Origin of the sequence: Streptomyces sp. 1222.5, assembly GCF_900105245.1 — a bacterium.
Taxonomy (GTDB): domain Bacteria; phylum Actinomycetota; class Actinomycetes; order Streptomycetales; family Streptomycetaceae; genus Streptomyces; species Streptomyces albidocamelliae.
In genome coordinates, this window is sequence record NZ_FNSZ01000001.1 from 4,993,320 (window position 1) to 5,103,758 (window position 110,439).

At 70.3% G+C, this 110,439-nt stretch carries 113 protein-coding genes, 4 tRNA genes, 1 pseudogene and 1 riboswitch (1 of these 119 cut by a window edge); of the genes and pseudogenes, 85 read left to right on the forward strand and 33 right to left on the reverse strand.

Translation table 11 applies throughout. The features are described from left to right. Positions 1–1,647 carry the 3' portion of a DNA helicase RecQ gene (recQ, locus tag BLW57_RS22510; RefSeq protein WP_093476892.1) on the forward strand. 348 nt of this gene lie to the left of the window's left edge, so 1,647 of the gene's 1,995 nt are visible here — the last part of the coding sequence; its start codon lies beyond the left edge, outside the window; its stop codon occupies positions 1,645–1,647. A gap of 48 nt (positions 1,648–1,695) precedes the next feature. Here the strand turns inward: recQ and BLW57_RS22515 are convergent, their stop codons facing one another. The 8 genes from BLW57_RS22515 to fahA all read right to left on the reverse strand — a co-directional run bounded on the left by BLW57_RS22515 (position 1,696) and on the right by fahA (position 11,255). Next, entirely contained in the window at positions 1,696–4,464 is a 2,769-nt protein-coding gene (locus BLW57_RS22515) for a fumarate reductase/succinate dehydrogenase flavoprotein subunit (protein ID WP_093476893.1), read from the reverse strand. Between the two features lie 11 nt (positions 4,465–4,475). Beyond that, complete coding sequence (locus tag BLW57_RS22520; protein ID WP_093476896.1) at positions 4,476–5,258, reverse strand: ABC transporter ATP-binding protein; 783 nt, start codon at positions 5,256–5,258, stop codon at positions 4,476–4,478. Continuing rightward, on the reverse strand, positions 5,242–6,156 hold the full coding sequence (locus BLW57_RS22525; protein WP_256339557.1) for an ABC transporter permease: 915 nt from the start codon (positions 6,154–6,156) through the stop codon (positions 5,242–5,244). Before BLW57_RS22525 ends, BLW57_RS22520 begins: the two co-directional genes overlap by 17 nt. Next, positions 6,153–7,496 carry an ABC transporter substrate-binding protein gene (locus BLW57_RS22530; RefSeq protein ID WP_093476898.1) on the reverse strand — a complete coding sequence of 448 codons (1,344 nt, stop codon included), beginning with the start codon at positions 7,494–7,496 and terminating at the stop codon, positions 6,153–6,155. The genes BLW57_RS22525 and BLW57_RS22530 overlap by 4 nt, the downstream gene beginning before the upstream one ends. A gap of 35 nt (positions 7,497–7,531) precedes the next feature. After that, positions 7,532–7,759 carry a 4Fe-4S dicluster domain-containing protein gene (locus BLW57_RS22535; protein WP_018568287.1) on the reverse strand — a complete coding sequence of 76 codons (228 nt, stop codon included), beginning with the start codon at positions 7,757–7,759 and terminating at the stop codon, positions 7,532–7,534. Positions 7,760–7,839: 80 nt separating this feature from the next. Next, positions 7,840–8,628, reverse strand: a complete 789-nt coding sequence (locus BLW57_RS22540) for a GntR family transcriptional regulator (protein WP_093476901.1) — start codon at positions 8,626–8,628, stop codon at positions 7,840–7,842. 233 nt (positions 8,629–8,861) lie between these two features. Continuing rightward, the gene (locus BLW57_RS22545) at positions 8,862–9,800 is read right to left on the reverse strand and encodes a M56 family metallopeptidase (RefSeq protein ID WP_093476903.1); all 939 of its coding nucleotides are present in this window, start codon (positions 9,798–9,800) and stop codon (positions 8,862–8,864) included. 237 nt (positions 9,801–10,037) lie between these two features. Continuing rightward, positions 10,038–11,255, reverse strand: a complete 1,218-nt coding sequence (gene fahA, locus BLW57_RS22550; protein ID WP_093476905.1) for a fumarylacetoacetase — start codon at positions 11,253–11,255, stop codon at positions 10,038–10,040. A gap of 267 nt (positions 11,256–11,522) precedes the next feature. On the opposite strand from fahA, the pseudogene BLW57_RS42455 reads away from it, so the two are divergent. Together BLW57_RS42455 and BLW57_RS22560 are read left to right on the forward strand one after the other, a co-directional pair. Continuing rightward, positions 11,523–12,001 (forward strand): annotated as a pseudogene (locus BLW57_RS42455) (NAD(P)/FAD-dependent oxidoreductase); the annotation flags it as partial. A 111-nt stretch (positions 12,002–12,112) separates the two neighbouring features. Beyond that, positions 12,113–12,925 (forward strand): HAD family hydrolase, encoded by an 813-nt coding sequence (locus tag BLW57_RS22560; protein WP_093476907.1) that lies wholly within the window; start codon positions 12,113–12,115, stop codon positions 12,923–12,925. 189 nt (positions 12,926–13,114) lie between these two features. On the opposite strand, the gene BLW57_RS22565 is transcribed toward BLW57_RS22560, so the two are convergent. Continuing rightward, positions 13,115–13,603: a transglycosylase SLT domain-containing protein gene (locus BLW57_RS22565; protein WP_093476910.1), complete on the reverse strand. Its 489-nt coding sequence runs from the start codon at positions 13,601–13,603 to the stop codon at positions 13,115–13,117. A 5-nt stretch (positions 13,604–13,608) separates the two neighbouring features. Beyond that, positions 13,609–13,791: riboswitch (cyclic di-AMP (ydaO/yuaA leader) on the reverse strand. Between the two features lie 729 nt (positions 13,792–14,520). Here BLW57_RS22565 and BLW57_RS22570 point away from each other — a divergent pair. The 4 genes from BLW57_RS22570 (at position 14,521) to BLW57_RS22585 (ending at position 18,966) form a co-directional block, all read left to right on the forward strand. After that, positions 14,521–15,531, forward strand: a complete 1,011-nt coding sequence (locus BLW57_RS22570; protein WP_093476913.1) for a polyprenyl synthetase family protein — start codon at positions 14,521–14,523, stop codon at positions 15,529–15,531. A 279-nt stretch (positions 15,532–15,810) separates the two neighbouring features. Beyond that, positions 15,811–17,010: a LolA family protein gene (locus BLW57_RS22575; RefSeq protein WP_093476915.1), complete on the forward strand. Its 1,200-nt coding sequence runs from the start codon at positions 15,811–15,813 to the stop codon at positions 17,008–17,010. Positions 17,011–17,045: 35 nt separating this feature from the next. Continuing rightward, positions 17,046–18,053: an ABC transporter ATP-binding protein gene (locus BLW57_RS22580; RefSeq protein WP_093476918.1), complete on the forward strand. Its 1,008-nt coding sequence runs from the start codon at positions 17,046–17,048 to the stop codon at positions 18,051–18,053. Then, positions 18,040–18,966, forward strand: coding sequence for an ABC transporter permease (locus BLW57_RS22585; RefSeq protein ID WP_093476920.1), 927 nt, complete (start codon positions 18,040–18,042; stop codon positions 18,964–18,966). Before BLW57_RS22580 ends, BLW57_RS22585 begins: the two co-directional genes overlap by 14 nt. Before the next feature lie 31 nt (positions 18,967–18,997). Here BLW57_RS22585 and BLW57_RS22590 read toward each other — a convergent pair whose 3' ends face one another. Then, on the reverse strand, positions 18,998–19,585 hold the full coding sequence (locus tag BLW57_RS22590; protein WP_093476923.1) for a flavodoxin family protein: 588 nt from the start codon (positions 19,583–19,585) through the stop codon (positions 18,998–19,000). 193 nt (positions 19,586–19,778) lie between these two features. Between BLW57_RS22590 and BLW57_RS22595 the strand changes: the two genes are divergently transcribed. Beyond that, positions 19,779–20,960, forward strand: coding sequence for a hypothetical protein (locus BLW57_RS22595; RefSeq protein WP_093476925.1), 1,182 nt, complete (start codon positions 19,779–19,781; stop codon positions 20,958–20,960). Between the two features lie 73 nt (positions 20,961–21,033). Here BLW57_RS22595 and BLW57_RS22600 read toward each other — a convergent pair whose 3' ends face one another. From BLW57_RS22600 to BLW57_RS22610, 3 genes are all read right to left on the reverse strand, one after another. After that, on the reverse strand, positions 21,034–21,510 hold the full coding sequence (locus BLW57_RS22600; protein WP_093480827.1) for a VOC family protein: 477 nt from the start codon (positions 21,508–21,510) through the stop codon (positions 21,034–21,036). A gap of 95 nt (positions 21,511–21,605) precedes the next feature. Then, positions 21,606–22,673, reverse strand: coding sequence for an EamA family transporter RarD (rarD, locus tag BLW57_RS22605; protein WP_256339558.1), 1,068 nt, complete (start codon positions 22,671–22,673; stop codon positions 21,606–21,608). A gap of 172 nt (positions 22,674–22,845) precedes the next feature. Beyond that, complete coding sequence (locus tag BLW57_RS22610) at positions 22,846–23,700, reverse strand: SDR family oxidoreductase (RefSeq protein WP_093476928.1); 855 nt, start codon at positions 23,698–23,700, stop codon at positions 22,846–22,848. A 106-nt stretch (positions 23,701–23,806) separates the two neighbouring features. Between BLW57_RS22610 and BLW57_RS22615 the strand changes: the two genes are divergently transcribed. Further along, a complete protein-coding gene (locus BLW57_RS22615) occupies positions 23,807–24,211 on the forward strand; it encodes a winged helix-turn-helix transcriptional regulator (RefSeq protein ID WP_093476931.1) in 405 nt (134 codons plus the stop codon). A gap of 13 nt (positions 24,212–24,224) precedes the next feature. Here BLW57_RS22615 and BLW57_RS22620 read toward each other — a convergent pair whose 3' ends face one another. The 5 genes from BLW57_RS22620 to BLW57_RS22640 form a co-directional block, all read right to left on the reverse strand. Beyond that, positions 24,225–25,286, reverse strand: coding sequence for a 2-oxoacid:ferredoxin oxidoreductase subunit beta (locus BLW57_RS22620; protein ID WP_093476933.1), 1,062 nt, complete (start codon positions 25,284–25,286; stop codon positions 24,225–24,227). Continuing rightward, positions 25,279–27,207: a 2-oxoacid:acceptor oxidoreductase subunit alpha gene (locus tag BLW57_RS22625; RefSeq protein WP_093476936.1), complete on the reverse strand. Its 1,929-nt coding sequence runs from the start codon at positions 27,205–27,207 to the stop codon at positions 25,279–25,281. Before BLW57_RS22625 ends, BLW57_RS22620 begins: the two co-directional genes overlap by 8 nt. Before the next feature lie 283 nt (positions 27,208–27,490). After that, the gene (locus tag BLW57_RS22630; protein WP_093476937.1) at positions 27,491–28,162 is read right to left on the reverse strand and encodes a response regulator transcription factor; all 672 of its coding nucleotides are present in this window, start codon (positions 28,160–28,162) and stop codon (positions 27,491–27,493) included. Between the two features lie 187 nt (positions 28,163–28,349). Next, positions 28,350–29,693, reverse strand: a complete 1,344-nt coding sequence (locus tag BLW57_RS22635) for a sensor histidine kinase (protein ID WP_093476940.1) — start codon at positions 29,691–29,693, stop codon at positions 28,350–28,352. Positions 29,694–29,929: 236 nt separating this feature from the next. Then, a complete protein-coding gene (locus BLW57_RS22640; RefSeq protein ID WP_093476942.1) occupies positions 29,930–31,147 on the reverse strand; it encodes a sensor histidine kinase in 1,218 nt (405 codons plus the stop codon). A gap of 233 nt (positions 31,148–31,380) precedes the next feature. Between BLW57_RS22640 and BLW57_RS22645 the strand changes: the two genes are divergently transcribed. The 12 genes from BLW57_RS22645 (at position 31,381) to BLW57_RS22700 (ending at position 43,099) form a co-directional block, all read left to right on the forward strand. After that, positions 31,381–31,800, forward strand: coding sequence for an NADH-quinone oxidoreductase subunit A (locus BLW57_RS22645; RefSeq protein WP_093476945.1), 420 nt, complete (start codon positions 31,381–31,383; stop codon positions 31,798–31,800). Next, positions 31,791–32,420 (forward strand): NADH-quinone oxidoreductase subunit B, encoded by a 630-nt coding sequence (locus BLW57_RS22650; protein ID WP_093476948.1) that lies wholly within the window; start codon positions 31,791–31,793, stop codon positions 32,418–32,420. Before BLW57_RS22645 ends, BLW57_RS22650 begins: the two co-directional genes overlap by 10 nt. Continuing rightward, positions 32,417–34,051 carry an NADH-quinone oxidoreductase subunit C gene (locus BLW57_RS22655; protein WP_093476950.1) on the forward strand — a complete coding sequence of 545 codons (1,635 nt, stop codon included), beginning with the start codon at positions 32,417–32,419 and terminating at the stop codon, positions 34,049–34,051. Before BLW57_RS22650 ends, BLW57_RS22655 begins: the two co-directional genes overlap by 4 nt. Next, the gene (locus BLW57_RS22660) at positions 34,048–35,016 is read left to right on the forward strand and encodes a complex I subunit 1/NuoH family protein (RefSeq protein ID WP_093476952.1); all 969 of its coding nucleotides are present in this window, start codon (positions 34,048–34,050) and stop codon (positions 35,014–35,016) included. Before BLW57_RS22655 ends, BLW57_RS22660 begins: the two co-directional genes overlap by 4 nt. Beyond that, complete coding sequence (locus BLW57_RS22665; protein ID WP_093476954.1) at positions 35,017–35,568, forward strand: NuoI/complex I 23 kDa subunit family protein; 552 nt, start codon at positions 35,017–35,019, stop codon at positions 35,566–35,568. Further along, on the forward strand, positions 35,565–36,182 hold the full coding sequence (locus tag BLW57_RS22670; RefSeq protein WP_093476956.1) for an NADH-quinone oxidoreductase subunit J family protein: 618 nt from the start codon (positions 35,565–35,567) through the stop codon (positions 36,180–36,182). The genes BLW57_RS22665 and BLW57_RS22670 overlap by 4 nt, the downstream gene beginning before the upstream one ends. Then, positions 36,182–36,571: an NADH-quinone oxidoreductase subunit NuoK gene (gene nuoK / locus BLW57_RS22675; protein ID WP_093476957.1), complete on the forward strand. Its 390-nt coding sequence runs from the start codon at positions 36,182–36,184 to the stop codon at positions 36,569–36,571. Before BLW57_RS22670 ends, nuoK begins: the two co-directional genes overlap by 1 nt. Beyond that, complete coding sequence (locus BLW57_RS22680) at positions 36,568–38,562, forward strand: NADH-quinone oxidoreductase subunit 5 family protein (RefSeq protein WP_093476959.1); 1,995 nt, start codon at positions 36,568–36,570, stop codon at positions 38,560–38,562. Before nuoK ends, BLW57_RS22680 begins: the two co-directional genes overlap by 4 nt. 6 nt (positions 38,563–38,568) lie before the next feature. Then, a complete protein-coding gene (locus tag BLW57_RS22685; protein WP_093476960.1) occupies positions 38,569–40,143 on the forward strand; it encodes an NADH-quinone oxidoreductase subunit M in 1,575 nt (524 codons plus the stop codon). Next, positions 40,140–41,657 carry an NADH-quinone oxidoreductase subunit N gene (locus BLW57_RS22690; RefSeq protein ID WP_093476962.1) on the forward strand — a complete coding sequence of 506 codons (1,518 nt, stop codon included), beginning with the start codon at positions 40,140–40,142 and terminating at the stop codon, positions 41,655–41,657. Before BLW57_RS22685 ends, BLW57_RS22690 begins: the two co-directional genes overlap by 4 nt. Positions 41,658–41,849: 192 nt before the next feature. Beyond that, the gene (gene htpX / locus BLW57_RS22695; RefSeq protein ID WP_093476963.1) at positions 41,850–42,710 is read left to right on the forward strand and encodes a zinc metalloprotease HtpX; all 861 of its coding nucleotides are present in this window, start codon (positions 41,850–41,852) and stop codon (positions 42,708–42,710) included. Then, positions 42,707–43,099: a YccF domain-containing protein gene (locus tag BLW57_RS22700; RefSeq protein ID WP_093476965.1), complete on the forward strand. Its 393-nt coding sequence runs from the start codon at positions 42,707–42,709 to the stop codon at positions 43,097–43,099. The genes htpX and BLW57_RS22700 overlap by 4 nt, the downstream gene beginning before the upstream one ends. 37 nt (positions 43,100–43,136) lie before the next feature. Here BLW57_RS22700 and BLW57_RS22705 read toward each other — a convergent pair whose 3' ends face one another. Then, the gene (locus tag BLW57_RS22705; RefSeq protein WP_093476966.1) at positions 43,137–44,390 is read right to left on the reverse strand and encodes an APC family permease; all 1,254 of its coding nucleotides are present in this window, start codon (positions 44,388–44,390) and stop codon (positions 43,137–43,139) included. Positions 44,391–44,545: 155 nt separating this feature from the next. Between BLW57_RS22705 and BLW57_RS22710 the strand changes: the two genes are divergently transcribed. Next, entirely contained in the window at positions 44,546–44,812 is a 267-nt protein-coding gene (locus BLW57_RS22710; protein ID WP_093476969.1) for a GlsB/YeaQ/YmgE family stress response membrane protein, read from the forward strand. 100 nt (positions 44,813–44,912) lie between these two features. On the opposite strand, the gene BLW57_RS22715 is transcribed toward BLW57_RS22710, so the two are convergent. Further along, positions 44,913–45,401, reverse strand: coding sequence for a YajQ family cyclic di-GMP-binding protein (locus BLW57_RS22715; RefSeq protein ID WP_073901498.1), 489 nt, complete (start codon positions 45,399–45,401; stop codon positions 44,913–44,915). A 226-nt stretch (positions 45,402–45,627) separates the two neighbouring features. Between BLW57_RS22715 and BLW57_RS22720 the strand changes: the two genes are divergently transcribed. Next, positions 45,628–45,709, forward strand: a tRNA-Tyr gene (locus BLW57_RS22720). Between the two features lie 287 nt (positions 45,710–45,996). Here the strand turns inward: BLW57_RS22720 and BLW57_RS22725 are convergent. Next, positions 45,997–47,301 carry a glycoside hydrolase family 3 N-terminal domain-containing protein gene (locus tag BLW57_RS22725; RefSeq protein ID WP_093476974.1) on the reverse strand — a complete coding sequence of 435 codons (1,305 nt, stop codon included), beginning with the start codon at positions 47,299–47,301 and terminating at the stop codon, positions 45,997–45,999. Positions 47,302–47,689: 388 nt separating this feature from the next. Between BLW57_RS22725 and BLW57_RS22730 the strand changes: the two genes are divergently transcribed. Then, the gene (locus BLW57_RS22730) at positions 47,690–47,914 is read left to right on the forward strand and encodes a hypothetical protein (protein ID WP_176985687.1); all 225 of its coding nucleotides are present in this window, start codon (positions 47,690–47,692) and stop codon (positions 47,912–47,914) included. 41 nt (positions 47,915–47,955) lie between these two features. Beyond that, on the forward strand, positions 47,956–48,168 hold the full coding sequence (locus BLW57_RS22735; RefSeq protein ID WP_093476976.1) for a hypothetical protein: 213 nt from the start codon (positions 47,956–47,958) through the stop codon (positions 48,166–48,168). Positions 48,169–48,265: 97 nt separating this feature from the next. Here BLW57_RS22735 and BLW57_RS22740 read toward each other — a convergent pair whose 3' ends face one another. Then, positions 48,266–48,922, reverse strand: coding sequence for an NAD(P)H-binding protein (locus BLW57_RS22740; protein ID WP_093480828.1), 657 nt, complete (start codon positions 48,920–48,922; stop codon positions 48,266–48,268). A gap of 209 nt (positions 48,923–49,131) precedes the next feature. After that, positions 49,132–50,397, reverse strand: a complete 1,266-nt coding sequence (locus BLW57_RS22745; protein WP_093476978.1) for an amidohydrolase family protein — start codon at positions 50,395–50,397, stop codon at positions 49,132–49,134. 460 nt (positions 50,398–50,857) lie between these two features. Here BLW57_RS22745 and BLW57_RS22750 point away from each other — a divergent pair. The 9 genes from BLW57_RS22750 (at position 50,858) to BLW57_RS22790 (ending at position 56,292) form a co-directional block, all read left to right on the forward strand. After that, positions 50,858–50,930, forward strand: a tRNA-Thr gene (locus BLW57_RS22750). Positions 50,931–50,976: 46 nt separating this feature from the next. After that, positions 50,977–51,049: transfer RNA gene (locus BLW57_RS22755), tRNA-Met, on the forward strand. A 90-nt stretch (positions 51,050–51,139) separates the two neighbouring features. After that, positions 51,140–51,304: a 50S ribosomal protein L33 gene (rpmG, locus tag BLW57_RS22760; protein ID WP_003948671.1), complete on the forward strand. Its 165-nt coding sequence runs from the start codon at positions 51,140–51,142 to the stop codon at positions 51,302–51,304. A 226-nt stretch (positions 51,305–51,530) separates the two neighbouring features. Further along, the gene (locus BLW57_RS22765; RefSeq protein ID WP_093476981.1) at positions 51,531–51,983 is read left to right on the forward strand and encodes a MaoC family dehydratase N-terminal domain-containing protein; all 453 of its coding nucleotides are present in this window, start codon (positions 51,531–51,533) and stop codon (positions 51,981–51,983) included. A 7-nt stretch (positions 51,984–51,990) separates the two neighbouring features. Beyond that, positions 51,991–52,419: a MaoC family dehydratase gene (locus tag BLW57_RS22770; RefSeq protein ID WP_093476984.1), complete on the forward strand. Its 429-nt coding sequence runs from the start codon at positions 51,991–51,993 to the stop codon at positions 52,417–52,419. A gap of 118 nt (positions 52,420–52,537) precedes the next feature. Continuing rightward, the gene (locus BLW57_RS22775) at positions 52,538–53,107 is read left to right on the forward strand and encodes a TetR/AcrR family transcriptional regulator (RefSeq protein WP_176985688.1); all 570 of its coding nucleotides are present in this window, start codon (positions 52,538–52,540) and stop codon (positions 53,105–53,107) included. An 86-nt stretch (positions 53,108–53,193) separates the two neighbouring features. Next, positions 53,194–54,639, forward strand: coding sequence for a DHA2 family efflux MFS transporter permease subunit (locus BLW57_RS22780; RefSeq protein WP_093476988.1), 1,446 nt, complete (start codon positions 53,194–53,196; stop codon positions 54,637–54,639). Between the two features lie 28 nt (positions 54,640–54,667). Beyond that, complete coding sequence (locus tag BLW57_RS22785) at positions 54,668–55,051, forward strand: DUF3291 domain-containing protein (RefSeq protein ID WP_093476991.1); 384 nt, start codon at positions 54,668–54,670, stop codon at positions 55,049–55,051. 185 nt (positions 55,052–55,236) lie between these two features. Beyond that, positions 55,237–56,292 carry a UDP-N-acetylmuramate dehydrogenase gene (locus tag BLW57_RS22790; protein WP_093476994.1) on the forward strand — a complete coding sequence of 352 codons (1,056 nt, stop codon included), beginning with the start codon at positions 55,237–55,239 and terminating at the stop codon, positions 56,290–56,292. A 99-nt stretch (positions 56,293–56,391) separates the two neighbouring features. Here the strand turns inward: BLW57_RS22790 and BLW57_RS22795 are convergent, their stop codons facing one another. Together BLW57_RS22795 and BLW57_RS22800 are read right to left on the reverse strand one after the other, a co-directional pair. Beyond that, on the reverse strand, positions 56,392–57,432 hold the full coding sequence (locus BLW57_RS22795; RefSeq protein WP_093476995.1) for an adenosine deaminase: 1,041 nt from the start codon (positions 57,430–57,432) through the stop codon (positions 56,392–56,394). A gap of 125 nt (positions 57,433–57,557) precedes the next feature. Continuing rightward, complete coding sequence (locus BLW57_RS22800) at positions 57,558–58,784, reverse strand: pyridoxal phosphate-dependent aminotransferase (protein WP_093476997.1); 1,227 nt, start codon at positions 58,782–58,784, stop codon at positions 57,558–57,560. Positions 58,785–59,046: 262 nt separating this feature from the next. Between BLW57_RS22800 and BLW57_RS22805 the strand changes: the two genes are divergently transcribed. The 10 genes from BLW57_RS22805 (at position 59,047) to BLW57_RS22855 (ending at position 72,392) form a co-directional block, all read left to right on the forward strand. Then, positions 59,047–59,119, forward strand: a tRNA-Trp gene (locus BLW57_RS22805). Between the two features lie 106 nt (positions 59,120–59,225). Beyond that, on the forward strand, positions 59,226–59,513 hold the full coding sequence (gene secE, locus BLW57_RS22810; RefSeq protein ID WP_073901474.1) for a preprotein translocase subunit SecE: 288 nt from the start codon (positions 59,226–59,228) through the stop codon (positions 59,511–59,513). Between the two features lie 80 nt (positions 59,514–59,593). Beyond that, positions 59,594–60,475, forward strand: coding sequence for a transcription termination/antitermination protein NusG (gene nusG / locus BLW57_RS22815; RefSeq protein WP_093477000.1), 882 nt, complete (start codon positions 59,594–59,596; stop codon positions 60,473–60,475). Positions 60,476–60,643: 168 nt separating this feature from the next. Beyond that, positions 60,644–61,078, forward strand: a complete 435-nt coding sequence (gene rplK / locus BLW57_RS22820) for a 50S ribosomal protein L11 (RefSeq protein ID WP_018543896.1) — start codon at positions 60,644–60,646, stop codon at positions 61,076–61,078. Positions 61,079–61,174: 96 nt separating this feature from the next. Beyond that, entirely contained in the window at positions 61,175–61,900 is a 726-nt protein-coding gene (gene rplA, locus BLW57_RS22825) for a 50S ribosomal protein L1 (protein ID WP_093477003.1), read from the forward strand. Positions 61,901–62,071: 171 nt separating this feature from the next. After that, on the forward strand, positions 62,072–62,983 hold the full coding sequence (locus BLW57_RS22830) for an SCO4651 family lipoprotein (protein WP_093477005.1): 912 nt from the start codon (positions 62,072–62,074) through the stop codon (positions 62,981–62,983). 325 nt (positions 62,984–63,308) lie between these two features. Then, entirely contained in the window at positions 63,309–63,839 is a 531-nt protein-coding gene (rplJ, locus tag BLW57_RS22835) for a 50S ribosomal protein L10 (RefSeq protein WP_093477007.1), read from the forward strand. Between the two features lie 116 nt (positions 63,840–63,955). Continuing rightward, positions 63,956–64,339, forward strand: a complete 384-nt coding sequence (gene rplL / locus BLW57_RS22840; RefSeq protein WP_073901465.1) for a 50S ribosomal protein L7/L12 — start codon at positions 63,956–63,958, stop codon at positions 64,337–64,339. A 568-nt stretch (positions 64,340–64,907) separates the two neighbouring features. Further along, the gene (gene rpoB / locus BLW57_RS22850; protein WP_093477008.1) at positions 64,908–68,393 is read left to right on the forward strand and encodes a DNA-directed RNA polymerase subunit beta; all 3,486 of its coding nucleotides are present in this window, start codon (positions 64,908–64,910) and stop codon (positions 68,391–68,393) included. A 99-nt stretch (positions 68,394–68,492) separates the two neighbouring features. Beyond that, positions 68,493–72,392, forward strand: a complete 3,900-nt coding sequence (locus BLW57_RS22855) for a DNA-directed RNA polymerase subunit beta' (RefSeq protein WP_093477011.1) — start codon at positions 68,493–68,495, stop codon at positions 72,390–72,392. A gap of 67 nt (positions 72,393–72,459) precedes the next feature. On the opposite strand, the gene BLW57_RS22860 is transcribed toward BLW57_RS22855, so the two are convergent. The 6 genes from BLW57_RS22860 to BLW57_RS22885 all read right to left on the reverse strand — a co-directional run bounded on the left by BLW57_RS22860 (position 72,460) and on the right by BLW57_RS22885 (position 79,866). Beyond that, positions 72,460–73,950, reverse strand: coding sequence for a M48 family metalloprotease (locus tag BLW57_RS22860; RefSeq protein ID WP_176985689.1), 1,491 nt, complete (start codon positions 73,948–73,950; stop codon positions 72,460–72,462). 28 nt (positions 73,951–73,978) lie between these two features. Beyond that, positions 73,979–74,512: a Pycsar system effector family protein gene (locus BLW57_RS22865; protein WP_093477014.1), complete on the reverse strand. Its 534-nt coding sequence runs from the start codon at positions 74,510–74,512 to the stop codon at positions 73,979–73,981. Further along, entirely contained in the window at positions 74,509–75,924 is a 1,416-nt protein-coding gene (locus BLW57_RS22870) for a hypothetical protein (RefSeq protein WP_093477016.1), read from the reverse strand. The genes BLW57_RS22865 and BLW57_RS22870 overlap by 4 nt, the downstream gene beginning before the upstream one ends. Positions 75,925–75,954: 30 nt before the next feature. After that, positions 75,955–78,084, reverse strand: a complete 2,130-nt coding sequence (locus tag BLW57_RS22875) for a hypothetical protein (protein ID WP_093477019.1) — start codon at positions 78,082–78,084, stop codon at positions 75,955–75,957. Then, positions 78,081–78,953, reverse strand: a complete 873-nt coding sequence (locus BLW57_RS22880) for a hypothetical protein (protein WP_093477022.1) — start codon at positions 78,951–78,953, stop codon at positions 78,081–78,083. The genes BLW57_RS22875 and BLW57_RS22880 overlap by 4 nt, the downstream gene beginning before the upstream one ends. Before the next feature lie 154 nt (positions 78,954–79,107). Next, on the reverse strand, positions 79,108–79,866 hold the full coding sequence (locus BLW57_RS22885; RefSeq protein ID WP_093477025.1) for a Crp/Fnr family transcriptional regulator: 759 nt from the start codon (positions 79,864–79,866) through the stop codon (positions 79,108–79,110). A gap of 383 nt (positions 79,867–80,249) precedes the next feature. Here BLW57_RS22885 and rpsL point away from each other — a divergent pair, with 383 nt between their 5' ends. From rpsL to truA, 38 genes are all read left to right on the forward strand, one after another. Then, positions 80,250–80,621 carry a 30S ribosomal protein S12 gene (gene rpsL, locus BLW57_RS22890; protein WP_003948652.1) on the forward strand — a complete coding sequence of 124 codons (372 nt, stop codon included), beginning with the start codon at positions 80,250–80,252 and terminating at the stop codon, positions 80,619–80,621. 2 nt (positions 80,622–80,623) lie between these two features. Continuing rightward, positions 80,624–81,094 (forward strand): 30S ribosomal protein S7, encoded by a 471-nt coding sequence (gene rpsG, locus BLW57_RS22895; protein ID WP_003992340.1) that lies wholly within the window; start codon positions 80,624–80,626, stop codon positions 81,092–81,094. Positions 81,095–81,133: 39 nt separating this feature from the next. After that, the gene (gene fusA, locus BLW57_RS22900; protein ID WP_093477026.1) at positions 81,134–83,260 is read left to right on the forward strand and encodes an elongation factor G; all 2,127 of its coding nucleotides are present in this window, start codon (positions 81,134–81,136) and stop codon (positions 83,258–83,260) included. Between the two features lie 156 nt (positions 83,261–83,416). Then, on the forward strand, positions 83,417–84,610 hold the full coding sequence (tuf, locus tag BLW57_RS22905) for an elongation factor Tu (protein ID WP_073901448.1): 1,194 nt from the start codon (positions 83,417–83,419) through the stop codon (positions 84,608–84,610). Between the two features lie 240 nt (positions 84,611–84,850). Continuing rightward, on the forward strand, positions 84,851–85,210 hold the full coding sequence (locus BLW57_RS22910; protein WP_093477029.1) for a hypothetical protein: 360 nt from the start codon (positions 84,851–84,853) through the stop codon (positions 85,208–85,210). A 36-nt stretch (positions 85,211–85,246) separates the two neighbouring features. Next, the gene (locus tag BLW57_RS22915) at positions 85,247–87,280 is read left to right on the forward strand and encodes a hypothetical protein (RefSeq protein WP_256339559.1); all 2,034 of its coding nucleotides are present in this window, start codon (positions 85,247–85,249) and stop codon (positions 87,278–87,280) included. Positions 87,281–87,546: 266 nt separating this feature from the next. Further along, positions 87,547–87,804, forward strand: coding sequence for a hypothetical protein (locus BLW57_RS22920; RefSeq protein WP_143051620.1), 258 nt, complete (start codon positions 87,547–87,549; stop codon positions 87,802–87,804). A 433-nt stretch (positions 87,805–88,237) separates the two neighbouring features. After that, on the forward strand, positions 88,238–88,546 hold the full coding sequence (gene rpsJ / locus BLW57_RS22925; protein WP_003948644.1) for a 30S ribosomal protein S10: 309 nt from the start codon (positions 88,238–88,240) through the stop codon (positions 88,544–88,546). 17 nt (positions 88,547–88,563) lie between these two features. Further along, positions 88,564–89,208 (forward strand): 50S ribosomal protein L3, encoded by a 645-nt coding sequence (rplC, locus tag BLW57_RS22930; protein WP_020135811.1) that lies wholly within the window; start codon positions 88,564–88,566, stop codon positions 89,206–89,208. A gap of 8 nt (positions 89,209–89,216) precedes the next feature. Further along, positions 89,217–89,873: a 50S ribosomal protein L4 gene (gene rplD / locus BLW57_RS22935; RefSeq protein ID WP_031167072.1), complete on the forward strand. Its 657-nt coding sequence runs from the start codon at positions 89,217–89,219 to the stop codon at positions 89,871–89,873. Next, positions 89,873–90,292 (forward strand): 50S ribosomal protein L23, encoded by a 420-nt coding sequence (gene rplW / locus BLW57_RS22940; protein WP_073901440.1) that lies wholly within the window; start codon positions 89,873–89,875, stop codon positions 90,290–90,292. The genes rplD and rplW overlap by 1 nt, the downstream gene beginning before the upstream one ends. Before the next feature lie 38 nt (positions 90,293–90,330). Then, a complete protein-coding gene (rplB, locus tag BLW57_RS22945; RefSeq protein WP_031167077.1) occupies positions 90,331–91,167 on the forward strand; it encodes a 50S ribosomal protein L2 in 837 nt (278 codons plus the stop codon). A 12-nt stretch (positions 91,168–91,179) separates the two neighbouring features. After that, complete coding sequence (gene rpsS, locus BLW57_RS22950; RefSeq protein WP_003992359.1) at positions 91,180–91,461, forward strand: 30S ribosomal protein S19; 282 nt, start codon at positions 91,180–91,182, stop codon at positions 91,459–91,461. 44 nt (positions 91,462–91,505) lie between these two features. Continuing rightward, complete coding sequence (gene rplV, locus BLW57_RS22955; RefSeq protein WP_003974262.1) at positions 91,506–91,853, forward strand: 50S ribosomal protein L22; 348 nt, start codon at positions 91,506–91,508, stop codon at positions 91,851–91,853. Next, positions 91,853–92,674 carry a 30S ribosomal protein S3 gene (rpsC, locus tag BLW57_RS22960; protein WP_003998826.1) on the forward strand — a complete coding sequence of 274 codons (822 nt, stop codon included), beginning with the start codon at positions 91,853–91,855 and terminating at the stop codon, positions 92,672–92,674. Before rplV ends, rpsC begins: the two co-directional genes overlap by 1 nt. A gap of 5 nt (positions 92,675–92,679) precedes the next feature. Beyond that, entirely contained in the window at positions 92,680–93,099 is a 420-nt protein-coding gene (gene rplP / locus BLW57_RS22965) for a 50S ribosomal protein L16 (protein ID WP_073901439.1), read from the forward strand. Then, on the forward strand, positions 93,099–93,323 hold the full coding sequence (rpmC, locus tag BLW57_RS22970) for a 50S ribosomal protein L29 (protein ID WP_030174543.1): 225 nt from the start codon (positions 93,099–93,101) through the stop codon (positions 93,321–93,323). The genes rplP and rpmC overlap by 1 nt, the downstream gene beginning before the upstream one ends. Beyond that, positions 93,323–93,607 (forward strand): 30S ribosomal protein S17, encoded by a 285-nt coding sequence (gene rpsQ, locus BLW57_RS22975; protein WP_014674375.1) that lies wholly within the window; start codon positions 93,323–93,325, stop codon positions 93,605–93,607. Before rpmC ends, rpsQ begins: the two co-directional genes overlap by 1 nt. Positions 93,608–93,705: 98 nt before the next feature. Continuing rightward, complete coding sequence (rplN, locus tag BLW57_RS22980; RefSeq protein WP_003998823.1) at positions 93,706–94,074, forward strand: 50S ribosomal protein L14; 369 nt, start codon at positions 93,706–93,708, stop codon at positions 94,072–94,074. A 2-nt stretch (positions 94,075–94,076) separates the two neighbouring features. Further along, complete coding sequence (gene rplX / locus BLW57_RS22985) at positions 94,077–94,400, forward strand: 50S ribosomal protein L24 (protein ID WP_030671805.1); 324 nt, start codon at positions 94,077–94,079, stop codon at positions 94,398–94,400. Then, positions 94,400–94,957, forward strand: a complete 558-nt coding sequence (rplE, locus tag BLW57_RS22990) for a 50S ribosomal protein L5 (protein WP_093477034.1) — start codon at positions 94,400–94,402, stop codon at positions 94,955–94,957. Before rplX ends, rplE begins: the two co-directional genes overlap by 1 nt. A 5-nt stretch (positions 94,958–94,962) precedes the next feature. Then, positions 94,963–95,148, forward strand: coding sequence for a type Z 30S ribosomal protein S14 (locus BLW57_RS22995; protein ID WP_003948630.1), 186 nt, complete (start codon positions 94,963–94,965; stop codon positions 95,146–95,148). Between the two features lie 212 nt (positions 95,149–95,360). Then, on the forward strand, positions 95,361–95,759 hold the full coding sequence (rpsH, locus tag BLW57_RS23005; RefSeq protein ID WP_007384075.1) for a 30S ribosomal protein S8: 399 nt from the start codon (positions 95,361–95,363) through the stop codon (positions 95,757–95,759). Positions 95,760–95,783: 24 nt separating this feature from the next. Then, entirely contained in the window at positions 95,784–96,323 is a 540-nt protein-coding gene (gene rplF, locus BLW57_RS23010; RefSeq protein ID WP_071373346.1) for a 50S ribosomal protein L6, read from the forward strand. 3 nt (positions 96,324–96,326) lie between these two features. Continuing rightward, positions 96,327–96,710, forward strand: a complete 384-nt coding sequence (gene rplR, locus BLW57_RS23015; protein WP_073901437.1) for a 50S ribosomal protein L18 — start codon at positions 96,327–96,329, stop codon at positions 96,708–96,710. Positions 96,711–96,749: 39 nt separating this feature from the next. Then, positions 96,750–97,358: a 30S ribosomal protein S5 gene (gene rpsE / locus BLW57_RS23020; RefSeq protein WP_030671799.1), complete on the forward strand. Its 609-nt coding sequence runs from the start codon at positions 96,750–96,752 to the stop codon at positions 97,356–97,358. After that, positions 97,358–97,540 carry a 50S ribosomal protein L30 gene (rpmD, locus tag BLW57_RS23025; RefSeq protein WP_055418359.1) on the forward strand — a complete coding sequence of 61 codons (183 nt, stop codon included), beginning with the start codon at positions 97,358–97,360 and terminating at the stop codon, positions 97,538–97,540. The genes rpsE and rpmD overlap by 1 nt, the downstream gene beginning before the upstream one ends. A gap of 2 nt (positions 97,541–97,542) precedes the next feature. Beyond that, complete coding sequence (gene rplO / locus BLW57_RS23030) at positions 97,543–97,998, forward strand: 50S ribosomal protein L15 (protein WP_023547373.1); 456 nt, start codon at positions 97,543–97,545, stop codon at positions 97,996–97,998. A 234-nt stretch (positions 97,999–98,232) separates the two neighbouring features. Beyond that, entirely contained in the window at positions 98,233–99,546 is a 1,314-nt protein-coding gene (gene secY, locus BLW57_RS23035; protein ID WP_093477037.1) for a preprotein translocase subunit SecY, read from the forward strand. Beyond that, on the forward strand, positions 99,546–100,211 hold the full coding sequence (locus BLW57_RS23040) for an adenylate kinase (protein ID WP_093477039.1): 666 nt from the start codon (positions 99,546–99,548) through the stop codon (positions 100,209–100,211). Before secY ends, BLW57_RS23040 begins: the two co-directional genes overlap by 1 nt. A 99-nt stretch (positions 100,212–100,310) precedes the next feature. Then, positions 100,311–101,147, forward strand: a complete 837-nt coding sequence (map, locus tag BLW57_RS23045) for a type I methionyl aminopeptidase (RefSeq protein ID WP_093477042.1) — start codon at positions 100,311–100,313, stop codon at positions 101,145–101,147. A 197-nt stretch (positions 101,148–101,344) separates the two neighbouring features. Next, the gene (gene infA / locus BLW57_RS23050) at positions 101,345–101,566 is read left to right on the forward strand and encodes a translation initiation factor IF-1 (protein WP_003948620.1); all 222 of its coding nucleotides are present in this window, start codon (positions 101,345–101,347) and stop codon (positions 101,564–101,566) included. A 59-nt stretch (positions 101,567–101,625) separates the two neighbouring features. Beyond that, positions 101,626–101,739 carry a 50S ribosomal protein L36 gene (rpmJ, locus tag BLW57_RS23055; protein ID WP_003998809.1) on the forward strand — a complete coding sequence of 38 codons (114 nt, stop codon included), beginning with the start codon at positions 101,626–101,628 and terminating at the stop codon, positions 101,737–101,739. A 188-nt stretch (positions 101,740–101,927) separates the two neighbouring features. After that, positions 101,928–102,308 carry a 30S ribosomal protein S13 gene (rpsM, locus tag BLW57_RS23060; protein WP_093477045.1) on the forward strand — a complete coding sequence of 127 codons (381 nt, stop codon included), beginning with the start codon at positions 101,928–101,930 and terminating at the stop codon, positions 102,306–102,308. Positions 102,309–102,373: 65 nt separating this feature from the next. Continuing rightward, a complete protein-coding gene (gene rpsK, locus BLW57_RS23065; RefSeq protein WP_003956432.1) occupies positions 102,374–102,778 on the forward strand; it encodes a 30S ribosomal protein S11 in 405 nt (134 codons plus the stop codon). 146 nt (positions 102,779–102,924) lie between these two features. After that, on the forward strand, positions 102,925–103,947 hold the full coding sequence (locus BLW57_RS23070; protein WP_053661878.1) for a DNA-directed RNA polymerase subunit alpha: 1,023 nt from the start codon (positions 102,925–102,927) through the stop codon (positions 103,945–103,947). Positions 103,948–104,072: 125 nt separating this feature from the next. Next, entirely contained in the window at positions 104,073–104,567 is a 495-nt protein-coding gene (gene rplQ / locus BLW57_RS23075; RefSeq protein WP_093477047.1) for a 50S ribosomal protein L17, read from the forward strand. Positions 104,568–104,674: 107 nt separating this feature from the next. Beyond that, positions 104,675–105,529, forward strand: coding sequence for a tRNA pseudouridine(38-40) synthase TruA (gene truA, locus BLW57_RS23080; protein ID WP_093477050.1), 855 nt, complete (start codon positions 104,675–104,677; stop codon positions 105,527–105,529). Between the two features lies 1 nt (position 105,530). Here truA and BLW57_RS23085 read toward each other — a convergent pair whose 3' ends face one another. Then, positions 105,531–106,412 (reverse strand): Rossmann-fold NAD(P)-binding domain-containing protein, encoded by an 882-nt coding sequence (locus tag BLW57_RS23085; RefSeq protein WP_093480830.1) that lies wholly within the window; start codon positions 106,410–106,412, stop codon positions 105,531–105,533. A gap of 297 nt (positions 106,413–106,709) precedes the next feature. On the opposite strand from BLW57_RS23085, the gene rplM reads away from it, so the two are divergent. The 3 genes from rplM to glmM all read left to right on the forward strand — a co-directional run bounded on the left by rplM (position 106,710) and on the right by glmM (position 109,256). Next, positions 106,710–107,153, forward strand: a complete 444-nt coding sequence (gene rplM, locus BLW57_RS23090) for a 50S ribosomal protein L13 (RefSeq protein ID WP_033308956.1) — start codon at positions 106,710–106,712, stop codon at positions 107,151–107,153. A 44-nt stretch (positions 107,154–107,197) separates the two neighbouring features. Next, positions 107,198–107,719, forward strand: a complete 522-nt coding sequence (gene rpsI / locus BLW57_RS23095; RefSeq protein WP_093477052.1) for a 30S ribosomal protein S9 — start codon at positions 107,198–107,200, stop codon at positions 107,717–107,719. Positions 107,720–107,897: 178 nt separating this feature from the next. Next, complete coding sequence (gene glmM, locus BLW57_RS23100; protein ID WP_093477055.1) at positions 107,898–109,256, forward strand: phosphoglucosamine mutase; 1,359 nt, start codon at positions 107,898–107,900, stop codon at positions 109,254–109,256. Between the two features lie 99 nt (positions 109,257–109,355). On the opposite strand, the gene coaA is transcribed toward glmM, so the two are convergent. Further along, positions 109,356–110,324, reverse strand: a complete 969-nt coding sequence (gene coaA, locus BLW57_RS23105) for a type I pantothenate kinase (protein WP_176985961.1) — start codon at positions 110,322–110,324, stop codon at positions 109,356–109,358. Positions 110,325–110,439 lie beyond the last annotated feature (115 nt).

The following is a 110,439-nucleotide window of genomic DNA, read 5'->3' on the forward strand; positions in this document are numbered from 1 at the left end:
ATGGTCGAGGCCGAGTTCCTGGCCGGCGAGCTGGACCTGCTGTACCTGGCGCCGGAGCGGCTGCGCCTGGACACCACGCTCGACCTGCTGTCCCGCGGCAAGATCTCGGTCTTCGCGATCGACGAGGCGCACTGCGTCTCCCAGTGGGGCCACGACTTCCGCCCCGACTACCTCACCCTGTCCCTCCTCGGCGAGCGCTGGCCGGACGTCCCGCGGATCGCGCTGACCGCCACGGCCACGCACGCCACCCACGAGGAGATCACCCAGCGGCTGAACCTGCCGGCGGCCCGCCACTTCGTCGCCAGCTTCGACCGGCCCAACATCCAGTACCGGATCGTGCCCAAGGCCGACCCGAAGAAGCAGCTGCTCGCCTTCCTCCGCGAGGAGCACGCGGGCGACGCCGGCATCGTCTACTGCCTCTCACGCAATTCGGTGGAGCGAACGGCCGAGTTCCTGACCGCCAACGGCATCGACGCGGTGCCGTACCACGCGGGCCTGGACGCGGCCATGCGCGCCGAGCACCAGTCCCGGTTTCTGCGCGAGGACGGCCTGGTCGTCGTCGCGACCATCGCCTTCGGCATGGGCATCGACAAGCCGGACGTCCGCTTCGTCGCCCATCTTGACCTGCCCAAGTCCATCGAGGGCTACTACCAGGAGACCGGCCGCGCGGGCCGCGACGGTCTGCCGTCCACGGCCTGGATGGCGTACGGCCTGAACGACGTCATACAGCAGCGCAAGCTGATCCAGTCCGGTGAGGGCGACGAGGCGTTCCGCCGCCGGGCCGCCTCCCACCTCGACGCCATGCTCGCGCTGTGCGAGACGGCCCGGTGCCGCCGCGGCCAGCTGCTCGCCTACTTCGGCCAGGACCCGGACGGGTCGGCCTGCGGCAACTGCGACACCTGCCTGACCCCGCCCCAGACCTGGGACGGCACGATCGCCGCGCAGAAGGTGCTGTCGACGGTGGTACGGCTGCAGCGCGAGCGCGGGCAGAAGTTCGGCGCGATGCAGATCGTCGACATCCTGCTCGGCAAACGCACGGCCAAGGTGATCCAGTTCGACCACGACCAGCTGTCCGTCTTCGGCATCGGGCAGGACCACGCAGAGGGGGAGTGGCGGGGAGTCGTCCGCCAGCTGCTCGCCCAGGGCCTGCTCGCGGTCGAGGGGGAGTACGGCACGCTGGTGCTCACCGAGAGCAGCGGCTCGGTGCTGCGGCGGGAGCGGGAGGTGCCGCTGCGCAAGGAGCCCGAGAAGCCGGCCGGATCGCGGTCCCGGTCGGGCGGCGGTTCCGGCGGCGACCGCAAGGCCAAGGCCGTCGCCGAGCTGCCCGAGGAGCTCCTCCCCGCCTTCGAGGCCCTGCGCGCCTGGCGTGCCGAGCAGGCGCGGGAGCAGGGCGTCCCGGCGTACGTCATCTTCCACGACGCCACCCTGCGCGAGATCGTCTCCCGCAGGCCCTCCTCGGTGCGTGAGCTGGGCACGGTGAACGGCGTCGGCGAGAAGAAGCTCGTCACCTACGGGGAGGGCGTCCTCGAGGTGCTGGCCTCCCTGAACGGTGAGGCCCCGGCCCCAGCCACGGCCCCGGCTCCCTCGGGCGCCGGGGACCCGGAGGACCACTGGCCCGACGAGCCCGAGCCCGACGACTGGATATAGCCCGCCCGTGCGGGGCGCGGCGCGGGTCGCCGCACCCCGCGGGCGAGGTCACAGCCCCCGTGCCGCGTAGGCCCTGACGTCCGCGTCCGAGTCCGCCGTGGCCGTGGCGAGGGCCGCCCGGGCCTGCTCGGTGGACCGATGCCGGGCCAGCGCCAGCACCGCTGCCTTGCGGACATCGGCGTTCGGATCGGCGAGCGCTTTCGCGAGGGCGGGGACCGCGGTGTCGGCGGGCGCGGCCGACAGCGCGGTCGCGGCCCCGGACCGCACCTGCCAGGCCGGGTCGGAGAGGGCGGACACGGCACGGGCGGCGAGCGGCGCAGGGCAGCCGGTGGTGGCCAGCGAGCCGAGTGCGGCGCCGCGTACCAGCGGATCGGCGTCCTCGGTGAGCCGGTCCAGGGTGCCGGTGAGCAGCCCCCGGCCGGACGCGGTGAGGGACTCGGGGCCGACGGCGGCCAGGGCCTTGGCCACGGTGACCCGGACCTCCCGGGAGGGATCGTCCGCGGCGCCCGCCAGCGGCGCGACCGCGTCCACGGAGACGAGTGCCCGCACCGCCTCGGTGCGGACCGTGATGTCGGGATCGTCGAGCGCGGCCGCGAACACCCCGGCGTCACCGAGCCGCAGAGCGCGCAGTACATCGAGGGCGGCGGCACGGACCACGGGGTCGGCCTGGGCGAGCGCGGCGGTGAGGGCGGTGCCCAGGGCGGGCTCGGGCGGCAGGGCCTCGACGAGCTCGCGCAGTGAGGCGGCGGCAGCGGCGCGGACGCCGCCGTCAGAGTCCAGCAGGGCACCGGCGAGGGCCTGACCGGTACCGGGCGGCACGGTCTCGGTCAGCACCGAGACCGCCGTACGGCGGACGTTGGCCTCTGTGTCCGCCAAGTAGGAATGCAGTTCCGACAGTTCGGGCTGGGTCTCCGCGAGCTCCAGCAGTTCCAGGAGCCGCGGGGAGGCGGCGGTGTCCCGGGCGCTGGCGCGGTCGGCGGGATCGGCGGCACGAGCGGAGGCCGGTCCCGTGGCGACCGGTGCCACCTCACGTGGGCCGGCCGTGGCCACGTGCTCCGGAAGGACCTCGCCCACATGCCGGGAGGAGCCGCCGACAGGCGTGAACCCCGCCACCGGCACCAGATAGGGAGCCACGGGACGGGCCGTGAACTCCATCGCACCCGAGGGGGACTTGTGCAGATCGAGATGGTGGAACCAGGAGGCGTCGTCCCGCTCGGGATGGTCGAGACGTTCGTGGTAGAGGCCCCAGCGCGACTCGGTACGGGCCAGCGAGGCGCGGGCGGCCATCTCCGCGCAGTCGCGTATGAAGGAGACCTCCACGCAGCGCATCAGCTCGTGCGGGGTGCGGGCGCCCATCGCGGCGATGTCGGCGCGCATCCGCTCGAAGGACTCCAGGGCGAGGGACAGCCGCGCGCCCGACTTGGGCGGCGAGACGTAGTCGTTCACGAAGCGGCGCAGCTTGTACTCGACCTGGGTCTGCGGCGGGCCGTCCGGATGGCGCAACGGACGGTAGATCAACTCGTGCGCCTCGCGGACCTGGTCCGCGGGGATCTCACCGTCGTAGGCCGTGTACTGGGCGGCGTCCGCGCCCGCGAGGTCACCGAAGACGAAGGCGCCGATCATGTAGTTGTGCGGGACGCAGGCGAGGTCGCCGGCGGCGTACAGACGGGGGACGGTCGTGCGGGCGTGATCGTCGACGCGGACCCCGGAGGCGGAGTGCCCGCCGCACAGCCCGATCTCCGAGATGTGCATCTCGACGTCGTGGGTGCGGTAGTCGTGCCCGCGGCCCGCATGGAAGGTGCCGCGGGTCGGCCGCTCGGTGGAGTGCAGGATCGACTCCAGCGCGGAGATCGACTCCTCGGGGAGGTGGCTGAGCTTCAGGTAGACCGGGCCCCGGTCGCCCGCGACCTCCGCGGCGAACTCCGCCATCATCTGCCCGGACCAGTAGTCGGAGTCGACGAACCGCTCGCCGTGCCGGTTGACCTGGTAACCGCCGAACGGGTTGGCGACGTAGGCGCAGGCCGGGCCGTTGTAGTCCTTGATCAACGGGTTGATCTGGAAGCACTCGATGCCGGTCAGCTCGGCGCCGGCGTGGTAGGCCATGGCGTAACCGTCACCGGCGTTGGTCGGATTCTCGTAGGTGCCGTAGAGGTAGCCGGAGGCGGGCAGCCCGAGCCTGCCGCAGGCGCCGGTCGCGAGGATCACCGCGCCCGCGCGGACGGTGACGAAGGCACCGGTGCGGGTGTTGAAGCCGACGGCGCCCACGGCCCGCCCCTCGGCGGTGAGCACCCGGACCGGCATCACCCGGTTCTCGATCCGGATGCGCTCCCGCATCTCGCGCCGCCGCAACTGCCGGTACAGGACCTTTTTGACGTCCTTGCCCTCTGGCATCGGCAGTACGTACGAGCCGGAGCGGTGGACCTGGCGGACCGCGTACTCGCCGTGCTCGTCCTTCTCGAACTTGACCCCGTACGACTCCAGCCGCTGCACCATGGCAAAACCGCGGATTGCGGTCTGCCGGACGGTGGACTGGTCGACGATGCCGTCGTTGGCGCGGGTGATCTCCGCGACGTAGTCGTCGGGCTCGGCGCGGCCGGGGATGACCGCGTTGTTGACGCCGTCCATGCCCATGGCGAGCGCACCGGAGTGCCGGACATGGGCCTTCTCCAGCAGCAGGACGTCCGCGCCGCGCTCGGCGGCGGTCAGCGCGGCCATGGTGCCGGCGGTGCCGCCGCCGATGACGAGGACGTCGCAGGTCAGCTCCTCGGCGTCGGCGACGGCGGGAATCTCCGGGAGGGTGGGCGCGGGGGTGGTCACCGGGGTGCCTTTCACGATCCGAGCGAGGTGAGGATGTCGCGGCGCAGCGCCACGCGGGCCGGGGCGTCGAACGCCGCACGGTCACGCGGGCGCGGCACGTCCCGTACGGCGGCCACCCGGCCCGAGCCGAGCAGCGCCACACGGTCGCCGAGGAAGAGGGCCTCGTCCACGTCGTGCGTGACGAAGACGACGGTCGCGCCGGTGCCCCGCAACACCTCGACCAGCAGGTCCTGCATGCCGGAACGGGTCTGGGCGTCCAGGGCGCCGAAGGGCTCGTCCATGAGGACCGCACGCGGGCTGTCGGCCAGGGCGCGGGCCAACTGGGCGCGCTGGCGCTGCCCGCCCGACACACGGTGCGGCAACTGTCCGGCCTGCGCGCTGAGGCCGACCCGCTCCAGCCAGGCCTCGGCCCGGGAACGGCGCTCGGAGCGCGGTACGCCCCTGATGGCGAGCGGGAGTTCGACGTTCCCGCGCAGCGTGCGCCAGGGCAGCAGCGCGTCCTCCTGGAACACCAGCGCGCGGTCGGCCGACGGTCCCGTCAACAGGCTGCCGTCCGCCTCGGCACTGCCGCCCAGCGGGGCGAGCAGCCCGGCGAGTGTGCGCAGCAGCGTGGACTTGCCGCAGCCTGAGGGGCCGACGACGGTGAGGATCTCGCCGGGGGAGACCTCCAGGTCCACGTCGGCGAGGACCGCAGCGTCCGGACGGCCGAGGACGGCGCCGCGGAAGGCGAGCCGAGTGCCGCGTACACCCTCCGGTGCCGGTGGAGCGGTGACGGTCTCAGACGAGGTGCTCATCGCGGGCCTCCTCGGTGTCGTCCTTGCCCTGCTGCTCGGACTGGGGCTGGTGCTCGGCGTCGTCATCGGCGCGAGCGGGGGCCGGGAGCGGGCGGACCGCGCGAGTGCGGCCGCCGGGGACGTACGAGGTGCGGGGCAGCCAGCGGGTCAGTCGCCGGCCGAGGAGTTCCACGGCCGTGGAGGTGAGCCAGCCGAGCACACCGATCGTGACCATGCCGACGAAGACACCCGGGTAGTTCACGATCGTGTAGTCCTGCCAGGTGCGGTAACCGACGCCGTACTGGCCGGAGATCATCTCGGCGGAGATCACGCAGATCCACGACACGCCGATGCCGACCGACAGCCCGCCGAAGATGCCGGGCAGCGCCCCGGGCAGCACGACCGACCCCAGGATCCGCAGCCGGCCGCCGCCCATGGTGCGCACCGCCTCCTCCCACACCGGGGTCAGCGCGCGGACCGCGTGCCGGGTCGAGACCAGCACGGGGAAATAGGCGGCGGTGCAGGTGATGAAGACGATGCCCTGTTCGTTGGAGGGGAACAGGAGGATCGCGACCGGTACGAGGGCGATGGCCGGGATCGGCCGGATCACTTCCAGGACCGGGCCGAGCAGATCCTCGGCGAGGCGCGAGCGGGCGACGAGCACGCCGGTCGCCACGCCCAGGACGGCCGCGAGCGCGAAACCGGTGAGGATGCGGGTGAGGCTGTCGGTCAGGTCGGTCCAGTAGTCGGCGCCGGAGACCCGGTCGGAGAAGGTGTGGGCGACATCGGTGACCGTCGGGAACTGCGAGAAACGCAGCCAGAGGTCGACATCCAGGCTGGTCAGCAGCTGCCACAGGCCCAGAGCGACGGCGAGGGACGCCGTCCGCAGGACGTACCGGGCCAGGGGCCGCCGGGTCATGAGGCCTGCTCCAGGGCCGCACGGTAGGAGACAGTACGGGCGTCGCCGTGGGCGGAGACGTACTCCTGCGCGGTGTCCGGGGCGACGAACGGCAGCAACTGTCCGCCGTCGGCGACCCAGACCGCCTTGTCGGCGAACCACGGCGTGCCGGTGGTGGTGTCGGGGACGTAGGCGGCGCGGACGGCATCGCGGTGCCCGGCCACATAGGCCAGGAGTTCCTTCGGGGTCTTGAAGGCGACCGTCTTCTCCCGGCCCTTCACCCACGCCTCGCTCGCGGTCGGCGGGGGCGAAGCGGCGAGCCGCTTGGCGTACGACGCGCCGAGGGCCTTCTTCACGTACTGGTCGTCCACGAAGGAGTCGACATCGACGTCACCGGTCAGGTCAGCGGCCTTCAGCACGGACACGTCCTGCTTCAGCGCGGAGACCAGCTGCTGCTTGACGGCGGGGTCGAAGGTGGCGATACCGTGCGCGCCGTTGTACAGGTAGACGACCTCGGCAGGCAGACCGGTGGCCTCGGCGACCCTCTCGGCGGCGGCGACAGGCCGGCCGTTGAGGTAGTCCGTCGCCTGCGCCTGCGCCTTGAGGAAGGCCTTCAGGACCGTCGGGTGCCGCTCGGCGAAGTCCTCGCGGGCGGTGACCCCGTGGAAGGTGGGCAGGTTCAGCCGGGCACCGTCGTACAGGGCCCTCGCCTTGCCCTGGTAGGCGAGCAGGCCGGGCCAGGCGACGAACTGGGACAGCGCGTCCACGCTGCCGGCGGAGAGTGCGGAAGCACCTACCGCGGGCTGCTGATTGAGCTTGGAGATCCCCTTGTTCGGGTCGATGCCGGCGCGCTGCAGGGCCCGTACGAGAGTGCCGTCCGCGGCGGAGCCGACGCTCGTGGAGACCTTCTTGCCTTCGAGGTCCTTCAGCGAGGTGAGGTCGGAGTGCGGTGCCGTGACCACGGTGTTAAGGCCGCCGCGCAGGTTGTAGCCGGTGACCGACACCAGGTGGGTGGGGCGGCCGAGCTGTTTGCCGCGGGCCGCGTTGAGCAGCAGCGGGAAGTCACCCATCGAACCGATGTCGATCTTCCCGGCGGTCATCTGGGCGGTGATCGGGGCGCCGGTGGCGTAGTCCTGCCAGTCGACCTTGTAGGTGTGGCCGTCGTGCAGGGAGTTGAGCTGCTTTTCGAAGTACCCGAGGGAACGGAGCAAGGTGCCCGCGGTGACAGTGTTGATCGTCTTGGACTGGTAGCCGACGGTCACGGTGACCGTGGAGCCGCTGCCCGCTTCGGCACTGCCGCCGCAGGCGGACAGGGGCAGGAGGAGAGCGGCGGCGGACAGGGAAACTGCCGTGCGTTTCATGGTGGTCGGGCCTCTCACCGGAGCGGTTCGGAAGGTCAGCGGAGCAGGTAGGGCATGTTGACCGTGACGGCTCCGGTGGGGCAGCGGGCCGCGCACGGGCCGCAGTACCAGCACTCGTCGACGTGCATGTACGCCTTGCCGCTGCTGGTGTCGATGGCCAGAGAGTCCAGCGGGCACATATCCACGCAGAGGGTGCAGCCGTCGATGCACTTCGACTCGTCGATGGTCACGGGCACGTCGGCCCGCTGGGGCGCCAAGGGCATGGCTGTCTCCAGGAAACGTGCAGGCAGGGTCGCGTGCGGGCGGGAATGCGCACACGCGTGGAAGGCGTACGGGTGGGTGGTTACGACCGGTGGAGCAGGCCGCTCATGGTGATGCGGTCGCCGCGGAAGCGGATGAACTCCAGGTCCACGGGGCGGCCGTCGTCGAGGTGTGTGAGGCGTTCCAGCATGAGCACGGAGGCGCCGCGCGGGGCCTCGAGCACGGCCGCGGAGTGGGCGTCCGAGTTCACCGCCTCCAGAGTGATCTCGGCGTGGCCCAGAGACCGGCCGGTGATCGTCTCCAGCAGCCGGAAGACGTCGGTGTTCTCCAGGTCGGCGTCGAGTAGGGCGGCGCCGATGTCGAGCGGGATGTAGGTCAGGTCGAGGGAGAGCGGCAGGCCGTTGAGGCGGCGCAGACGTTCGATGCAGAGGACGTCGGCGCCGGCCGCGACGTGGAGACGCTCGGCGACCGGGGCGGGTGCGGGAGAGGGGCCCATGGTGCGGACCTCGTTGGTGACGCGGCCGTGTTCACGGAGGGTTTCCGCGAGGCCCATCAGACGGTCGAGCCCGTGCGGGTACTTACGGGCGACGACCACGGTTCCGACCCCGGGCAACCGGTCCACCAGACCCTCCGCCCGGAGCAGGTCCAGGGCCTGGCGGACGGTGTTGCGGGTCGCGCGGTAATCGGTGGCGAGGGTCGACTCGTGGGGGAGGGTGCCGTCCTGGTAGACGCCGGTGAGGAGTTGCCGGCGCAGCAGGTCGGCGAGCTGCCGGGCCCGGTCCGCACGCAGCCGGCGACGCGTGCGGTGGGCGGCGACGGTGGTCGCTGCGCCCTGACCGGCATGGTCGCGGGGGCGGTCGGTGGGTGGCATGGCTGGAACCATACCGAGAAGGTAGGGAAAGAGGTGTTGCTGAAGTGTTGCGCCAGGTGAGGGTGTGTGGAAAACGCCGCTGACCTGGGAGTTCACCCGAGCTGGAGGGGAGATCTGCCACCCGGTCGCGACCCGGCGTCGGCTTTCTCTCCCCCTGAGGCACCGGCTCCCCCCTACGGCGCCGATTCCGACACCGGGCCGGTAGCGACGGCGGTGCCGTCACCACCCGCGGGTCACGACAGCGCGGTAAGCCCCGGCGCGAAGGTGATGAGCAGGGGCAGCAGGGGCACCAGCGCGGCCACGGTCGTCGTCAGGGCCCGGTGCCGGCGCAGCAGCCGCGGCGAGGGCTCCAGCAGGCGGTCCACGCGCTCGCCGAGGAGGCGGTGGCTGGAGGCGCAGGAAAGGACACCCCGGTGCTGGTTCAGCTCGATCAGGGCGAGGGCCGTGGTGAGGTGCCCGCAGCGCCGGGACGCCGTGTCGTCCGCGGCCAGCTCGACCAGGCGGTGCGTCTGGTCGCAGAAGTGGGCGAAGAGCGGGACGCGTGGGAAGCCCGTGGCGAGTGCGGTGGACAGGTGCAGCAGCCAGTCGTGGTGGGCGCGCGCGTGGCCGCGCTCGTGTGTGAGGACGGCGTCCAACTGGTGGTGCGTGAGCCGGTGCAGGGCCCCCGTGGTGACGACCAGTTGCGGTGGGTGCCCCGGCATCCACCAGGCGTCCGGGTACTCGTCCTCCAGCACCAGCATCGGCCCGCGTGCCGCCGGCAGTCCGGCCGGCAGGTCGGGGGCGCGTTCGCGCAGGTGCGCCCGGGCCTGACCGCGGCTGCGGCGGGCCTCGACGAGTTCCCGGGCCAGCATCGCCGTCGTCCAGGCGGCCCCGCACGCCAGCAGCAGCGTGAGTACGGCCGCCCACACCGGGGCGGCGGAGAGGTCGTACGCGGCGGTGACGGCGGGAGGGGCGGGGGCGAACACGTGGTCGCGCACGGTGTGGAAGACGGCTGCCGCTCCCAGGATCAGGGCCGCCAGGCAGCACAGCAGGACGGTGGCGACGAGACACTGCCACACCCACAGCGCGACCACGGGATCCCGCTCGGTCCAGGCGGCCCGCGTCAACGCGCGCGGGATGGGCACGGCGGCCGTCAGAGCGACGACGCTCAGCAGGAGCAGGCAGACGGTCATGCCGGGGCTCCGGTTCCTGGTCGGAGAGGGGTGCGGGTCTCGGTGGTGCCAAGGGAGCGGCGCGCGGCGGCTCGCCGCATGTGGTGCGTGTCCCCGTCAGTATGACGAAGAAGGGCGGCAGGAGTCAGGCCCTCGGACAGCCTGCCGCACCTCTTCCTCCGCAGGCCCGGGCGCCCGCGCCCGGGCCTGCGACTTCCCGCGTGCTCCGACAGGCCGAGCACGGGTTCAGGCAGTCGCTCAGCCCGAGACGACGCGCCCGCTGACCTCGCCCAGTGCGACGCGCCGACCGTCGGGGCCCGGGGCCCACGCCGACATCGTCACCACGTCGCCGTCCTCCAGGAAGGCTCTCTTGCCGTCCGGGAGCTCCAGCGGGTCTCGGCCGTTCCAGGTCAGCTCCAGCAGCGAACCCCGCTGGGCCTCCTCGGGTCCGCTGACCGTGCCGGAGCCGTACAGGTCGCCGGTGCGCAGCGAGGCGCCGTTCACCGTCATGTGGGCGAGCTGCTGCGCGGCGGTCCAGTACATGGTCGAGAAGGGGGGTTCCGACACCACATGGCCGTTGATGGCGACGGAGATCCGCAGGTCGTAACCGCCGGGCTCGATCCCCGGGGCCGAGTCGTCCAGGTAGGGCAGCAGCGGGTGCGTGCGCTCCGGGGGCGCCACGCGCGCGTGCTCCAGTGCTTCCAGCGGCGTGATCCACGCCGACACCGAGGTGGCGAAGGACTTGCCGAGGAACGGGCCGAGGGGGACGTACTCCCAGGCCTGGATGTCGCGCGCGGACCAGTCGTTCAGCAGGCACAGCCCGAAGACGTGCTCGCGGAAGTCGCCGAGCGCGACCGGCCGGCCCAGTTCGGAGGGCGCGCCCACGACGAAGCCGACCTCCGCCTCGATGTCCAGCCGGATCGACGGGCCGAAGACGGGAGCGGGGTCACCGGGGCCCTTGCGCTGGCCGGACGGCCGGATGACGTCGGTGCCCGAGACGACGACCGTGCCGGAGCGGCCGTGGTAACCGATCGGCAGGTGTTTCCAGTTGGGGGTGAGGGAGTCCTCGGCGTCCGGCCGGAAGATGTGGCCGACGTTCCGGGCGTGGTTCTCCGAGGCGTAGAAGTCGACGTAGTCGGCCACCTCGAAGGGCAGATGGAGGGTCACCGACGACAGGGGGTGGAACAGCGGTTCGATCGTCGGCCGATGCGCGGACGACGTCACCCACTCCGTCAGGGCGCGCCGCACGTCGGACCAGGCCGCGCGCCCGGCGGCGAGCAGCGCGTCGAGGGTGGGCTGAGCCAGCAGCGGGTGGTGCGGCGAGCCGAGCGCGGCGGCCGCGGCGCCCGCGTCGAGCACGTGGTCCCCGAGCCGGACGCCGACCCTGCGTTCCGTGCTGCCGGAGGGCGAGAACACGCCGTAGGGAAGGTTGTGCGGGCCGAAGGGGTCGCCCTCGGGGACGTCGAAGGGGGGCATGGGGGTACTGCCTCACTCTCATCCGAGCCATGCATGGCGATACGTTCCATGTGGTCGCGCCACACGTTACGGCCGAGATGCGTGTCTTGGGCAGTGCCTCTCGCAGCTCTTGGGCTGTGCCACCCGCAGCTCTTGGGCCGCGCCTCCGGCAACTCCGGCGTTGCAGCTCCCGCAGCCCTCGGGCAGTGCAGCCCGCAGCACTGCGGACGGCGCGCGGCGAGTCGGCGGCACCGACGCCGCTGCTCGGTCGGATCGCCGCTCGCACCATGGGCGCTCAGCAACTACCCGCACCCCTACCGCTACCTGCCCGAGCCCGCCCGCCACCACCTGGTCCGCCGGGTGCTCGGCCCGCTCGGCGCCTGGTGGCTGCGCGAGCCTTCGACAGCGGGGTGCGGGTCCAGGAGATCGAGCGGCTGGTGGGTGCCGAGGTCCCGGCGGCAACCCGGTCCTGCCCGTCCGCACCCTCGGCGGTCGGGCAGAGCGGCCCACCGCCGACCGTGTCGTCGCCGCCACCCGCTACCGCGTCGACATCGCGGCGACGGTCTTCCTCGGCCACGGGCTGCGCACCCGGCTCGCGGTGAGCCGCGGCACGCCCCGGCTCGGCCCCGGCTGTGTCACCGGTGCCCTGCCTGTACTTCACGGGGCTTCCGGCGGCGTCCTCGTACGGGCCGGTGATGCGCTTCGTGTGCGGTACGGAGTTCGCCTCCCCCCGTCTGGCGAAGCACCTGGCCGCGCGGCACGGCTGAGGTGCGGCTGGGCCATCGAGGTTCCGGAGTACGCCACTTGGGGCCGAGCAGCACGTAAGTACGTGGAGAGAGCGGTGAGTCGGCGGGGCGCGGTGTCCGTATTCTCTGATCATGGCACCCACCCCGGCATATGCACTGATCGCCACCGACCTGGACGGGACGTTGCTGCGTGGCGACGACACCGTCTCCGACCGGTCGCTCGCCGCGCTCGCGCGGGTGGCGGGGGCGGGCGCCCGGCATCTGGTGGTGACGGGCCGGCCGGCTCCGCGGGTACGGCCGCTGCTGGCGAACCTCGGCTGCACGGGGCTCGCGGTGTGCGGACAGGGTGCTCAGGTCTACGACGCCGCGGCGGACCGCCTGCTGTGGTCGGTCCGGCTGGACCGGGAGCTGGCGGAGACCGCGCTCGGCAAGATCGAGGCGGAGGTGGGCCAGGTGTTCGCGGCCGTAGACCAGGACGGGGTGGACGGGCTCACCCTCATCGAGCCCGGCTATCTGATGCCGCACCCCACGCTTCCCGCGCTCCGGGTGGGCCGGCGCGACGACCTGTGGTGCGAGCCCATCAGCAAGGTCCTGCTGCGCCACGCCACCCTGTGCGACGACGAGTTGGCGGCGGTCGCGCGTGCGGCGGTGGGTTCGCTGGCGACCGTCACCATGTCCGGGCCGGGCACCGTGGAGCTCCAGCCGCGCGGGGTGACCAAGGCGACCGGGCTCGCGCTGGCCGCCGAGCGGCTCGGAGTGGGCCCGGAACGCGCGCTGGCCTTCGGGGACATGCCCAATGACATCCCGATGTTCGACTGGGCCGCGCGGGGCGTGGCCATGGCCAACGCGCACCCCGAACTCAAGGCGGTGGCCGACGAGGTCACCGAGTCGAACGAGGACGACGGCGTGGCCGTCGTCCTCGAAGGACTCTTCCCGGCCGGGTGACCGGCTCTTCGGCACTGCTCCGTTCGTCCGGAGGCCGGTGCGCGCCGGTCCGTCAGGTGCCGGTGCGCTCCGGTCCGCCGGGCGTCGGGTGCGGGATGCCGGGCGGGTTCCGGTCCGCCGCCGGTGCGCGCCGGGCACGTCCGCCGGAACGTGCTCGGTGCGTCCGCCGGTACGGGCCGGACCCGTCCGTCAGTACGCGCCGAAGACGTTGTCGATCGAGCCGTACCGCGCGGCCGCGTAGTTGCAGGCGGCGGTGATGTTCGCGACCGGGTCGTAGGGGTCGAAGGAGGTGCCGACCACGTGGTAGGCGGCGAAGGTCGGGTCGATGACCTGGAGCAGACCCTTGGACGGGGTGCCCTTGACGGCGTTCGAGTCCCAGAGGTTGATGGCGTTGGGGTTGCCGGAGGACTCCCGCATGATGTTGCGGTAGATGCCGTGGTACGTGCCCGGGATCTTCTTCTCGGCCATGATCGCGAGGGATTCGCGGATCCAGCCGTCGAGGTTGTTCGGGTACCCGGCGGGGGTGGTGGAGGCCGTCGGGGCGGTGGTGGGGGCCGCGGAGGCGCTCGCGGCGCCGACGAGCGGCAGGGCGAGGACAGCGGCGCCGGTGCCGAGGGCGGCGATGGTGCGGACGAGGCGGTTGTTCCGGGTGCGGCGGGGCTGAGCGGCAGCAGGCATGGGGAAGTTCCTCTCCGTCGCCTGCGAGGTGAGCTGTCGGGTTCGGGCGGGGAGGTGCCCGGCCGTGCCCTGGGGAGGCGCGGCTTCACCCCTAGCCGTTCCGGTGCGACGTGTGCCGACCGGTACGGCGATGGCTTACCTGGGTCCCCCGCTCCTGCCGTACGAAATGAGTTCGTCGATGGGTTACGCGGGCGGCGGCAGGATTAGGCGTCCGCCCGACGGCCCGGAACGTATGCGAGAGCACATGTCGGGAACAAGTACTGGATTCACACAACACCCTATTTGACCTTGGTCTGTGGCTTTTGAGGCGCTTGATCCTTTGCGGTTGCCAACTCTCAACTCGCCAGTAGGGCAAGGGGAGAAGGGGATGCCGGTGAGTGGGGGTGGTTCTCCCGCCCGAGTGAGCCAACTCACGAAATAGCAAAATAATGCAAATCAGACATGAGGGATTCAGGTGATTTGCGGCCGAGGTGGCATTGCGGCGGAACCCGCGACGAGGCGCCGGTCGTTGTGGTGGTGGCCGCGGCGCGCGAAGAGGTGAAGTGCGGCGACGAGGGAAGGGGGTGTCCGGGTGGGTGTCGGGTGCTGTTGCGCGCCCGATGTGCCCGTTGTATCCGTTGTGCCCGAGTGGGTCGCCGCTCCCGGCGTGCTCCCGAGGTGTCCACCGGGTGGCGTCGGCATTACTCCGCTCACGCCGCGTTTCGCGACAAAGTGTGCGGATTCCTGTTAAGTCGATAAATGTCCATTCTTACCAACCGATCAAACCCATACCGGTCATGATCCGATACCGCCCAGGCTGGACCGGTGGGCGCTATCGGTGATCGAAAGAGGACCGGATACGCTGACTTGAGTGATGGCAGCGACCTATCGACAAACCGTGTAAGCGCCAGCAGACACCAGCAGACAGGAGACCCCTCGTGACCGTCGTCGGGCCGTTCGGGCTGAGCGTGCGGGACCAGGCTCTGGAAGCCGATGTCCAGGCCGGATTGACGGCTGTCGAGGAAGGCTTGCTCGAGGCCACCAAGAGCGAGGTCCCGTTCATCACGGAGGCCGCGCAGCACCTCGTACGGGCCGGTGGGAAGCGGTTCCGTCCGCTGCTCGTGATGCTCGCGTCCCAGTTCGGCGACCCCTACGCGCCGGGCATCGTGCCCTCGGCAGTGGTCGTGGAGCTGACCCACCTCGCCACGCTGTACCACGACGACGTGATGGACGAGGCGGCCGTGCGCCGCGGTGTGGACAGCGCCAACACCCGCTGGGGCAACTCCGTCGCGGTCCTGACCGGCGACTTCCTGTTCGCCCGGGCCTCCCAGATCCTCGCCGACCTCGGTCCCGAGGCGGTCCGGGTGCAGGCCCTCGCGTTCGAGCGGCTGGTCACGGGCCAGATCCTGGAGACCGCCGGTCCCACGGACGGCCGCGACCCGGTCGATCACTACCTGGACGTACTCGGCGGCAAGACGGGCTCGCTGGTCGCGGTCTCCTGCCGGTTCGGCGCGATGATGTCCGGCGCCGACGAGACGGTCGTCGACGTGCTCACCCAGTACGGCGAGCGGCTCGGGGTCGCCTTCCAGCTCGCGGACGACGTCCTGGACATCGCCTCCGACTCCCACGAGTCCGGCAAGACCCCGGGCACCGACCTGCGCGAGGGCATCGCCACGCTGCCCGTGCTCCGGCTGCGCGAGCGGGCCGCCCGGCTCGGGCTGGCCGAGGACATCGCGCTGTGCGAGCTGCTGGACTCCGATCTCAGCGACGACGCCCGGCACGCCGAGGCGCTGGCGGCGCTGCGCGCCCACCCCGCGCTGGAGCAGGCCCGCCAGGACACGATCCGCTACGCGAAGGAGGCCCGGGCCGCGCTGGCGCCGCTGCGGGAGTGCGACGCCAAGGCGGCGCTGATCGAGCTGTGCGATGCGGTGGTGCACCGCGCCGGCTAGTCCGGCCGGCCACAGAACGGCGCCCGCGGAACGGCGCCCCCGCACGGTCTCTCCCCTGGGAGAGCGGTGCCGACCCCTACGGGGAGGGGGAGACGCCGCCCCCGCGTGTCATACCGCAGGCGTACACCGAGTTGCTGCCGCGGTCTGACGCTTCCTCACGGCCGATTTGGTCAGATGGACACCACGGAAATCACCACTCCTCACCGATTCGGGTGAGAATGGCGGCTCAGGTGGACCAGCGTGAGGACAGCCGCCGCCGACGACGGAGGTAACGCACACATGGCACCGTACGAATCCGACGACGCAGCGGACGCGGCGCGGGACGAGGACGCGCGTTCCGGCCGCCGCAAGGCCGCCCGGTACGCCGTACCGGTCGCGGTGGTGGGGGTGGCGGCGGCCACGATCGGGCTGGTCCCGGCGCTCGCCGACTCCGGTGACCCCGACCTGCCCAGGATCAGCGCACAGCAGCTCATCGAGAAGATCGCCAAGTCGGACACGCAGCAGCTGTCCGGCACAGTGAAGATCAACACCGATCTGGGCCTGCCGGACCTCGGCGGCCTGGAGAACAGCCTCGCCTCGGGGGCGGCCCCGGGCTCCGGCGACGGCTCCTCCGCCGACCCGCAGTCCAAGCTCACCGAGCTGGTCAGCGGCAGCCACACCCTGCGCGTGGCGGCCGACGGCCCGGACCGGCAGAAGCTCTCCCTGCTGGAGCGGGGCGCCGAGTACAGCCTCATCCACGACGGCAAGGACGTCTGGGGCTACGACAGCAAGAGCAACGAGGTCTACCACTCCACCGCGGCCGACTCCGGCGAGGACCACCGGGCGAAGCCGCCCGCCACGCCCGAGGACTTCGCCGGCGAGGCGCTGAAGTCGGTGGACGACACCACGTCCGTCACCGTCGACGGCACCATGCGGGTCGCCGGCCGCGACGCCTACAAGCTGCTGATCAAGCCCAAGCAGTCCGGCAGCACGGTCGGCGCCATCAGCATCGCGGTGGACGCGAAGACGGGTACGCCGCTGAAGTTCACGCTGACGCCGAGGAGCGGCGGGGCCGCCGTTCTCGACACGGGCTTCACCCAGGTCTCCTTCGCCGAGCCGGCGGCCTCGACCTTCGACTTCACCCCGCCCAAGGGTGCGAAGGTCACCGAGGACGAGGACGGCCCCAAGGGGCGGGAGCACGCCCACAAGGGCGGCGACGACTTCGGCAAGGGCCTGGACGGAGCCACCGTCATCGGCAAGGGCTGGACGTCCGTCGCCACCTTCGACACCGGCGCCGGCGGCGGCCAGCCCACCGGCTCCCAGGGCGGTGACCTGGGCGGCTTCCTGGGCTCGCTCGGCGAGCAGGTCTCCGGCAAGTTCGGCAAGGGCACGGTGTTCTCCACCCGCCTGGTCAACGCCCTGATCACCGACGACGGCAAGGTCTACGCCGGCGCCGTGACCAAGGAGGCCCTGGTGAAGGCGGCGGACACGGGGAAGTAATCCTTCCCGGGCACGAGGATTCGAGGGGGGAGCCGATGGACGCACCGTCCGCCACGCAGCGGGAGGGGCACGACCCGGAGGACGCGCGGGAGCACGACCCGGCGGAGGCGCCCGAGGGCGTCATCGCCACGCGCGGACTCACCAAGCGCTACCGCGGCGGACAGCTCGCCGTGGACGGTCTCGACCTGACCGTCCCGGCGGGCAGCGTCTTCGGCTTCCTCGGCCCGAACGGCTCCGGCAAGACCACCACCATCCGCATGCTGATGGGCCTGATCGAGCCGACCTCGGGCACGGCACGGGTGCTGGGCCGCCCCATGCCGCGGGCGGCTCGTGCGGTCCTGCCGCAGGTCGGCGCGCTCATCGAGGGCCCCGCCCTGTACGGCTTCCTGTCCGGCCGGGACAACCTCCTGCGCTACGACGCCGCCGACCCGACCGCCGACCCGCGCACCCGGCGCGTCCGCGTCGCCGCCGCCCTGGACCGGGTGGGCCTCACGGCCGCCGCGGGCAAGAAGGCGAAGGCGTACTCGCTCGGCATGAAGCAGCGCCTCGGCCTGGCCGCGGCGCTGCTCCAGCCGCGCCGACTGCTCGTCCTGGACGAACCGACCAACGGCCTCGACCCGCAGGGCATGCGGGAGATCCGCACCCTGATCAGGGAACTGGCCGCCGACGGCACGACCGTCTTCCTCTCCTCGCACCTCCTGGACGAGATCGAGCAGGTCTGCACGCACGCGGCGGTGATGACGCGGGGCCGGCTCGTCACCCAGGGCGCGGTCGCCGACCTGGCGGCCGGGGCGCGCGGCCGGCTGGTGGTGCTCACCCCGGACGCGGCCGACGCGGCCCGGGTGCTCAAGGAGCAGGGGATCGGGGACGTCACCGCGGACGGTGACCGGGTCACCGGCGAGCCGCCCGCGCGGGACCTCGCCGAGGTGACCGCGGCCCTGGTCGGCGCGGGCGTGCGCGTCCGGGGCCTCACGCTCGAACGGGCCTCGCTGGAGGACGCGTTCGTGGCACTGACGGGGGAGGGTTTCGATGTCGCGGGCTGAGACGGTCCCGGGCCCGGCCGGCGGGGCCGGCACGCCGCTCCCCGCGCCGCCCGGGGAGGCGGCCGTCCGGCGGCCGCGTCTCCTGTGGACCTTCGGGCTGCTGCGCAGCGAGATCGTCACCACGGTCCGCCGCTGGCGCACGCTCGCCCTGCTGGGTGTGCTGGCGGCGGTGCCGGTGCTGGTGGGGATCGCGGTGAGGATCGAGACCAGGGGCGGCTCGTCGGCGGGCGGGGGCGGCGGCGGTCCGGCGTTCATCTCGCAGATCACCAACAACGGCCTGTTCCTGGTGTTCACGGCACTGGCGGCGACGCTGCCGTTCTTCCTGCCGATGGCCGTCGGCGTCGTCGCGGGCGACGCGATCGCGGGGGAGGCGGGCGCGGGAACTCTGCGCTATCTGCTGGTCGCCCCGGCCGGCCGGACCCGCCTGCTGCTGACCAAGTACACGACCGTGATGGTGTTCTGCCTGCTGGCCACCCTGGTCGTCGCCGTCTCGGCGCTGATCGTCGGCGCGCTGCTCTTCCCGCTCGGCGATCTGACGACCATCTCCGGCACCCGGATCGGCTTCGCCGAGGGCCTGGGCCGGGCGTTGCTGATCGCCCTGGTCGTCGCCGCGTCCCTGATAGGTGTGGCCGCGCTCGGCCTGTTCGTGTCGACCCTCACCGGCAGCGGCATCGCGGCGATGGCGACCACCGTGGGCCTGCTGATCACCGTGCAGATCCTCGACCAGATCCCCCAGTTGCACGCGCTGCAGCCGTACCTCTTCCCGCACTACTGGCTGTCCTTCGCCGATCTGATGCGCGACCCCGTCTACTGGGACGACCTGACGAAGAACCTCGAACTCCAGGCCCTGTACGCGGCCGTGTTCGGCTCGGCGGCCTGGGCGCGGTTCGCGGCGAAGGACGTCAGCGCGTAGCCCCCGGGGGCGGCCCGGGGGCGGTGCGGTCCTACGCGGTCTGGTGCGGGAAGCGGGCGAGCGGCGCGTCCTGCGCGAAGAACGTCTTCGCGCGGGTCAGTGCCCCGGTGTCCTTCAGCACGTCGCCGGGCTTGCTGCCGTTGCCGAGCAGGACCCCGCCGAAGCGCATCCCCAGGTAGGCGGCCGAGTTGTTGAGCGTGCCCACGTACGGGTCGGCGACGGACGGCTCCTCGTCCGCCAGTGCGGCGACGCCCCAGAGGGTGCGTCCGGCCATCGTGGCCTTGAAGTCGACGCCCGGGGTGCGCAGCCAGCCGGACCAGTGGTCCAGATAGGTCTTGGTGAGGCTGGAGACCGAGTACCAGTACAGGGGCGAGGCGATCACGATGTCCGTGGCCGCGAGGGTGGCGTCCAGCAGCCGGCCGGTCGCGGTGTCCGACGGCGGGCGTACGTGGTCGCTGTCGTGCCGGAGGTCCACGAAGCCGGGCAGCGGCCGTTCGGCGAGGTGGATCCAGCGCTGTTCGACGTCACCGGGCAGCTGTTCGGCGGCCCGGCGGGCCAGCAGTTCGGTGTTGCCCTCGGCGCGGGCGCTGCCCAGGACGAAGAGGAAGCGGCGGCTCATGGGTCCCCCAGACGAGCGATGTCGGCACAGAAATAAAGACGCGCGCATCATATGCACATGCAAGCAAATTTCTCCAGGGTGGCTGGTGCGAGGCTGTGACGTCACGGTGACGCACAGGGCGTGGGGAAAGTCCACACTGGACGACAGGGACGCGTACGACCGGATCGTGACGCCGGGGGAGTGAGGGAAACCGATGTCTCGACTCAGCTTCGAGAAGAAGCGGGCGCAGCAGCCCGCGGCGCACCCGGCGGTGGTGGCCGTACGGGTGTTCGGCGCGGGAAGCGCGTCGGTGGGAGGGGCGTCCGTCGTGGCGGCACCGGGCGAGCAGATCCAGCAGGCCGTCCTGAACCACCTCCAGCGCCTGGCCATCAGCCTGGGCGCGCCCATACGCGCCAGCGTGCACGACGACAGCGCCGGCTGCGTGGTGCCCCTGGAGGTCTCGGCGGACGGCTCCAGCCGGGTGGCCGGGGAGCCGGTCCGGCTGGCCCGCCGCAAGGAGCCGGCGGCGTCGGAGCGGACTCCGGCCCGGCAGCCGCTGCCGCCGGGGACCGTACTGGCGCCGACCGGGCAGTTCGGCCCCCCGCCCGTCATGGAGGCGGCCCCGCCCGTCCTCGACGAGGCCCCGCCGGTCGTGGACGCCGTCCCGCTCGCCGTGGCCGCGGCCCCGGTCGCGGAGGTGGTCCCACCGGTGCCGGACCTGCCCACGCCCGTCCTGGACCTGCCCGCGCCGGTCATGGACGTGTCGGCGGTCCTCGCCGGCGAGCCGGTGGGGCGCACCGACATGCCCGGGACCCGTACCGTCGAGCCCGAGCCCGAGATCCCCTCCGCCCCCACCCACACCCCGCCCCGCGGGTTCGACGCCGTCGCCGAGGAGGTGCTCGGGGACGGTCCGCTGACCGAGACCGCCGAGGGGGCCGAGCTGCTCACCGAGCCGATGACCCGCATCAACGAGGCCGTACGGGCGGGCGACATCGACACGGCGGCGGAACTCGCCGACCGCACGGTCACCGAGGCGTCCACCGTGCTGGGCCCGCACCACACCGAGGTGCTGCACCTGCGCGAACTGAACGCCTACATCGCCTACCTGGCGGGCGACCCGGTCCGCGCCTTCGGCCAGTCCCTCGACCTCGCCCGGCTCCGCCGCGACGCACGGGACGCCGAGGCGGCCTACGGAAACGTGCAGAGCGCGGCGACCGCCTGGCGTGCGGTGCGCGATCCCGAGGAGGGCCTGCGGCTGGGGCGCGACCTGATCGAGTTGTGGACGGATCTCAGCGCCGAGCCCGGCCCCGCGGCCGACGACCCGCGTCCCCTGGACTCCGCCCGCGCCCGGATGGTCCGGCTGACCGACCGGGCGGCCCGCGCCGCACAGGTGTAACCGGCGTACGCGGTACGGGCGTCGGCGCCCCCGGACCGCACGGCCCGCCACCGCCGTACGGGCGGCGGCGGGCCTAGTGCACGCAGAACTCGTTGCCCTCCGGGTCGGCCATGACCACCCACTCGCCGGAGGGCTCCTTCACCTCGTGCAGCACGCGCGCGCCCAGCGCCTCCAGCCGTGCCACCTCCGCCGGGCGCTCACCCCGGCCGGTGTGCAGGTCGAGGTGGAGCCGGTTCTTCGCCGTCTTGGTCTCCGGCACGCGCTGGAACAGCAGCCGCCGCCCGAGCCCGGTGCCGGTCCGGGGGTCGTACGGGTCGTCGGGATGCCGTACGGCGATCAGGTCACGGAAGGCGGGCAGGCCGTGGTACTCCACGATGGCCGCGCCGGGCAGATCGCCGGCGGACAGCAGCTGTTCGATCAGGGCGCTGTTGTCCTCGGCCGTGTAGTGCAGCGCGGCGGCCCAGAAGTCGGCCTGGGTGTGCGGGTCGCCCGCGTCGATGACGAGCTTCCAGTGCAGCGGGGCGGGGGTGGGAGCGGGTGCCTGGGTCATGGTGACCACTTATAGCCGCGACCCCCCGCCGGACGAACGCGTTCCGCGCCGTTCCGCCCGGCCCACCGCGCCGTCGTCCCCCCGCGTGCCCGGAGTTACGGCGTCGCGACCTCGGGGTCCGGGCCGGGGGCGGTGGCCAGGCTCTCCGCCTCCGGTCCGGCGACCACCGCGCCGGTCGCGAGAGCGGTACCGGCCGCGACGGCGGTACCGGCCGCGACAGGGCTGTCGGACACCGCGGCCGGCACACGACCGGTCTCCCGGAGCGCCCGGGCCCCGCGACGGGCGGAGCGCAGCGCGTCGCCCGTGAGCAGTACCAGCGCCAGCCAGACCAGCCCGAATCCGGCCCAGCGCTCGGGCGGCATGGCCTCGTGGAAGTAGAAGATGCCGAGCAGGAACTGGAAGACGGGCGCCAGGTACTGCAGCAGTCCGAGCGTGGACAGGGGCACGCGGATCGCCGCCGCGCCGAAGCAGACCAGCGGCAGCGCGGTGACGATGCCGGTGGAGGCGAGCAGGGCCGCGTGCCCGGGGCCGTCGTCGACGAAGCTGCTGCCGCCGTGCGCGACGAGCCACAGCAGGTAGCCGAGCGCGGGCAGGAACTGCATCGCGGTCTCGGCGGCCAGCGACTCGACGCCGCCGAGGGCGACCTTCTTCTTCACCAGGCCGTAGGTGGCGAACGAGAAGGCCAGGCAGAGCGAGATCCACGGCGGCCGGCCGTAGCCGACGGTCAGGACGACCACGGCGGCGAAGCCGGTCGCGACCGCCGCCCACTGCACGGGCCGCAGCCGCTCCTTCAGTAGGAGCACGCCCATCGCGATGGTGACGAGCGGGTTGATGAAGTACCCGAGGGACGCCTCGACGACGTGGCCGGAGTTCACGGCCCAGATGTAGACGCCCCAGTTCACGGTGATGACGGCCGCCGCCACCGCGACGAGTCCGAGCCGGCGCGGCTGGCGCAGCAGCTGCCCCGCCCAGGCCCAGCGGCGCACGAAGAGCAGGGCGACGGCGACGAAGACCGCGGACCAGACCATGCGGTGGGCGAGGATCTCGACCGCTCCGGCGGGCTTGAGCAGCGGCCAGAACAGCGGGACCAGACCCCACATGCCGTACGCGGCGAAGCCGTTCAGCAGGCCTATCCGGTGTTCGCCCTTGGATGTCCCGGCCACGGGCCCCTCCCTCTCATGTCAGGCACGCGAGAACGAAGGTAACGCCGAGCACCCCCGGTTGTCATGCCCGTATCGCCATACGGTCATGACAGCCGTGAGCCGGGTGCGCCGGAAGGCGCTGACCTGGGGGGTTCCGCCCGTCGGCGGGGTCCCTCCGGATGCCGGGAGGGGCTCAGTCCTTGAGGGCCGCGGCGACGGCGTCCGCCAGCGGGGTGGTCGGCCGGCCGGTCAGCCGGGACAGGTCGCCGGAGGAGACGGCCAGTTCGCCCTTCTCGATCGAGGCGTCCACGCCGGCCAGGATCGCGGCCAGCGGCGCGGGCAGCCCGGCGCCGGTCAGGATGCCGGTGAGCGCCACGACGGAGACCGGGTTGTAGACGATCTCCCTGCCGGTCTGCCGGCTCAGCTCGGCGGCGTACTCGGCGAAGCCCCACGCCACGTCACCGCCCAGCTCGTACGTCGTGTTCTCGTGCCCCTCGCCGGTGAGCACCGCGACCGCGGCGGCCGCGTAGTCGGCGCGGGAGGCCGAGGAGATCCGGCCGTCGCCGGCGGCCTGGACGACCGCGCCGTGCTCCAGCACCGGCGCCAGGTTCTCGGTGTAGTTCTCGTGGTACCAGCCGTTGCGCAGCAGGCTGTAGGGCAGGCCGGAGGCGAGCAGCACCTCCTCGGTGGCCCGGTGGTCGTCGGCGAGCGCCGCCCGCAGGCTGCCCGGGGCGCTGGTGTACGCGAGCAGTGCGACGCCCGCCGCCCGCGCCGCTTCGATGACGACCTCGTGCTGCCGCACCCGGCCCTTGTCGAACTCGTTGCCCGAGATCAGCAGGACCCGGTCCCCGGCCGAGAACAGGCCGTCGAAGGTCTCGGGGGCGTTGTAGTCGGCGACGGCGAGCCGCACTCCCCGTGCCGCGAGGCCGGCGGCCTTCTCCTTGTCGCGCACGACCGCGGTGATCCGGTCCGCCGGGACCTTCTCCAGCAGCTGCTCCACGACGTGCCGGCCGAGGTGTCCGGTGGCTCCGGTGACGACGATGCTCATGGTGGAGGACTCCTTGGGTGCCGAGAGGTTCGGTAGGCCGTATGCCACTCACCCTAGGTAGTGCACTAACCAAGCGAAAGTACCCACTTTGAAGTAAGGTACTGGCATGACGGTAAGCAACCAGATGACCGACGCCGAGGCGCTGTGCCCCCACCGCCTAGTCCTGGAGCACGTCACCAGCCGCTGGGGTGTCCTCGTCCTGATCGAACTGCTGGAGCGGCCGTACCGGTTCAGCGAGCTGCGCCGGGCTGTCAGCCGGTTCGGCGGCCGTACCGTCAGCGAGAAGATGCTCACCCAGACCCTCCAGACCCTGGAGCGCGACGGCCTGGTCCACCGGGACGCCAAGCCGGTCATCCCGCCCCGGGTCGACTACTCGCTCACCGGCCTCGGCCGGGAGGCGGCGGAGCAGGTGCGCGCCCTGGCGCGGTGGACCGACACCCGCATGGGCGACGTGGAGAAGGCCCGCCGGGAGTACGACGAAGCCCGGGAACTCAGGTCCCGGGCTTCGTAGAACGGCGGCGGACTCAGCCGACGACCGTCCAGGTGTCGCCGCCGGCGAGCAGGGCGGCCAGGTCGCCCTTGCCCTTCTGTTCGATGGCGGTGTCGAGCTGGTCGGCCATCGCCGTGTCGTAGACCGGACGCTCCACCGAGCGGAAGACGCCGATCGGGGTGTGGTGCAGGGTGTCCGGGTCGGCGAGCCGGGACAGCGCGAAGGCGGTGGTGGGGGACGCGGAGTGGGCGTCGTGCACGAGGACGTCCGCCTCGTTCTGCGCGGTCACCGTGACGACCTTCAGGTCACCGGTCCGCTGGTCCCGTACGACCCCGCGGGAGCCGTCGGCGCCGAAACGGATCGGCTGCCCGTGCTCGAGCCGGATCAGCGCCTCCTCGGCCTGCTGCTTGTCCTTCAGGGCGTCGAAGGCGCCGTCGTTGAAGATGTTGCAGTTCTGGTAGATCTCGATCAGCGCGGTGCCCGGGTGGCCGGCGGCGGCACGCAACACCTCGGTGAGGTGCTTGCGGTCGGAGTCGATGGTGCGCGCCACGAACGACGCCTCCGCGCCGATCGCGAGGGACACCGGGTTGAACGGGGCGTCCAGCGACCCCATCGGCGTCGACTTGGTGATCTTGCCGACCTCGGAGGTGGGGGAGTACTGGCCCTTGGTGAGCCCGTAGATCCGGTTGTTGAACAGCAGGATCTTCAGGTTGACGTTGCGCCGCAGCGCGTGGATCAGGTGGTTGCCGCCGATCGACAGTGCGTCGCCGTCGCCGGTGACCACCCATACGCTCAGGTCCTGCCGGGACGACGCGAGGCCGGTCGCGATGGCGGGGGCGCGGCCGTGGATGGAGTGCATCCCGTAGGTGTTCATGTAGTACGGGAAGCGGGACGAGCAGCCGATGCCGGAGACGAAGACGATGTTCTCCCTGGCCAGGCCCAGCTCGGGCATGAAGCCCTGCACGGCGGCGAGGATCGCGTAGTCACCGCAGCCCGGGCACCAGCGCACCTCCTGATCCGACTTGAAGTCCTTCATCGACTGCTTCGCCTCGGCCTTGGGCACCAGCTGCAGCAGCCCGTTGGTGGCGTCAGTCATCGATGGCCTCCTTCAGCGCCGCGGCGAGCTGTTCCGCCTTGAACGGCATGCCGTTGACCTGGGTGTAGGAGTGGGCGTCGACCAGGTACTTCGCCCGGACCAGGGTGGCCAGCTGCCCCAGGTTCATCTCGGGGACGACCACCTTGTCGTACTGCTCGAGCACGTGTCCGAGGTTACGCGGGAAGGGGTTGAGGTGGCGCAGGTGCGCCTGCGCGACGGAGTCTCCGGCCGCCCGCAGCCGCCGTACCGCCGCCGTGATCGGGCCGTAGGTCGAACCCCAGCCCAGGACCAGCGTCCTCGCGCCGTGCGGGTCGTCGACCTCCAGGTCCGGGACCTCGATGCCGTCGATCTTGGCCTGGCGGGCGCGGACCATGAAGTCGTGGTTGGCGGGGTCGTAGGAGATGTTGCCCGTGCCGTCCTGCTTCTCGATGCCGCCGATGCGGTGCTCCAGCCCCGGCGTGCCCGGGACCGCCCACGGTCTGGCGAGGGTCTGCGGATCCCGCTTGTACGGCCAGAAGACCTCCGTGCCGTCCTCCAGCGTGTGGTTCGGACCGGACGCGAACTGCACCCGCAGGTCCGGCAGCTCCTCCAGGTCCGGGATCCGCCACGGCTCGGAGCCGTTGGCCAGGTACCCGTCGGACAGCAGCATCACCGGCGTTCGGTACGTCAGCGCGATCCGGGCCGCCTCCAGCGCCGCGTCGAAGCAGTCCGCGGGGGTCTTCGGCGCCACGATCGGCACCGGGGCCTCGCCGTTGCGGCCGAACATCGCCTGCAGCAGGTCCGCCTGCTCGGTCTTGGTCGGCAGACCCGTCGAGGGACCGCCGCGCTGGATGTCCACGACCAGCAGCGGCAGCTCCAGGGAGACGGCCAAGCCGATCGTCTCCGACTTCAGCGCCACACCGGGACCGGACGTCGTCGTCACCGCGAGGGAACCGCCGAACGCCGCGCCGAGCGCCGCGCCGATGCCCGCGATCTCGTCCTCCGCCTGGAAGGTCCGCACGCCGAAGTTCTTGTGCTTGGACAGCTCGTGCAGGATGTCCGAGGCCGGCGTGATCGGGTACGAACCCAGGAACAGCGGCAGGTCCGCCTGCCGGGAGGCGGCGACCAGACCGTAGGCCAGGGCCAGGTTCCCCGAGATGTTCCGGTACGTGCCCGTCGGGAACGCCCGGGTGGCCGGGGCGACCTCGTAGGAGACCGCGAAGTCCTCGGTGGTCTCGCCGAAGTTCCAGCCCGCCCGGAACGCGGCGATGTTCGCCTCGGCGATGTCCGGCTTCTTCGCGAACTTCGACTTCAGGAACTTCTCGGTGCCCTCGGTGGGCCGGTGGTACATCCACGACAGCAGGCCCAGCGCGAACATGTTCTTGCTGCGCTCGGCCTCCTTGCGGGACAGGCTGAACTCCTTCAGCGCCTCGACCGTGAGCGTGGTCAGCGGCACCGGGTGGAGGCTGTAGCCGTCGAGCGAGCCGTCCTCCAGCGGCGAGTTCTCGTACCCCACCTTCTGCAGGGCCCGCTTGCTGAACTCGTCCGTGTTCACGATGATCTCGGCGCCGCGCGGCAGATCGCCGATGTTCGCCTTCAGGGCGGCCGGGTTCATCGCGACCAGCACGTTCGGCGCGTCGCCCGGGGTCAGGATGTCGTGGTCGGCGAAGTGGAGCTGGAACGAGGAGACGCCCGGCAGGGTGCCGGCGGGGGCGCGGATCTCGGCCGGGAAGTTCGGCAGGGTGGAGAGGTCGTTCCCGAAGGACGCCGTCTCCGAGGTGAAACGGTCCCCGGTGAGCTGCATACCGTCACCCGAGTCCCCGGCGAACCGGATGATCACCCGGTCCAGGCGCCGCACGTCCTTGGCTCCGCCCGGTTTGCGCTGCTCTCCCACGACGGTTCCGTCGGTCTGCTCCGCTGGGCTGCTGACCTGGCTGGTCACTGAACTGGACCTCCTTCGAGGCGGCTGTCCGGGGTGCGGTCGTCCCACGGACCATCCCAGGATCAACCCTACGTCGGTCAGGGTCGCCTTCCCGGTGGCATCCGTGGAACGGATCACATTTCGAGACGGCCTGTCGCACCGGGTTCCCATGATGTCCCGCGCCGTCCGGGCACCGGCCGAGGCGCTCCCCGCGGGTCCCGCGGATCCCTCCTTCCGCTCCCGTCCGGGTACCCCGTTCGCCGGGGTCCCCGGAGGGGCGGGCGACGCGCCGCGGACACGTCCGTCACGAGTTCAGATAGGTGAGAACGGCCAGAACTCGACGGTGGTCGCCGTCGCTCGGAGCGAGGCCGAGCTTCAGGAAGATGTTGCTGACGTGCTTCTCCACGGCGCCGTCGCTGACCACCAGCTGCCGGGCGATCGCCGAGTTCGTGCGCCCCTCGGCCATCAGTCCGAGCACCTCGCGCTCGCGCGGGGTCAGTCCGGCCAGCACGTCCTGCTTGCGGCTGCGGCCGAGCAGCTGCGCGACCACCTCCGGGTCCAGCGCCGTACCGCCCTCGGCGACCCGCACCACCGCGTCGACGAACTCCCGCACCTCGGCGACCCGGTCCTTGAGCAGATAGCCCACACCCCGGCTGGATCCGGCCAGCAGTTCGGTGGCGTAGCGCTCCTCCACGTACTGCGACAGCACCAGCACCCCGAGCCCGGGGTGCGCCTTGCGCAGCGCCACGGCCGCCCGCACGCCCTCGTCGGTGTGGGTCGGCGGCATCCGCACGTCCGCCACCACCACGTCGGGCAGCTCGCCCTGCGCGTCCAGGTCGGCGATGGTCTTCACCAGCGCGTCCGCGTCCCCGACACCGGCCACCACGTCGTGCCCGCGGTCGGTCAGCAGCCGGGTCAGCCCCTCCCTGAGCAGCACCGAGTCCTCGGCGATGACCACCCGCACCCTGTCCTCCATGATCTTCCGGCCCCCCGAGCCCGATCCCGCGACGACGTCCGTGCCGGACGCGCGTCCGTACGAAGGTCCAGCATTCCAGCATTCGGGCCGCACCGCCGCCGCGCTCCGGCGATGCGGGCGGGAGGGAGGCGGTGCCGGTCTCCGGGCTCGCGGCCGGGGCCCGGGGGCTTCGCGGGGGTACGAGCCGTCAGGCGGTCGTCCGCCAGGGCAGTTCGGCGATCACGCGGGTCGGGCCGCCGGCCGGCGAGTCGACCAGGAGGACGCCGTCCACCGCGTCCAGCCGGCCGGCGAGCCCGGCCAGACCCGAGCCGCGGGAGACGTCCGCGCCGCCCACGCCGTCATCGATCACCTGGAGCATCAGCCGGTCCTCCGAGCGCCACACGTCCACCGACGCGGACCGGGCCCGGCTGTGCTTGCTGATGTTCTGCAGCAGCTCGGAGACGGTGAAGTAGGCGATGCCCTCGATGGCCGGGACCGGCCGGGCGGGCAGGTCGACCTCGACCCGCACCGGCACCGTGCAGCGGGAGGCGACCGCGGACAGGGCCGCGTCCAGGCCGCGGTCGGTCAGCACGGCGGGATGGATGCCCCGGGCGAGATCGCGCAGCTCCTGCAGGGCCGTCTTCACCTCGCCGTGCGCCTCGTCCACCATGCGCGCCGCCGCCTGCGGGTCCTCCCGGAGCTTCTCCTTCGCCAGCCCCAGATCCATGGCCAGGCCGACCAGCCGGGCCTGCGCCCCGTCGTGCAGGTCCCGCTCGATGCGCCGCAGATCGGCGGCGGCCGTGTCGACCACGACCCCGCGGTCCGACTCCAGCTCCACCACCCGCGCCGACAGTCGCGACGGCCCGAGAAGCCCCCGGACGAGCAGCCCGTCCACGGTCGTCAGGGCCCGTACGAGCCACGGCGTGGCCAGCGTGAAGAGCAGCCCGACCAGGCAGGTCACGGTGATCTCGAAGGGGTTGTCGAGATAGACGCTGTGGTGGTCGTCGCCGTAGAGCTGCACACCGCCGGTGCCGGCGTACGCCGGGAACACCCAGAACCACAGCGGATAGCTCAGCAGCGTCCAGCCGACCGTCCAGAAGCTCACCGCCACCGAGAACGCGAACACCGCCCACGGGAACTGCACCACCGCGTACAGCAGGTGTCGCCAGGAACTGCCGCTCTTGAGGACCGCGCCCATCCAGGCCAGGGCGCCCGGCTTGGTCGTCCGCAACGGTTCCGGGTCGGCCACGTCAACGCCCAGCAGCGCGCGTGCCCGCGCCCGCTCCAGGACGCCGAAGCCCCGGCAGCCGGCGAGCGCGGCGGCCAGCACCGGGATGCCGAGGAAGGTCACCAGCAGTCCCGCCCCGAGCGGCACCATCGCCACCGCCCAGGTGAACAGGACGATGGAGACCGGCAGGCTCAGCAGGACATGGCCGAACTCGCGCAGGGTGCGTGCCTCGAACGGCGCCCGCAGCGCCGCGGGCAGCCGGTGACCGGTGCCGGCGGGCCGGTCGTGCCCTCGCCCGTACCGCTGTCCGTACTCCGTGGCCATCGAATGTCGTTCCGTTCTCCTCGTCCGGGCGGCCGCTTCGGCCGTGTCTCCAGAGTCGTGCGCGCCGCCGCACGGAGCCATGAAGGCCGTCGGCGTCTTGGGACGGGGGTTTTCCCCACCCCCCCGGGGCGCGGCGCGGTCGGACGAGCCGTGCCGGGAGACGACCGCGGGGCCGTACGGCTGTTCCGTACGGCCCCGGGCCCGGCGTGCGTGCGGACCGCGCGCGGGAGGCGCGGCTACGCCTTCCGGTCGCGCCACGGCAGCTCCGCGGTGACCACCGTCGGGCCGCCGTCCGGCGAGTCGACGACGAACAGGCCGTCCACCGCGCCCAGCCGCTCCGCCAGCCCCCGCATACCGCTGCCGCCGTCGAGCCGCGCGCCGCCCCGGCCGTCGTCCCGTACCTGGATGAGCAGCCGGTCCGCCGACCGCCACACGTCCACCGAGGCGGAACGCGCCCCGCTGTGCTTGCTGACGTTCTGCAGCAGCTCGGAGACCGTGAAGTAGGCGATGCCCTCGATGGCCTCAGCGGGACGGGCGGGCAGGTCCGCGGTCACCTTCACCGGCACGGTGCAGCGGGAGGCGACCGACGACAGCGCCGCGTCCAGGCCCCGGTCCGTGAGCACCGCCGGATGGATGCCCCGGGCCAGGTCGCGCAGCTCCTGGAGGGCCAGCTTCACCTCGCCGTGCGCCTCGTCCACCATCGCCGCGGCGGCGTCGGGGTCCTCCAGCAGCTTCTCCTTGGCCAGCCCGAGCCCCATCGCCAGGTTGACCAGCCGGGCCTGCGCGCCGTCGTGCAGATCCCGTTCGATCCGGCGCAGATCCGCCGCCGCCGTGTCGACCACGACCCCGCGGTCGGACTCCAGTTCGGCGATACGGCGTTCCAGCTCGTCTGAGGGCGACAGCAGCCCCCGCACCATCGCCCGGTCGACGTTCGCCAGCCCCCGCGCCAGGTACGGCAGCACCGGCCACAGCACGAACAGCGACACCAGCACGGTGCAGAAGGTGAGGATGCCCCAGGGCAGCCGGATGGCGTCGTACAGCAGGGTCCGCCAGCCCACCGGGTCCTTCAGCGCCATCCACAGCCGTGGCACCGGCCCCCCGCTCCGGGCGAGCGGCAGCGGCGTCGGCTCCTCCACCCGCACCCCGAGCAGTTTCCGGGCCCGGGCCCGCTCCAGCTTGCCCAGCTGCCGGGCGCCCAGCAGGGCGAGCGCGAGCAGCGGCAGGCCGATGACCGTCAGCGTGAGCGCGCCCCCGGTGGCCAGCGCCGTGACGGCGTAGACGAAGCCGAACACCGCCACCGGCAGGTTCAGCAGGAGATGTGCGATCTCCTTCCAGGTGTACGTGTCGTAGGCCGGCCGGAGCGGAGGCGGACGGTCGGGGCCGTCGGTCCGGTCGGGGCCGTCGGTCCGGCCGATGCCGTCGAAGCGGCCGGCGGCGGAGCTGGGAGCGGTCATACCGGTCAGCCTGCCGTGCCCGGCACCCCTCGCGCCATGCGGTACGCCGCCCTCCGCCGCCTGGGGAAAACCCCACCCCGGTCCCGGCCGGGGCGCCCGCACACGTCTCACGCCGTGACGGGCTGCTTACCAGTTCTTTATCAGGGCCTAGACTCCCGTGCGTACAGATCCTCGAATGATGTCGCATCACAGAGTTCACGAAGGTCACGAGGTCAGGGAGCGAGGGGCGCACCGTGCGGGAGACGTTGGGAGACTCGACGATCGCCACGGCGAACGTCGTCGCGGCCGGCTACTTCCGGTCCTATGCGGTGGTGGGACTGCTCGCCGTCGTCGGTGTGCTGTTCGTCGCGGTCGCCTTCGGCGCCGGCCGTCTGCTGCGCCCGGTCGTGCCGACCCCCGAGAAACTCCTGACCTACGAGTGCGGCGTCGACCCCGTCGGCGAGGGCTGGGCCCACACCCAGGTCCGCTACTACGTCTACGCGTTCCTGTACGTGATCTTCGCGGTCGACTCGATCTTCCTGTTCCCCTGGGCGACGGTCTTCGCCGCCCCCGGTTACGGCGCGACGACCCTCGTGGAGATGTTCGTCTTCCTCGGCTTCCTCGCCGTGGGCCTGCTGTACGCATACAAGAAGGGCGTCCTGGCATGGACGTGAACCCCTCGGCCGCATCCGTACCCCCGGGGCCCGGGCCCGTCGCGCTGCCCGAGCCCAAGCGGCTCGGCACTCTGGCACGCCTCGCACCCGAGCCGATGAAGGTGGTCCTCAACTGGGGCCGCCGCTACTCGCTGTGGGTCTTCAACTTCGGGCTCGCCTGCTGCGCGATCGAGTTCATCGCCGCGTCGATGGCCCGCCACGACTTCATCCGGCTCGGCGTCATCCCCTTCGCCCCGGGACCCCGCCAGGCCGACCTGATGATCGTCTCCGGCACGGTCACCGACAAGATGGCCCCGGCCGTCAAGCGCCTGTACGAGCAGATGCCCGAGCCGAAGTACGTCATCTCCTTCGGCGCCTGCTCCAACTGCGGCGGCCCCTACTGGGACTCCTACTCCGTCACCAAGGGCGTCGACCAGATCATCCCGGTGGACGTCTACGTCCCCGGCTGCCCGCCGCGCCCCGAGGCACTGCTCCAGGGCATCCTCAAGCTCCAGGAGAAGATCGCCCGCGAGTCGCTGGACGAGCGGTACGGCACCGGTTCCGCCCGGCCGTCCGCGGCCGCCCTGCAGAGCGGCCTGGTGAAGCCCCCGGCCCCGGCCGCCGAGGGGGACGCCCGATGAGCACGGTCGGCTGGCTGCCCGCCCCCGCGGAGGAACTCTTCGGCACGGACGCCACGGCCGAGGAGTCGTACGGCGTCCTCACCGTGGACGTACCGCCGTCCTCCTGGCTCACCGCCCTGGAGACGGCCCGTACGACCCTGTCCTGCACCTACTTCGACTGGCTGAGCGCGGTCGACGAGCCCGGCACCGGTTTCCGCGTCTCCGCCCACGTCGTCGCGCTGGACCCGGTCCGCCGGCTCCTGGTCCGCACGACCGTGCCGCACGAGGCACCGGCGCTCCCCTCGGCCGTCGGCGTCTACGCGGGCGCCGCCTGGCACGAGCGCGAGACCCACGAGATGTTCGGCGTCGACTTCGCCGACCACCCGGGCCTGGAGCACCTGTTGCTCCCCGAGAACTTCGAGGGCCACCCCCTCCGCAAGGACTTCGTCCTCGCCGCCCGTGTCGCCAAGGCCTGGCCCGGGGCGAAGGAGCCGGGCGAGTCCGACCACGGCGGCCCCAAGCGCCGTCAGATGCTGCCCCCGGGCGTCCCCGACCCGAACGAGTGGGGCCCGCTCAAGGGCCAGCTGCCCCCGGCCCCCGCCCGCCCGGCCCGAGGAGCGGCGCGCGCGGCGGCCGGTGACCGTCCGGTACGGCGCACCCGCACGGCGGCGCAGGGATCCGCGAGCCAGACCGAGGAGACCGGTGCGGTGGCCGGCCCGGCCGAAGCCGCGGGCACCACGGAGCCCTCCGGGGCCGCCGGAGCGCCGCGAGCCGGCGGAGCCGCTGCCCGTCCGCGCCGGATGCGGAGCGCGAGCGAGGGCTCGGCGAGCCAGTCGGCGCCGCCGGCCGAGACCGCGGCGCCGGGCGGGAGCACGGCTCCGGCCGGGGACGCGGCACCTGCCGGGGACGCGGCGACGCGGAAGGAGGCCGCGGCCGAGGGCGACGCCACACAGGCGGCGGCGTCCGGACCGGCCGCGGATGCCTCCGTGGCGCACGAGCCGGGCACGGCTCCGGCACCGTCCCGCCCGCGCCGCGCCCGCAGCGCCTCCGAAGGCTCGACGTCCCAGCGCACCGAAGCCGTCGGCGCGGAGCCGACGGAGAAGACGGGGCCGACCGGGCCCGCGGAGCCGGCGACCCCTGCGGCTCCCGCCCACAGGGCCGCCGCGCCGCGCAGCGCGGACGCCCCCTGGCACCACGCCCGCCCGGCGTTCGACGAGCCGGAGTCCGAGCCGCAGCCGGGGGAGAAGAAGGCCGAGCGTGCCGAGACCGCGGCGCCCGAAAGCCCGTCGCCCGGAGCGGCGGCACCCGCGAGCCCGGCGCCCGAAACCGCGGCCCCCGAAACCGCGGCCCCCGAATCCCCGGCCCCCGAATCCCCGGCCGCCGGGAGCCCGGCACCGAAGGACCCCGCACCCGAGAGCCCGGCACCGGAGGCGCCCACTTCCGAGGGCCACGGAAGCCCGGCCTCGGAAAGCCCGGCCTCGGAAAGCCCGGCCTCGGAAAGCCCGGCCTCGGAAAGCCCGGCCTCCGAAAGCCCCGAGCCCGGCAAGCGCACCCCCGAGGACTCCGGGCCGCAGGACCCCCACGACCCTGCCCCCCAAGACCCCGCTCCCCAAGACCGCACCCCTGACGACCCCACAGGAGGCCCGCAGTGAACGACGTGCCGGACGTCGCCCTGCGACTCCTGATCGTGTTCGTCGTCTTCCTCACCTTTCCGCTGATCGTCGGTCAGACCGAGCACAAGGTGATGGCGCACATGCAGGGCCGGCTCGGCCCGATGTACGCGGGCGGCTTCCACGGCTGGGCCCAGCTCATCGCCGACGGCGTGAAGTTCGCGCAGAAGGAGGACGTGGTGCCGGCCGGCGCCGACCGGCGCGTCTTCCAGCTCGCCCCCGCCGTCGCCCTGCTGCCCTACCTCCTCGTCCTGCTCGCCATCCCGATCGGCCCGAGCGAGGGCGCCGTCGGCCAGGTCCTCGACGCGGGCGTGTTCTTCGTGCTCGCGGTGATGGGCGTCGGCGTGCTCGGCTCCCTCATGGCCGGCTGGGCCAGCGCGAACAAGTTCTCCCTGCTCGGCGGCCTGCGCACGGCCGCCCAGCTGCTCGCGTACGAGCTCCCGATGCTGCTGGCGGCGGCCTCCGTCGCCATGGCCGCGGGCACCGTCTCGCTCCCCGGCATCCTGCACGGCTTCCACTGGTGGTGGGTGCCCTGGCAACTCGTCGGTGCGGTCGTCTTCTTCGTCGCCGGACTCGCCGAACTCCAGCGTCCGCCCTTCGACATGCCCGTCGCCGACTCCGAGATCATCTTCGGCGCGTACACCGAGTACACCGGTCTGCGCTTCGCCCTGTTCCTGCTCGCCGAGTACGCCGGCATCGTCGTCCTGTGCGGCCTGACCACCGTCCTCTTCCTGGGCGGCTGGCACGGCCCGTGGGGCACCGACGGCCTGGGCTGGGTGTGGACCCTGCTGAAGACCGCGATCCTCGCGTTCGTCGTCATCTGGCTCCGCGTCACCTACCCCCGGCTGCGCGAGGACCAGCTCCAGAAGCTCTCCTGGACCCTCCTCGTCCCCCTCTCCCTCGCCCAGATCGCCCTCACCGGCATCGTCAAGGTGGTGATCTCCTAGATGGCCCCGATCCCCGGCTCCGGCCTCGCCAAGGGCCTGGCCGTCACCCTCCGCACGATGACCAGGAAGACGGTCACCGAGCAGTACCCGGACGTCCAGCCCGAACTCCCGCCCCGCACCCGCGGCGTGATCGGCCTGTTCGAGGAGAACTGCACGGTCTGCATGCTCTGCGCCCGCGAGTGCCCCGACTGGTGCATCTACATCGACTCCCACAAGGAGACGGTCCCGCCCGCCGCCCCCGGCGGCCGTGAGCGCAGCCGGAACGTCCTCGACCGGTTCGCCATCGACTTCTCCCTGTGCATGTACTGCGGTATCTGCATCGAGGTGTGTCCTTTCGACGCGCTGTTCTGGTCCCCGGAGTTCGAGTACGCCGAGACCGACATCCGCGACCTCACCCACGAGCGGGACAAGCTCCGCGAGTGGATGTGGACGGTCCCGGCCCCGCCCGCCCTGGACCCCGGCGCGGAGGAACCCAAGGAGATCGCGGCCGCCCGCAAGACCGCCGAGAAGCTGGCCGCCACGCAGGCCGAACCGGGGGAGGGCACGTCATGAACCACGCAGCAGCCGTGAGCCTCGCGGCGGCCCCGCCCGGCTTCCTGTCCCCGACCGGCGTCGAGATCGCCTTCCTCCTCGTCGGCCTCGTCACCCTCGGCGCCGCACTGATCACCGTCACCACCCGGCAGCTGGTCCACGCGGCCCTCTGGCTCGTGGTCGCCCTCGGCGGCCTCGCCGTCGAGTACCTGCTGCTCACGGCCGAGTTCATCGCCTGGGTGCAGGTCCTGATCTACGTCGGCTCCGTCGTCGTCCTCCTGCTGTTCGGTCTGATGCTCACCAGGGCACCCATCGGCCACTCCCCGGACGCCGACTCCGGCAACCGCTGGGCCGCCCTCGCCGTCGCGATCGCCGCCGCGGCCGCCCTGGTGTGGGTGGTCGTCGACGCCTTCCGCGCCACCTGGATCGACCTGGACGGGCCGCCCGCCGGCACCACCCGCGTCACCGGCGAAAGCCTCTTCCAGCACTGGGTCCTGCCCTTCGAGGCCCTCTCCGTCCTGCTGCTCGCGGCCCTGGTCGGCGCGATCGTCCTGTCCCGCAAGGCGAAGGCGGACGCGAGCGCCGCACCCGAGGCCACAGCGGACACCCCGGCCGAGAAGGAAGGCGCCCGCTGATGCACCTCGCCTATCCCGCCGTGCTCTCCGCCCTCCTCTTCTGCACCGGCCTCTACGGCGTCCTCGCCCGCCGCAACGCGATCCTGGTCCTGATGTCGGTCGAGCTGATGCTCAACGCCGTCAACCTCAACCTGGTCGCCTTCGACGTCTGGCTCAGCCGCGTCGCCAAGGAGACCCTGCACTCCGGCCAGGCGCTGACCCTGTTCACGATCGCCATCGCCGCCGCCGAGATCGGCATCGGCCTGGCGATCGTGCTCGCCGTCCACCGCAACCGCGGCACCTCCGACATCGACAAGCTCCGCGACACCGCCGAGGGCCCCGAGACCGGCGGCCCCGAGATCGCGGGCCCCGGCTCCTCCGCGGCCGAGAAGGCTGAGGCCACCGCGTGACCACGACCACCCTCGCCGTCCTCGTCCCCCTCCTGCCGTTCCTCGGCGCCGCGGCCGGCCTGCTACTGGGCCGCACGGCACCCGGCTTCGTCCGCCCGCTCGCCGTGCTGCCGCCCCTCGCGGCGCTCGCGCTGGCCGCACTGGTCGCCGCCCGGCAGGCCGGCGGCCCCGCCATCGAGGCCTACACCGAGCTGACCCCCACCGGCTCCGTGCCGATCGACCTGGCCCTCGACATCGACGGCTTCGCCGCGCTCGTCGCCGTCCTCGTCGCCTTCGTCGCGACCTGCGTGCAGATCTACTCGACGGGCTACCTGCGCGACGACCCGCGCTACCCCTCGTACGCGGCCCTCGTCTCCCTGTTCACCTCCGCGATGCTCCTGGTCGTCTACTCCGGCGACCTGATCGTGCTGCTGGTCGGCTGGGAAGTCATGGGCATCTGCTCCTACTTCCTGGTCGGCCACTACTGGGAGACCCCCGAGGCCCGCGCCGCCTCCCTGAAGGCCTTCCTCGTCACCAAGCTCGGTGACGTGCCGTTCCTCATCGGCCTGTTCGCCCTCGGCACCGACGCCGGGTCCTTCCGCATCACCCGGGTCCTCGGCACCGTCGCGAGCGGCGGCCTCGACCACCCGACCGTGATCGCGCTGCTGCTCCTCGCCGGCGTGGCGGGCAAGTCGGCGCAGTTCCCGCTGCACACCTGGCTGCCGGACGCGATGGCCGGCCCGACACCCGTCTCGGCGCTCATCCACGCCGCCACGATGGTCGCCGCCGGCGTCTACTTCGTCGCCCGTCTCCTCCCCGTCTTCGAGGCCTCCTCGGCCGCGATGGTGGTCCTCGCCGTCATGGCCGCCGTCACGATGGCCGGCTCCGGTCTCGCCGCGCTCGCCCAGGACGACATCAAGCGCGTCCTCGCCTACTCCACGATCGGCCAGCTCGGCTACATGACCGGCGCCCTCGCCGTCGGCGACCGCGGCGCCGCCGTCTTCCACCTCCTGTCCCACGGTGCCTTCAAGGCGCTGCTGTTCCTCGCGGCCGGCGTGATCATCCACGCCGCCGGCACCAACTCGCTGGCCGCCATGTCCCGCATGCACGGCCTGCGCGACCGCGTCCCGGACGCCTTCTGGACGATGACCGTGGCGCTGCTCGCGCTCGCCGCGATCCCGCCGTTCAGCGGCTTCTTCTCCAAGGAGTCCGTCCTCGGTGCCGCCGAGCACGCCGCCGGCGGCCACGCCGCGCACGTGCCCGGCGCCGCCGGCTGGATCGTCCTCGTCGCCGGCCTGCTGGCCGCCCTGCTCACCGCCGCCTACGCCACCCGGCTGTGGCTGCTGGCGTTCCGCGGCAAGGGCGCCGAGGCCCCCGACCACGGCCGCCAGCCGCTGACGATGACCGTCGTGCTCTGGGTCCTCACCGTCCCCTCCCTGGCCTTCGGCGGGCTCGCCTACCGCTCGCTGCCCGGCTGGTTCGACGGCCGTGACCTGACCCCGACCCTCCTGACCTCGATCCTCGGCACGGGCCTCGCCGTCGTCGGCGGGCTGCTCACCTACGGTGCCTGGCAGCGGACCACCGGGCTCGCCGCCCGCGCCCCGCTCGGCGCGGTCGCCGCCCACCCCGAGGCCGACGCCGGACTGGTCGAGGCCGAGGCCATCGCCACCCACGAACCGGCCTACGGCGACATCGCCTACGCACCCGACCCGGCGGACCCGGCGCGACTGCTGCTCGGCCCGCTGCGCCGGCCCGCGGCCGCCGGCTTCCACCTGGACGCCGTGTACTCGGCACTGTTCGTCCGCCCGGTCCAGGCCGGCGCGAGTCTCGTCCGGTTCCTCGACCGCGAGGTCGTCGACACCTACGTCGGCGGCGCGGCCGCCCTGCCCCGGCTGCTCGGGGCCGCCGTACGGCGGGCGCAGACCGGCAATGTGCAGACCTATGTGAGCGCGCTGCTCGCCGGCACCGTCGTCCTGGCGGTCGCCGTCGTCCTCGTCGCCACGGGAGCGTGAGCAGGCGTGATCGATATCAACGAGTCCGTGATGCAGTTCCTTCTGGCGTTCGTCGTCGTCGGCCCGCTCCTCGGTGCCGTCGCCGCCCTCCTGCCGGCCCCGCCCGGGCTGAAGGGGAAGTCGCCCGAGCAGGCCGTGCTGCGGCACGGCGTCACCGTGACCGGCGCGATCCTCGTCGCCGCGATCGTCCTCGCGCTCGGCTTCGACCACGACCAGCCGTCGAAGATGCAGGCCACGACCGACATCAGCTGGATCCCCGCACTCGACGTGCGCATCCACCTCGGCATCGACGGCATCTCCCTCCCCCTCCTGGTGCTGACCGCGCTGCTGACCTTCCTCTGCGCGCTCTACTCGTACTTCAAGCTGCCGTCGGGCCCGTCCCCGAAGGCGTTCGTCGCGCTGCTGCTCCTTCTCGAGTCCGGCACCCTCGCGACCTTCGCCGTCCTCGACCTGCTGCTGTTCTTCCTGGCGTTCGAGACGGTGCTCATCCCCATGTACTTCCTCATCGCCCGCTGGGGCGGCGAGGGCCGCACCCGGGCCGCGTGGAAGTTCATCCTGTTCACGCTGCTCGGCTCCGTCGTCATGCTGCTCGGCCTGCTCCTGATCGGGATCAAGGCGGGCACATTCGACATGGTGGCACTCGCCACTGACAACGGCCGGTCGCTGACCGCGTCCGTGCAGGTCATCGCGGTTCTGACGATCGGGATCGGGCTCGCGGTCAAGGCCCCGATGTGGCCGTTGCACAGCTGGCTGCCAGACGCGCACACCGCCGCCCCGACCGTCGGCTCGGTCCTGCTGGCCGGCGTCCTGCTCAAGATGGGCACGTACGGGTTCGTCCGCATCCTGCTGCCCGTGGCGCCGCACGGCTTCCACACCTTCGCGCCCTACCTCGCCGCGTTCGCGGTCGTCGGGATCATCTACGGGTCCCTGGCCTGCCTGGCCCTGGCCAGACGGGGCGCCAAGGGCGACCTCAAGCGGCTGATCGCCTACTCCTCCGTCGGCCACATGGGCTTCGTCCTGCTGGGCATCGCCACCATGACCCCGACCGGCGTGAACGGCGCCCTGTTCGCCAACATCGCGCACGGCCTCATCACCGGCCTGCTCTTCTTCCTGGTCGGCGCCCTCAAGGACCGCACCGGCACCACCGACCTCGACACCCTGGCCGAGGAGACGGGCGCCGCGCTCTACGGCAGGGCCCCGCGCCTCGGTGGGCTGCTCGCGTTCGCCGCGGTCGCCTCGCTCGGGCTGCCCGGGCTCGCCGGTTTCTGGGGCGAGATGCTGTCGCTGTTCGGCGCGTTCGAGCCCGGCGCAGGTCTCAGCCGGCCCGCGTTCCTCACATTCATGGCGATCGGCACGTTCGGCACCCTGCTGACGGCCGCGTACATGCTGATCGTGGTCCGCCGCGTGTGCATGGGCGGAGCCGAGCAGGAGGTCCCGAGACTCGACGACGTGCACGGGTACGAATTCGCCGCCTGGACCCCGCTCGTCGCCCTCACCGTCCTCGCCGGACTGTGGCCGAAGGCCCTGCTCGGCCTGACCGACCCGGCCGTGCAGCAGCTCCTCGCAGGAGGCACCCGATGAGCGCCCAGCCGCTTGCCGAGTCGATGGTCCAGTCCGTCGACTGGCTGGCGATCGCCCCGCCGACGATCACCGCCGTCGTGGCGCTCGCCGTCCTCGTCGCCGACCTGTTCCTGCCCGAGCCCCGCAAGGCCGTGCTCGGCTGGATCTCGGTCGCCGGGCTGGCCGCGGCCGCCCTGATGCTCCTGCCCCTCCTGGACGGCGACCGCAGCACCTTCTGCCTGGCCGGCCGGGCGGGCGCGTGCAGCTACACCGCCGACCGCTTCACCCTCGTCATCCAGTTCCTGGTCCTCGGCGGCGCGCTGCTCGCCGCCCTGCTGTCCGTCACCAACCTCGACGACGACCGGCTGCGCGTCCCGCCCGGCGAGTTCTGGTTCCTGCTGCTGTCCTCCGCGGCCGGCGCCGCGCTGCTGCCCGCCTCCCGGGACCTGGCCACGCTGGTCGTCGCCCTGGAGGTCGCCTCCCTGCCGGCCTTCGCCCTCGTCGGCATCCGGCACGGCGACAAACGGTCCTCCGAGGCCGCCCTGAAGTTCTTCCTGTCCTCGGTCACCGCCACCGCGGTCAGCCTGATGGGCATCAGCTTCGTCTACGGCGCCACCGGCACCCTCTACCTCACCCAGGTCGCCGAGCGCCTGCCGCACGTCGACGGGCAGCTGCACGTCCTCACCCAGACCGGTGTCGTCCTCACCCTCATCGGCTTCGCCTTCAAGACGGCCGCCGTCCCCTTCCACTTCTGGGTGCCCGACACCTACGTCGGCGCCCCGCTGCCCGTGGCCGCCTACCTGTCGGTCGTCGGCAAGGCCGTCGGCTTCTCCGGCCTGATCCTGGTCACTGTGATCGCGTTCCCGTCGTACGCCGACGTCTGGGGGCCCGCGCTCGCCGTCCTGGCCGCCCTCACCATGACCGTCGGCAACGTCGGCGCCCTGCGGCAGCAGGCCACGCGCGCGTACAGCGCCGTACGGCTGCTCGCCTGGTCCTCCGTCGGCCAGGCCGGCTACCTGCTGGTGCCGATCGCCGCCGCCGGGTACGCCAAGGACCCCCAGCGGGCGATCGGCTCGACGGTGGCGTACGCCCTGATGTACGCGGCCGTGAACCTCGGAGCCTTCGCGGTCGCCGCGCTGGTGGGCCGCGGCCGCGCCCTGAACCGGATCGCGGACTACCGCGGCCTGTACACCGCCAACCCGCTCACCGCGCTGCTGCTGGCCTTCTTCCTGCTGTGCCTGGCCGGGCTGCCGCCGGGTGTCATCGGCCTGTTCGCCAAGGTCACGGTGTTCTCGTCGGCCGTCGACGCGGGCCTCGGCTGGCTCGCCGTCGTCATGGCCGTCAACGTGGTCATCGCGCTCTTCTACTACCTCCAGTGGACCGCCCTGCTGTTCCGGGCCCCCGAGGGGGAGACCGCCCGGCACCGCGTCCCCGCCCCCCTGACGGCCGCTCTCGCCCTCACCGGAGTGCTCGGCGTCGCCCTGTCCGGAGCGCCCCAGCTGGTCCTCCGGTTCGCGGCCACCGGCCTGTTCTGAGGAGTCGCCACGCGGGCGTGGGGCACCCGTGCCACCACGCGCGCGTGAGGCCGAACCCGCACGTCACCCGTACGGCCGAACCGTGCCGCCGCACACCCCGGGGAACTCGTGCCCGTCGCCTGGCGTTGTCACAGACGGGAGGGTCCACTGGACCCAAAGTGTTCCCCAGATGCACGACTTGGAGGGCGCACCGTGCACCGCCGGCACAACGGGCTCAGGACCGCCGTACTCCTCGGGGGACTGTCCGCACTCATCATCGTCATCGGCAGCTTCTTCGGCCGTGCCGGGCTGATCGTCGCGGTCCTGGTCGCCATCGGTACGAACGCGTACGCGTACTGGAACAGCGACAAGCTGGCGCTGCGCGCCATGCGCGCCCGCCCGGTCAGCGAGTTCGAGGCCCCGGCGCTGTACCGCATGGTGCGCGAGCTCTCCACCCAGGCCCGCCAGCCCATGCCGCGCCTCTACATCTCCCCGACCGAGGCCCCCAACGCCTTCGCGACCGGCCGCAACCCGCGCAACGCGGCCGTGTGCTGCACGGAGGGCATCCTGCGCCTCCTGGACGAGCGTGAGCTGCGCGGGGTCATCGGCCACGAGCTGAGCCACGTCTACAACCGCGACATCCTCATCTCCTCGGTCGCCGGCGCCCTGGCCTCGGTGATCATGTTCCTGGTGAACTTCGCCTGGCTCATCCCGGTGGGCCGCTCGGACGACGACGACGGCCCCGGCCTGCTCGGCACGCTGCTGATCATGATCCTGGGTCCGCTCGCCGCCAGCCTCATCCAGCTGGCCATCAGCCGGTCCCGGGAGTACGAGGCGGACGCCTCGGGCGCCCAGCTCACCGGCGACCCGCTCGCCCTCGCCGGCGCACTGCGCAAGCTGGAGGTCGGTACCCAGCAGCTCCCGCTGCCGCCCGAGCCCAAGATCGAGACCGCGAGCCACATGATGATCGCGAACCCCTTCCGTCCCGGTCAGGGACTGTCCAAGATGTTCTCCACCCACCCGCCGATGGCGGAGCGCATCGCCCGGCTCGAGAAGATGGCAGGTCGCTCGTGAAGATCATCCTGAACGTCATCTGGCTCGTCCTGAGCGGCTTCTGGCTGTTCCTCGGGTACCTGCTGGCCGGCCTGCTGCTGTGCATCACGATCATCGGTATCCCGTTCGGGATCGCCGCCTTCCGCATCGGCGTCTACGCCCTGTGGCCCTTCGGGTACACCACGGTCGAGCGTCACGACGCGGGCGCCCCGTCGTGCGTCGGCAACGTCCTGTGGCTGATCCTGGCCGGCTGGTGGCTGGCGCTCGCCCACATCGTCACCGGCATCGCCCTGTGCGTCACGATCATCGGCATCCCGTTCGGCATCGCCAACTTCAAGCTGATCCCCGTGTCCCTGCTGCCGCTCGGCCGCGAGATCGTCCCCACGGACCAGCCGTTCGCGGCCCGCTGAGACGGGCGGGCGGCGCCCCCGTCGCCCTGACGGCGCGTCACGCGGCGTACCGGCCCGCCCACCACCGCCGTCCGCCGTAGGCCGCCGCGCCCACGGCGAGCACGCCCGCCCCCACGGCCACCGAGACGAAGGGCAGCGCGAGCGCCAGAATCGCGCAGCCCAGCAGGCCGACCACCGGCACCACGCGGGACAGCGGCGCCTGACTCAGCGTCCAGGCGGAGGCGTTGGCGACGGCGTAGTAGGCCAGCACGCCGAAGGAGGAGAAGCCGATCGCGCCGCGCACGTCGACCGTGGCGGCCAGCACGGCGACCACCGCGCCCACGGCGAGTTCCGCCCGGTGGGGCACCCCGAACCGCGGGTGCACGGCGGCCAGCGCGCCCGGCAGATGCCCGTCCCGGGCCATGGCGAGCGTCGTCCGGGACACCCCGAGGATCAGCGCGAGCAGTGAGCCCAGCGCGGCCACCGCCGCCCCCGCCCGCACCACGGGCACGAGGCCGGGCACCCCGGCCGCCCGCACCGCCTCGGCCAGCGGCGCCTCCGCCTGCCCGAGCCGGCCGGCGCCGAGGACCCCGAGCACCGCGACGGCCACGCACGTGTACACGACGAGGGCGATCCCCAGGGCCAGCGGGATCGCGCGCGGAATGGTGCGCGCCGGATCGCGGACCTCCTCGCCGAGGGTCGCGATCCGCGCGTACCCGGCGAACGCGAAGAACAGCAGCCCGGCCGCCTGGAGGACCCCGCCGACCCCGGACGACAGGCCGACGCCGAGGCGCCCGGCCCCGACCCGCCCGGAGGCCAGACAGGCGACGACCACGGTCGCGAGTACGGCCAGGACGACAGCCACGATCACCCGCGTGAGCCATGCCGACTTCTGGATCCCGCCGTAGTTCACTGCGGTCAGGGCCACCACGGCGCCGACCGCCACCGCGTGCGCCTGCCCCGGCCAGACGTACGCGCCCACCGTGAGCGCCATGGCCGCGCAGGACGCCGTCTTGCCGACCACGAACGCCCAGCCGGCGAGATACCCCCAGAAGGCCCCCAGCCGCTCCCGCCCGTAGACGTAGGTGCCGCCGGAGGCCGGATACAAGGCCGCGAGACGTGCCGAGGACATGGCGTTGCAGTAGGCCACCACCGCGGCGAGGGCCAGTCCTGCCAGCAGTCCGGAACCGGCCGCGCGCGCCGCCGGGCCGAGAGCCGAGAAGACGCCGGCCCCGATCATCGAGCCGAGGCCGACGACCACGGCGTCCCGCAGCCCCAGGGTGCGCCGCAGAGCAGTGCCGGAGGGTGTCATGCGCCGCACCCTACTGAGCGGCGCAACCGGTCGGTGACCTCGCGACGTCCTCTACACCGACGCGGCACGAACACACGCGCGACGGACAGCGGGTCCTCATCGGAACTTCAGGCCCCGCCCAGTGCGGACACAGCGCGGAAGGGCAGGTTCACGGCATGAGCATCATCGGTTGGATCATTCTGGGACTGCTGGCCGGAGCCATCACCAAGCTCCTGCTGCCGGGCCGCGACCCCGGCGGCTTCATCGGTACGACCCTCATCGGCGTCGCGGGCGCGTTCATAGGCGGCTGGATCTCGGCCCGCTGGCTGGACCACCCGGTCACGAAGAACTTCTACGACGGCGCCACCTGGGCGGCGGCCATCGGCGGCTCCCTGGTGCTGCTGATCGCCTACCGCATTCTGTTCGGCAACTCACGCGACTGAGCGCACCGCGCGCGGCGCGCAGGCGGCGCTCACAGGGCGCGGCGAGCAGAAGGGTGGGCACCGCCGGGTGCCCACCCTTTCCTGTGCTGTCCGCCGTGTCCTACCGGTAGTTCACGAACTGCAGCGCGAAGTCGAAGTCCTTGCCCTTGAGCAGGGAGATCACGGTCTGGAGGTCGTCGCGGCTCTTGGAGCTGACCCGCAGCTCCTCGCCCTGGACCTGGGCCTTCACGCCCTTCGGGCCCTCGTCGCGAATGATCTTCGCCACCTTCTTCGCGTTCTCCTGGGAGATGCCCTCCTCGATCGACGCGAAGATCTTGTACTCCTTGCCGGAGAGCTGCGGCTCGCCCGCGTCCAGCGCCTTCAGCGAGATACCGCGCTTGATCAGCTTGGACTGGAAGACGTCGAGGACAGCGTTCACCCGGTCCTCGGAGTTCGCCTCCATGAGGATCTTGTCACCGGACCACGAGATCGAGGCACCCACGCCCTTGAAGTCGTAGCGCTGCGAGATCTCCTTGGCGGCCTGGTTGAGGGCGTTGTCGACCTCCTGCCGCTCGACCTTCGAGACGATGTCGAAACTGGAGTCGGCCATGTCCTGTGGCTCCTTGTATCCGGGTGCTGATGGGTGCGTGCCGGCGTGCGCGGCGGCGACCGCCGGGCCCGGCTCCGTGCCGGGCCGCATCCGCACCAGCCTAGCCATCCCGCGACCCCGGGGGTGGAGATCAATGGGGTGGCGGAGCACCCCTGGGCATCGGGTATTGTTTACGTCGTTGCCACGGAGCACCGCCGAAAGCGGGTTCGGTCGGCAGCACCAACCCGGCGGTGTGCCCGAGCGGCCAAAGGGAGCAGACTGTAAATCTGCCGGCTCAGCCTTCCCAGGTTCGAATCCTGGCGCCGCCACACTGGGTGAGACCCCTTCCAATCTGCGGAAACGCGCATTGGAGGGGGTCTTCTCGTTTCTTCTCGTTGGTCGACAGTGGTGTTCGAGCAGGCTCGCGAAACGCGCAGGCGACGGCCGCGCCGGCGCAGATCGACGGGTGGACCGCCGCGGGCCGCCACGGGAAATCCGCAGGTCGCGTCGTATGGGGCGAGCCCGCTGTAGGTCTGCCGGCTCAGCCTTTCCAGGTTGGATCCTGGCGCCACGGCATACCGCCCCGGCTCATCCGGGCTGGGGCGCAACCTCGTGCCTACGGGCAGAGGTTCACGTGCCGGACGGCCAGGACGTGTCCCGCCGCGTCGATGAGGCGGCTGCGGGAGAGGCGTCCGCCGGCCACCGCGTCGGTGACCGCCTTGGCGATCGAGGACGTCTGGGAGCCGACGTTGCCGCCCAGGTCGAACAGGACCATGTCGGCGCCGGACCGCAGGGCCTGGACGGCCGCGCTGGGAACGCTGAATCCGGCGGCGGAGATCGCCTTGGCGCTGAGCGAGTCGGTGACCACCAGCCCCTTGAAGCCCAGCTTGCCGCGCAACTCGGTACCGATGACGGTGGGGGACAGGCTTGCCGGATTGGTGCTCAGGCCCGGAACGACGTTGTTGGAGACCATGATGGCCGGGGCGCCGGCCTTGATGGCCGCTGTGAACGGCGGGATGGCCACCTTCTGCAGGGTGGACCAGGGCAGGGTGCGGGCAGGGCCGAAGTCGGAGTTGTAGGTGGAGCCGCCCAGGCCCGGGAAGTGCTTGACGACGGGTATCACGCCTCCGGCGCGCAGCCCGTTCATGTACGCCACACCGTCCTTGGAGACCACCGCGGTGTTCCCGCTGAAGGACCGCCAGCCGTCGGGGTTGGTCTTGCTGGGCGCCTCGTTCCTGCCGTCCACGTCGACCACCGGCGCGAGGTCCATGTTCACCTGGGCGGCCGCCATCTTCTTCGCGACCTCCGTGACGTTCTGCTGGATCTGGGCCGGGGTCCAGTGCGAGCCCATGTACGCGGCCCAGGGCAGGGATCCGACGAGGTTCGCCATGCGCTGGATGCCGCCGCCCTCCTCGTCGGTCATCACCAACAGGCCGAGGCGACCCGGCACATGGGATTTCAGGGTGGTCAGCCGGGAGCCGAGGTCGGCCGGCGCCTTGCTGCCGAACAGCAGCACACCGCCCGCGCCCGCGCTCACCTCCGAGGTGGCGTCGGACACCGACGTCTCCGGCACGGGGACGGCGATGGTCAGCATGGCCAGCCGGCGGTTCGACCACCCGGCCAGCTTCGTGCTGTTGGTGCACGCCGCGGCGGCGGACGTCGTGGCGGGGGCGGGAGCGGTGGCGGAGGTGGAGAGGTCCGGGGCGAGGGACGAACGCGGGTGGGAAGTCGTGGCGGGCGGGGTGTGGGAGAGGCCGGGGCCGCTGGAGCGCGGGGCGGCGTCGGGAGTGCCCGCGGCACAGCCCGCGAGGAGCATCGCCGCCACAGCGGCGGTGCTCAGTCTCCGTACGCTCCCGGCGCGGCCGGGGAGCCGCGGCAGTGAGGTCGCGCCTGTGCGGTCACGGTACGACGGACGGTTCATCGCTCGGCCTCCTTCGCAAGACGCGACGGCGGCCGGCGCGTCTCGGGGCCGCAGCCCAGGTGGTGTGCCTTACGGGGAGTGGGAGCCGGCCCGGCTTCGTTCGCTCGCCCATGGTCGGAGTTCCAGGATCTCGCGCATTGCAGCCGGACGACAGTCCAGCCCGGGGAACTCACTGCCGGAACATCGTTGTGCTGCACGGAAGTCCCCTTAGAATCGAACATGTGAACGATAACGGCTCTTCCGAATGTCCCGCTGTGCCGCGCTCCGCGCGCCGCGTCCCGGCCGGGCGCGGCCCGCACGACCGGTCGCCCCGCCGAAACACGCTGCCGGGGGCTGTCCGATGACCGGCCCGGGTGCGGGTCCTGCCGGTCCGGACGATGCTGGAGCCATGGCCGGGAAGCGCCCCATCATCGTGCACCTGCCGTCCCCGACCGGCGGCCGCCGGGTCCGGGTCGACGGCGAGATCCTGGGCCTCGCGCACAACGTGGGGGACCTGGTGGAGTTCCTGCGCCGGGCCGGGCTGGAGATCGAGCCGGAAGAGGTGGCCGACTCGCCGCTGATCGACTGGCGCGGTGTGGGCCCCGACCGGTGGGAGGCAGAGACCCGGACCTGACGGCGGTGTCACCTCGGCCCCGCCCCGGGCACACTGACGGCATGTCCTCCCGACGCAGAACCTGTCCCGTGTGCCGCCGTGAAATCGCCGTCGTCGCGGGCCGCTTCGCGCGCCACGACCCGCCCGCAGCGCGTGGCAGCGGGGACCTCATCTCCTGCACCGGGTCCCGGCGGCAGGCGCAACTCGACGGCATCCAGCCCTCGTTGGACGGATACGTCGTGCCGGACTTTCCCGGGCAACTGCCGCTGTTCTGACGCCCCGGTGGCGTCCTGCTGGTCCGAAGTCCCGGCGGCCGCCCTCGTTCCGCCCGGCGGACGGCGGTTCGTGACGGCGTGTGAACCGCGCTCGGGGTCAGTTTCCGGCCACCGACTTCACCGCGACGGACACCGGCGTCGAGCCGCCGATCAGCTCCAGCGTCAGACCGGCCGTCGCCGAGGTGTCCACCAGCTCCGCGAGGACGGCCGCCACGTCGTCCCGCGGAATCGGACCACGTCCGGTGTGCGCCTCCAGCCGGACCAGCCCGGTGCCCGCGTCGTTCGTCAGCGCGCCGGGACGCAGGATCGTCCAGTCCAGCGCCTCCTGCCGGCGGACGTACGCGTCGGCCTCGCCCTTGGCACGCAGGTACACGTCGAAGACCTCGTCGCCCCGGTGCGCCGGATCGGCACCCATCGACGACACCACCACGAAGCGACGCACGCGCGCGCGGACGGCCGCGTCCGCGAACAGCGTCGCCGCGCCCTTGTCCACCGTCTCCTTGCGCTCCGTGCCGCTGCCCGGGCCAGCGCCGGCCGCGAACACCGCCGCGTCCGCACCCTGGAGGTGCGCCGCGACCTGCTCCACCGAGGCGGACTCCAGGTCGAGCAGCACCGGTTCGGCACCGGCCTCCCGCAGGGCGTCGCCCTGCTCGGCCTTGCGGATGATGCCCGCCACCTCGTCCCCGCGCGCGGAGAGCACACGCTCCAGCCGCAGCGCGATCTGACCATGACCACCAGCGATGACAATGCGCATGAATCCGACCGTACGCCCGAAGGGCCGCATCCGCCGCACGGGTTGACCGCCGCCCGCCGGAGACCGCCCAGCTCACGGGTGCTTCCCGGACCCCGCCGGGCGCGACCGCGGACGCGTGTCCCACACCGCCCGCCACATCGCGTCCCACGCGCAGGGCCGCGTCACCGGGCGCGGCGACCGCTCCGCTCCCCTGCGACCGCTCCGCGCTCCTACGACAGCTCTCCGCGTCCCTGGCGGGGCAGCCCCAGCTCCGCTGCCGCCGCCGAGTTGCAGTACTCGCGGACCGCGCTGGTGCGTGCCACCACGCGGCCCCGGTGCACCACGATCCGGCTGTACGCCAGTGAGAGCGCCCCGGCCAGGTGATCGCCGCGCACGGCCAGGAGCTCCGCCGGGAAGCCCGCCTCCACACGTACGTCCGGCAGGCCCATGGCGGCGCGGGCGCGGGCGCTCACGGCGTCGTAGGCGTCCTCCGGGCGCAGATCGTGGGCGGAGGCGAGGAGGTAGGCCGCCTCCAGCGGGTCACCACGGCCGACGGGGTTGGAGACGTCGCGCAGGGCGCCGCTCCCGGCCGCCACGCGCACCCCGGCCGCGCGCAGCAGCCGTACCGGGGCCGTGCCCTCCCGCCCGGCGCCGCCGCAGCCGCCCTGCGGCAGGCACACCACCGTCACCCCGGCCGCGGCGAGCTGGTCGGCGACACGGGACGCCATGTCGGCCGGCAGGCGCGCCAGACCGGCGCACGGCCCGATCGTCACGCCGGGGCGCAGGCCGCCCGCCATGACCGCGAGCCGGGACAGCCGGGCGGCGTCGGCGGCGTCCGTGTGCAGGTCGACCGGGCAGCCGTGTTCGGACGCCACCTCCAGGACGGTCTCCACGTAGCCCGTGGGATCCGGGTCCAGGTCCGGGCAGCCGCCCACCACGGAGGCGCCCATCTTCACCGCGTCCCGCAGCATCGCGAGCCCGTCGGCCCCGGCCACCCCGGTCAGCAGCCGGGGCATCGCCACCGTGGTCAGTTCGCCCAGCCCCCGCAGCGACCGCCGGGCCTGCAGGACGGCCCCGAGCGCGCCGAGCCCCTGGACGTCGCCCACGCGCACGTGCGCGCGTACCGCCGTCGCGCCGTGCCCGAGCTGGAGCAGGGCCGACTCCGTGGCCCGGCGCTGGACGTCCTCCGGGGCGTACGACACCGGTCCCGGGTGCTCGGCGGTCAGGGCGGTGTCGCTGTGGGCGTGCGGTTCGGCCGGTGCCGGCAGGAGCAGGTAACCGCTCAGGTCCACGCGTGTGGCGGGCTTCCGGGCCGGTCCCGGCGCCAGACTGCCGGCCGTGCCCACCGCCTCGATGCGCCCGCCGCACAGCCGTACGTCCACGGTCCTGCCGTCGGTGAGCCGCGCCCCGCACAGCAGCAGGACGGCCGGGTCGGACGGCCCCGAGGACCCCGACGGGTTCGGCGGCTGGTGGGGCTGCGGCTGACTGTCGGGCATCGCGCTCCAGGGGCGGGGCCGGGGGCTCGGGGCGGGCCGGCGTGACGGACGGCGAAGCAGGGACGCGCGGGGACGGCCCAAGATCACGCAGAGTGAGTCGAGCCTAGGGTGGCGAGCCGCGCGGGTCGCGCAGGAGCGCAATAGTCGTACCGGCGTGGTCCACCCATGGCAGTACACGTGTCGCCCACGCGTGTGGCACGCACCGTTCGCGGCCGCGGCGACCGCGTCGGCGTACGGGGCGACCGTCCCGGCTGCCCGGCTCCACGACCCTCACGCGCGGGTGCAGGGCACGGTCGCGTCCACGCGCGCGGGTGCGCCTGTCCGACCGTCAGCAGTCCCCGCGTGGGTGCCGTTCCTGGGGCTCAGGAGCCTGCGGAGGGAGCCGGGGAGGGCGTTGCGGAGTGCGGCCGGATACGGATTTGGGTGAACGGCGGCGGACCGTGTAATGTCTTCATCGCTCGCCCCAATAGCTCAGTCGGCAGAGCGTCTCCATGGTAAGGAGAAGGTCAACGGTTCGATTCCGTTTTGGGGCTCTGGTGCGAGAGGTTCCCGTCGAAAGGCGGGGCCCGATCGCATCGTAGCGGTGTAGCTCAGTCGGTAGAGCAAGCGGCTCATAATCGCTGTGTCACCGGTTCAAGTCCGGTCACCGCTACTGACAGTAGCCGATTGCGGGGTCGGTCCTTCGATCGGCTACTCTTTCTTGCGTTGAATTGGTCCATCCGTTCGTCTTAGGAGCACTCACGTGGCTGCCACCGACGTCCGCCCGAAGATCACGCTGGCCTGCGTGGAGTGCAAGGAGCGGAACTACATCACCAAGAAGAACCGGCGTAACAACCCGGATCGTCTTGAGATGAAGAAGCACTGCCCGCGTTGCAATGCGCACACCGCGCATCGCGAAACGCGATAAATAGGCTCGTTCGTGAGGCCGTCCCCTTCCGAGGGGGCGGCCTCACGGCGTTTTCGCGTGCCGGTCACACTCCCGCTCGGCCGGTCACCGGTCACGCGTCCACCGCGCCGCCGGGCCACGCGCCCGTCGGTCCGGTGATCATCCGCCCCAGTCGCCTCGTGTACGTTCCGTGACCGTTTCCGGCTAATTTGGGGCCACCACAGCAGACATCAGGAGGTGCCGGGCCATGGCGCTCGACCAGTCCTTCGTGGGACGGACCTACCCGCCCACCGCGCCCTACGAGGTGGGCCGGGAGAAGATCCGCGAGTTCGCCGAGGCGGTGGCGGAGACCAACCCGGTGTACACCGACCCGGAGGCCGCCAAGGCGTTCGGCCATCCCGATGTGATCGCCCCGCCGACCTTCGTGTTCTCCATCACGTTCCGCGCCGCCGGACAGGTCGTCGAGGACCCGCAGCTCGGGCTCGACTACAACCGCGTGGTGCACGGGGACCAGAAGTTCGCCTACAGCCGCCCGGTCCGGGCCGGCGACCGGCTCACGGTCACCTCCACCATCGAGGCGATCAAGTCCCTCGCGGGCAACGACATCCTGGACATCCGCGGCGAGGTGCACGACGAGGCGGGCGAGCACGTCGTGACCGCCTGGACCAAGCTCGTGGCCCGCGCGGCCGAGGAGGCGTGAGGACCTGATGACGGCGAAGATCGCTTACGGCGACGTCGAGGTCGGCACCGAGCTGCCGGCGCAGACCTTCCCCGTGACCCGTGCCGCCCTCGTGCAGTACGCGGGCGCCTCGGGGGACTTCAACCCCATCCACTGGAACGAGAAGTTCGCCAAGGAGGTCGGCCTCCCGGACGTCATCGCGCACGGCATGTTCACCATGGCCGAGGCGATCCGGGTGGTCACCGACTGGATCGGCGACCCCGGTGCGGTCGTGGAGTACGGCGTCCGCTTCACCAAGCCCGTCGTCGTGCCGAACGACGACCAGGGCGCGCTGATCGAGGTCAGCGGCAAGGTGGCGGCCAAGCTGGACGACAACACCGTGCGGGTGGACCTGACGGCCATGAGCGCCGGCCAGAAGGTCCTGGGCATGTCCCGGGCGGTCGTACGACTGGGCTGACGGCCCGGCCGAGCGGCAGAGGCGGCGAGTGAGGGGCGTCCTCCCTGGTGGGGCGCCCCTCACTCGTATCCGCGGACACCCGCTTGCCAAGTTAGTGATTGAGTACTAACTTAGCGGCATGCCCAGGATGAGCGCAGAGGAGCGACGCGAGAGCGTCATCAGTGCCGCGACCGCCGAGTTCGCGCGCGGTGGCTACCACGGCACCTCCACCGAGGCGATCGCCCGGCGGGTGGGAGTCTCGCAGCCGTATCTCTTCCGGCTCTTCTCCGGCAAGAAGGCGATCTTCCTGGCGGCGGCGGAACGCTGCGTGGAGGACACCATCCGGACCTTTGAGGAGGCCTCGGAGGGGTTGCAGGGCGAGGACGCCCTGCATGCCATGGCGAACGCGTACACCGAGGTCATCGCGGAGCGGCCCGAGCGGCTGATGATGCAGATGCAGATGTACGTCGCCGTGGCGGCCGCGGAGCAGGAAGGCGACCGCGAGTTCGGCGAGAGCGTGCGGAACGGCTGGATGCGGCTGTGGGACACCGTGCATCTGGCGCTCGGCGCGGACGTCGACGAGACGACCGACTTCCTCGCGTACGGCATGCTCATCAACTGCCTGGTGGGCATGGGCTTCCCGCCCGAGCACCGGGTGTGGGAGGGGCTCTATCCGTCGGCCCGGGACAAGGGCCGTCTGGAGGCGTGAAGGGCGGGCGGAGGGGCGGTGGCGCCTTTTCACGTCCGCAAAAGTTAGTCATCAATAACTAACTAGGGATCACTCCTGGGGGAGAGATGTCACAGCACACCGCACGTCGTGGGGGCGCCGCATGGGCCCTCGTCATCACCAGCGTCGCCGGATTCATGGCAGCCCTCGACAACCTCGTCGTCACCACCGCCCTCCCCTCCATCCGCGAGGACCTGGGTGGCGCGCTGGACGATCTCGAGTGGACCGTGAGCGCCTACACGCTCACCTTCGCCGTGCTGCTGATGTTCGGCGCCGCGCTCGGCGACCGTTTCGGGCGCCGGCGCATGTTCACCGTGGGGCTCACCGTCTTCACCGGGGCCTCCGCCGCCGCGGCCATGGCCCCGGGCATCGGCTCCCTGATCGCCGCACGCGCGGTCCAGGGCGCCGGCGCGGCCGTCATGATGCCGCTCACCCTGACCCTGCTGACCGCGGCCGTACCCGCCGCCAGGCGCGGAACCGTCTACGGCATCTGGGGAGCCGTCAACGGACTCGCCATCGCCTCGGGGCCGCTCATCGGCGGCACTCTCACCGAACACGCCTCCTGGCACTGGATCTTCTGGCTGAACGTCCCGCTCGGCCTCGTCGCGCTCCCGCTCGCCCGGCTGCGGCTGGCCGAGTCGCACGGCACCGGCGCCCGGCTCGACGTCCCCGGCACACTGCTCGCCAGCGGCGCGCTCTTCGGGATCGTGTACGGCCTGGTCCGCGGGCCCGCGGACGGCTGGACCGACCCCGTGGTGCTGACCGCGCTGTCCGCGGGCGGGGCGCTGCTGGCGGGCTTCGTCCTCTACAGCTCGCGCGCGGCCAACCCGATGCTGCCGATGCGGCTGTTCCGGTCCCGCGCTTTCGCCGGCATCAACGCGGCCAGTCTGCTGATGTTCGTCGGGATGTTCGGGTCGGTCTTCCTGCTCAGCCAGTACATGCAGGGCGTCCTCGGCAACTCGCCCACCGAGGCCGGTCTCAGGATGCTGCCGTGGACGGGCATGCCGATGCTCGTCGCGCCGATCGCCGGCTTCCTGTCCGACCGCGTCGGCGGCCGGCCCGTCGTCGCCGCGGGACTGCTGCTCCAGGCCGTCGGCCTCGGCTGGATGGCCCGTGTGGCAACGGCCGACGCCTCCTACGCCGTCCAGCTGCCCGGGCTGGTCATCAGCGGCGTCGGCATGGCCCTGTACTTCGCGCCGGCCGCCAACCTGGTGATGTCCAGCGTCCGGCCGGAGGAACAGGGCATCGCCTCCGGTGCGAACAACGCGCTGCGCGAGGTGGGCGGCGCTCTCGGCATCGCGGTCATGTCGTCGATCTTCTCGGCGCAGGGCGGTTACGAGTCCGCGCAGAGCTTCGTGGACGGCATGCGACCCGCCCTGGTCACCGGCGCCGCCGTGGTCGCGCTCGCCGCGGTCGCCGTGCTGCTGGTCCCGGCCCGCCGGAAGACCGGACCGGCGGCCACACCCCCGGCCGGGCAGGCGTCCGCACCGGTCCTCGAGTCCACCACCCGCTGACCGGAAAACTCCCCGCAAGGAGCCCGCGATGCCCACGCTTCCCTGGACCGTGCCGAACACCCCGCCGCGCGACGCCGAGGTCCACGTCTTCGCCTCCCGCTTCGAGACCCACACCCTGTGGGGCGCCCTCCGCTTCCTCGCCGGCACCCCGGCCGTGTGGCGGCAGATCTCCCGCGCACCCGGCGCCCACGGCGCGTCCCTCAGGGCGCAGCCCCTGCGGAAGGTCTTCTGGACGGTGTCCGCCTGGGAGTCGGCGGACGCGCTGAAGGCCTTCGCCCACTCCGGCGCCCACCGCCCCACCTCCCGAGGCCTGTCCTCGCAGATGCGGGACGTCGCCTTCGCCACCTGGCAGACCTCAGCCGACCGGCTGCCGATCGGCTGGGAAGAGGTGGCCCGGAGGCTGGAGAGGTGACACCGGCCCGCCCCGGCCCCTGGGCGGAAAACATCCCGCACGCGCGCGTGGCCCCCGGAAAGCGGCCACGCGCGCGTGCGGCTGTGCGGGGCCTGGGGGAGGAGCCACCGCCGAGCCGCGCGCGTGCCCCGGCACAGGCGCCCGGGACGCCGGCTCCGGACGAGGCGTCTCGTAGTCTTGGGGCCGTGCAGGTACTCCACGACGCCCCCCTTGCCCCGCTGACCACCTTCCGGCTGGGCGGCCCCGCGACCCGGCTGGTCACCGCCGAGACCGACGCCGAGGTGATCGCCGCCGTCCGCGAGGCCGACGACAGCGGCACCCCGCTGCTGGTCGTCGGCGGCGGATCGAACCTGGTCATCGGCGACAAGGGCTTCGACGGCACCGCCCTGCGCATCGCCACGCGCGGTGTCGAACTGCGCGGCACCACGCTGGAACTGGCGGCGGGCGAGGTGTGGACGGACGCCGTCGCCCGCACGGTCGAGGCCGGCCTCGCCGGCATCGAGTGCCTGGCCGGCATTCCGGGCTCGGCGGGCGCCACGCCGATCCAGAACGTCGGCGCGTACGGCCAGGAGGTCTCCGCCACCATCACCGAGGTGATCGCCTACGACCGGCGGGCCGGCGAGACCGTGACGCTGACGAACGAGGAGTGCGTCTTCTCGTACCGGCACAGCCGTTTCAAGGCCGACCCCGAGCGTTACGTCGTCCTGCGCGTCCGCTTCGAGCTGGAGGACGCCGGGGGTCTCTCGGCACCCGTCAAGTACGCGGAGGCGGCCCGCGCGCTCGGTGTGGAGCCCGGTGACCGGGTGCCGCTCGCCGACGCCCGGGAGACCGTCCTGAAGCTGCGCGCCGGCAAGGGGATGGTCCTCGACCCCGAGGACCACGACACCTGGTCGGCCGGGTCCTTCTTCACCAACCCGATCCTCACCGACGAGCAGTTCGCCGCGTTCCACGCGCGCGTGCGCGAGCGCATGGGCGACGGCGTCGAACCGCCCGCCTACTCCGCGGGGGAGGGCCGCACCAAGACCTCCGCTGCCTGGCTGATCGACAAGGCCGGCTTCACCAAGGGATACGGCACCGGCCGCGCCCGCATCTCCACCAAGCACACCCTCGCCCTCACCAACCGGGGCGGCGCCACCACCGAGGACCTGCTGGCCCTGGCTCGCGAGGTGGTCGCCGGGGTCCGCGAGGCCTTCGGCGTCACCCTCGTCAACGAGCCGGTGACGGTGGGCGTGAGTCTGTAGCCGTACCGGCCGGGGCTCACTGGGCCACGCCCACGCCCTGCGCGACGGTCCCCTCGTCGTCGATCATCGACGACGAGCCGTACCCGCCCTACGCCCGCTTCAGGCGGTCGGGCGAGTCAGCCAGTCGTCCACGCCGGCCAGCAGCCGCGCCCTGACGTCCTCCGGGGCGGCCGAACCCCGCACCGACTGCCGTGCCAGTTCCGCGAGCTCGGCGTCCGAGAAATCGTGGGAGTGGCGGGCGATCTCGTACTGGGCGGCCAGCCGGGAGCCGAACAGCAGCGGATCGTCGGCGCCCAGGGCCATCGGCACGCCCGCCTCGAAGAGGGTGCGCAGCGGGACGTCCTCCGGCTTCTCGTACACCCCGAGCGCCACGTTCGAGGCCGGGCACACCTCGCAGGTCACGCCCCGGTCGGCCAGCCGCTTCAGCAGCCGCGGGTCCTCCGCCGCGCGCACGCCGTGCCCGATCCGGGAGGCGTTCAGGTCGTCCAGGCAGTCCCGGACCGAGGCCGGGCCGGTCAGCTCGCCGCCGTGCGGGGCCGACAGCAGACCGCCCTCGCGCGCGATGTGGAAGGCCCGGTCGAAGTCCCGGGCCATGCCCCGCCGCTCGTCGTTGGAGAGCCCGAAGCCGACCACACCGCGGTCCGCGTAGCGCACCGCCAGCCGGGCCAGGGTGCGCGCGTCCAGCGGATGCTTCATACGGTTCGCGGCCACCAGGACGCGCATCCCGAGGCCGGTCTCCCGGGACGTCGTCTCCACCGCGTCCAGGATGATCTCCAGGGCCGGGATCAGGCCGCCCAGCCGCGGCGCGTACGACGTCGGGTCCACCTGGATCTCCAGCCAGCCCGAGCCGTCCCGCACGTCCTCCTCGGCGGCCTCCCGCACCAGCCGCCGGATGTCCTCCGGCTCGCGCAGGCAGGAGCGTGCCGCGTCGTACAGCCGCTGGAAGCGGAACCAGCCCCGCTCGTCCGTGGCCCGCAGTTTCGGCGGTTCCCCGCTGGTCAGTGCTTCCGTCAGGGCGTCGGGCAGGCGTACGCCGTACTTGTCGGCCAGTTCCAGGACGGTCGCCGGCCGCATCGAGCCGGTGAAGTGCAGGTGCAGATGGGCTTTCGGCAGCTCAGAGAGATCACGTACACGCTCCATCCCAGGATCCTGCCGTACACACCCGCCACACCGGTAGCCGTTTCCCCGTACGTGGTCTTGCTCGCACACAGGAGCGGGCCGCTCCCCGGAGGGAACGGCCCGCACGCGCGCGTGGCGGCGAGGAACTAGTCCCGCGCCTCCGCCAGCAGCTTCTGCATCCGGCTCACGCCCTCGACGAGGTCCTCGTCACCGAGCGCGTACGACAGCCGCAGGTAGCCCGGCGTGCCGAAGGCCTCGCCCGGGACGACCGCGACCTCGGCCTCCTCCAGGATCAGCGCGGCCAGCTCGACCGTGTCCTGCGGGCGCTTGCCGCGGATCTCCTTGCCGAGCAGGCCCTTCACCGACGGGTAGGCGTAGAACGCGCCCTCGGGCTCCGGGCAGAGCACGCCGTCGATCTCGTTGAGCATGCGGACGACGGTCTTGCGACGCCGGTCGAAGGCCTCGCGCATCTCGGCCACGGCCGTCAGGTCGCCGGAGACGGCGGCCACGGCGGCCACCTGGGCGACGTTGGAGACGTTCGAGGTGGCGTGCGACTGGAGGTTGGTCGCGGCCTTGACCACGTCCTTGGGGCCGATGACCCAGCCGACGCGCCAGCCGGTCATGGCGTACGTCTTCGCCACACCGTTGACCACGATGCACTTGTCGCGCAGCTCGGGCAGCAGCGCCGGCAGGGACACGGAGACCGCGTCGCCGTAGACCAGGTGCTCGTAGATCTCGTCGGTCAGCACCCACAGGCCGTGCTCGAGGGCCCAGCGGCCGATCGCCTCGGTCTCGGCCTCGGAGTACACCGCGCCGGTCGGGTTGGACGGGGAGACGAAGAGCACGACCTTCGTCTTCTCCGTGCGCGCCGCCTCCAGCTGCTCGACGGAGACGCGGTAGCCGGTCGTCTCGTCGGCGACGACCTCGACCGGGACACCGCCGGCGAGACGGATCGACTCCGGGTACGTCGTCCAGTACGGCGCCGGGACGATGACCTCGTCACCCGGGTCGAGGATCGCGGCGAACGCCTCGTAGATGGCCTGCTTGCCGCCGTTGGTGACCAGGATCTGGGAGACGTCTGGCTCCCAGCCCGAGTCGCGCAGCGTCTTGGCGGCGATCGCGGACTTCAGCTCGGGCAGACCGCCGGCCGGGGTGTAGCGGTGGTACTTGGGGTTCTTGCAGGCCTCGACGGCCGCCTCGACGATGTAGTCCGGGGTCGGGAAGTCGGGCTCGCCGGCGCCGAAGCCGATCACCGGACGCCCGGCGGCCTTGAGGGCCTTGGCCTTGGCGTCCACGGCGAGGGTGGCGGACTCGGAGATCGCGCCGACTCGGGCGGAGACCCGGCGCTCGGTGGGAGGGGTTGCAGCGCTCATGGGGCCCATCGTTCCAGACCGGAAATGCCCCCGGCACACTGGTTTCACAGACTGAACAGCAAGGGGTCGAGGCGTGAACAGGGATCCGAATCCGGCCCCGGGCCTGGACGATCTTCGGCCAGGGGCCCCCGGACGGGCACTTTCTGTTCGACGCCGGGCCGCGGACCACGTACACTCACACCTCGTTGGCCTTCAGCAGCCACCGCCGAAATCGGTGCACACCGAGCACCCGGTCGGATGCGGTACGTTGGGGGACACACAAAGGGTCGTAGCTCAATTGGTAGAGCACCGGTCTCCAAAACCGGCGGTTGGGGGTTCAAGTCCCTCCGGCCCTGCTACACACACCGCCAGGATGTGTGCGCATGTACGTACAGCAATGCACCGCCGTGCGGCTCAGAAACCGGGCGCGGCACGGCCACGACCCGGGATCAGGTGAGGACTATGACGGACGCCGTGGGCTCCATCGACACGCCTGATGCCCAGGACGAATTGCCCGAGGCCAAGAAGAAGGCCCGCAAGGGCGGCAAGCGCGCCAAGAAGGGCCCGCTGAAGCGTCTGGCCACCTTCTACCGCCAGGTCATCGCGGAACTCCGCAAGGTCGTCTGGCCGACGCGCAACCAGCTGACGTCGTACACCACCGTGGTGATCTTCTTCGTCGCCATCATGATCGCCCTGGTGACCGTGATTGACTATGGGCTCAACCACGCGGCCAAGTACGTCTTCGGCTGAGCCAAGAGCGAAGGGCGCCGTGGTACCGGCGCCCGTTTTCGCATGTTCCACCCCTATGTATCCAGGAAGAAGCAGCCATCGTGTCTGACCCGAACCTGAACGACGACGCCACCGAGCCCGGCGGGCCGGCTGCCGAGACGGTCGACGACGAGCTCGACATCGTCGAGGGCGCGGACGAGCAGGACGAGTTCGAGGCTGCCGAGGCCGAATCGGGCGAGCCGGCCGAAGAGGCCGCCCTGCATGTCGAGGACGAGGACGGCGAAGCCGCCGAGGACGACGAGGAAGCCCTCGTCGCCCAGGCCGCCGAGGAGGAGCCGGCCGAGCCGGTCGAGCCCGCCGAGCCGGTCGACCCCATCGCGGCCCTGCGCGAGGAACTGCGCACCCTGCCCGGCGAGTGGTACGTCATCCACACCTACGCGGGCTACGAGAACCGCGTGAAGACCAACCTCGAGCAGCGTGCCGTCTCGCTGAACGTCGAGGACTACATCTTCCAGGCCGAGGTGCCGCAGGAAGAGGTCGTCCAGATCAAGAACGGCGACCGCAAGACGATCAAGCAGAACAAGCTGCCGGGTTACGTCCTGGTCCGCATGGACCTGACCAACGAGTCCTGGGGCGTCGTCCGCAACACCCCGGGTGTCACCGGCTTCGTCGGCAACGCCTACGACCCCTACCCGCTGACCCTGGACGAGATCGTCAAGATGCTCGCCCCGGAGGCCGAGGAGAAGGCCGCCCGCGAGGCCGCCGAGGCCGAGGGCAAGCCCGCTCCGCAGCGCAAGGTCGAGGTCCAGGTGCTGGACTTCGAGGTCGGCGACTCGGTCACCGTCACCGACGGCCCGTTCGCCACGCTGCAGGCGACCATCAACGAGATCAACCCCGACTCGAAGAAGGTCAAGGGCCTGGTGGAGATCTTCGGCCGCGAGACGCCGGTCGAGCTCTCCTTCGACCAGATCCAGAAGAACTAGTTCTTTCTGGACCTCTTGCTTCCGTGCAGGTCAGGCGGGCTGCTTCAGCCTGTCTGACCTGCACGGTTTTTGGCCGCGCATCTATACCCGTTATCGTTGTGCGGTATGCCTGCGTCCGGGTGGTCCCTGGATGCCGGCAGGACCCGAATCGAAAGGACCCGGAGAGCTATGCCTCCCAAGAAGAAGAAGGTCACGGGGCTCATCAAGCTCCAGATCAACGCCGGTGCGGCGAACCCCGCCCCGCCGGTCGGCCCCGCGCTGGGTCAGCACGGCGTCAACATCATGGAGTTCTGCAAGGCCTACAACGCCGCGACCGAGTCGCAGCGTGGCTGGGTCATCCCGGTGGAGATCACGGTCTACGAGGACCGCTCCTTCACCTTCGTCACCAAGACGCCGCCGGCCGCGAAGATGATCCTCAAGGCCGCGGGTGTCGAGAAGGGCTCCGGCGAGCCGCACAAGACCAAGGTCGCCAAGATCACCGAGGCGCAGGTCCGCGAGATCGCCACGACCAAGATGCCCGACCTCAACGCGAACGACCTGGACGCCGCGTCGAAGATCATCGCCGGCACCGCCCGTTCCATGGGCATCACGGTCGAGGGCTGACCCCACCCCCAGTAGTCATGCGGCCATGACCGGCCGCACGTGGCAGGGCCTGCTCGGCCCGTACCACGACTCCTTTCAGAACACACAGGAGCAGTTGTGAGCAAGCGCAGCAAGGCTCTCCGCGCTGCGGACGCCAAGATCGACCGGGAGAAGCTGTACGCCCCGCTCGAGGCCGTCCGTCTCGCCAAGGAGACCTCCACGACCAAGTTCGACGGCACCGTCGAGGTCGCCTTCCGCCTGGGTGTCGACCCGCGCAAGGCCGACCAGATGGTCCGTGGCACCGTGAACCTGCCGCACGGCACCGGCAAGACTGCCCGGGTCCTGGTCTTCGCGACCGGTGACCGTGCTGCGGCCGCGGAGGCCGCGGGCGCCGACATCGTCGGCTCCGACGAACTCATCGACGAGGTGGCGAAGGGCCGTCTGGACTTCGACGCCGTCGTCGCCACCCCGGACCTCATGGGCAAGGTCGGCCGCCTCGGCCGCGTCCTCGGCCCGCGTGGTCTGATGCCGAACCCGAAGACCGGCACCGTCACCCCCGACGTGACCAAGGCCGTCACGGACATCAAGGGCGGCAAGATCGAGTTCCGCGTCGACAAGCACTCGAACCTGCACTTCATCATCGGCAAGGTGTCGTTCGACGACACCAAGCTGGTGGAGAACTACGGCGCCGCGCTGGAGGAGATCCTCCGTCTGAAGCCGTCCGCCGCCAAGGGTCGCTACATCAAGAAGGCCGCGATCAGCAGCACGATCGGTCCCGGCATCCCGGTCGACCCGAACCGCACCCGCAACCTCCTCGTCGAGGAGGACCCGGCCGCCGTCTGAGCCCTCGGCTCACACCGGTAGCCGCGTCGGGTACGCGAGCTCAAGGACGGGCCCCGCTCCCTGGAACCTTCCAGGGGCGGGGCCCGTCCCTTCTTTGTGCGACCTTTCGCACGACTGTCAGTGGCCTGGGTTACGGTGCAGGCACGGGACTCGCATTAGGGGTGGGAGCAGATGAAGAGCACGACCGCGCGCCGGATAGGCCTCTCGATCGCGGTGGTCGCCGCGCTGACGGGCGTGGCCGCCTGCGGCTCCTCGAGCGCAGACAAGGCGGCAGGCGGGGGCGCGATACACGTCAGCCCCATCGCCGCGCTGCGCTCCGTCGAGAAGTCCACCGACAAGGCCGACTCGGCCAAGGTGCGCTCGACCACGTCCATGGGCGACATCATGTCGATGACGGCGAACGGCGCCCTCACCTGGGGTGACGGCCTCAAGGGCAACCTCACCATCACCTACACCGGCGGTCAGCTGGCCGAGATGATGAAGAAGGCCGGCTCCACGTCGATGGAGGCCCGGTACCTGCCGGACGCCTACTACGCGCACATGAGCGACGCCTACGCCCAGCAGGCGGGCGGCGGCAAGCACTGGCTGAAGTACTCCTACGACGACCTCGCCAAGCTCGGCGGCGCCTCCGGGTCGTACATGAAGGACCAGATCCAGACCGCCACGCCGAACCAGTCGGTGAAGATGCTGCTGGCCTCCGGTGACGTGAAGAAGGTCGGCGAGGAGAAGGTCGACGGCGCCCACACCGTGCACTACTCGGGCACGGTCGACGTCGCCGACCTCGCGGACCGCACCAGCAACCTCGACACGGACCAGCTGGCGGCCCTGAAGAAGCAGCTCAGCCAGGCCGGCGTCACCACCGACACCGTCGACATCTGGATCAACGACCAGAACCTGCTGGTCAAGAAGACCGAGAAGGCCGCCATGGCCAACGGCACCATGACCAACACCACCTTCTACACCGACTACGGCGTGAAGGTCACCGCAGAGGCGCCCCCGGCCGGCGACACCCGGGACTTCAAGGACATGCTCAAGTCCGGCGGCACCGTCGCGGGCAGCACCGGCAGCGGTACCAGCTCCTGATCTAGGCGCCGGAGACGGCGCAGCCGAGGGACCGGGGTGGCCCGTAGGGCCCGATTTGCTCGACAGCGCCCCGGTCCTTTATTCTCTTCCAGAAGCCAAAGACCGCTGGTCGTTGCCGCGCTTTCGAATGAAGGTGCGGTGGCCGAAGGATCCGCTGAAAAGTGGGCGACCCGCGCAGGTGACTGTGGAAGTACTCCCGGGGCACGCGTTCTCACGTGTGCGGCCGGTCGAGTCCGCCCCGAGCGCCTGCGCCGGGGCGTTTGTTTTGCCCAGTCCTCCTTCGGGTCCGCGCGGTCCGAATCACCCGGAAGGAGGCCGAGGCTCTATGGCGAGGCCCGACAAGGCTGCCGCGGTTGCGGAGCTGACGGACAAGTTCCGCAGCTCCAACGCCGCCGTGCTGACCGAGTACCGCGGTCTCACCGTGGCGCAGCTCAAGACGCTGCGCCGGTCGCTCGGTGAGAACGCCCAGTACGCCGTGGTGAAGAACACGCTGACCAAGATTGCGGCCAACGAGGCCGGGATCACGCTGGACGACCAGCTCTTCGCTGGTCCGACGGCTGTCGCCTTCGTCACCGGGGACCCGGTGGAGTCGGCGAAGGGTCTTCGTGACTTCGCCAAGGACAACCCGAATCTCATCATCAAGGGCGGTGTCCTTGACGGCAAGGCGCTGTCCGCCGATGAGATCAAGAAGCTTGCGGACCTCGAGTCCCGCGAGGTTCTGCTCTCCAAGCTGGCTGGTGCCTTCAAGGGCAAGCAGACTCAGGCTGCTCAGGTCTTCCAGGCGCTCCCGTCGAAGCTCGTCCGCACCGTGGACGCGCTTCGTGCCAAGCAGGACGAGCAGGGCGGTGCCGAGTAATTCGGCTCGCTTTCTGATCCTCGCCGCCTGACGCAGCGAGGGTCTCAGCGGGCCGACGTACGCCCGCCACACCCAGTACATCCGGCACCCGCCGATTTAGTGGAAGGACCGCCATCATGGCGAAGCTCAGCCAGGAAGACCTGCTCGCTCAGTTCGAGGAGATGACCCTCATCGAGCTCTCCGAGTTCGTGAAGGCCTTCGAGGAGAAGTTCGACGTCACCGCCGCCGCCGCGGTCGCCGTTGCGGGCCCCGCCGTCCCGGGCGCCCCGGCCGAGGCCGCTGAGGAGAAGGACGAGTTCGACGTCATCCTCACCGGCGCCGGCGACAAGAAGATCCAGGTCATCAAGGTCGTGCGTGAGCTGACCTCCCTGGGTCTGAAGGAGGCCAAGGACCTCGTCGACGGCACCCCGAAGCCGGTTCTCGAGAAGGTCAACAAGGAGGCCGCGGAGAAGGCCGCCGAGTCCCTCAAGGGCGCCGGTGCCTCCGTCGAGGTCAAGTAAGACCTTCCGGGTCCTCCAGGACTCGAACGCGCGCTGAAATCGGTCCCCTGGGGCTGTAACGCGAACGCACCGAAGAGCGATCATCCATCCGGGTGGTCGCTCTTCGGCGTATCCGAGGGTCGGCCGCGGTTGCCTTGCGCTCGTGACGGCGAGGGGTATGGTGATCTTCGTCGTGTCTCCGGACGGCTCGGTTCCGGCTGGGGGCTCTTGACGAACCGCACGCAGCGCGCAATTCTCAGGACGCGTCGTCACAAGGATCCGAATCCGAGGCATGGATCGACGGCGAAGAGGGCAGTATCAACGTGCGTTGAGGGCAGCATGCCGAGGGCGTTGACAAGAGCGGTGAGCACAACGAGGGTCTCGAAAAACCCGCGCTGGACATCAGTGTGCCAAGTGGCTACACTGACCCTTTGCGCTGCCTGTTAGCTGCCCCCTGCCCGTCACCAGGGGTCTGCCCTCACTCGAGCACAGTCGACCGAAGTACCCTTGACCTGGGGCTTCCATCGCTGTGTGTGGGAGAGGGACCGGTACGCGCGTAGTGAGTCCGAGCCCTCGGAAGGACCCCCTCTTGGCCGCCTCGCGCACTGCCTCGACCGCGAATACGAACAACGGCGCCAGCACCGCCCCGCTGCGCATTTCCTTTGCAAAGATCAAGGAGCCTCTCGAGGTTCCGAACCTGCTCGCGCTGCAGACCGAGAGCTTCGACTGGCTGCTCGGCAACACCGCTTGGCAGAGTCGGGTCGAGGAGGCTCTGGAGAACGGTCAGGACGTCCCCACCAAGTCCGGTCTGGAGGAGATCTTCGAAGAGATCTCCCCGATCGAGGACTTCTCCGGGTCGATGTCGCTGACGTTCCGGGACCACCGCTTCGAGCCGCCGAAGAACTCGATCGACGAGTGCAAGGAGCGCGACTTCACGTACGCCGCCCCGCTCTTCGTCACCGCCGAGTTCACCAACAACGAGACCGGTGAGATCAAGTCCCAGACGGTCTTCATGGGCGACTTCCCGCTCATGACGAACAAGGGCACTTTCGTCATCAACGGCACCGAGCGTGTCGTGGTGTCCCAGCTGGTCCGTTCCCCCGGTGTCTACTTCGATTCCTCGATCGACAAGACGTCCGACAAGGACATCTTCTCCGCCAAGATCATCCCGTCCCGGGGTGCCTGGCTGGAGATGGAGATCGACAAGCGCGACATGGTCGGTGTCCGTATCGACCGCAAGCGCAAGCAGTCGGTCACCGTCCTCCTGAAGGCGCTCGGCTGGACGACCGAGCAGATCCTCGAGGAGTTCGGCGAGTACGAGTCCATGCGCGCCACCCTGGAGAAGGACCACACCCAGGGCCAGGACGACGCGCTGCTCGACATCTACCGCAAGCTGCGTCCGGGCGAGCCCCCCACGCGTGAGGCCGCGCAGACGCTGCTCGAGAACCTCTACTTCAACCCCAAGCGCTACGACCTCGCCAAGGTCGGCCGCTACAAGGTCAACAAGAAGCTGGGTGCGGACGCTCCGCTCGACGCGGGCATCCTGACCGTCGAGGACGTCATCTCGACGATCAAGTACCTGGTGAAGCTGCACGCCGGCGAGACCGAGACGACGGGCGACAGCGGCGAGTCGATCGTCGTCGAGACCGACGACATCGACCACTTCGGCAACCGCCGCCTGCGCAGCGTCGGCGAGCTCATCCAGAACCAGGTCCGCACGGGTCTGGCGCGTATGGAGCGCGTCGTGCGCGAGCGCATGACCACGCAGGACGTCGAGGCGATCACGCCGCAGACCCTGATCAACATCCGGCCGGTCGTCGCCTCCATCAAGGAGTTCTTCGGCACCAGCCAGCTGTCGCAGTTCATGGACCAGAACAACCCGCTGTCGGGTCTCACCCACAAGCGCCGTCTGTCGGCTCTTGGCCCGGGTGGTCTCTCCCGTGAGCGGGCCGGCTTCGAGGTCCGTGACGTGCACCCCTCGCACTACGGCCGCATGTGCCCGATCGAGACGCCCGAAGGCCCGAACATCGGTCTGATCGGCTCGCTCGCCTCCTACGGCCGGGTCAACGCGTTCGGTTTCGTCGAGACCCCGTACCGCAAGGTCATCGACGGCCAGGTCACCGACGAGGTCGACTACCTGACCGCCGACGAGGAGGACCGCTTCGTCATCGCCCAGGCCAACGCCGGCCTGAACGACGACATGCGCTTCGCCGAGAACCGCGTCCTGGTCCGCCGCCGTGGCGGCGAGGTCGACTACGTCCCCGGTGACGACGTGGACTACATGGACGTCTCGCCGCGCCAGATGGTGTCGGTCGCGACCGCCATGATCCCCTTCCTCGAGCACGACGACGCCAACCGTGCCCTCATGGGCGCGAACATGATGCGTCAGGCCGTGCCGCTGATTAAGTCCGAGTCCCCGCTCGTCGGCACCGGCATGGAGTACCGCTCCGCCGTCGACGCCGGCGACGTGGTCAAGGCCGAGAAGGCGGGTGTGGTCCAGGAGGTCTCCGCGGACTACATCACCACCGCCAACGACGACGGCACGTACATCACGTACCGCCTGGCCAAGTTCGCCCGCTCCAACCAGGGCACCTCGGTCAACCAGAAGGTCATCGTCAACGAGGGCGACCGGATCATCGAGGGCCAGGTCCTGGCCGACGGTCCGGCCACCCAGAACGGCGAGATGGCCCTGGGCAAGAACCTGCTCGTGGCGTTCATGCCGTGGGAGGGTCACAACTACGAGGACGCGATCATCCTGTCGCAGCGCCTCGTGCAGGACGACGTCCTCTCCTCGATCCACATCGAGGAGCACGAGGTCGACGCCCGTGACACCAAGCTCGGCCCCGAGGAGATCACCCGGGACATCCCGAACGTCTCCGAGGAGGTCCTCGCCGACCTCGACGAGCGCGGCATCATCCGCATCGGTGCCGAGGTCATCGCCGGCGACATCCTCGTCGGCAAGGTGACCCCGAAGGGTGAGACCGAGCTGACCCCTGAGGAGCGCCTGCTGCGCGCGATCTTCGGTGAGAAGGCCCGAGAGGTCCGTGACACCTCGCTGAAGGTGCCGCACGGCGAGACCGGCAAGGTCATCGGCGTGCGCGTCTTCGACCGCGAGGAGGGCGACGAGCTTCCCCCCGGTGTGAACCAGCTGGTGCGCGTCTACGTCGCGCAGAAGCGCAAGATCACCGACGGTGACAAGCTCGCCGGCCGTCACGGCAACAAGGGTGTCATCTCGAAGATCCTGCCGATCGAGGACATGCCGTTCCTGGAGGACGGCACCCCGGTCGACATCATCCTCAACCCGCTGGGTGTGCCGTCCCGAATGAACCCGGGACAGGTCCTGGAGATCCACCTCGGCTGGCTCGCCAGCCGCGGCTGGGACGTCTCCGGCCTCGCGGACGAGTGGGCCCAGCGCCTGCAGGTCATCGGCGCCGACAACGTCCAGCCCGGCACCAACGTCGCCACCCCGGTGTTCGACGGTGCGCGCGAGGACGAGCTGGCGGGTCTGCTGCAGCACACCATCCCGAACCGCGACGGCGAGCGCATGGTGCTCCCGTCCGGCAAGGCGCGGCTGTTCGACGGCCGCAGCGGTGAGCCGTTCCCGGACCCGATCTCGGTCGGCTACATGTACATCCTGAAGCTGCACCACCTGGTCGACGACAAGCTGCACGCCCGTTCGACCGGTCCGTACTCCATGATCACCCAGCAGCCGCTGGGTGGTAAGGCCCAGTTCGGTGGCCAGCGGTTCGGCGAGATGGAGGTGTGGGCCCTCGAGGCCTACGGTGCCGCCTACGCTCTCCAGGAGCTGCTGACCATCAAGTCCGACGACGTCACCGGCCGCGTGAAGGTCTACGAGGCCATCGTCAAGGGCGAGAACATCCCCGAGCCCGGCATCCCCGAGTCCTTCAAGGTGCTCATCAAGGAGATGCAGTCGCTCTGCCTGAACGTGGAGGTGCTGTCCAGCGACGGTATGTCCATCGAGATGCGTGACACCGACGAGGACGTCTTCCGCGCTGCGGAGGAGCTCGGCATCGACCTGTCCCGGCGCGAGCCGAGCAGCGTCGAAGAGGTCTGACGGGAGTCCGGCGGGGCCCTCACCCTTGAGGGCCCCCGCCGACCCCCAGGCCCCCGTTTCAGACCACAGACTTTCGACCCTGAGAGGGATTGACGCATAGTGCTCGACGTCAACTTCTTCGACGAGCTCCGGATCGGCCTGGCCACCGCTGACGACATCCGTCAGTGGAGCCACGGTGAGGTCAAGAAGCCCGAGACCATCAACTACCGCACCCTCAAGCCCGAGAAGGACGGACTCTTCTGCGAGAAGATCTTCGGTCCGACCCGGGACTGGGAGTGCTACTGCGGCAAGTACAAGCGCGTCCGCTTCAAGGGCATCATCTGTGAGCGCTGTGGCGTCGAGGTCACGCGCGCCAAGGTGCGCCGTGAGCGGATGGGCCACATCGAGCTCGCCGCGCCCGTCACGCACATCTGGTACTTCAAGGGTGTCCCGAGCCGGCTGGGCTACCTGCTCGACCTCGCTCCCAAGGACCTCGAGAAGGTCATCTACTTCGCGGCGTACATGATCACGTACGTCGACGAGGAGCGCCGTACGCGCGACCTGCCCTCCCTGGAGGCGCACGTCTCCGTGGAGCGCCAGCAGATCGAGAACCGCCGCGACGCCGACCTCGAGGCCCGCGCCAAGAAGCTCGAGACCGACCTGGCCGAGCTGGAGGCCGAGGGCGCCAAGGCCGACGTGCGCCGCAAGGTGCGTGAGGGTGCCGAGCGCGAGATGAAGCAGCTGCGCGACCGTGCGCAGCGCGAGATCGACCGCCTCGACGAGGTGTGGAACCGCTTCAAGAACCTCAAGGTCCAGGACCTCGAGGGCGACGAGCTGCTCTACCGCGAGCTGCGGGACCGCTTCGGCACGTACTTCGACGGCTCGATGGGTGCCGCGGCGCTGCAGAAGCGCCTGGAGTCCTTCGACCTCGAGGAGGAGGCCGAGCGCCTCCGCGAGATCATCCGCACCGGCAAGGGCCAGAAGAAGACCCGCGCCCTGAAGCGGCTGAAGGTCGTCTCCGCGTTCCTGCAGACGTCCAACAGCCCCAAGGGCATGGTCCTGGACTGCGTCCCGGTCATCCCGCCGGACCTGCGTCCGATGGTGCAGCTGGACGGTGGCCGCTTCGCGACCTCCGACCTGAACGACCTGTACCGCCGTGTGATCAACCGCAACAACCGTCTGAAGCGGCTCCTGGACCTCGGTGCCCCGGAGATCATCGTCAACAACGAGAAGCGCATGCTTCAGGAGGCTGTTGACGCCCTCTTCGACAACGGTCGTCGCGGCCGCCCGGTGACCGGTCCCGGCAACCGCCCGTTGAAGTCCCTCAGCGACATGCTGAAGGGCAAGCAGGGTCGTTTCCGTCAGAACCTGCTCGGTAAGCGAGTCGACTACTCGGCGCGTTCCGTCATCGTCGTCGGCCCGCAGCTGAAGCTGCACCAGTGCGGTCTGCCCAAGGCCATGGCGCTGGAGCTCTTCAAGCCGTTCGTGATGAAGCGCCTGGTGGACCTGAACCACGCGCAGAACATCAAGAGCGCCAAGCGCATGGTGGAGCGCGGCCGCACGGTCGTGTACGACGTCCTCGAAGAGGTCATCGCCGAGCACCCGGTTCTGCTGAACCGTGCTCCCACCCTGCACCGCCTCGGCATCCAGGCTTTCGAGCCGCAGCTGGTCGAGGGCAAGGCCATCCAGATCCACCCGCTCGTCTGCACCGCGTTCAACGCGGACTTCGACGGTGACCAGATGGCCGTGCACCTGCCGCTGTCCGCGGAGGCGCAGGCCGAGGCCCGCATCCTGATGCTGTCCTCGAACAACATCCTCAAGCCGGCCGACGGCCGTCCGGTGACGATGCCGACCCAGGACATGGTCCTCGGTCTGTTCTTCCTCACCACCGACGGCGAGCTGCGTGACACCAAGGGCGAGGGCCGCGCGTTCGGCTCCACGGCCGAGGCGATCATGGCGTTCGACGCCGGCGAGCTCGCGCTGCAGTCGCAGATCGACATCCGCTTCCCGGTGGGCACCATCCCGCCGCGCGGCTGGATGCCGCCGGCGCGCGAGGAGGGCGAGCCCGAGTGGCAGCAGGGTGACTCGTTCCGCCTGCGCACCACGCTGGGCCGCGCGCTCTTCAACGAGCTGCTGCCCGAGGACTACCCGTTCGTCGACTACTCGGTGGGCAAGAAGCAGCTCTCCGAGATCGTCAACGACCTCGCCGAGCGCTACCCCAAGGTCATCGTGGCGGCGACGCTCGACAACCTGAAGGCGGCCGGCTTCTACTGGGCGACCCGTTCCGGTGTCACCGTCGCCATCTCCGACGTCGTCGTTCCCGAGGCGAAGAAGGAGATCGTCCGCGGCTACGAGGCGCAGGACGAGAAGGTCCAGAAGCAGTACGAGCGCGGTCTGATCACCAAGGAAGAGCGCACTCAGGAGCTCATCGCGATCTGGACCAAGGCGACCAACGAGGTCGCCGAGGCGATGAACGAGAACTTCCCCAAGACGAACCCCATCTTCATGATGGTTGACTCGGGTGCCCGAGGAAACATGATGCAGATGCGGCAGATCGCCGGTATGCGTGGTCTGGTGTCGAACGCGAAGAACGAGACCATCCCGCGTCCGATCAAGGCGTCCTTCCGTGAGGGCCTGTCCGTGCTGGAGTACTTCATCTCCACGCACGGTGCCCGTAAGGGTCTGGCGGACACCGCCCTGCGTACCGCCGACTCGGGTTACCTGACCCGTCGTCTGGTGGACGTCTCGCAGGACGTCATCATCCGCGAGGAGGACTGCGGCACCGAGCGCGGTCTGAAGCTGCGGATCGCCAACCGCGGTGCCGACGGTGTGCTGCGCAAGGCGGACGACGTCGAGACCAGCGTCTACGCCCGCATGCTCGCCGAGGACGTCGTCATCGACGGCAAGGTGATCGCGCCGGCCAACGTGGACCTGGGCGACGTGCTCATCGACCAGCTGGTGCACCACGGCATCGAGGAGGTCAAGACCCGCTCGATCCTGACCTGCGAGTCGCACGTCGGCACCTGCGCGATGTGCTACGGCCGTTCGCTCGCCACCGGCAAGCTGGTCGACATCGGTGAGGCGGTCGGCATCATCGCCGCCCAGTCCATCGGTGAGCCCGGTACCCAGCTGACGATGCGTACCTTCCACACCGGTGGTGTGGCCGGTGACGACATCACCCAGGGTCTGCCCCGTGTCGTCGAGCTCTTCGAGGCCCGTACCCCGAAGGGTGTCGCCCCGATCTCCGAGGCCAACGGCCGCGTGCGGATCGAGGAGACCGAGAAGACCAAGAAGATCGTCGTCACCCCGGACGACGGCAGCGACGAGACGGCGTTCCCGATCTCGAAGCGTGCCAAGGTCCTGGTCCGCGAGGGCGACCACGTCGAGGTGGGCCAGCAGCTCACCGTGGGTGCCACCAACCCGCACGACGTGCTGCGCATCCTGGGTCAGCGTGCCGTCCAGGTCCACCTGGTCGGCGAGGTCCAGAAGGTCTACAACTCGCAGGGTGTGTCGATCCACGACAAGCACATCGAGATCATCATCCGGCAGATGCTCCGCCGCGTGACGATCATCGAGTCCGGCGACGCCGAGCTGCTGCCCGGTGAGCTGGTCGAGCGCTCGAAGTTCGAGACCGAGAACCGTCGTGTGGTCCAGGAGGGCGGTCACCCGGCCTCCGGTCGTCCGCAGCTGATGGGTATCACCAAGGCCTCGCTGGCGACGGAGTCCTGGCTGTCGGCCGCCTCCTTCCAGGAGACGACCCGAGTCCTGACGGATGCGGCGATCAACGCCAAGTCCGACAGCCTCATCGGCCTCAAGGAGAACGTCATCATCGGTAAGCTCATCCCGGCCGGTACGGGTCTGTCCCGCTACCGCAACATCCGGGTCGAGCCGACCGAGGAGGCCAAGGCCGCGATGTACTCGGCCGTCGGTTACGACGACATCGACTACTCGCCGTTCGGCACGGGCTCCGGCCAGGCCGTTCCGCTGGAGGACTACGACTACGGTCCGTACAACCAGTAAGCGAGTCGCTCGAACCGAAGGGCGGTCACCCCGTGGGGTGGCCGCCCTTCGGCGTATGGGGGCAGGGTCAGCGGTGCAGCCCCAGGTAGGGCTGGAGGGCGTCCAGCCGGGTGTGGTGATCCGGGTGGGAGGACAGGAGCCGGTCCAGGGTGCCGGGCTCCTTCAGCTGCTCGCCCCGCGCCGCGAGGGCCGCCTTGGCGGTGTCCTCCTCGGTCTGGAAGTGGTACAGGACCTCGGCCAGCTGCCGGGCGAAGCCCAGCTCGGCGGCCTGCTGGTCGGCGCGCAGCTCGCCGCGCCGGCCCGCGTAGGCCAGCAGGTACGGGGCGAGCACGAGCGGGACGGCGATGTACCAGGCGGCGAGGAACGCGGCGACCGCCGCCAGCGCCATGAACAGGATCAGGAACCCGGTCGCCGCCATGGAGAAGACGCCGGCGACCGCGATCGCGAACCGGGCCAGTCCGCGGGTCACCGCCCAGGCGATCCGGCCGGGCAGCGAATACCAGTAGCCGAGCAGACCGGCCCAGGCGTGGCCGCCGGTGTGGTGGCCGAGTTCGTGCGCGAGCACGGCAGCCAGGTTGCTGCTGGGGATCCGGTTCAGGCTGTACGTGGTGACGCCGACGACATGCCCGGCCACCGCGACGGCGTTCAGCTCGTCGCTGTTCTCCACCATCAGCTCGTACGTGCCCGGCTCGATGCCCGCGCGGGCGGTCACCTCGTGCCAGATCGGCTCCAGGCGGGCCCGCTCCTGCTGACTGGGCAGCCGGAGCTTGAGCACGTACCGGGCGAAGGCGAGTTCGGTCGGCCGGTGGAAGACGAGCAGCCCGGAGGCGACCCACGCCAGCACCACCAGCGTTCCGACGACGTTCCCGAACATGCCGAGCGCGATGGAGCCGACCAGGGCGAGGCTCACCAGGGCTCCCGGCAGCTGCACCGCCAGCCGCCCGACGGCCGTCGCGTCGGCCCCGCGCTGGTGCTCGGACACGTGCAGACGGGCACCGCGGTGGCGGTAGTCGAGGTCGTCCGGCGCGGGCTCGGGACCCGGTACGGCGGTCCGCGGGACGTGTGCCTGGGGCGGCACCGCTGTCCCCGGCTGCCCGCTGTCGTGTTCCGAGCCGGGATACGGCGGCGGGGCCGCCTGGGTCTGCGGGCCCGGCCGGGCGTGCGCTCCGCCCGGGTACGGGGGCGCGGTGGCGGTGGTGGCGGCGGTGGCGGCGGTGGGGTAGGCGGGGCCGGGGCTCGTGGCGGTGCTCGGGTAGGACGGGCCCAGTGATGTGGGGTACTGCGGGGCCGGGCCGGGGGAGGCGGGGGCGCCCGGGTACGGCGGTGGGGCGGCGGCCGTGGGGTAGGCGGGGCCGGGGCTCGTGGCGGTGCTCGGGTAGGACGGGCCCGGTGATGTGGGGTACTGCGGGGCCGGGCCGGGGGAGGCGGGGGCACCCGGGTACGGCGGTGGGGCGGCGGCCGTGGGGCCCGGGTAGGCAGGGGGCGCCGGGGTCACGGCGTCGGGGTAGGACGGCTCGGGGTACCGGGGCGGGACCGACGGGTCCGGCGGCTGGGACATGAGCGGGGCTCCTTCGAGTACGGGGACGTCAGCCGACGAGCGCGGCGGTGGGCAGCAGCAGGGCACCGGCGCAGAAGGCGATCAGGCCGGTGCGGATCCACCGGTGCTTGGAGGCGGCGATGCGGCTGTTCTCGGCGAGTGCCGCCAGCAGCCCGGCGGCGGGGTCCCGCTCGGTGTCGGCGAGCGCCTGGGCCAGCCGGCCCTCCCGGACCGCCTGGTGGATGTCGCCGAAGTAGCACAGCGGGCGTCCCTCGGCCCAGGACCCGCTGCGGTAGCGGGGCAGTACGGCGAGCAGCAGCGCGAGCAGCGACAGGGCCAGCCCCGCCGCACCGGCCCACCACAGGCCGGTCCCGGAGGCGGACAGCCGGCTCGGCGACCAGTTCCGCCCGGCGACCAGACCGGAGAACAGCCCGGCCGTCATGCCCAGCGCCGCCACCAGCACGGAGGCCTTGGCGTCGGCCCGCGCGATCTCGTCACGCAGCTCGCCGAGCAGCCGCTCCGCGGTGCGCCGGCCCTCGGCGGTGGGAGCGCCCGGCGGTGCTGTCGTGCCGGGGGCGGTCACGCCGACCCCGCCTCGGGATGCTCCCTCGGCGTGGTGCCGGGCGCGGGCGGCACGACCGGTGCGGGCCCGTCGGACACGAGCGTCAGCGGGGGTGCGGACGCCGTCGCCGGCGGGGCGGGCGGCGGGGGAGCGGCCGGGGCGGCGTACGACGCCGCCGGATCGTACGGCGGCTGCCCGTAGGAAGCCTGGCCGGGTGCCGGCGGGGCGTGGCCGGGCTGTCCTTGCGCGGTCCCGCCGTACGGGTCCTGCCCGTACGAGGGTTGCCCGTACGGCGGCGGTCCGTACGGGGATCGGCCGTACGGCCCGGCGGTCCCCTGCGCCGCCGGGTCGTACGGTGTCGGGGCGCCGGGCGCCGGGTACGGCGCCGACGGCGGGGCGGGCGGTTGGCCGGGCGCGTAGGGCTGCGGCGGCGGGGCGTACGGCGCCTGCGGGGGCACGCCCGGCGGCAGGGCCTGGGGCGGCGCAGCCTGCTCGCTCATGAGGTCGTCGACGGAGCGCAGCACCGACCGGGCCGACTCCGCCTTCTGGTAGTCCTCCAGGCTGTCCCCGGCGATGACCGCCAGCTCCTTGCGGATCGCCCCGAGCTGGTCCCGCTGCAGGGTGCCGATGACCATCTTGGTGTCGCCGGGGTGGGCCGCTAGATGCAGGGCCCACGCGGCGACGCCGCCGTGCTGGAGCCAGTACTGGTAGAAGGCGATCTTCTGGGCGACCAGTTCCTGCGACTGGTGTTCGCGCAGGACCTCCAGCTGGTGCTCCAGCTGTGCCTGCCGCATCCGATACTCGTGCTCGGGGTCGAGCATCTCCGACTCGTAGCGCAGGGTCCGCTTGCGCCGGCGATGGACGATCGCGTCCTCGTCGAGGCGCAGCCGCACCACGCAGGTCACCTGCAGGCCGGTCCCGGCGGCGAAGGTGCCGTCCTCCTCGACCGCCCGCTGCACCGCCCGTTCCGCGGCCGGGCTGTCCTCGATGGCGAAGCGCCGGGTCACCGGCCGTGCCACCTGCTGGAGTTCGCGGGTGAGCCGGGTCGGCACGTCCCGTTCGCCACTCGCCACGAACGCCTTCGGGTCGGCCACCCGCCAGGTGAGGTCGGCGGTGGCGCCGAAGGAGAACGCGTCGTCGTCGCTGGGCAGTTCGAGCTCCAGCTGGACCGGGTGGCTGCCCATGTCCACCTCGTAGACGGAGGTGTAGCGACGGGTCGCGGCCTCCGTACGGCTCGGGCGGTGCGGCGGCATGAAGACGTCGTACGAGCCGCCCGCGGTGACGAACACCAGGGCGTGGTCGATCGCGCCGATCGTGCGGCGTGCGGTGTAGTCGAACCGCGAGATCGGACGGACGGTCAGCACGGGGTCGACCAGTGCGGTGTGCCGGTCGGCGTGCTGGGTCCACTCCGGCGGGCGGCGGAAGTCCGCCATGGGGCAACTCCTCGTTCTACCTGGGGTGGTTCAGGTGTTCGTGGCTGAATGCAGCAGGGTGAGGAAGTGGTCGGCCGTACGCGGGCCGTCGTTCTCGGCGCGCAGCACGCGCAGTTCGTATGCGAGGCGTTTGCGGTCGTCCGCGGTGACGACCAGCGCGGGGAGCAGGAACTCCAGCGCCAGGGCGGCGTCCGCCCGTCGCTCGGCGACGTACAACCAGGTGCGCAGGGCGTTCAGCGCGGGCCGGGTGTGCGTGCGGTCATTGAGCGCGGTGCGCCACAGGGTGGCCATGTCACGGGCGGTGTCCGCCTCGTACATGCCGGTTTCCGCGTACCAGCCGACCAGCGCTCCCTCCTCGTCGTTGGAGCAGGCGCGGACGAAAGCGGCCAGGGCGAGGTCGCGTACGGCCGGTGAGTCCTGGTACAGCAGCCGTACGAACTCGGCCAGCACCTCTCCGCCACTGTGCCCGGCGGACAGCAGCAGGGCGGCGGACTCGGTGAGGTTGTCGCGCTCCACTTCACTGCTGGCGTCGACCCCTGCTCGGGTGGCCAGTGCGCCGAGTGCCGGTCCGGCCAGGTCGGGGCGGAGCGGAGCGAGCTGGCCGAGGGCGCGAATGGCCGTCCAGCGACGGGCGGCACGCGGGTCGGAACACCACTGGGTGAGCAACCGCATCAGGGCGGGTGCGCCGAGGACCTGAGCGAGTGTGAGGGTGTTCGCCGCGATGATGCGCGGACCGAACGAACGGGAGGTCGCCCAGCTGTCGACCAGGAGGGCCATGGTCGAAGCCAGGTCGGCGTCGGCGAGCAGCGCGGTCGCCGCGGCGGCGCGTGTTCGCACCAGCGGGCGGCCGTCGCGGGCGAGCTGTTTCAGCCATTCGACCAGCGCCGGACGCGCCGACGGATGGCCGGTCCACACTTCGGTCAGCAGAACCCGAGGGGTTCTTTCGTCGAGGAACCCGGCTACGAACTGCGGGATCGGCCCCCAGTCGGTCGACTCCTGCCGTACCTCTCCGACGGCCCGTGCGAGCGTCAGTCGGTCTTCGGCAGCCGGTCCGAACACCGGAATCTCCGGCGGAAGTTCGGGGTTCTGCAGTCGCTGGAAGTGCACGAACAGCTTGTCGGCCAGCTCGGCGGCGAGGACATAGGGGGCCTGGTCGAAGACAGCGAGCGAGATGAGGAACGCCTTGTCCCGCAGTCCTGTCGCCGGGTCGCCGAGCCAGTCGCGGCACTGCTTCTCGACCGCCGCCTGCCCGAAGTCCGCGAGCCCTGCCAACGCCTCCCGGCTGCCGTCGTAAGTTGCCAGCGTCTCGGCGAACGCGGCGGCCTCGGCCGGCCGGCGGTCGGTGGCCGCCAGGAAGCCGCCGACCGGATCCAGGGCGAGCAGGGCGTCGACGTCGTCCGGTCTGCGGCGGCCGAGGAGTGCCCGCACGATCTCCGGCGCGGTAGGCGGTGTCCAGCGGCAGGGCGTGACACCGGGCAGGTGCGGCGAGCTCTCGACGGTGACGACGAGGTAGCCGTCCACCTTGACGAGCTGGTCGCGGGCGGCGAACAGGTGAGTGTCACGTAACGGCCGGTTGCGGCTGAGGGGCAGATCGCGGAGGACGTGCCCACCGGGGCGGGTGAGCTGCGTGCTCAGGGCCGCGGGGGCTGTCTCCGGGCTCAGGGCGTGGATGCCCGACGTACCGCCCAGGCGGTGCAGCAGCATCAGGGCGGCGGCGTAACGGCCGGTGGCGTGTGCGCCGGACAGGATCAGCACTCGCTCCTCGCGCAGCCGCTCAAGGGCGGATGTGAAAGCGGGGCCGTCGGCGAAGACCTCGGCGAGTTCCTTCAGCCTGTCGGGGGGAATCTCACCGGAAGCGTTCGGGGTGGCTCCCGGTGCGCCGTGGTAGTGGTGTTCGGTACGGCCCCCCAGGTAGACGTCGCCGCCGACCTGCCCGCCGGACACTCCGTGCTGCGCACCGCCGACCAAGCTGCCGCCGAAGCGGGTGTCGTCACCGAGGAAGAACCCGGGTGTGTGCGCGAACAGTTCACGCTGCGCGGCCCGCGCCTCCTGGGAGTGATCCGCTTCCGGTTCCAGGTCCGTGTCGCTGGGCAGCCCCTCCGGAGAGTCGGGAGCCTCCGGGGATGCCTGGTCGGGTTCCGCGTTCGGGGACGCCGTCACGACTCCCCGCCCGTCGTTCCGCCGAGGTGCACGTCCCCGGTGACCCGGCCGCCGGAGACGCCGTGCTGGTCCCCGCCGACGAGGCTGCCGCCGAAGCGGGGCGAGCCGCTGCCGAAGTGGAAGACGGCGCCTCCGGTGGGCGCGGGGGGCTGCGGCTCAGGTGCGTCCGGTGCCGGTGTGCCGGGCGCGGGCGCCTCCCGCGCCGGCGGCCGGGCGGCCGGTGCCCCCGGTTCCGGGACGTCCCCCGGCGTGCCCGGCACCGGGGCTTGGCCCGTGCCACCGCGGTCCTCGCCGGTGTGCGGCACCGGCCCGTGGAGCCAGGCGCGCAGCGGACCGTTCTTGCTGGTCAGGGTCACCGGGTGGAAGTCGGCGGCGCGGACGCCGTGGTGGTCGTGGCGCACGATTCCCGCGTGCACGCCCTCCGACACGCACAGCGCGAAGCCGTTGTCCCGTTCCCGCAGGGCGGCGCGCAGCAGCGGGGCGTCGAGCAGCCGGCAGGCGTGGTTGAGGTCGGAGCCGACCCACCCCCCGTGCTCGTCCACGGCCACGTACCCGTCGGCGACCACGCCCCGCAGCCGGATCTGCGCCGAGCTCGACGCGCGCCGGTTGTAACCGTGCAGCTGGGCGGGCACCTCGGTGAGCAGCGTCCGCAGCAGCGCCGGCACGGACGCGCCCGCGTCGATCAGCTCCATGACGGAGTCGCCGCGGTCGGCCCGCCGCCGCAGGGTCTCGTCGACACCGGCGCTCTCCAGGGCACGGTCGGCGATGTCGTAGAGCACCCGCCGCAGATACGCCTGCTCCACGTCGTCCCGGTCGCTGTACTTCTCGATGTCGAGCAGGAGCATCGTCCGGCTCACGGGATCGTTCATGGTCGCCTCTCGGGTCGTGCCGTGGTGGTCGGGCCGCGCCGTCAGCAGCGTGGCGCGCGGGGCTGCGGGGGCGTGAGGACGGATGACCCACTCGGACTGTGACCGTGTGCACAGACGGCGCCCGGGCCCGCGGCCGGCGCCGTGCGCGGGCCGCTCACTCCGGCGCCTCCGCCCGCGCGATCCGGCGCAGCACGTCCGGTCGTACGATCACCAGCGCCCGGCGGCCGGTGCGGACCACATCGCGTTCCCGCAGGTCCTTCAGGAGCCGCTGCACCGCCTCGCGCGACGCGCCCACCGAGCCGGCCAGCTCCTGCTTGCTCAGCGGTACGGCCAGCTCGACACCGTCACCGGTGCGGCGGCCGTGGGTGCGGGCGAGGTCGAGCAGCAGGGTCGCGAACCGTTCGCGGACGGACAGGGAGGCGAACTCCAGCCGGCGCCGGTCGGCGGCGCGGGTGCGGTCCGAGGTGAGTCCGAGCAGGGCGAACGAGACGGCGGGGGAGTCCGCCAGGAACTGCGTGAAACGCTCGCGCTGGACGGCCACGGCCCGTACCCGTTCCAGTGTCGTCACGGTGGCCGAGCGGGTCCGGCCGGTCAGCGCGGCCGACTCGCCGATGACGTCACCCGGCCCGCGCAGCGCGAGCAGGGCTTCGTAGCCGTTCGCGGCCGCCGCGGTGACCTTCGTCCAGCCGTCCACGACGAACAACACGTGCGCGGACGGCTCCCGCTGGCGCAGGAGCACGGCCCGGGGCGCGAAGTCCAGCCCGTGGCCGAGCGCGAGCAGCGCGGCCCGGTCCGCCCTTTCCAGCCGGGCCAGGAACGGCACCCGGTCGTCGAGTCCGTCGTCCCCCGGTGTGTCCTCCGGTGCCCCGGCCGGCGTCTGCCTCGGTAACGCGTGCGGTATGTCCCCCGTCATCCAACCTCGCCCCCAAGCGGAACAGCGACCGCTCAACGTACAGAGGCGGCGGGCCGCGCGGGACGGGAACGGGCGGGATTCACGCGGAAGGGCCACGGGCCCTCCACGAGGAAGCGGGACATGTCCGGCGTGTCGGGGCGCACTCCATTTGTTTTGACCGAAGTCCGTGAGGTAGGTACGCTCAGACCTTGTGCCTGGGGTGTGCCCTGGCTCTCGTGCGTGCCTTCAAACCGCATGGCGAGCTGTGAACGGCCACCGTAAATCCGTGCCCCTTTCGCCTCACGGCGGGAGCGGGAGTCTGCGGGATTCGACACACCCGACCGCGTGGGTCGGAGAAGTTCCAGGTTAGCTGTACCTATCGGCACACAGAAACCGGAGAAGTAGTGCCTACGATCCAGCAGCTGGTCCGTAAGGGCCGGCAGGACAAGGTCGAGAAGAACAAGACGCCCGCACTCGAGGGTTCCCCTCAGCGTCGTGGCGTCTGCACGCGTGTGTTCACGACCACCCCGAAGAAGCCGAACTCGGCCCTCCGTAAGGTCGCGCGTGTGCGTCTGACCAGCGGCATCGAGGTCACGGCCTACATTCCGGGTGAGGGACACAACCTGCAGGAGCACTCCATCGTGCTCGTGCGCGGCGGCCGTGTGAAGGACCTGCCGGGTGTTCGATACAAGATCATCCGTGGCTCCCTCGACACCCAGGGTGTCAAGAACCGCAAGCAGGCCCGTTCCCGCTACGGCGCCAAGAAGGAGAAGTAAGAATGCCTCGTAAGGGCCCCGCCCCGAAGCGCCCGGTCATCATCGACCCGGTCTACGGTTCTCCTCTGGTCACGTCGCTCATCAACAAGGTGCTGCTGAACGGCAAGCGCTCCACCGCCGAGCGCATCGTCTACGGCGCCATGGAGGGTCTGCGTGAGAAGACGGGCAACGACCCGATCATCACGCTGAAGCGCGCGCTGGAGAACATCAAGCCGACCCTCGAGGTCAAGTCCCGCCGTGTCGGTGGTGCGACGTACCAGGTTCCGATCGAGGTCAAGCCCGGTCGTGCCAACACGCTCGCGCTGCGCTGGCTGGTCGGTTACTCCCGCGCCCGTCGCGAGAAGACCATGACCGAGCGTCTGCTCAACGAGCTTCTCGACGCCTCCAACGGCCTGGGTGCCGCTGTGAAGAAGCGCGAGGACACGCACAAGATGGCCGAGTCCAACAAGGCCTTCGCGCACTACCGCTGGTAGTCGCTACCCACATCGAGACCGAGAGAAGACTGAAGCCTTATGGCTACCACTTCACTTGACCTGGCCAAGGTCCGCAACATCGGGATCATGGCCCACATCGACGCGGGCAAGACGACCACCACCGAGCGGATCCTGTTCTACACCGGTGTGTCCTACAAGATCGGTGAGGTCCACGACGGCGCTGCCACCATGGACTGGATGGAGCAGGAGCAGGAGCGTGGCATCACGATCACCTCTGCTGCCACCACCTGTCACTGGCCGCTCGAAGACGTCGATCACACGATCAACATCATCGACACCCCGGGTCACGTCGACTTCACCGTCGAGGTGGAGCGCTCCCTGCGCGTGCTCGACGGTGCCGTGACGGTGTTCGACGGCGTCGCCGGTGTCGAGCCCCAGTCCGAGACGGTGTGGCGTCAGGCGGACCGCTACGGCGTTCCGCGTATCTGCTTCGTCAACAAGCTCGACCGGACCGGTGCCGAGTTCCACCGCTGCGTCGACATGATCACTGACCGCCTGGGCGCTCAGCCGATCGTGATGCAGCTGCCGATCGGTGCCGAGGCCGACTTCAAGGGCGTCATCGACCTCGTGACGATGAAGGCCCTGGTCTGGTCCGCCGAGGCCACCAAGGGCGAGATGTACGACACCGTCGACATCCCGGACACGCACACCGAGGCTGCCGAGGAGTACCGCGGCAAGCTGCTCGAGGCCGTGGCCGAGAACGACGAAGAGATCATGGAGCTGTACCTGGAGGGCGAGGAGCCTTCCGTGGAGCAGCTGTACGCCGCGATCCGTCGTATCACCATCGCGTCCGGCAAGGGCACCGGCACCACCGTGACCCCGGTGTTCTGTGGCACCGCGTTCAAGAACAAGGGCGTCCAGCCCCTGCTCGACGCGGTCGTGCGCTACCTGCCGTCCCCGGTCGACATCGAGGCCATCGAGGGCCACGACGTCAAGGACCCCGAGGTCGTCGTCAAGCGCAAGCCGTCCGACGAGGAGCCCCTCTCGGCGCTGGCGTTCAAGATCATGAGCGACCCGCACCTCGGCAAGCTCACCTTCGTCCGGGTCTACTCGGGCCGCCTGGAGTCCGGCACCTCGGTGCTGAACTCCGTCAAGGGCAAGAAGGAGCGCATCGGCAAGATCTACCGCATGCACGCCAACAAGCGTGAGGAGATCGAGTCGGTGGGCGCCGGCGACATCGTCGCCGTCATGGGCCTGAAGCAGACCACCACCGGTGAGACGCTGTCCGACGACAAGAACCCGGTGATCCTGGAGTCCATGGACTTCCCGGCCCCGGTCATCCAGGTCGCCATCGAGCCCAAGTCGAAGGGCGACCAGGAGAAGCTCGGCGTCGCGATCCAGCGCCTGGCCGAGGAGGACCCGTCGTTCCAGGTCCACTCGGACGAGGAGACCGGCCAGACCATCATCGGTGGTATGGGCGAGCTGCACCTCGAGGTGCTGGTCGACCGTATGCGCCGTGAGTTCAAGGTCGAGGCCAACGTCGGCAAGCCGCAGGTGGCGTACCGCGAGACGATCCGCAAGGCCGTCGAGCGCGTCGACTACACCCACAAGAAGCAGACCGGTGGTACCGGTCAGTTCGCGAAGGTGCAGATCGGCATCGAGCCGCTCGAGGGCGGCGACACGTCGTACGAGTTCGTGAACAAGGTGACCGGTGGTCGTATCCCGAAGGAGTACATCCCTTCGGTCGACGCCGGTGCGCAGGAGGCCATGCAGTTCGGCATCCTCGCCGGCTACGAGATGACCGGTGTCCGTGTCATCCTCCACGACGGCGCCTACCACGAGGTCGACTCCTCCGAGCTCGCCTTCAAGATCGCCGGTTCGCAGGCCTTCAAGGAGGCCGCGCGCAAGGCCAGCCCCGTGCTGCTCGAGCCGATGATGGCCGTCGAGGTCACCACGCCCGAGGACTACATGGGCGAGGTCATCGGTGACATCAACTCCCGCCGTGGCCAGATCCAGGCCATGGAGGAGCGGGCTGGTGCCCGCGTCGTGAAGGGCCTCGTGCCCCTGTCGGAGATGTTCGGCTACGTCGGCGACCTCCGCAGCAAGACGTCGGGTCGCGCAAGCTACTCGATGCAGTTCGACTCCTACGCCGAGGTTCCGCGGAACGTCGCCGAGGAGATCATCGCGAAGGCCAAGGGCGAGTAACGCACCGCGTTAACACGCCGTAGGCTTGACTCCGGAGCCTCAAGGGGCATTCCACCGTGAACATGGAGGAATGCCCCGGGTTCCGGGCCTTTACAGCAAAGATCACCTGGCGCCGATGAAGTAAGGCGTACAGAACCACTCCACAGGAGGACCCCAGTGGCGAAGGCGAAGTTCGAGCGGACTAAGCCGCACGTCAACATCGGCACCATCGGTCACATCGACCACGGTAAGACGACCCTCACGGCCGCCATTACCAAGGTGCTGCACGACGCGTACCCGGACCTGAACGAGGCCACCCCGTTCGACAACATCGACAAGGCGCCCGAGGAGCGCCAGCGCGGTATCACCATCTCCATCGCGCACGTCGAGTACCAGACCGAGGCGCGTCACTACGCCCACGTCGACTGCCCTGGTCACGCGGACTACATCAAGAACATGATCACCGGTGCCGCGCAGATGGACGGCGCGATCCTGGTGGTCGCCGCCACCGACGGCCCGATGCCGCAGACCAAGGAGCACGTGCTCCTGGCCCGCCAGGTCGGCGTTCCGTACATCGTCGTCGCCCTGAACAAGGCCGACATGGTGGACGACGAGGAGATCCTGGAGCTCGTCGAGCTCGAGGTCCGTGAGCTCCTCACCGAGTACGAGTTCCCCGGCGACGACGTTCCGGTCGTCCAGGTCTCCGCGCTCAAGGCCCTCGAGGGCGAGCAGCAGTGGGTGGACTCGGTCCTCAACCTGATGAAGGCCGTCGACGAGTCGATCCCGCAGCCGGAGCGCGACGTCGACAAGCCGTTCCTCATGCCGATCGAGGACGTCTTCACGATCACCGGTCGTGGCACCGTCGTCACCGGTCGTATCGAGCGCGGTATCCTCAAGGTCAACGAGACCGTCGACATCATCGGCATCAAGACCGAGAAGACCACCACCACGGTCACCGGCATCGAGATGTTCCGCAAGCTGCTCGACGAGGGCCAGGCCGGTGAGAACGTCGGTCTGCTCCTCCGTGGCATCAAGCGCGAGGACGTCGAGCGCGGCCAGGTCATCATCAAGCCGGGCTCGGTCACCCCGCACACCGAGTTCGAGGCGCAGGCCTACATCCTGTCCAAGGACGAGGGTGGCCGCCACACGCCGTTCTTCAACAACTACCGTCCGCAGTTCTACTTCCGTACGACGGACGTGACCGGCGTCGTGACCCTCCCCGAGGGCACCGAGATGGTCATGCCGGGTGACAACACCGAGATGACGGTGTCGCTCATCCAGCCCGTCGCCATGGAAGAGGGCCTCAAGTTCGCCATCCGTGAGGGTGGCCGCACCGTGGGCGCCGGCCAGGTCACCAAGATCGTCAAGTAAGTTCGCTTGCTTGCGGGTCACCAGCTGACCTGAAGGTCTCCGACCTGGGAGAGGCCCGTACGACTTCGGTCGTACGGGCCTCTTCGTGTTCTCCCCGGGCCCGGTCCCGCGCCGCGTCAACGTGCGTCGGCGAAAACCCACCGTGACGAAGATCCACGCAAGCGGGTTGAACCCGCCGGATGGTGAATCCGACGGCGGGCCGCCCGGAGCGGGTGGCCGCAGTACCGCGAGGGGTGAGCGATGGGCGGACCGTCCGCCGGCCACGGGCCGCAGTACCTGGTCTCCACGCCGGCCGAGAAACGGGCGGCGGCGAAGGCCGTGGAGGACCGCATCGAGCCGGACACCGGCCGGGCCGGACGGTGGGCGGACGACGAGACCGGGGCCGCCGTGAAGGCGTTCGGCGCAAGGGACGGGGACGGCTGGCTGACGGCCGGAGCACTGCGCGCCGCCCACGAGACCTGGTCCGGGCCGGTGAAGAACCTGCTGGACCGGCTGGGCGCGGAGAAGGACGCGCTGCGGGCCACGAACACCGTGCTGACGAGCGCGGACATCGGCACCGGCGGCGCGCTGCGGCAGCTGTCCGCGCTGGACCGCTACTGACGGGGGCGGCCGCGGATGCCGACGTACCACGAGATCATGACCGCCGACCTCGGCACCCTGACCGCCGCGGCCGAACGCTGGGACGGCATGGCGGGGGAGTTCGCCAAGCAGGAGCGCGCCTACCGGACCGGCGTGTACGGCGTCACCGCCGGCCCCGCGGCCTGGGCGGGCATGAGCGCGGAGGCGGCGCACGGGCGCTTCGCCGTCACGCTGAAGGAGTTCGCCCACGCCCGGACGGAGGCGAAGGCCATCGCCTCGCTCCTGCGGGACGCCCACGCCCAGTTCGTGGAACTGAAGGGGCGGCTGACGGCGGTACGGCGGGAGGCGGCCGCGGTGGGACTGCGCGTCTCGGACCGCGGTCTGGTGGCCGCCGACCCCGGAGCCGGGCACGACGCCGGGGGAGGGCACGAGCCGGACGTCCACTCCTGGCAGGCCCGCATCGACAAGGCGGTCCGTGACGTCACCGACGCCGACACGGGTGTGCGGACCGCGCTCACGGCGGTGGTCGTCGACTCCGACCCGCTGGCCGGGGGCCGGGGCTTCAACGGCAGGGCGATGGGGGACGTCGAGAAGTACGAGGCGGTGGAGGCCGACCGGCTCCTGGCCCGCCTGAGCCGGGGCGCACACCTCTCGGACCGCGAACTCGCCGAACTGGAGAGGGCGTTTCGTGACAACGCCGCCGACGTGGAGTTCTCCCGCACGCTCCTGGACGGCCTGGGAGCCGACGGCACGATCCGGCTGACGAACCAGCTGAACGACCTCCTCCAGGTGCGAGGCGGGCCGAGCGGTGCGTCCCTGCGGGCCTGCTCCGCGATCGAGACCGGTCTGGCGGACTCCCTGGCCACGGCGGCGCGGGACACCCACTCGGAGTGGTACCGGCGGTGGCGGGCGGAGATGCGGGAGGCGGGGGTCGAGCGCGCCGCCACGGCCGCGCAGGGCGCCCGCCTGGACCAGGCGGTGGGCTACCAGTCCCTGGTGACGCTGATGCGGCACGGGCACGGCTACGCGCCGGGCATGCTGGAGGACCTCACCGACGACATGATCGCCGCGGAACGCCGGGAGCCCGGGATCTGGCGGCTGAAGGGCACCTACGCCGGCCGGCACGACGGCTGGTTCGCCAACGACCCGGTGGACGGCGCGCTCGGGCTCATGAGCCGGGATCCGGGGACGGCGGCGCACTATCTGTCCGACGAGGCCCGCATGACGTACCTGATGAAGGACCGGGACTGGGACGTCACGCTGCACGTGCGGGAGGGTCCGACGGCCACCCGGTACGTGGCCGGGCCCGACGCGGACGACCGGGCGGGCCTCGGGGCGGCGCTCCAGGCCGCGGCCACGGGGATCGACCCGTCGGACAGGCGCGCGCACTACGTCTCCCACGGCGCGCCGAACGAGACGGTCTTCCGGTCCGCGCTGCACCAACTCGCCGACCGGGGCGACGAGTTCCCTCCGTCCCTACGGCGCCCGATGGCGGCCATCCTGGTCAACCACGGTGCGACGGTCCACGCGTCCATGAGCGAGATCGACATCGCCCACTCCCCACTGGACCAGGGCGAACTCTTCGAGGTGACGAAACAGGTGTCCAAGGACGAGGGGGCGTACGGGGCGCTCAACGGGGGGCTGAACCAGGCGATGGTCTCCACCATCCACGCCGACCACGGCCACTCCGCGGACTCGCTGACGCGGGCCGGCCGCACGGTGGGTTTCCTGGAGGAGGCCCGCCTCCAGGCCCAGGGCGACCCCAAGACCGCCGAGTTCGAGGCGAAGCCGCTCTTCGACAAGGCGATCAGCTACATCCCGGTCGCGAGCGACGACGTCCAGGCCGGCTTCGACTACGTGACGGACCAGTGGCTGGAGGACGAGCAGAAGCGACTGGATGAGAAGCAGGAGGAAGACAATGTTCGGTCCTACACGGTCAGAAACCAGCAGCTGATGGCTCTGGCCCGTGAGTGGTCCAAGGCGAATCGCGCGGACGGCGACTCTCTCTACGATCCGCAGGCTGAGATCCACAGATCTGCGGGCGACGGTATGACCCATGCGCTCGGAGTGTCGGGAGAGCCGCCCAAGTGAACAAGTACCTGCGCACCTCCACAGTGACCTGTGCGCTGCTTGTCGCGGCCTGTGGCCGTCCGGCACACAACGACGTTCCGGACGTTGTCTGCGGGACTCCTGTGAAGCCCGCACTGACGCGGTCCCTCGTCCGCCCGACCGAGCCTTGGCGTGAGTACAGCCGAGTCGACCGATCACAAGGAGTTACGGCGCCGTGCCTGGTGTACTCGGGAAAGAAGGTGCTGCTCAATTTCCGGTTCTCATGGAGGCCGGTGAGGACGGACCTCATGTATTTGGCGAAGGGCACCGGCACCGTCTCGGGTATCAGCGAGCCGCGCAGTCTCGAATCCTCCTACGCGACGCTGGTCGGCAACGACGGTGCCATCTCGCAGACCCCCTGCAAAACCAGAGGCGGCCGTTACTTCACTCTCACCCTGCAGCTGCCGCAGGTCCGGCTCGGGGATCGCAGTCGGCGGGAGGACATCGCGGCGTTCATGCGGGCCTACTTCCCCGCCACCGTCGCCACGCTCGGTTGCGGGACGTAGCCGTGTGCCGGGGTTTGACGTGCGTCACGCTCGGGGTAATCTCTTCGGCTCGATTAGCCAGCGACCCGCCCCATATGGCAGACTGTCCGAGTTGCTCGGTCGAGTGTTGATGCTGCGCGCCTCCCGCCGGGAGGACCGGAAGCGAGTCCCACAGTACTCGTCGCCCTAACTGCCACCACGGCAGCACTGGGGCGGACGTACGGGAATCTTCCGGGAAGTGTGGGCGCATCACCGGCCAGGCGCCCGGTGGGCCCGAGGCCCTCGGTCCGCGGTTCCGGAAGGGCCGTCGCATTCCCCGCAGGGATGTTCGAACAAGGGACATCTGTGTCGGCGGGAGCGCGACACACCCGACCGCGTGGGTCGGAGGAACGACGGCAGCAGAAGGAATCCACCGGGTTCCAGAGCGTTAAAGAGACAGGACTACTGAGTAGCCATGGCGGGACAGAAGATCCGCATCCGGCTCAAGGCCTACGACCACGAGGTCATCGACTCCTCGGCGAAGAAGATCGTCGAGACGGTGACCCGCACTGGTGCGTCGGTCGCGGGCCCGGTGCCGCTGCCCACTGAGAAGAACGTGTACTGCGTCATCAAGTCGCCGCACAAGTACAAGGACTCGCGCGAGCACTTCGAGATGCGCACGCACAAGCGCCTGATCGACATCCTCGACCCCACCCCCAAGACCGTTGACTCTCTGATGCGACTCGACCTCCCGGCCGGTGTCGACATCGAGATCAAGCTCTGAGGGTCGGTGAGCTGAGAATGGCTAAGCAGATCAAGGGCATCCTGGGCGAGAAGCTCGGCATGACGCAGGTGTGGGACGAGAACAACCGTGTTGTTCCGGTCACCGTCGTCAAGGCCGGCCCCAACGTCGTCACCCAGGTCCGTACGAACGATGTCGACGGCTACGAGTCCGTCCAGATCGCTTTCGGCGAGATCGACCCGCGCAAGGTGAACAAGCCCCTCAAGGGCCACTTCGCCAAGGCCGACGTCACTCCCCGCCGCCACCTCGTCGAGATCCGTACCGCTGACGCCAGCGAGTACACCCTCGGCCAGGAGATCACCGCCGAGGTGTTCGAGGCCGGCATCAAGGTCGACGTGACCGGCAAGAGCAAGGGCAAGGGCTTCGCCGGTGTCATGAAGCGTCACAACTTCAAGGGCCTCGGCGCCGGACACGGCACCCAGCGCAAGCACCGCTCGCCCGGTTCCATCGGTGGCTGCGCCACCCCGGGCCGCGTGTTCAAGGGCCTCCGCATGGCGGGTCGCATGGGCAACGAGCGGGTCACCACCCAGAACCTGACCGTCCACGCCGTTGACGCGGAGAAGGGTCTGCTGCTCATCAAGGGCGCGGTTCCCGGTCCGAACGGCGGCCTCGTCCTGGTCCGCACCGCGGCCAAGGGGGCCTGAGGTAACCGATGAGCACTGTTGACATCCTTTCGCCGGCTGGCGAGAAGGCCGGTTCCGTCGAGCTCCCCGCGGAGATCTTCGACGTGGAGAAGATCAGCATCCCGCTGATCCACCAGGTCGTCGTCGCGCAGCTGGCCGCTGCCCGTCAGGGCACGCACAAGACCAAGACCCGTGGCGAAGTCCGTGGTGGTGGCAAGAAGCCGTACCGCCAGAAGGGCACCGGCCGCGCCCGTCAGGGCTCGACCCGTGCGCCGCAGTTCGCCGGTGGTGGCGTCGTGCACGGTCCCGTGCCGCGTGACTACTCGCAGCGCACCCCGAAGAAGATGAAGGCCGCGGCCCTGCGCCACGCCCTCACCGACCGGGCGCGTCACAACCGCATCCACGTCGTCTCCGGCGTGGTCGAGGGCGCGAACCCCAGCACCAAGGCCGCCAAGAGCCTGTTCGGCAAGATCAGCGAGCGCAAGAACCTGCTCCTGGTCGTCGACCGCGCCGATGAGGCCGCGTGGCTGTCCGCCCGCAACCTGCCCCAGGTCCACATCCTGGAGCCGGGCCAGCTGAACACGTACGACGTTCTCGTCTCGGACGACGTGGTCTTCACCCAGGCCGCTTTCGAGTCCTTCGTGTCTGGCCCCAAGGCCGCTGACACCGAAGGGAGCGAGGCCTGATGGCTACGCGTCACCCGAGCATTGCCTCGAAGGCGGCCAAGGCCGCCAAGGCCGCGCGCGTCGCCAAGGCGCGTCGCCACGCCACCGAGGGCAAGAACACCGTCGAGACCCCGCTGAGCAAGTCGTACACGGACCCCCGTGACGTCCTGCTGAAGCCGGTCGTCTCCGAGAAGAGCTACGCGCTCATCGACGAGAACAAGTACACGTTCATCGTCGACCCGAACGCGAACAAGACCCAGATCAAGCAGGCCGTCCAGGCGGTCTTCGACGTCAAGGTCACCGGGGTCAACACGATCAACCGCCAGGGCAAGCGCAAGCGCACGAAGACCGGTTTCGGTCAGCGTGCCGCCACCAAGCGCGCGATCGTGACCCTCGCCGAGGGCGACCGTATCGACATCTTCGGCGGTCCGACCGCGTAAGCGGGTCGGATCGTCCGATATCGGACGAGGACTGAGAAATGGGAATCCGCAAGTACAAGCCGACTACGCCGGGCCGTCGTGGCGCCAGCGTCGCCGACTTCGTCGAGGTCACGCGGTCCACGCCGGAGAAGTCGCTGGTCCGCCCCCTGCACAGCAAGGGCGGCCGTAACAACGCCGGTCGTGTGACCGTTCGCCACCAGGGTGGCGGACACAAGCGCGCCTACCGCGTGATCGACTTCCGTCGTCACGACAAGGACGGCGTGCCGGCGAAGGTCGCGCACATCGAGTACGACCCCAACCGCACCGCGCGCATCGCGCTGCTGCACTACGCCGACGGCGAGAAGCGCTACATCCTCGCCCCGCGCAACCTGCAGCAGGGTGACCGCGTCGAGAACGGTCCCGGGGCCGACATCAAGCCGGGCAACAACCTGGCCCTCCGCAACATCCCGGTCGGTACCACGATCCACGCGATCGAGCTCCGTCCCGGTGGCGGTGCCAAGTTCGCCCGCTCGGCGGGTGCCTCCGTGCAGCTGCTCGCGAAGGAGGGCTCGATGGCCCACCTCCGCATGCCGTCCGGTGAGATCCGCCTGGTCGACGTCCGCTGCCGCGCCACCATCGGCGAGGTCGGCAACGCCGAGCAGAGCAACATCAACTGGGGTAAGGCCGGCCGTAAGCGGTGGCTGGGCGTTCGCCCGACCGTCCGTGGTGTCGTGATGAACCCGGTTGACCACCCGCACGGTGGTGGTGAGGGCCGGACCTCCGGTGGTCGCCACCCTGTGTCCCCGTGGGGCAAGAAGGAAGGCCGTACTCGTTCGCCCAAGAAGGCGTCGAACAAGTACATCGTCCGCCGCCGCAAGACGAACAAGAAGCGCTAAGGACGGGTTGAGATGCCTCGTAGCCTGAAGAAGGGGCCCTTCGTCGACGACCACCTGATCAAGAAGGTGGACGCCCAGAACGAAGCCGGCACCAAGAACGTCATCAAGACCTGGTCCCGCCGCTCCATGATCGTCCCGGCCATGCTGGGCCACACGCTCGCGGTGCACAACGGCAAGACCCACATCCCGGTGTTCGTCACCGAGTCGATGGTCGGTCACAAGCTCGGCGAGTTCTCGCCGACGCGCACCTTCCGGGGTCACGTCAAGGACGACCGGAAGTCGAAGCGCCGCTAACCGCGGATCGCATTCAGACACGTAAGTAACTGAGAGGGACAACCATGGAAGCCAGGGCCCAGGCGCGGTACATCCGCGTTACGCCCATGAAGGCCCGCCGCGTGGTGGACCTTATCCGTGGCATGGATGCCACGGAGGCTCAGGCGGTCCTGCGATTCGCTCCGCAGGCCGCCTCCGTGCCCGTCGGCAAGGTGCTCGACAGCGCCATCGCCAACGCCGCGCACAACTACGACCACACCGACGCCGACAGCCTCTTCATCTCCGAGGCGTACGTCGACGAGGGCCCGACCCTGAAGCGGTTCCGACCGCGTGCCCAGGGCCGTGCCTACCGGATCCGCAAGCGGACCAGCCACATCACCGTGGTCGTCAGCAGCAAGGAAGGAACCCGGTAATGGGCCAGAAGGTTAACCCGCATGGGTTCCGGCTCGGTGTCACGACCGACTTCAAGTCGCGTTGGTACGCCGACAAGCTGTACAAGGACTACGTCAAGGAAGACGTCGCCATCCGTCGGATGATGACGTCCGGCATGGAGCGCGCCGGTATCTCGAAGGTTGAGATCGAGCGCACCCGTGACCGCGTGCGGGTGGACATCCACACCGCTCGTCCGGGCATCGTCATCGGCCGCCGTGGCGCCGAGGCCGACCGCATCCGCGGTGACCTCGAGAAGCTCACGGGCAAGCAGGTCCAGCTGAACATCCTCGAGGTCAAGAACCCCGAGACCGACGCTCAGCTGGTTGCTCAGGCCGTTGCCGAGCAGCTCTCCTCCCGCGTCTCCTTCCGCCGCGCCATGCGTAAGAGCATGCAGTCGGCGATGAAGGCCGGCGCCAAGGGCATCAAGATCCAGTGCGGTGGCCGCCTCGGTGGCGCCGAGATGTCCCGCTCGGAGTTCTACCGCGAGGGCCGTGTGCCCCTGCACACGCTCCGCGCGAACGTGGACTACGGCTTCTTCGAGGCCAAGACGACCTTCGGCCGCATCGGTGTGAAGGTCTGGATCTACAAGGGCGACGTCAAGAACATCGCCGAGGTCCGCGCCGAGAACGCTGCGGCCCGTGCGGGTAACCGCCCGGCCCGTGGCGGTGCAGACCGCCCGGCCCGTGGTGGCCGTGGCGGCGAGCGGCGCGGTCGCAAGCCGCAGCAGGCTGCCGGCGCCGAGGCCCCCAAGGCCGAGGCTCCCGCGTCGGCTCCGGCTGAGAGCACCGGAACGGAGGCCTGACCGAAATGCTGATCCCCCGTAGGGTCAAGCACCGCAAGCAGCACCACCCGAAGCGCAGCGGTATGTCCAAGGGTGGAACGCAGGTTGCGTTCGGCGAGTACGGCATTCAGGCGCTGACCCCGGCGTATGTGACGAACCGTCAGATCGAGGCCGCTCGTATCGCCATGACGCGTCACATCAAGCGTGGTGGCAAGGTCTGGATCAACATCTACCCGGACCGTCCCCTCACCAAGAAGCCTGCCGAGACCCGCATGGGTTCCGGTAAGGGTTCGCCGGAGTGGTGGATCGCCAACGTCAAGCCCGGACGCGTGATGTTCGAGCTGTCGTACCCCAACGAGAAGATCGCCCGTGAGGCGCTCCTTCGCGCGGCCCACAAGCTGCCGATGAAGTGCCGGATCGTCAAGCGCGAGGCAGGTGAAGCGTGATGTCGGCCGGTACCAAGGCGTCCGAGCTGCGCGAGCTGGGCAACGAGGAGCTTCTGGGCAAGCTCCGCGAGGCCAAGGAAGAGCTGTTCAACCTCCGCTTCCAGGCGGCGACCGGTCAGCTCGAGAACCACGGTCGGCTGAAGGCCGTCCGTAAGGACATCGCGCGGATCTACACCCTGATGCGTGAGCGCGAGCTGGGCATCGAGACGGTGGAGAGCGCCTGATGAGCGAGAGCAACGTGACTGAGAACACTGAGGCCCGTGGCTTCCGTAAGACCCGTGAGGGTCTCGTCGTCAGCGACAAGATGGACAAGACCGTCGTCGTCGCCGTCGAGGACCGTGTGAAGCACGCGCTGTACGGCAAGGTCATCCGTCGTACGAACAAGCTCAAGGCACACGACGAGCAGAACGCCGCGGGTGTCGGCGACCGCGTCCTCCTCATGGAGACCCGGCCGCTGTCCGCGACGAAGCGCTGGCGCGTCGTCGAGATCCTCGAGAAGGCCAAGTAATTCCTGCGGGCAAACCCGCAGGTCAGTTCCGCCAGGCTCGGCAGGGGTCCTCGATCTGAGGCCCCTGCCGGGAACCGGCAGACGATCAGGAGATAGACGTGATCCAGCAGGAGTCGCGACTGCGCGTCGCCGACAACACTGGTGCGAAGGAGATCCTTTGCATCCGTGTGCTCGGTGGCTCCGGTCGCCGCTACGCGGGCATCGGTGACGTCATCGTCGCCACCGTCAAGGACGCGATCCCCGGCGGCAACGTGAAGAAGGGTGACGTCGTCAAGGCGGTCATCGTTCGCACCGTCAAGGAGCGCCGCCGTCCGGACGGCTCGTACATCCGCTTCGACGAGAACGCCGCCGTCATTCTGAAGAACGACGGCGACCCTCGCGGCACCCGTATCTTCGGCCCGGTCGGCCGTGAGCTGCGCGAGAAGAAGTTCATGAAGATCATCTCGCTCGCGCCGGAGGTGCTGTAAGCATGAAGATCAAGAAGGGCGACCTGGTCCAGGTCATCACCGGTAAGGACAAGGGCAAGCAGGGCAAGGTCATCGCGGCCTACCCCCGCGAGGACCGCGTCCTGGTCGAGGGTGTCAACCGGGTCAAGAAGCACACCAAGGCCGGTCCGACCGCTCGCGGTTCGCAGGCCGGCGGCATCGTCACGACCGAGGCGCCGATCCACGTCTCCAACGTCCAGCTGGTCGTTGAGAAGGATGGCAACAAGGTCGTCACGCGTGTCGGTTACCGCTTCGACGACGAAGGCAACAAGATCCGCGTTGCCAAGCGGACGGGTGAGGACATCTGATGGCTACCACCACCACTCCGCGTCTGAAGCAGAGGTACCGCGAGGAGATCGCGGGCAAGCTGCGTGACGAGTTCAAGTACGAGAACGTCATGCAGGTTCCCGGCCTCGTCAAGATCGTGGTCAACATGGGTGTCGGCGACGCCGCCCGTGACTCGAAGCTGATCGAGGGCGCGATCCGCGACCTGACCACCATCACCGGTCAGAAGCCGGCCGTCACCAAGGCCCGCAAGTCCATCGCGCAGTTCAAGCTGCGTGAGGGCCAGCCGATCGGTGCCCACGTCACGCTCCGTGGCGACCGCATGTGGGAGTTCCTGGACCGCACCCTGTCGCTCGCGCTCCCGCGCATCCGCGACTTCCGCGGCCTGTCCCCCAAGCAGTTCGACGGCCGTGGCAACTACACCTTCGGTCTCACGGAGCAGGTCATGTTCCACGAGATCGACCAGGACAAGATCGACCGTACCCGGGGCATGGACATCACCGTGGTCACCACGGCGACCAACGACGCTGAGGGCCGCGCGCTCCTTCGTCACCTCGGCTTCCCGTTCAAGGAGGCGTGAGCGAGATGGCGAAGAAGGCTCTGATTGCCAAGGCTGCTCGCAAGCCCAAGTTCGGTGTGCGTGGCTACACGCGCTGCCAGCGCTGCGGCCGTCCGCACTCCGTGTACCGCAAGTTCGGCCTCTGCCGCGTGTGCCTTCGTGAGATGGCTCACCGTGGCGAGCTGCCGGGCGTGACCAAGAGCTCCTGGTAATCCCTGTAATCAGGGATTTCCGGAGCTCTCGGTAAGCATCTGGGTCGGCAGGGGCCCTTCTCCGCATGCCGTAGGCTTGTGGGGTTGGGCGTCTGCCGCGCCCTTACGACTTACTACGCCGTAGGTCCACCGCGCCGCACCCGCCCCGTCTCGGATCGGGGAGAGGGATGGCGCACCAGGAAACCCCGGCGAGAGAGGCCGAAGGCCAATTCATGACCATGACTGATCCGATCGCAGACATGCTTACGCGTCTGCGGAACGCGAACTCGGCATACCACGACTCCGTGACGATGCCGGCATCGAAGATCAAGTCGCACATCGCGGAGATCCTCCAGCAGGAGGGCTTCATCACGGGCTGGAAGGTCGAGGACGCCGAGGTCGGTAAGAACCTCGTTCTCGAGCTGAAGTTCGGCCCGAACCGTGAGCGCTCCATCGCGGGCATCAAGCGGATCTCCAAGCCCGGTCTCCGGGTGTACGCGAAGTCCACCAACCTGCCGAAGGTGCTGGGCGGCCTCGGCGTGGCGATCATCTCCACGTCGCACGGGCTCCTCACCGACAAGCAGGCCGGCAAGAAGGGCGTGGGTGGGGAAGTCCTCGCCTACGTCTGGTAGCGGAAGGGAACGGAGGAAACAGCTATGTCGCGTATTGGCAAGCTCCCCATCACGGTTCCCGCCGGCGTGGACGTCACCATCGACGGCCGTACGGTCTCGGTCAAGGGCCCCAAGGGCTCGCTGACCCACACCGTCGTCGCGCCGATCGACATCGTCAAGGGTGAGGACGGCGTGCTCAACGTCACCCGTCCGAACGACGAGCGTCAGAACAAGGCCCTCCACGGCCTGTCCCGCACGCTGGTGGCGAACATGATCACCGGCGTGACCCAGGGTTACGTGAAGAAGCTCGAGATCAGCGGTGTCGGTTACCGCGTGACGGCCAAGGGCTCGAACCTCGAGTTCGCGCTCGGCTACAGCCACCCGATCGTCGTCGAGGCGCCCGAGGGCATCACCTTCAAGGTGGAGACCCCGACCCGCTTCCAGGTCGAGGGCATCGACAAGCAGAAGGTCGGCGAGGTTGCGGCCAACATCCGCAAGCTGCGCAAGCCCGACCCGTACAAGGCCAAGGGCGTCAAGTACGAGGGCGAAGTCATCCGCCGCAAGGTCGGAAAGGCGGGTAAGTAAGCCATGGCATACGGACAGAAGATCCTCAAGGGCGACGCCTACAAGCGCGCCGCGATCAAGCGCCGTCACATCCGGATTCGCAAGAACCTTTCCGGTACGGCGGAGCGTCCCCGTCTGGTCGTTACCCGCTCCAACCGCCACATCGTGGCGCAGGTGATCGACGACCTCAAGGGCCACACCCTGGCGTCCGCGTCCACTCTGGACGCGTCCGTCCGCGGTGGCGAGGGCGACAAGTCCTCGCAGGCCAAGCAGGTCGGCGCCCTGGTCGCCGAGCGTGCCAAGGCCGCCGGTGTCGAGGCTGTCGTGTTCGACCGTGGTGGCAACCAGTACGCCGGGCGCATCGCCGCCCTGGCGGACGCCGCCCGCGAAGCCGGGCTCAAGTTCTGAGCCTGCCGTAGCTAGCGGAAACAGAGAGAGGTAATTCCAATGGCTGGACCCCAGCGCCGCGGTGGCGGTGCCGGTGGCGGCGAGCGGCGGGACCGGAAGGGCCGTGACGGCGGCGCTGCTGCCGCCGAGAAGACCGCGTACGTTGAGCGCGTCGTCGCGATCAACCGCGTCGCCAAGGTTGTGAAGGGTGGTCGTCGCTTCAGCTTCACCGCGCTGGTCGTGGTGGGCGACGGTGACGGCACCGTGGGTGTCGGTTACGGCAAGGCCAAGGAGGTGCCGGCCGCCATCGCCAAGGGTGTTGAGGAGGCCAAGAAGCACTTCTTCAAGGTCCCCCGTATCCAGGGCACCATCCCGCACCCGATCACGGGTGAGAAGGCTGCCGGCGTCGTGCTGCTCAAGCCCGCGTCCCCCGGTACCGGTGTTATCGCCGGTGGTCCGGTGCGCGCCGTGCTCGAGTGCGCCGGTATCCACGACGTCCTGTCGAAGTCGCTCGGCTCGTCCAACGCGATCAACATCGTGCACGCGACCGTGGAGGCCCTGAAGGGCCTGCAGCGTCCCGAGGAGATCGCGGCCCGCCGTGGTCTGCCGCTCGAGGACGTCGCCCCCGCGGCTCTGCTGCGTGCGCGTGCCGGGGCTGGTGCTGCGTAATGGCTCAGCTCAAGATCACGCAGGTCAAGTCCTACATCGGCAGCAAGCAGAACCACCGTGACACCCTGCGCTCCCTTGGTCTCAAGGGCATCAACACGCAGGTCGTCAAGGAGGACCGCCCCGAGTTCCGCGGCATGGTGCAGACCGTCCGCCACCTCGTGACGGTCGAGGAGGTCGACTGATCATGGCGGAGCAGAACCCGCTCAAGATCCACAACCTCCGTCCCGCCCCGGGCGCCAAGACCGCCAAGACCCGTGTGGGTCGTGGTGAGGCGTCGAAGGGTAAGACGGCCGGTCGTGGTACGAAGGGTACGAAGGCCCGTTACCAGGTTCCGGAGCGCTTCGAGGGTGGCCAGATGCCGCTCCACATGCGCCTTCCGAAGCTGAAGGGCTTCAAGAACCCGTTCAAGACCGAGTTCCAGGTCGTGAACCTCGACAAGCTGGCCGCGCTCTACCCCGAGGGTGGCGAGGTCACCGTCGAGGGTCTGGTGGCCAAGGGCGCCGTTCGCAAGAACAGCCTCGTCAAGGTGCTCGGCCAGGGCGAGATCTCCGTGGCGCTGCAGGTGACGGTCGACGCCGTCTCCGGCTCCGCCAAGGAGAAGATCACCGCCGCCGGCGGTACGGTCACCGAGCTGGTCTGAGTCCCTCGGACTTCTCGATGACGTGAGCGATCCCGACCGGGGATACCCCACAAATGGGGTATCCCCGGTCGGTCGTTCCTAGGGCGGTGCTCTCGCCGGTAAGGTGGCCTGCACTGCCCACTTTCGATGGGTGCCTCCGATGGGGCACCCTGAGCGGCAGTTGACCGTTATCTATTCGTCGAACTTCAAGACCGTCACCCTTGACGCAGTTGCGCGGGGGTCGCAGGAGGCACCGTGCTCACCGCGTTCGCCCGGGCGTTCAAGACGCCCGACCTGCGCAAGAAGCTGCTCTTCACGCTGGCCATCATCGTGGTCTACCGGGTCGGTACCCACATTCCGATCCCCGGCGTCAACTACAAGGCCGTCCAGCAGTGTGTGACCGAGGCGTCGGGCAACCAGGGCCTGTTCGGCCTCGTGAACATGTTCAGCGGCGGTGCGCTGCTGCAGATCACGGTCTTCGCGCTCGGCATCATGCCGTACATCACGGCCAGCATCATCCTTCAGCTGCTGACCGTGGTCATCCCGCGTCTGGAAGCCCTGAAGAAGGAGGGTCAGGCGGGTACGGCGAAGATCACGCAGTACACCCGCTACCTGACCGTGGCGCTCGCCATCCTGCAGGGCACCGGCCTGGTGGCCACCGCCCGCAGCGGTGCGCTCTTCAACGGCTGCTCGGTCGCCACGAGCATCGTGCCGGACCAGGCGATCTTCTCGACGATCACCATGGTGATCTGCATGACCGCCGGTACGGCCGTCGTGATGTGGCTCGGTGAGCTGATCACCGACCGCGGTATCGGCAACGGCATGTCGATCCTGATGTTCATCTCGATCGCCGCGACGTTCCCCTCCGCCCTGTGGGCCATCAAGAAGCAGGGCACCCTGGCCGGCGGCTGGATCGAGTTCAGCACCGTGATCCTGGTCGGCCTGGTCATGGTCGCGCTCGTCGTCTTCGTCGAGCAGGCCCAGCGCCGCATCCCGGTGCAGTACGCGAAGCGCATGATCGGCCGCCGCTCCTACGGCGGAACCTCCACGTACATCCCGCTCAAGGTGAACCAGGCGGGTGTGATTCCCGTCATCTTCGCCTCTTCGCTGCTCTACATTCCGGCACTCGTGGCGCAGTTCGCAGGGGGCAAGTCGGGCTGGAAGACCTGGGTCGAGCAGAACCTGACCAAGGGCGACCACCCGATTTACATCACTTCGTACTTCTTGCTCATCGTTTTCTTCGCGTTCTTCTATGTGGCGATCTCCTTCAACCCCGAGGAAGTCGCCGACAACATGAAGAAGTATGGTGGCTTCATCCCGGGCATCCGGGCTGGCCGACCGACCGCTGAGTACCTCAGCTACGTGCTCAACCGGATCACCTGGCCGGGTTCGCTGTATCTGGGTCTGATCGCTCTCGTACCGACAATGGCGTTGGTGGGCTTCGGGGCAAGCCAGAACTTCCCCTTCGGCGGGACCAGCATCCTGATCATCGTGGGTGTCGGCCTCGAGACGGTGAAGCAGATCGAGAGCCAGCTCCAGCAGCGCAATTACGAAGGGTTCCTCCGCTGATGCGTATCGTCCTCGTCGGGCCGCCGGGTGCCGGTAAGGGAACGCAAGCCGTCCGGCTCGCAGAGAAGCTGGCCGTCCCGCACATCTCCACCGGCGACCTTTTCCGGGCCAACATCAGCCGCCAGACCGAGCTGGGCAAGCTCGCGAAGTCCTACATGGACGCCGGCAACCTGGTCCCCGACGAGGTCACCATCGCGATGGCCAAGGACCGCATGGAGCAGCCGGACGCGGAGAACGGCTTCCTGCTGGACGGCTTCCCGCGGAACGTGTCGCAGGCCGAGGCTCTGGACCAGCTCCTGGAGTCCGAGAACATCACGCTGGACGCGGTCCTGGACCTGGAGGTCCCCGAGGACGAGGTCGTCAAGCGGATCGCCGGCCGGCGCATCTGCCGCAACGACTCCTCGCACGTCTTCCACGTGACGTACAGCCCGCCGAAGCAGGAGGGCGTCTGCGACGTCTGCGGCGGCGAGCTGTACCAGCGCGACGACGACTCCGAGGAGACGGTCCGCAAGCGGCTGGAGGTCTACCACACGCAGACCGAGCCGATCATCGACTACTACAAGGCGCAGGGCCTGGTCGTGACGATCTCCTCCCTGGGGCCCGTGGACGAGATCACGCAGCGGGCGCTGGAGGCACTCAAGCGCGAGAAGGCCGAGAACAAGTAGATCGCGGTCCTTCCGGCCGCGGTGCCCTCCCCGGGCGCCGCGGCCGTAGTGTTGTACAGGTAACCCAGTCGACCCAGGTGACGGAGAGCGCAGGCCCCCATGGTGCAGATCAAGACCCCCGAGCAGATCGCCAAGATGCGTGCGGCGGGCCTGGTCGTCGCCGCCATCCACGCGGCCACGCGTGAGGCCGCGGTCCCGGGCGCCAGCACCAAGGATCTGGACGAGGTCGCCCGCAAGGTGCTGGCCGAGCACGGCGCGAAGTCGAACTTCCTGGGCTACGGCGGCTTCCCGGCGACGATCTGCACTTCGGTCAACGACGTGGTCGTGCATGGCATCCCCTCCGACGACGTCGTCCTCAAGGACGGCGACATCATCTCCATCGACTGCGGCGCGATCGTCGACGGCTGGCACGGCGACGCCGCGTACACCGCGTTCGTGGGCTCCGGTCACGCCCCGGAGCTGGTCGAGCTCTCCCGGGTGACCGAGGAGTCGATGTGGGCCGGCATCGCGGCCATGAAGCAGGGCAACCGCCTGGTCGACATCTCCCGGGCGGTCGAGACGTACATCCGCCGCCAGCCGAAGGCCGGCGGCGGTCGCTACGGCATCATCGAGGACTACGGCGGCCACGGCATCGGCACCGAGATGCACATGGACCCGCACCTGCTGAACTACGTCGACCGTCGCCGGGGCAAGGGTCCCAAGCTGGTCCCCGGCTTCTGCCTGGCGATCGAGCCGATGGTGTCCCTCGGCACCCCGCGCACCGAGGTCCTCGAGGACGACTGGACCGTCATCACGACGGACGGCACCTGGTCCTCGCACTGGGAGCACTCGGTCGCCCTCACCGAAGAGGGTCCGCTGGTCCTGACCGCCCCCGACGGCGGCAAGGCCAAGCTCGCGGAGTACGGCGTGACGGCCGCCCCCGACCCGCTGGCCTAGTCCGGACGCCTCGGGGGAGCGGTGTCCCGCATAGGGATCACCCCGATGGGGCAGGCTTCCTCGATTCGCCTTTCCGGGTGCGCCGACGTAGACTGACTCGTCGGCTCTCGTGCACCCGCATGTCCGCATGCGCCCGTAAGGGAAATCCAGGGAAATGCCCGAGAGTCGATCAAGGTAGTCGATTCGAAGGGCGAAGCGTGGCCAAGAAGCAAGGTGCCATCGAGATCGAGGGCACTGTCGTCGAGTCTCTGCCGAACGCCATGTTCAAGGTCGAGCTCCAGAACGGCCACCAGGTCCTGGCACACATCAGCGGCAAGATGCGTATGCACTACATCCGCATCCTCCCTGACGACCGGGTCGTGGTGGAGTTGTCTCCTTACGACCTGACGCGTGGCCGGATCGTCTACCGGTACAAGTAGATCTTGCCCGCGCCCCGGAATCTTCCGGTGCGGTGGCACTGACCCGGAGAACCTCACCAATGAAGGTCAAGCCGAGCGTCAAGAAGATCTGCGACAAGTGCAGGGTGATCCGCCGTCACGGTCGGGTCATGGTCATCTGCGAGAACCCGCGCCACAAGCAGCGCCAGGGCTGACGCACGACCGATCCCTCTGCATCCATCGCAGAGATTCGCGCGACGCAAGCTGAATATGTTCATACGCAGAGCCCGAGCCATTGGCTCGACACCCTCGGTTCGGAGGCCGAGGACCCGGTTCGTACCTGGTACGGCGGCCGGGAGCCGGCTCTGTGGAAGACCTCCGAAGATTCACCAGGAGCCATTGAATGGCACGCGTTTCCGGTGTTGACATCCCGCGCGAAAAGCGCGTGGAGGTCGCCCTCACCTACGTGTTCGGCATCGGCCGGACCCTCTCCCAGCAGACGCTGGCCGAGACCGGTATCGACCCGAACACTCGCGTCCGTGACCTCAGCGAAGAGCAGCTGGTCGCGATCCGCGAGTACGTCGACAGCAACATCAAGACCGAGGGTGACCTCCGTCGCGAGATCCAGGCCGACATCCGCCGCAAGGTCGAGATCGGTTGCTACCAGGGTCTCCGTCACCGTCGCGGTCTGCCCGTCCGCGGTCAGCGCACCAGCACCAACGCTCGTACCCGCAAGGGCCCGCGTCGCGCCATCGCCGGCAAGAAGAAGCCGGGCAAGAAGTAGTCCGCAGCGGACACCTGTCCACGGTCTTCGCTGTAGGACCGACCACCTCCCGTAGGAGTTAGTAGATGCCCCCCAAGGGACGTCAGGGCGCTGCCAAGAAGGTGCGCCGCAAGGAAAAGAAGAACGTCGCTCACGGCCACGCGCACATCAAGAGCACGTTCAACAACACGATCGTTTCGATCACGGACCCGTCCGGCAACGTGATCTCCTGGGCCTCCGCCGGCCACGTCGGCTTCAAGGGCTCCCGGAAGTCCACGCCGTTCGCCGCGCAGATGGCCGCCGAGTCGGCTGCCCGCCGCGCCCAGGAGCACGGCATGCGCAAGGTCGACGTGTTCGTCAAGGGCCCGGGCTCCGGTCGTGAGACCGCGATCCGCTCCCTGCAGGCCACGGGCCTCGAGGTCGGCTCCATCCAGGACGTCACCCCGACCCCGCACAACGGTTGCCGTCCGCCGAAGCGTCGTCGCGTCTGACGCACGGCAGGCACGGGATTCCGGGCGGTACCACCTCGCAAGAGGTCGTACCGCCCGTACCCTTGCAGTACCCGCACCTGTCATGGGTGCGGCCACCGTCGGACGTCAAATAGCGGGCGTCCACGAATGAAGGATCTGATTCACACATGCTGATCGCTCAGCGCCCCTCGTTGACCGAAGAGGTCGTCGACGAGTTCCGCTCCCGGTTCGTGATCGAACCGCTGGAGCCGGGCTTCGGCTACACCCTCGGCAACTCTCTCCGTCGCACCCTCCTCTCGTCGATCCCCGGCGCTGCTGTCACCAGCATCCGCGTCGACGGTGTCCTGCATGAGTTCACCACCGTGCCGGGCGTCAAGGAGGATGTCACCGACCTGATCCTCAACATCAAGCAGTTGGTCGTCTCCTCGGAGCACGACGAGCCGGTCGTGATGTACCTGCGCAAGCAGGGCCCGGGTCTGGTCACCGCCGCCGACATCGCGCCCCCGGCCGGTGTCGAGGTGCACAACCCCGACCTGGTCCTCGCCACGCTCAACGGCAAGGGCAAGCTGGAGATGGAGCTGACCGTCGAGCGCGGTCGCGGCTACGTCTCCGCCGTGCAGAACAAGCAGGTGGGCCAGGAGATCGGCCGTATCCCGGTCGACTCCATCTACTCGCCGGTCCTGAAGGTCACGTACAAGGTCGAGGCCACGCGTGTCGAGCAGCGGACCGACTTCGACAAGCTGATCGTCGACGTCGAGACGAAGCAGGCCATGCGTCCGCGTGACGCCATGGCGTCGGCGGGCAAGACCCTGGTCGAGCTGTTCGGTCTCGCCCGCGAGCTGAACATCGACGCCGAGGGCATCGACATGGGCCCGTCCCCCACGGACGCCGCCCTGGCCGCCGACCTGGCGCTGCCGATCGAGGAGCTCGAGCTCACCGTTCGGTCGTACAACTGCCTCAAGCGCGAGGGCATCCACTCCGTGGGTGAGCTCGTGGCTCGTTCCGAGGCCGACCTCCTGGACATCCGCAACTTCGGTGCGAAGTCCATCGACGAGGTCAAGGCGAAGCTGGCCGGCATGGGCCTGGCCCTGAAGGACAGCCCGCCCGGATTCGACCCCACGGCCGCCGCCGACGCCTTCGGCGCCGACGACGACGCGGACGCGGGTTTCGTGGAGACCGAGCAGTACTGATCCGGTACTGCGCGTGTCTCAGCTCCGGGGCTCGTAGGAGCCCCGGATCTCCGACAGACAACCGTCTGCTCGGATACTGACTCCGGTACCTGACACGGCCGGGGCAGACACACAGGAGAAGAACCATGCCGAAGCCCACCAAGGGTGCCCGTCTGGGCGGCAGCGCCGCGCACGAGAAGCTGCTCCTCGCGAACCTGGCGAAGAGCCTCTTCGAGCACGGCCGCATCACCACCACCGAGGCGAAGGCCCGCCGCCTGCGCCCGTACGCCGAGCGTCTGGTCACCAAGGCGAAGAAGGGCGACCTTCACAACCGCCGTCAGGTGCTCCAGGTCATCACGGACAAGAGCATCGTCCACACGCTCTTCGCCGAGATCGGCCCGCGCTACGAGAACCGTCCCGGTGGCTACACCCGCATCACCAAGATCGGTAACCGCCGTGGCGACAACGCGCCCATGGCCGTCATCGAGCTGGTCGAGGCGCTGACGGTGCAGCAGAAGGCCGTCGGTGAGGCCGAGGCCGCCACCAAGCGTGCGGTCAAGGAGGCCGACGAGGCCCAGGTCGAGGAGACCAAGGCCGAGGACGCCGTCGAGGCTCCGGCCGAGGAGTCCAAGGACGCCTGAGGCTCTGCCTGACACGGGAAGCGGGTCCGCCCTTCGGGGCGGGCCCGCTTTCCCGTTCCCCGAAGGCCACGGCTTTCCGAGGGGCACGGCCCTGAGAGGATTCCCACGTGAGTGACGAAGTACAGCCCGGTCATGTCCGCGTCCGCCTCGACCTGTCCTACGACGGCGGAGACTTCCACGGCTGGGCCAAGCAGGCCGGCGGCCGGCGGACCGTGCAGGGTGAGATCGAGGACGCCCTGCGCACGGTGACCCGGTCGAAGCGGACGTACGAGCTGACCGTCGCCGGGCGGACCGACGCGGGCGTCCACGCGCGCGGGCAGGTGGCGCACGTCGACCTGCCGGCCGAGCTGTGGGCGGAGCACCGGGAGAAGCTGCTGAAGCGGCTCGCCGGGCGGCTGTCGAAGGATGTGCGGGTCTGGCGGCTCACCGAGGCGCCGGCGGGCTTCAACGCCCGGTTCTCGGCGATCTGGCGCCGGTACGCGTACCGGGTGACGGACAACCCCGGTGGCGTCGACCCGCTGCTGCGCGGTCATGTGCTCTGGCACGACTGGCCGCTCGACGTGGCCGCCATGAACGAGGCGGCCCGGGCGCTCGTCGGCGAGCACGACTTCGCCGCCTACTGCAAGAAGCGGGAGGGGGCGACCACCATCCGCACCCTCCAGGAGCTGAGCCTGGTGCGCGGGGCGGACGGCGTGGTCACGGCGACGGTCCGGGCGGACGCGTTCTGCCACAACATGGTGCGCTCGCTGATCGGCGCCCTGCTGTTCGTCGGGGACGGGCACCGCGGGCCGGAGTGGCCCGGGAAGGTGCTGGCCGCCGGTGTCCGGGACTCCGCCGTGCACGTCGTACGACCGCACGGGCTGACCCTGGAGGAGGTCGGCTACCCCGCCGACGAACTGCTCGCCGCGCGCAACAAGGAGGCGCGGAACAAGCGCTCGCTTCCGTCGGCGGGGTGCTGCTGAGCTACCGGTTCACCGCCGCGGAGGCCTGGGCCTGACCGCGGCGGTGTATCTGGTTCACGGTGAACTGCGCCAGGTCGTTGCCGGTGCGGAAGACCTTGGTGTCCTTCGTGGTGACGTTCTTGCCGTCGGTGAAGCCGCTGATCGTGAAGTAGGCGTAGCGGCCGTAGGCGTTCGTCGTGGTGCGGCAGATCGCGGCGTCGCAGAAGTTCTTGACGCCCTTGCCGGACAGGGCGTTCACCAGGCTCTTCTTGCCGCTCGCCTGGGCCTTGGCCTTCGTGGCCCGCGCCGAGTCGTCGAAGACGGCGACGCCGACGGTGACCGCGATGCCGTCGGTGCTGTAGGTCACGCGCATCAGACGGGTGCAGCCGTTGGCCGTCAGGACCTTCGGCAGATTGCCGCCGGCCGCCGAGGCGCAGTTCTTGGTGTCGGCCGTGGCGCCCTTCTTGTAGACGACGTCGCCCATGGTCAGCCGTGTGCCCGGGAAGAGGGTGTCGGGGCTGAGCGGGGCGGTGTCCTTCTTGGCGCTGGATATGAAGTCCTTCGGGTCCAGCGGCGGCGGGGCGCTGGTGGGTTCGAAGGACGGCGCGGCGCTGCCCGAGGCGGGCAGGGAGGCACTGGCGGGCAGGTTGCTGGGGCCCGCCGTCGGGTTGTCGTCGTTCGCGGAGACGACGGCCATCGCGACGGCGGTGCCGATCGCGATCGTGGCGAGCGCGCCAGCGCCGATGAACAGCACCCGGCGGCGCTTGTTGCGCGTCTCCGAGGCCTCCGCGAGAGCGGCCCAGTCAGGAGTCCCGTCGTCGCTTGCGCTGTTCCACGGCTGCTGCTGGGAATTAGGTTTCCAGGGATCCCACTGAGACTGGGGACCCCCCTGCCCGTAACTCATGGGGCGCATCTTAGACGGGGGGCGCGGGATGCAGGCGCGCGTCCGCCGGAGTGCCACCTTTGTCCCCGGACGCGGTGTCGCGAGGACTCGTTTTGACCCTTCCGGGGCTGCCCAGGTAACCTACTTCTTCGTTGTGTATTGGCTTGCTCATTCTCACGGGACGGGCCCTTACACCGGTCCACCGGGCCGATGACCAGCGATCAGCACGCGGTTGCGTCACCGCAGTGCGGTCGAGGCTGTCGTGATCGTTTCGGTGACCTGTTCAGGACCATTCACTCGAAGCGAAGGCTACGAACCGTGCGTACGTACAGCCCCAAGCCCGGCGATGTGACGCGCCAGTGGCACGTCATCGACGCTCAGGACGTCGTCCTGGGTCGTCTCGCCACCACCGCAGCGACCCTTCTCCGGGGCAAGCACAAGCCGATCTACGCCCCCCACGTCGACGCTGGTGACTTCGTCATCATCATCAACGCGGACAAGGTGCACCTGTCCGGCAACAAGCGGACCCAGAAGATGGCGTACCGCCACTCCGGCTACCCGGGTGGTCTGCGCTCCGTCCGTTACGACGAGCTCCTCGACAAGAACCCCGAGAAGGCCATCGAGAAGGCCGTCAAGGGCATGCTCCCCAAGAACACGCTGGGCCGTCAGATGCTCTCGAAGCTGAAGGTCTACAAGGGTGACCAGCACCCGCACGGCGCGCAGCAGCCGCAGCCGTTCGAGATCACCCAGGTCGCGCAGTAACACCGGCCAGACCAAACCAAGCCAAGAGAATCTGAGGAATAACCGTGGCTGAGACCACTGCCGAGCAGCCGCTCGAAGAGACCGAGCTCGTCGACATCGACAGCTACACCACTGAGTCCGAGGTCCCCGTCGAGGGCGAGTACACCTCGGAGTCCATGGCCTCCCGCTTCGGCGAGCCCCAGCCGGCCGCCGGCCTGGGTCGCCGCAAGAACGCCATCGCCCGCGTCCGGATCGTTCCGGGCACCGGCAAGTGGAAGATCAACGGTCGCACCCTCGAGGACTACTTCCCGAACAAGGTGCACCAGCAGGAAGTCAACGAGCCCTTCAAGGTGCTCGAGCTCGAGGGTCGTTACGACGTCGTCGCCCGCATCGCCGGTGGCGGTGTCTCCGGTCAGGCCGGTGCGCTCCGTCTCGGTGTCGCCCGCGCCCTGAACGAGGCCGACGTCGACAACAACCGCGGCGCCCTGAAGAAGGCCGGCTTCCTCAAGCGCGACGACCGTGCGGTCGAGCGCAAGAAGGCCGGTCTGAAGAAGGCCCGCAAGGCCCCGCAGTACAGCAAGCGCTAAACAGCAGCTGCCTGCTCGTACTCCGAACGCCCCGGCGGCACGCCACTTGTGCCGCCGGGGCGTTCGTTTATCCCCGTCAAGGGCGTATAACGACACAAGACGCTCAAAGGCTTGTGTGATCGGATCTCGTGGCGTCTGCCATCATTCCGGCAGCAAGGACGCTTCCTCAGGAGGACAAGTGGGACGACTCTTCGGCACGGACGGCGTGCGCGGTGTCGCCAACGCGGATCTGACGGCCGAGATGGCGCTCGGCCTGTCCGTCGCGGCGGCGCACGTGCTGGCCGAGGCGGGTACCTTCGAGGGCCACAAGCCGACGGCGGTGGTCGGACGGGACCCGCGTGCGTCCGGGGAGTTCCTGGAGGCGGCCGTGGTGGCGGGCCTCGCCAGCGCGGGCGTGGACGTCCTCCGGGTCGGTGTGCTGCCGACGCCGGCCGTCGCCCACCTCACCGGCGCGCTCGGCGCCGACCTCGGTGTGATGCTCTCCGCCAGCCACAACGCCATGCCGGACAACGGCGTCAAGTTCTTCGCCCGCGGCGGCCACAAACTCGCCGACGATCTGGAGGACCGGATCGAGGCGGTGTACGAGTCCCACCGGCACGGCGAGCCCTGGCAGCGGCCGACGGGCGCCGGGGTCGGCCGGGTGCGGACCTACGGCGAGGGCTTCGAGCAGTACGTCACGCACCTCCTGTCGGCGCTGCCCAACCGGCTCGACGGACTGAAGATCGTCCTGGACGAAGCGCACGGCGCGGCCTCGGGGGTCTCGCCGGAGGCGTTCTCCCGGGCGGGCGCCGAGGTCGTCACGATCGGTGCCGAGCCGGACGGGCTCAACATCAACGCCGGGTGCGGGTCGACCCACCTGGACAAGCTGAAGGCCGCCGTCATCGAGCACGGTGCGCACTTCGGCGTCGCGCACGACGGTGACGCGGACCGCTGCCTGGCCGTGGACCACACCGGTGCGGAGGTCGACGGCGACCAGATCCTCGCCGTGCTCGCGCTGTCGATGCGCGAGCGCTCCGCCCTGCGGGCCGACACGGTCGTCGCCACGGTGATGTCCAACCTGGGCTTCAAGCTGGCGATGGAGCGCGAGGGCATCCGGTTCGTGCAGACCGGCGTCGGCGACCGGTACGTGCTGGAGGAGATGAAGGAGCACGGCTACGCCCTGGGCGGCGAGCAGTCCGGGCACGTCATCATCCTCGACCACGCGACGACCGGTGACGGCACGCTGACCGGCCTGCTGCTGGCGGCGCGGATCGCCGAGACCGGCCGTACCCTGCGGGACCTGGCCTCCGTGATGGAGCGGCTGCCGCAGGTGCTGATCAACGTCCCCGACGTGGACAAGTCCCGCGTGCGGACCTCCGCCGACCTCGCCGCCGCCGTCACCGAGGCGGAGCGGGAGCTGGGCGAGACCGGGCGGGTGCTGCTGCGGCCGTCGGGCACCGAGCCGCTGGTGCGGGTCATGGTCGAGGCCGCCGACATCGAGCAGGCCCGGTCGGTGGCCGGGCGGCTCGCCGACGCCGTGAAGTCGGCCCTCGGATAGTTCCGGAGCGAGGGAGCGGGGAACCGCTGCCGGGCCGCGGTTCGTCCGTGGCCCGCGGCGGTTCCCCGTTTCCGTTTCCGGGTGCCTCCCGCCGGTGCGCTACAGCTTGCGCAGCCTCAGCCGCTGGACCTTGTGGTCCGCGCCCTTGCGGACGATCAGGGTGGCCCGGCCGCGGGTGGGGGCGATGTTCTCCACCAGGTTGGGCTTGTTGATCGTGCGCCAGAGCGTGCGGGCGTAGTCGAGGGCCTCCTCCTCCGAGACCTGGGTGTACTTGCGGAAGTACGAGTTGGGGTTCTGGAAGGCGGTCCGGCGCAGCTTCTTGAAGCGGCTGAGGTACCAGCTCTCGATGTCCTCGCCGCTGGCGTCGACGTACACGCTGAAGTCGAAGTAGTCGGCGAGACCGACCCGGGTGCGGCCGTCCTTGCCGGGCAGGGCGGGCTGGAGGACGTTCAGCCCCTCGACGATCAGGATGTCCGGGCGGCGCACGGTGAGCTTCTCGCCCGGCACGATGTCGTAGATCAGGTGGGAGTAGACGGGCGCGGACACCTCGCCCTTGCCGGCCTTGATGTCGGCGACGAAGCGGGTGAGGGCCCGGCGGTCGTAGGACTCGGGGAATCCCTTCCGCGACATCAGGCCGCGGGCCTCCAGCTCCTCGGTGGGCAGCAGGAAACCGTCCGTCGTGACCAGCTCCACGCGCGGGTGCTCGGGCCAGCGGGAGAGCAGCGCCTGGAGCAGACGGGCCACGGTGGACTTCCCCACGGCCACGGAGCCGGCGACCCCTATGACGAACGGGGTGCCGGACTGGGTGCCCTGCTCGCCGAGGAAGGTGTTGAGCGCGCCCCGCAGGCCGTCGGTGGCGCCGACGTAGAGGTTGAGGAGCCGGGAGAGCGGGAGGTAGATGTCCCGCACCTCGTCGAGGTCGATGACGTCGCCCAGACCGCGGAGCTTCTCCACCTCCTCGGCGGTGAGCGGCAGCGGTGTCTTGTCGCGCAGCGCGCTCCACTCGGCACGGGTGAGGTCGACGTAGGGAGTCGCCTCCGGCCTTTGCCGGTGGGCGCTCCGGGGCATCGAGGAGACCGGTGAGATCACAGTCCATTGTTAACGGAGTTTGAACAGGACGGCGGGTGGGGTCCGTCACGCCGCGCGACCTCGCCGCGGGCCCTTCGTACGACGGTGGGAATTT

What these genes read in the sequence shown, in the direction of transcription:
- BLW57_RS22520 (WP_093476896.1), bottom strand. Translation starts at nt 5,258, where the DNA reads ATGAGCACCTCGTCTGAGACCGTCACCGCTCCACCGGCACCGGAGGGT.
- BLW57_RS22525 (WP_256339557.1), bottom strand. Translation starts at nt 6,156, where the DNA reads ATGACCCGGCGGCCCCTGGCCCGGTACGTCCTGCGGACGGCGTCCCTC.
- BLW57_RS22530 (WP_093476898.1), bottom strand. Translation starts at nt 7,496, where the DNA reads ATGAAACGCACGGCAGTTTCCCTGTCCGCCGCCGCTCTCCTCCTGCCC.
- BLW57_RS22535 (WP_018568287.1), bottom strand. Translation starts at nt 7,759, where the DNA reads ATGCCCTTGGCGCCCCAGCGGGCCGACGTGCCCGTGACCATCGACGAG.
- BLW57_RS22540 (WP_093476901.1), bottom strand. Translation starts at nt 8,628, where the DNA reads ATGCCACCCACCGACCGCCCCCGCGACCATGCCGGTCAGGGCGCAGCG.
- BLW57_RS22545 (WP_093476903.1), bottom strand. Translation starts at nt 9,800, where the DNA reads ATGACCGTCTGCCTGCTCCTGCTGAGCGTCGTCGCTCTGACGGCCGCC.
- fahA (WP_093476905.1), bottom strand. Translation starts at nt 11,255, where the DNA reads ATGCCCCCCTTCGACGTCCCCGAGGGCGACCCCTTCGGCCCGCACAAC.
- BLW57_RS22560 (WP_093476907.1), top strand. Translation starts at nt 12,113, where the DNA reads ATGGCACCCACCCCGGCATATGCACTGATCGCCACCGACCTGGACGGG.
- BLW57_RS22565 (WP_093476910.1), bottom strand. Translation starts at nt 13,603, where the DNA reads ATGCCTGCTGCCGCTCAGCCCCGCCGCACCCGGAACAACCGCCTCGTC.
- BLW57_RS22575 (WP_093476915.1), top strand. Translation starts at nt 15,811, where the DNA reads ATGGCACCGTACGAATCCGACGACGCAGCGGACGCGGCGCGGGACGAG.
- BLW57_RS22580 (WP_093476918.1), top strand. Translation starts at nt 17,046, where the DNA reads ATGGACGCACCGTCCGCCACGCAGCGGGAGGGGCACGACCCGGAGGAC.
- BLW57_RS22585 (WP_093476920.1), top strand. Translation starts at nt 18,040, where the DNA reads ATGTCGCGGGCTGAGACGGTCCCGGGCCCGGCCGGCGGGGCCGGCACG.
- BLW57_RS22590 (WP_093476923.1), bottom strand. Translation starts at nt 19,585, where the DNA reads ATGAGCCGCCGCTTCCTCTTCGTCCTGGGCAGCGCCCGCGCCGAGGGC.
- BLW57_RS22595 (WP_093476925.1), top strand. Translation starts at nt 19,779, where the DNA reads ATGTCTCGACTCAGCTTCGAGAAGAAGCGGGCGCAGCAGCCCGCGGCG.
- BLW57_RS22600 (WP_093480827.1), bottom strand. Translation starts at nt 21,510, where the DNA reads ATGACCCAGGCACCCGCTCCCACCCCCGCCCCGCTGCACTGGAAGCTC.
- BLW57_RS22610 (WP_093476928.1), bottom strand. Translation starts at nt 23,700, where the DNA reads ATGAGCATCGTCGTCACCGGAGCCACCGGACACCTCGGCCGGCACGTC.
- BLW57_RS22615 (WP_093476931.1), top strand. Translation starts at nt 23,807, where the DNA reads ATGACGGTAAGCAACCAGATGACCGACGCCGAGGCGCTGTGCCCCCAC.
- BLW57_RS22620 (WP_093476933.1), bottom strand. Translation starts at nt 25,286, where the DNA reads ATGACTGACGCCACCAACGGGCTGCTGCAGCTGGTGCCCAAGGCCGAG.
- BLW57_RS22630 (WP_093476937.1), bottom strand. Translation starts at nt 28,162, where the DNA reads ATGGAGGACAGGGTGCGGGTGGTCATCGCCGAGGACTCGGTGCTGCTC.
- BLW57_RS22635 (WP_093476940.1), bottom strand. Translation starts at nt 29,693, where the DNA reads ATGGCCACGGAGTACGGACAGCGGTACGGGCGAGGGCACGACCGGCCC.
- BLW57_RS22640 (WP_093476942.1), bottom strand. Translation starts at nt 31,147, where the DNA reads ATGACCGCTCCCAGCTCCGCCGCCGGCCGCTTCGACGGCATCGGCCGG.
- BLW57_RS22650 (WP_093476948.1), top strand. Translation starts at nt 31,791, where the DNA reads ATGGACGTGAACCCCTCGGCCGCATCCGTACCCCCGGGGCCCGGGCCC.
- BLW57_RS22655 (WP_093476950.1), top strand. Translation starts at nt 32,417, where the DNA reads ATGAGCACGGTCGGCTGGCTGCCCGCCCCCGCGGAGGAACTCTTCGGC.
- BLW57_RS22665 (WP_093476954.1), top strand. Translation starts at nt 35,017, where the DNA reads ATGGCCCCGATCCCCGGCTCCGGCCTCGCCAAGGGCCTGGCCGTCACC.
- BLW57_RS22670 (WP_093476956.1), top strand. Translation starts at nt 35,565, where the DNA reads ATGAACCACGCAGCAGCCGTGAGCCTCGCGGCGGCCCCGCCCGGCTTC.
- nuoK (WP_093476957.1), top strand. Translation starts at nt 36,182, where the DNA reads ATGCACCTCGCCTATCCCGCCGTGCTCTCCGCCCTCCTCTTCTGCACC.
- BLW57_RS22690 (WP_093476962.1), top strand. Translation starts at nt 40,140, where the DNA reads ATGAGCGCCCAGCCGCTTGCCGAGTCGATGGTCCAGTCCGTCGACTGG.
- BLW57_RS22705 (WP_093476966.1), bottom strand. Translation starts at nt 44,390, where the DNA reads ATGACACCCTCCGGCACTGCTCTGCGGCGCACCCTGGGGCTGCGGGAC.
- BLW57_RS22710 (WP_093476969.1), top strand. Translation starts at nt 44,546, where the DNA reads ATGAGCATCATCGGTTGGATCATTCTGGGACTGCTGGCCGGAGCCATC.
- BLW57_RS22715 (WP_073901498.1), bottom strand. Translation starts at nt 45,401, where the DNA reads ATGGCCGACTCCAGTTTCGACATCGTCTCGAAGGTCGAGCGGCAGGAG.
- BLW57_RS22725 (WP_093476974.1), bottom strand. Translation starts at nt 47,301, where the DNA reads ATGAACCGTCCGTCGTACCGTGACCGCACAGGCGCGACCTCACTGCCG.
- BLW57_RS22730 (WP_176985687.1), top strand. Translation starts at nt 47,690, where the DNA reads ATGGCCGGGAAGCGCCCCATCATCGTGCACCTGCCGTCCCCGACCGGC.
- BLW57_RS22735 (WP_093476976.1), top strand. Translation starts at nt 47,956, where the DNA reads ATGTCCTCCCGACGCAGAACCTGTCCCGTGTGCCGCCGTGAAATCGCC.
- BLW57_RS22740 (WP_093480828.1), bottom strand. Translation starts at nt 48,922, where the DNA reads ATGCGCATTGTCATCGCTGGTGGTCATGGTCAGATCGCGCTGCGGCTG.
- BLW57_RS22745 (WP_093476978.1), bottom strand. Translation starts at nt 50,397, where the DNA reads ATGCCCGACAGTCAGCCGCAGCCCCACCAGCCGCCGAACCCGTCGGGG.
- BLW57_RS22765 (WP_093476981.1), top strand. Translation starts at nt 51,531, where the DNA reads ATGGCGCTCGACCAGTCCTTCGTGGGACGGACCTACCCGCCCACCGCG.
- BLW57_RS22770 (WP_093476984.1), top strand. Translation starts at nt 51,991, where the DNA reads ATGACGGCGAAGATCGCTTACGGCGACGTCGAGGTCGGCACCGAGCTG.
- BLW57_RS22775 (WP_176985688.1), top strand. Translation starts at nt 52,538, where the DNA reads ATGCCCAGGATGAGCGCAGAGGAGCGACGCGAGAGCGTCATCAGTGCC.
- BLW57_RS22780 (WP_093476988.1), top strand. Translation starts at nt 53,194, where the DNA reads ATGTCACAGCACACCGCACGTCGTGGGGGCGCCGCATGGGCCCTCGTC.
- BLW57_RS22785 (WP_093476991.1), top strand. Translation starts at nt 54,668, where the DNA reads ATGCCCACGCTTCCCTGGACCGTGCCGAACACCCCGCCGCGCGACGCC.
- BLW57_RS22795 (WP_093476995.1), bottom strand. Translation starts at nt 57,432, where the DNA reads ATGGAGCGTGTACGTGATCTCTCTGAGCTGCCGAAAGCCCATCTGCAC.
- BLW57_RS22800 (WP_093476997.1), bottom strand. Translation starts at nt 58,784, where the DNA reads ATGAGCGCTGCAACCCCTCCCACCGAGCGCCGGGTCTCCGCCCGAGTC.
- secE (WP_073901474.1), top strand. Translation starts at nt 59,226, where the DNA reads ATGACGGACGCCGTGGGCTCCATCGACACGCCTGATGCCCAGGACGAA.
- rplK (WP_018543896.1), top strand. Translation starts at nt 60,644, where the DNA reads ATGCCTCCCAAGAAGAAGAAGGTCACGGGGCTCATCAAGCTCCAGATC.
- BLW57_RS22830 (WP_093477005.1), top strand. Translation starts at nt 62,072, where the DNA reads ATGAAGAGCACGACCGCGCGCCGGATAGGCCTCTCGATCGCGGTGGTC.
- rplJ (WP_093477007.1), top strand. Translation starts at nt 63,309, where the DNA reads ATGGCGAGGCCCGACAAGGCTGCCGCGGTTGCGGAGCTGACGGACAAG.
- rplL (WP_073901465.1), top strand. Translation starts at nt 63,956, where the DNA reads ATGGCGAAGCTCAGCCAGGAAGACCTGCTCGCTCAGTTCGAGGAGATG.
- BLW57_RS22860 (WP_176985689.1), bottom strand. Translation starts at nt 73,950, where the DNA reads ATGTCCCAGCCGCCGGACCCGTCGGTCCCGCCCCGGTACCCCGAGCCG.
- BLW57_RS22870 (WP_093477016.1), bottom strand. Translation starts at nt 75,924, where the DNA reads ATGGCGGACTTCCGCCGCCCGCCGGAGTGGACCCAGCACGCCGACCGG.
- BLW57_RS22880 (WP_093477022.1), bottom strand. Translation starts at nt 78,953, where the DNA reads ATGAACGATCCCGTGAGCCGGACGATGCTCCTGCTCGACATCGAGAAG.
- BLW57_RS22885 (WP_093477025.1), bottom strand. Translation starts at nt 79,866, where the DNA reads ATGACGGGGGACATACCGCACGCGTTACCGAGGCAGACGCCGGCCGGG.
- rpsG (WP_003992340.1), top strand. Translation starts at nt 80,624, where the DNA reads ATGCCTCGTAAGGGCCCCGCCCCGAAGCGCCCGGTCATCATCGACCCG.
- fusA (WP_093477026.1), top strand. Translation starts at nt 81,134, where the DNA reads ATGGCTACCACTTCACTTGACCTGGCCAAGGTCCGCAACATCGGGATC.
- BLW57_RS22910 (WP_093477029.1), top strand. Translation starts at nt 84,851, where the DNA reads ATGGGCGGACCGTCCGCCGGCCACGGGCCGCAGTACCTGGTCTCCACG.
- BLW57_RS22915 (WP_256339559.1), top strand. Translation starts at nt 85,247, where the DNA reads ATGACCGCCGACCTCGGCACCCTGACCGCCGCGGCCGAACGCTGGGAC.
- BLW57_RS22920 (WP_143051620.1), top strand. Translation starts at nt 87,547, where the DNA reads ATGTATTTGGCGAAGGGCACCGGCACCGTCTCGGGTATCAGCGAGCCG.
- rpsJ (WP_003948644.1), top strand. Translation starts at nt 88,238, where the DNA reads ATGGCGGGACAGAAGATCCGCATCCGGCTCAAGGCCTACGACCACGAG.
- rplC (WP_020135811.1), top strand. Translation starts at nt 88,564, where the DNA reads ATGGCTAAGCAGATCAAGGGCATCCTGGGCGAGAAGCTCGGCATGACG.
- rplD (WP_031167072.1), top strand. Translation starts at nt 89,217, where the DNA reads ATGAGCACTGTTGACATCCTTTCGCCGGCTGGCGAGAAGGCCGGTTCC.
- rplW (WP_073901440.1), top strand. Translation starts at nt 89,873, where the DNA reads ATGGCTACGCGTCACCCGAGCATTGCCTCGAAGGCGGCCAAGGCCGCC.
- rplB (WP_031167077.1), top strand. Translation starts at nt 90,331, where the DNA reads ATGGGAATCCGCAAGTACAAGCCGACTACGCCGGGCCGTCGTGGCGCC.
- rpsS (WP_003992359.1), top strand. Translation starts at nt 91,180, where the DNA reads ATGCCTCGTAGCCTGAAGAAGGGGCCCTTCGTCGACGACCACCTGATC.
- rplV (WP_003974262.1), top strand. Translation starts at nt 91,506, where the DNA reads ATGGAAGCCAGGGCCCAGGCGCGGTACATCCGCGTTACGCCCATGAAG.
- rpsC (WP_003998826.1), top strand. Translation starts at nt 91,853, where the DNA reads ATGGGCCAGAAGGTTAACCCGCATGGGTTCCGGCTCGGTGTCACGACC.
- rplP (WP_073901439.1), top strand. Translation starts at nt 92,680, where the DNA reads ATGCTGATCCCCCGTAGGGTCAAGCACCGCAAGCAGCACCACCCGAAG.
- rpmC (WP_030174543.1), top strand. Translation starts at nt 93,099, where the DNA reads ATGTCGGCCGGTACCAAGGCGTCCGAGCTGCGCGAGCTGGGCAACGAG.
- rpsQ (WP_014674375.1), top strand. Translation starts at nt 93,323, where the DNA reads ATGAGCGAGAGCAACGTGACTGAGAACACTGAGGCCCGTGGCTTCCGT.
- rplX (WP_030671805.1), top strand. Translation starts at nt 94,077, where the DNA reads ATGAAGATCAAGAAGGGCGACCTGGTCCAGGTCATCACCGGTAAGGAC.
- rplE (WP_093477034.1), top strand. Translation starts at nt 94,400, where the DNA reads ATGGCTACCACCACCACTCCGCGTCTGAAGCAGAGGTACCGCGAGGAG.
- BLW57_RS22995 (WP_003948630.1), top strand. Translation starts at nt 94,963, where the DNA reads ATGGCGAAGAAGGCTCTGATTGCCAAGGCTGCTCGCAAGCCCAAGTTC.
- rpsH (WP_007384075.1), top strand. Translation starts at nt 95,361, where the DNA reads ATGACCATGACTGATCCGATCGCAGACATGCTTACGCGTCTGCGGAAC.
- rplF (WP_071373346.1), top strand. Translation starts at nt 95,784, where the DNA reads ATGTCGCGTATTGGCAAGCTCCCCATCACGGTTCCCGCCGGCGTGGAC.
- rplR (WP_073901437.1), top strand. Translation starts at nt 96,327, where the DNA reads ATGGCATACGGACAGAAGATCCTCAAGGGCGACGCCTACAAGCGCGCC.
- rpsE (WP_030671799.1), top strand. Translation starts at nt 96,750, where the DNA reads ATGGCTGGACCCCAGCGCCGCGGTGGCGGTGCCGGTGGCGGCGAGCGG.
- rpmD (WP_055418359.1), top strand. Translation starts at nt 97,358, where the DNA reads ATGGCTCAGCTCAAGATCACGCAGGTCAAGTCCTACATCGGCAGCAAG.
- rplO (WP_023547373.1), top strand. Translation starts at nt 97,543, where the DNA reads ATGGCGGAGCAGAACCCGCTCAAGATCCACAACCTCCGTCCCGCCCCG.
- BLW57_RS23040 (WP_093477039.1), top strand. Translation starts at nt 99,546, where the DNA reads ATGCGTATCGTCCTCGTCGGGCCGCCGGGTGCCGGTAAGGGAACGCAA.
- map (WP_093477042.1), top strand. Translation starts at nt 100,311, where the DNA reads ATGGTGCAGATCAAGACCCCCGAGCAGATCGCCAAGATGCGTGCGGCG.
- rpmJ (WP_003998809.1), top strand. Translation starts at nt 101,626, where the DNA reads ATGAAGGTCAAGCCGAGCGTCAAGAAGATCTGCGACAAGTGCAGGGTG.
- rpsM (WP_093477045.1), top strand. Translation starts at nt 101,928, where the DNA reads ATGGCACGCGTTTCCGGTGTTGACATCCCGCGCGAAAAGCGCGTGGAG.
- rpsK (WP_003956432.1), top strand. Translation starts at nt 102,374, where the DNA reads ATGCCCCCCAAGGGACGTCAGGGCGCTGCCAAGAAGGTGCGCCGCAAG.
- BLW57_RS23070 (WP_053661878.1), top strand. Translation starts at nt 102,925, where the DNA reads ATGCTGATCGCTCAGCGCCCCTCGTTGACCGAAGAGGTCGTCGACGAG.
- rplQ (WP_093477047.1), top strand. Translation starts at nt 104,073, where the DNA reads ATGCCGAAGCCCACCAAGGGTGCCCGTCTGGGCGGCAGCGCCGCGCAC.
- BLW57_RS23085 (WP_093480830.1), bottom strand. Translation starts at nt 106,412, where the DNA reads ATGAGTTACGGGCAGGGGGGTCCCCAGTCTCAGTGGGATCCCTGGAAA.
- coaA (WP_176985961.1), bottom strand. Translation starts at nt 110,324, where the DNA reads ATGCCCCGGAGCGCCCACCGGCAAAGGCCGGAGGCGACTCCCTACGTC.